We start from the raw sequence: 112,159 nt of genomic DNA, 5'->3' as shown, positions 1-112,159 counted from the left end.
CGTCCACGGCGTCGTCGGGACGCTCGCACAGGACGTGGACGCTGATCGGCATGCCCATCAGCTGGGCCACGCGCACGATGCGGTGCGCCGGGCCGCCCGTCATGACGGCACAGCCGGCGAAGAGGAGGCGCGCATGCGTCCATGGTGACGGGCCGCAGGCGCCGTCGGCGAGCGCAACGGGCGATGCTCCGGCGACGCAGAGCACCTTCACAGGCGGGGCATCAGGAACGAGGCGCTCTCCGGGGGTGCACTCGGTAGTCTCACGACGCGGGCATCGTCTGCACGTTCCGGAGCGAAGGCGGCAAGGGTGGTCATCACTGCAGTCGACAGGGATGCCGGGACCCGGGCGACAGCCGCATCGGCGCGCCGCGGGCTCGTGGTGGCGGCTGCCGGTCTCGGTGCCGTGGCGGTCGTGCTCGCCGCGTCCGGATCGTGGATCCCGTCGCTGTGGGGCGACGAGGCGACCAGCGTCATGTCGGCCAGCCGCCCATTGGTGTCGCTGTTCGGGATGCTGACCCGGGTCGATGCGGTGCACGGCCTGTACTACGTGGTCCTGCACGGCTGGATCGAGGTGTTCGGTCCGTCGCCGTTCTCGGTGCGGCTGCCGTCGGCGATCGGGGTGGGCGTGTGCACGGCGGCGGTCGTGTGGCTGTGCGGGAGGGTCGCGGGGCTGCCCACTGCGGTCGGCGCCGGAGCCCTGGCCGCCGTCCTGCCGCGGCTCACGTACGCGGGCGAAGAGGCACGCTCGTATGCGTTCGACGCGGCGATCGCCGCCGTACTGTGCGCCGTCGTGATCGAGATCCTGCTGCGCCGGCCCGAGGGACGACGATGGTGGGTCGCGTATGCGGGCCTGCTCGCTCTCGGCACGTACTCCTTCCTGTACCTCGGCCTCATGGCCCTGCCCGCCGGCATCGCCGTGGCCGCCCACCGTCCTTCGCGGCACCTGCGCCGCTGGCTGGTCTCCACGGCCATAGGACTCGGCTGCGCCGTCCCGGTGTTCGCCCTGGGAGCGCTCCAGCGCAGCCAGATCTCGTATCTGACGCGCGCGGATGCTGTGAACCCGGCATCCGTGTTCGTGCAGATGTGGTTCGGACGGCCGTCGTTCGCGACCCTCGGCTGGGTGCTCATCGGCGTGGCCGTGCTCGGGTTCGTCATCGACATCCTCCGCGGACGGCGCGCCGTGGGCGCCCGATGGGCGGACGCCGTGCGGCTGGAGCCGATCGTGATCGCGTGGCTGGTCGTTCCGATGGGCGTGCTCATCGCCGTCAGCCCGCTGCTCGCGGACTTCACGTCACGATACGGCACGCTGGCCGCGCCCGCCGCCGCGATCCTCATGGCCCTCGGCGTGCGTCGCATCGCGCGGGCGGTGCGCGCGCCATTCGCGTCCTGGACGGCCGCGGGAGTGCTCGCCGTCGCCGTCCTCGTCACGGTCGCGCCGGTCTGGGCGTCGCAGCGGACGCCGTATGCCAAGAACGGGTCGGACTGGAACGAGATCGCCGCGGTGATCTCGCACGACGCCCGGCCCTCCGACGCGATCGTGTTCGACGCGGCGGCACACCCGTCCCGGCGACCGCGACTGGCGATGGACACCGATCCGTCCGCGTTCCGCTGGGTCGACGACGTGCTGCTGAAGACGCCCTACGCACAGGCCCCCTGGTGGTGGGACGAGACCTACACGGTCGGGCAGGGGGCGACCCTCGGCCGGTTCATCGGCATCGAACGGGTGTGGCTCGTGGAGTACACGGGCGGCGGGACCGTGGACACGTGGGGCCTGCAGCCGCTCCAGAAGCTCGGCTTCCAGGTGCGCGGGCGCATCGTCGAGCACAGCAGCCGGATCCTGCTGCTGACCCGGCCGCACACGCACGCGCACACGGACGTCACACGGTGACGCGCGCGCCCGTGGGGATGCGCAGCGGGCCCATCCGCGTGAGGATCAGGTGCAGCGGCACGGCGACGGCGACCGAGACGACCATCGCCGCCACCACGTCGGTCGGATAGTGCACGCCGAGGTACACGCGCGACCAGGCCACCACGAGCACCAGCGCCGCGCCCACGATCGCCGCCGTCGCGCGGGCCCGGATCGTCGCGAACGACAGCACCGCCGCGCACACGAAGGCGGCGGCGAACGCGGTATGACCGCTCGGATAGCTGAACGTGAACGGGTCGGGCACGATCATCCTGGTCAGCGACCCAGGCTCGGGGCGCGGCCGGCGCACGACGAACTTCATGCCCTCGGCGATCACCCACGGCACGGCCAGCACGAGCCCGGCGCGCAGCGATCCCCGCCAGGTCCCGGTCAGCAGCAGCGCCCAGGCCAGCAGCAGCACGCCGAGGATGGGCGCTCCGGTGGGCCCGAAGACCGAGTCGATGAGCTGGCAGACCGCGTCCAGCAGCGGACTGTGGCCGGCGCCGACGGCCGAGACCACCTGCACCTCGGCGGCCGACCAGGCGGGGGTCGCGGTGATCAGGAGCCCGACGATGAAGACGGCGACGACGACCGCCAGTCCGGTGAAGCCCGCCACGAGGGCGGTGGGGCGCGCGGTGCGCGCGGTCGTAGTCACCTCTGGAGCATCGCGCATCGAGCTTGTGATTCGCCCAGGAGCGGGCTCTGAGCCCGCTGATGCACGCGGGCCCCGGATGACGGAAGAGCCGGCCCTTTCGGACCGGCTCTTCGGTGTTGGTGACCCCAGCGGGATTCGAACCCGCGTTACCGCCGTGAGAGGGCGGCGTACTAGGCCGCTATACGATGGGGCCGTCAGGCAACCGTTCAAGTATGCCATGCCCCGCGAGCGCTCGCCAAATCGAGTGCGCCCGCGCGGGTTGCCTCTCGACGGACGGCGGAGTTGACTGCAATCATGCGAGTCACCAAGCACGAGCACGCGGCTCTGGTCATCGAAGTCGACGGCAGGAAGCTCGTCATCGACCCGGGAATGTTCACCGATCCGATCGACGATCTGCAGCATGTCGTGGGGGTCGTGATCACCCACGAACATGCCGATCACTGGACGCCCGCGCACCTCGAGCGCATCGCGAAAGCCACCGGCGGCGTTCCGATCTACGCGACCGCCGGGGTCGCGGCATCCGCCGACGGAATCGAGATCACGGTCGTCTCCCCCGGCGACACCGTGCACCTCGATCCGTTCACGCTGGAGTTCTTCGGCGGGCGGCACGCAGTGATCCACGAGTCCATCCCCGTGATCGACAACGTCGGCGTCCTGGTCGACGACGGCTTCTACTACCCCGGCGACTCGTACGCCGTCCCGGAGGGGCGCAGCATCCGTCTGCTCGCGGCGCCCGTCGGCGCGCCCTGGCTGAAGATCAGCGAGGCCATGGACTTCGTCCTCGCCGTCGCCCCGCGGCGCGCCTTCGGCACGCACGACATGACCCTGTCGGTGATCGGTCGCAACATGGGGCGCGAGCGGCTGCAATGGGCCGTCGAGCAGGGCGGCGGCGAGTTCCTCGTGCTCGAGCCGGGCGACTCCGCCGACATCTGACGCGTCGTCCACGGCCCATTCCGACTCGCACAGATTGCTCATAGCCGGCGCTGGGCATCCGCCTGCGCGAGCCGCCTACGCTCGCCCGCATGACCACCGCAACGCCCACGACCGTCGCCGCCGTCACCGCGGCCGCGACGCGCGCGCCGCGGCGCTGGACCGGATGGCACGGGGCGCTCGCGACGCTCGCAGCGGCGAGTGCGATCCTCACGGTCTGGGGTTCGTGGGCAGGGTCGCGGTCGGACTACTACGCGTCCATCGCGCTGTCGATGAGCAGGAGCTGGCCGAACTTCTTCTTCGGCGCGGTGGACCCCGCCGGTACGGTGACGCTCGACAAGATCCCCGGCTCGTACTGGATCCCAGCACTGTTCGTGAAGGCATTCGGGTTCTCGACCTTCGCGGTCGTGCTGCCCAACGCCCTCGCTGCCATCGCGGCCACGCTGCTCGTGGCGATCGCTGCCCGGCGTCTTGCCGGCCCCTTCGCGGGCTGGATCGCCGGAGCCGTGGTCGCGACCACGCCCGTGCTGATCGCCGTGTCGCGGTCGAACCAGCCGGAGTCGTTCTTCGTTCTGGGACTCGCGCTGACGGCGTGGGCGGCGACGAACGCCCTGCGCACGGCGCGCCTGCGCTGGCTCATGCTCGCGGGCGTGTTCATCGCCGCGTCGTTCCAGGCGTACATGCTCGAGGCGTGGGCGATGTGGCCGGCCCTCGGCCTCGCGTACCTGTACACACGGCAGCCGCTCCGCCGGCGCGTCGCGCACCTGCTCGCGGCGGGGGCGACCAGCGCCGCGCTGTCGGTGGGCTGGATCGCGATCGTGTCGCTCGTGCCCGCCGGCAGTCGCCCCTACATCGGCAGCACTCTGCACGACAGCCCGTGGGAGCTGGTGTTCGGGTACAACGGGCTGGGCCGCTTCGGCTCCGCGACCTCGGACCCGTCGGCGTACAACTCGTTCACTCCCCCGTTCTCGGGGGGCGCCGGCATCCTGCGACTGTTCGACGAGCAGCTGGCCGGGCAGATCGGATGGCTCATCCCCACGGCGCTGCTCGCGGTGGCCATGCTCGTCGTGCTGCGCGTGCGCACCGCCGTGACGGTGTTCCTCGGAGTCTGGCTCGTGACGTTCCTGGCGATGTTCTCGTACGTCGCGGGGATGCACCAGTTCTACACGGCGGCACTCGCGATCCCGATGGGGCTGCTCGTCGGCATCGCGTTCGGCCGGGCGCGCAGGCGCGGGATCGTGTGGCCGCAGATCCTGCTGCTGGCGGTCGCCGCCGCGACCGCTCTGCCGATCGCGATCGCCTACGGCGGCTACTCCGTGCCGGTCGCGATCGCGCAGGCGCTCGTGGCCGTCGTCGCGATCGTCGCGACGGTCTGGAAGCGGCGCCGGCCGGGCCCGATGATGCGCAGACTGGTCGCGGTGGCGACGACGCTCGGGATGCTGCTGACTCCGGCGGCCTGGTCGGCCGTGACGATCGCGCACCCGAGCAGCATCAATCCGGTGGCCGGCGGGGTGAGCGATCAGGGAGGCGGCTTCGCAGGAGCGTTCGCGAGGGGTTCGGCCGGTCCCGGCACCGGCTTCGCTGCCGGCACCCCCGGCTCGGGCGGATTCGGACAGGGCACGCGGCCACAGCGCCCGATGCCGCCGAGCGCAGCCGGTGCCCTGCCGAACGGCGGCCGCTTCGGCGGCGCGCTGCTGGGCATCGACGGCGACGGCCGAGCCGCCCTCGCCTACGCCCGCGCCCACCAGGCGGGCGGCGAATACGCCCTCGCGGTGTTCGGCGCCCAGGCCGCGGCACCGCTCATCATCGACTCCGGCGGAGCCTCGATCCTGCCGATCGGCGGCTTCAGCGGCAACGACCCGGTGCCCACGCTGGACGTGTTCACCGCGATGGTCGGCGCCGGCGATGTCCGCTTCGTGCTCGCCTCGGGGCGCGGCGGTGGGTTCGGCGGCGACACCTCCGCGGCATCGACGCAGATCCTCGACTGGGTGCGCGCCAACTGCACGAGCGTGATGGATGCCTCGGTCACCGGCCTCTATGACTGCAAGGGCTCGTGACGGTCAGACCTCGCGGACGCTCAGCAGCTGCCACCCGTCGGGCACCTGGGCGCGAAGCGCCCCGAGGTCCGCAGCCTCGATGTCGTGTGCGCCGTCGCGCCGGGCGAGCTTCGCGTGCAGGGTGATCATGATCGACGCCTTCGCCATGGTGGCCGCGGCATCCGTCAGCACCCAGCCTTCGGGCACCTGCGCCGACACCTGCGCGCGCGCCTCGTCGATGCTGGGCGCCTCCACGGTGAGCTCACGGGTCTCGACGGGACGGATTCGGCCACTCAGCATTCCTCCAGCTTAGGGCCGGCGAGCATCGCGGCCGGCGATCACCGGCGCCGACGGCCGCCTACGGAACGATGACGAGCTTGCCGCGGGTGTGCCCGCTCCGGCTCGCGCGGAACGCATCGCCCACACGATCGAGGGGAAACGTCTCGGCCACCTCGACCCGCAGCCGACCGTTCTCGGCGAGCTCGACCAGCCGGGCGGTCTCGACACCGTCCGGTCGCACCCAGATGTACCGTCCGCCGTGCTCGGCGACCGTCGCGTCGGCCACCGAGGCGTGACGGCCGCCGTCGCGCAGCACGGCGAGCGTCGTCTCGAGCTGCCCGCCGACGAAGTCGGCGACCGCATCGACCGGGCCGCCGGCCAGCGCACGCACCCGGTCGGCGAGCCCGTCGCCGTAGACCACCGGCTCGGCGCCGATCTCGCGCAGGAAGTCGTGGTTGCGCTCCGAGGCGGTGCCGATCACCCGGGCGCCGCGGGCCGCGGCGATCTGCACGGCGATGCTGCCGACGCCGCCGGCGGCACCGTGCACGAGCACCGTCCGAGAGTCCGGGTCGCCCAGCGCGTCGATCGTGCGCAGCGCGGTGCCGCCCGCGAGCGGCAGACCACCAGCCTGCTCCCACGACAACGCGGCCGGCTTGCGCGTCACGGCGCGGGCCGAGACGGCGACGCGCTCGGCGAACGTGCCGGCGCCGAGCACGTCCTTGCGGGCGTACCCGAGGATCTCGTCGCCGACGGCGAACTCCGGCGTGTCGGGGCCGAGCCCAACCACGACACCCGCGACATCCCAGCCGGGGATCACCGGGAACTGCGCGTCGATGAGACCGTCCAGGCCACCGGCCATCGCCTTCCAGTCGACCGGATTGACGCCGGCGGCCCGCACCTCGACGAGCACCGAGCCGGGGAACACCTTCGGCTCGGCGATGTCGCGGACCACGACGTCGTCGGGATCCTGGGTGTACTGGTCGTAGACGGCGGCACGCATGGAAGCACTCCTCGGGGACGGTGGAACCTCCATCATCGCGCGATCGCGGGGTGGCTCGGTCACCGGCGGCGGAGTAGCGTGCCGTCACGTACTCTGCACAACCACGCTCGGCGAGGAGATCCATCAGCATGGGCATCGTGTACAGCAGCATCGCCGTCACCGCCGACGGCTACGCCACCGGACTGGGCCAGCGCGAGGAGGCGCCGTTCGGCGACATCGACGATTCCTGGCTGCACAACTGGATGTTCGACGCGCGCGAGGAGAACCTCCCCGAGGTCGAGGCGATCCTCGATTCGGGGGCGACGATCATGGGCCGGAACATGTTCGGCCCGGTGCGCGGCGAGTGGGATCGTGACTGGCGCGGCTGGTGGGGTCCCGAACCGCCGTACCACAACCCGGTCTTCGTGCTCACCCATCACCCGCACGAGCCCATCGAGATGGAGGGCGGAACGACCTTCCACTTCGTCACCGAGGGCATTCATGCGGCGCTCGAACGCGCCCGAGCGGCCGCGGGCGATGCGAACATCTCGGTCGCGGGCGGTCCGGGCACGGTCAACCAGTTCCTCACCGCCGGCCTGCTTGACGAGCTGCGCCTGCACGTGACCCCGTTCATCCTCGGCGCAGGCGTCCGGGTCTTCGACGGCGTTCCGCCGCAAGCGCTGGAGCGCACGTCAGTGCGCACGACCTCGCTCGTGACGCACATGACGTATCGCCCACGGCGCTGAGCGGGCCCCTCGACCCGGCCGAGTCACGACTGCAGTGTCACGGGGCCGCGGGAGGTGCGGAACCCGTCCGCCGCGAGCACGGCGAGCGCCACGGCCAGCAGGCCGTACACGACCACGTCGAGTGCGTGCAATCGCTCTCCCAGAAGCAGTGAGACGACGAACATGAACACCGGCTCGGCATAGCTGAGCAGGCCGAAGACCGGCAGCGGCAAGAGGCGCGAGGCACCCAGGTAGGCCGACATAGCGATGGTTCCCGCCAAGCCCGCCGCCAGTACCGCGATCTGTCCGGCCGTCGTGGACGCCCCCGGCGCCCAGACCACGAAGCAGACGGCCACCGGAAGGATGAGCAGCACTTCGGCGCCGAACGTCGCAGCGAGGTCGAGGTGCGCGTGCTTGCGCAGGGCGAAGTAGAGGGCGTAGCCGATGCAGACCGCGAAGGTTACCCAGGACAGGGACGCGGTGAGGACGATCTTGACGGCGATCGCGACGCCGGCCAGGGCCGCGGCGAACCACTGCATCCTGCTCACCGACTCATGGAACAGCAGTCGTCCGATCAGGACGAGCGCGATCGGCAGCAGCAGGTAACCGAGAGCGGCGTCCAGTCCGTACCCGTGCCCCGGCGCCCATGCGAACAACCACATCTGGACGCCGACCAGCGCGCTGAGCACGACCAGGGCAGGAGTGCGCCACCATGTCGAGCGCAGCAGCGTCCACAGTCCGGCGAACGCTTCACGTCCGGATGCCGTGAGCAGAGCAAGCGCGTAGCAGAGCGCGGTGACGATCATCCGCCAACCGAACTGCGACTCCGCCGAGGCATCCACCACCCCGTAGAGGTAGAACATCGCCCCGAACAGCACGCTGGCGACCAGCGAGCTGACGACGCCGCGCGCGCGATGCATCTGCGTCTGCGGCACGTCCCGACTTTATCGCGCGCACGGCTGCGCTCGACACGCAAGACGGCGGCAGAGACGACAAAACCCCCGCTCACGCGAGGGTTTTCGTCTTGCTGGGGTACCTGGACTCGAACCAAGAACAACTGAACCAGAATCAGCCGTGTTGCCAATTACACCATACCCCAAGGGGTTTCGGCCGAAGCCGCAACAGTCACCCAGTCTAGACGACGCGCGGCCCCGGGCCAAACCGGCGCCCTACCGGGCGAGTCGCGTCACGAGCGCCCCCAGCCGGCGGATCGACTCGGTCTTGCCGAGCAGTTCCATCGACTCGAACAGGGGCGGCGAGACGCGACGGCCGCTCACGGCCACGCGCAGCGGGCCGTACGCGACCCGGGGCTTCAGCCCGAGTCCCTCGATCAACGCGGTCGACAGCGCATCCTGCACGGGCGCCGCGGCGAACTCCGTCTCGGGCACGTCCTCCAGCGCCCCCACCGACGCGACCAGCACCTCGGCCGCGTTCGCGGGCAGTCCCTTCATCGCGTCGTCGGCGTACTCGATGTCGTTCGTGAACAGGAACCCGACCAGACCCGGCACGTCGCCGAGCAGCTGCACCCGCTCCTGCACGAGCGGGGCGACGGCCGTGATCAGGGCCTGCTGCGCGGGTGTGACGCCATCGCCCACCACACCGGCCGCGCGCAGGTACGGCACGATGCGCGCCGCGAAGTCGGCGGGCTGCAGCATCCGGATGTGGTCCCCGTTGATCGACTCGGCCTTCTTCTGATCGAACCGGGCCGGGTTGGGGTTGACGTCGGCGATGTCGAACGCGGCGGTGAACTCCTCAAGCGAGAAGACGTCGCGGTCGGGGGCGATCGACCAGCCGAGCAGGGCGAGATAGTTCAGCAACCCCTCGTGGATGAAGCCCTTCTCGCGCTGAAGGAACAGGTCGGCCTGCGGGTCGCGCTTGGACAGCTTCTTGTTGCCGGTCTCGCCCAGCACGAGCGGCATGTGGCCGAACCGCGGCACGAAGGTCGTCACGCCGGCCTTGATCAGCGCGTCATAGAGCGCGAGCTGGCGCGCGGTGGACGGCATGATATCTTCGCCGCGGATGACGTGGGTGATGCCCATGAGCGCGTCGTCGACCGGGTTCGTGAAGGGGTAGAGCGCCTTGCCGCCGGCCCGCACGAGCACGAAGTCGGGGAACGACCCGGCGGGGAAGGTGACCTCGCCGCGGATGAGGTCGACGTAGGTGAGGTCTTCGTCGGGCACCCGCAGCCGCCACGCGGGCTCACGCCCCTCGGCGCGGAACGCGGCCCGCTGCTCGTCGGTGAGGTCGCGGTCGAAGTTGTCGTAGCCGAGCTGCTTGGCCCGGCCTGCCGCCTCGTTGCGGGCGTCGATCTCTTCGGCGGTGGAGTAGCTCTCGTACACGAGCCCGGCTGCGACGAGCTGGGCGAGCACGTCGGCATAGATGCCGGTGCGCTGCGACTGCCGGTAGGGGGCATGCGGGCCGCCCTTCTCGACGCCCTCGTCCCAGTCGATCTTCAGCCAGGTCAGCGCGTCGACCAGCTGCAGGTAGCTCTGCTCGCTGTCGCGCGCGGCGTCGGTGTCTTCGATGCGGAACACGAGCTTGCCGCCGGTGTGCCGCGCGTACGCCCAGTTGTACAGGGCGGTGCGCACCATCCCGACGTGCGGAAGGCCGGTCGGCGACGGGCAGAATCGGACGCGCACATCGGCGCCGGAGGCGGTCGTGGTCTGGGGATGAACGGTAGCCATAGCCTTTCGATTCTAGGCGTCGGGCGCGCTCTCCCCCGTGCCCGGCCGCGCGCCCGGCCCGGTTCCCGCGTCCGTGCGCAGACGTCCCAGCGGCGCGCACAGCACCACGGCCGCCACGACCAGCAGTGCCGACAGGGCCAGTCCCCCGTAGCCGATCCACGCCAGGACGAGTCCTGCGAGGATGGCGCCGGTGCCGCCGACCAGGCTCATGATGAGGTCGTTGTGCCCCTGACGGCTGGTGCGGCGCTGTTCGGCGGATGCCTCGGTCAGAAGCGCCGCGCCCGCCACGGTGGTGGCGCTCCAGCCGAGGCCCAGCAGGACGAGCGCGACCGTGACCATCGCGGCGGAGTGCTGGCCGATCGAGGCTGTGAGCATTGCGGCGACCAGCACGATCTGCCCGATGAGGATCGTCCTCAGCCGGCCCAGCCGGTCGGCGAGGATGCCGAACACGGGCGAGAGCGCATACATGCCGGCGATGTGCAGGCTGATCGTCAGGCCGATGACCTGGATGGTCGCGCCGGCATGCTCGAGGTGCACCGGGGTCATCGCCATGACCGAGACCATGCACACGTGCGCCCCGGCGACGGCGAGCATCGCGTAGCGGGCGGCGACGGGCCGGTCGCGGTGTGCGAGGTGTGCTCCGGATGCCGCGTGGTGGGCCGTCACACGCTGGGCGACCAGCAGCGGGTCGGGGCGCAGCGCCAGCAGGTACAGCACGATGCCGCCGCCCTGCGCGATGACGGTGAACACGTACGCGCCGGTCAGGGGCGGCATGTGCAGGAAGGCGCCTATCGCCTCGCCGGGACCGACCAGGTTCGGCCCGAGCACCGCCCCGAGGGTCGTCGCCCACACCACGATCGACAGGTCACGTGCGCGGGTCGTGTCGGTGGCGAGGTCGGCCGCCGCGAACCGCGACTGCAGATTCGCGGCCTGGCCCGCGCCGATCAGTGCGAACCCGGCGACCAGCAGGGGGAACGTCCACAGCCCGACCGCGGTGACGACCAGGCCGACGCCCACCAGGGCCACCAGCATCCCGACCGCCAGCGCCGGGCGCCGGCCCCGCCGCCGTGCGAGCGCCGCCAGCGGCACGGCGGTTCCCGCGGTGCCCAGCGTGACCGATGCCGTCGCCCATCCCGAGAAGGCCTCATCGCCCGACACCTGTGCGGCGAGGATCGCGCCGACCGACACCGTCGCGCCGAACGCGAGACCGCCGAGGATCTGCCCGAGAGAGAGCACCCAGATCGTGCGCCGCTGCAGCGCCGCCACCTGGGCGGTGTCGGGCAGCGCGGTCGGCGCGGGCGTCGTGCTGCTCACGCGGTGCGGGCCGGGTTGCGCAGCGTGCCGAGCCCGGTGATCTCGACCTCGACGGTCTGTCCGGCGGTGAACGGGCCGACGCCCGCCGGCGTCCCGGTGAGGATGACATCGCCGGGCAGCAGGGTGAACGCGGCCGAGGCGTACGCGATGATGTCGGCGACCGAGTGGATCATGTCCGAGATCGGTCCCTGCTGGCGGACCTCGCCGTCCACGCGCGTGGTGACCACGGCGGCGCCGGTCGGGTCGAAGTCGGTCTCGATGGCCGGTCCGAGCGGGCAGAACGTGTCGAAGCCCTTCGCCCGCGACCACTGACCGTCCGCGCGCTGCAGGTCGCGGGCCGTGACGTCGTTGGCGATCGTGTAGCCGAACACGTGGTCCAGCGCGCTCTCGGCCGTCACGTTCTTGGCGATCTTGCCGATCACCGCCGCCAGCTCTCCTTCGAAGTCGACGCGCTGGGACTGCGGGGGCAGCACGATGGCGTCCCCCGGCCCGACCACCGAGGTGTTCGGCTTGAGGAACAGCATCGGCTCCGGCGGCACCTCGTTGCCGAGCTCGGCCGCGTGGTCGCGGTAGTTGCGCGCGATGGCCACGACCTTCGAGCGCGGGATCACCGGCGCGAGCAGCCCGATGTCGGCCACCGGCACCCGCTCCCCCGTGGTGTCGAACCCGGCGAAGATCGGGTCGCCGGCGAGCACGACCAGGTCGGTGTCGTCGACGATGCCGTACGTGATGGCGCCGTGGTGGCTGAAGCGTGCGATTCTCACCCGCCCAAGCCTATCGGCCGGGTCGGACTCCCTCAGTCGTCGAGGCGCACCAGCCAGCCGTGTCGGTCCTCGCGACGGCCGTACTGGATGTCGGTGAGCTCTTCGCGCAGCGACAGCGCGAGCGAACCGGTCGGCTGCTCGTCGGCGAACGCGTGGCCCTTGAGCTGCCCGATCGGGGCGACGACGGCTGCCGTGCCGCACGCGAACGCTTCGACGATGTCGCCGGATGCCACACCCTGACGCCACTCGTCGAGCGAGATCGGGCGCTCCTGCACGTCATGGCCGCGGTCGCGCGCGAGCTGCAGGAGCGACTGGCGGGTGATGCCGGCGAGGATCGAGGCCGAGGCCGGCGTCACGATCGTGCCGTCCTTGAACACGAACACGACGTTCATGCCGCCGAGCTCTTCGACGTTGCCCTCGGCGTCGAGGAAGACCACCTGGTCGCAGCCCTGCTCGTACGCCTCGGCCTGCGGCAGCAGGCTGGCCGCGTAGTTGCCGCCGGTCTTGGCGGCACCGGTGCCGCCCTTGCCGGCGCGGGCGTAGTCCTCGCTGAGCCAGATCGAGACCGGCTTGGCGCCGCCCTTGAAGTAGGCGCCGACGGGGCTGGCGATCACATAGAACGACACGTCCTTGGCCGGACGCACCCCGAGGAACGGCTCGGAGGCGAACATGAACGGCCGGATGTACAGACTCTGGTCGTCGCCCGAGGGCACCCACGCGCCATCGACGGCGATCAGCTCGCGCAGCGCCTGCGTGAACACTTCGGAGGGCAGCTCGGGCAGGGCGAGCCGGCGCGCGCTGCGCTGCAGGCGCGCCGCGTTCTGGTCGGGGCGGAAGGTGTGCACCGAGCCGTCGGCGTGACGGTAGGCCTTGATGCCCTCGAAGATCTCCTGCCCGTAGTGCAGCACCGCGGCGGCCGGGTCGAGCGAGAGCGGACCGTACGGCTGCACGCGTGCGTCGTGCCACCCTTCGCCGTCCGTCCAGGTCATGCCGACCATGTGGTCGGTGAAGACCGTGCCGAACACGGGATCGCGCAGGGCCGCCTCGCGCTCGGCGTCGCTGCGGGCGGCGGGGTTGCGGATGACCGCGAACTCGAGCGAGGCGAGGGCGGTGTCTGCGGGAGTGGTCATGTCACATCCAGTCGTCGAATGCGCGGGCGATGCTCGCGTGATTCCAGGCTACGCCTGAAGCCGTGCGGTGATGGCGTCGCCGATCTGCGCGGTGGTGCGTGCGGTGGTGCCCCGGGCGGCGATGTCGTCCTCGACCGCGCGGGTGACGCGCGCAGCTTCGTCGCGCAGCCCGAGGTGGTCGAGCAGGAGCGCGATCGACAGGATCGCGGCCGTGGGGTCGGCCTTCTGCTGTCCCGCGATGTCGGGCGCCGATCCGTGCACGGGCTCGAACATCGAGGGGAATGCGCCGTCCGGATTGATGTTGCCGGAGGCGGCGAGACCGATGCCTCCGGTGACGGCGCCGGCCAGGTCTGTCAGGATGTCGCCGAAGAGGTTGTCGGTGACGATCACGTCGAACCGGCTGGGGTTCGTGACCAGGAAGATGGTCGCGGCGTCGACGTGCAGGTAGTCTACGGCAACCTGCGGATGCTCCTGCGCCACCTCGTCGACGATGCGCTTCCACAGCGCCCCGGCGTTGACCAGGACGTTCGTCTTGTGCACGAGCGTCAGCCGACGGCTGCGGCGCTCGGCCGTCTCGAACGCGTAGCGCACGACGCGCTCCACACCGTACGCGGTGTTCACCGACGTCTCGTTGGCGATCTCGTGCGGGGTGCCGCGCCGGATCGACCCGCCGTTGCCCACGTACGGTCCCTCGGTGCCCTCGCGCACGACGACGAAGTCGACCGTGCCGGGGTCGGCCAGCGGACCGGGAGCGCCAGGGTACAGCTTGGCGGGACGCAGGTTGACGTAATGGTCGAGCTCGAACCGCAGCTTCAGCAGCAGCCCGCGCTCGATGTTCGCATCCTTCAGTCGCGGGTCGCCGGGCTGCCCGCCGACCGCCCCGAGCAGGATCGCATCGTGTGTCTTGATCGCGGCGAGGTCCTCGTCGGTCAGCGTGTCGCCGGTCTCGAGATAGCGCGCGGCGCCCAGCGAGAAGCGGGTCTTGTCGAAGCTGACGTCGCCGGCTGCGGTCGCGGCATCCAGCACCTTCTCGGCCTCGGCGACGACCTCCGGACCGATGCCGTCACCCGGGATGACGGCCAGCTTCACGACACGCGACATGACTCTCCTTAGGACGAGGGGGTGCTCCTGCCTCCCAGCGTAGTGGCCGCGATCACGGCGGCCACGAGCACCAGGACGGCCCCGGAAAACGCTGCCGCGCCCACGCCCGCGTCGAACGCATGTGCCGCCGCGTGGCGCAGCGCGGCGCCGGTGGCTCCCCCGAGCCCGTGCGCCGCGTTCATGGCGCCGGCGAGCGTCTCGCGCGCCTCGGCGGCGATGCCTGCGGGCACGCCCTCGGGGATCGCGATCCTCGTGCGGTACACCGCGGTGAGGAACCCGCCGATCACCGAGGTGCCGAGCACCGTGCCCAGCTCGTACGCGGTCTCTGAGACGGCGCTGGCCGCCCCCGCTTTCGCAGGCGGCGCAGCCGACAGGATCAGCTCGTTCGAGACCGTCTCGGCCATGCCGATGCCCACGCCCAGGCTCACCGAGGCGAGGATCGTCGGCCCCAGCGTGTCGGGACCGGTCGTCAGCGCGATGCCGACGTAGCCGGCGATCGAGAACACCAGCGCGGCGGGGATCAGCACGCGAGGCGCGATTCGCACCGACAGCGGCACGACGACCAGGCCCGCCACGATCATCGCCACCAGCGACGGCAGCAGCGCCAGGCCCGACTGCATCGGCGACAGCCCGATGATCAGCTGCAGATGCTGGGCCACGAAGAAGAGGAACCCGACCAGCGCGATGACGCTCAACAGGTTCACCAGCAGCGCGCCCGTGAACGCCGGCCGTCGGAACAGCCCCATGTCGAGCATCGGGATCCGGGCCCGCAGCTGCCGGCGCACGAACAGCACGCCGAACAGCACCCCTGCCACGAACAGGACGGCCACGAGCGTGGTGAACCCCTCGACGGCGAGCTGCTTGATCGCGTAGACGATGGGGAGCATCGCGCCGATCGACAGCAGGATGCCGACCGGGTCGACACGCCCGGGGTGCGGGTCCCGGCTCTCGGGCACGAACACCGGTGCGAGCGCAAGCAGAGGGACGAGCACCGGCACTGCCATGAGGAACACGGCGCCCCAGGCGAAGTGCTCGAGCAGGAATCCGCCGGCGATCGGGCCGAGGGCCGCGCCCGCCGAGAACATGGCCGCCCAGATCGCGATCGCCAGGCGCCGCTGCGTGCGATCGGCGAACACGCTGCGGATCAGCGACAGCGTCGAGGGCATCAGCATGGCGCCGAACACCGCCATGGCGGCGCGTCCTGCGATGAGCCACGCGGCGGTCGGCGCGAAGGCCGACATCGCCGACACGGCGGCGAAGCCGGTCGCGCCGATCAGCAGCATCCGGCGTCGTCCGAAGCGATCGCCGAGGGTGCCCATCGTGACCAGGAGCGCGGCGAGCACGAGCGGGTAGGCGTCGATGATCCACAACTGCTGGACGCTCGTGGGCTCGAGGTCGGTCGCGATCATCGGCAGCGCGAAGCTGAGCACCGTGTTATCGACCGACACGAGCAGCACTGGCAGCATGAGCACCGCCAGAGCGGCCCACCCGCGCCATCCGACACGGTCGCCGGTGGTGCTGTCGATGACAGGGATCGCGTGGGTGATGGTCATGGTCGTCGCTCGTCGAGAGGACGGCATACTTTACCGTCCAGCCGGTATAGTATCAGATCCATGCCATCGCGCTGGATAGCATCGATCTCATGAGCCGCCCCCCGCATGCCCGCGAGAGCGTTCTCGACGCGTTCGTGCAGATCCTGGTCGCGGACAGCGAGCGGGCGGCGACGATGGATGCCGTGGCCCGCGCCGCCGGTGTCTCCAAGGGCGGTCTGCTGTATCACTTCGCGTCGAAGGACGCGCTGGAGACGGGTCTGATCGACCGGCTCGATCGTCTGGTCGACGCGGACGTGACCGAGATCGCGGGCGCCCCCGAGGGCGCCGTCGCCTACTATCTGCGCTCGTCCGTGCTCACCGACGATCCGCTCGATCGCGCGATGCTCGCCGTCTCGCGCCTCGCGCAGGGCGGCAGCACCGCAGCGGGTGACGCCCTGCAGCGGACACGAGAGCGGTGGGCGGGCGCCCTGCGTCCCCACGTGCGCGACGAGGCCGCGCTCAACCTCGTGCTCCTGGTGTCGGACGGGCTGTCGTTCAACAACCTGCTCGAGGCAGACCCTGCCGCCCTCGTGCCCGGCGGCGCCGACCTCGAGGCGCTCATCGCCCTCGTTCAGAAGACCGTTTCGCACCGCTGACGCACGCCCGCAGCGGCCGGCTCACCCTGGCAACGGTCCGCCTCGACGTGCGACGCTGTCGATCAGTCGTCGCACGATGTCGGGCTCGATGCGGATGCCGTCGTGCTCGTACTCGTTCGTCACCCACAGATCGACGTTGCCGACCTCGACGGCAGTCGCCAGCGAGTACTCGACGTCCACGAACAGATCGTCGAGGTAGGCCACCGCCGCCACCGGCACGTCGTTCTCGGCGAGCCGCTCGGGGTCATAGAGCCGCGCGTAATCGGAGTACTCGGCCAGCGCTTCTGCGGCGGCGCGGAAGGGGCGCAGCGAACGGATCTCGTCGAACATCCAGGGGTACATCATCTCGCCGGTCAGCAGCAGCGGTCGCCGGTCGGGATCGAGATCGGGATGCCGCGACCTCTCTGCTTCGGCGGCCCAGGCGGTCGCGCCCGGGCCGTCCCCGTAGATGCTCTCCTGCAGCACGGCGTAGAGGGGGTTCCGATCGTACGAAGTCAATTCAGCGACGCGGGCGAGGAACGTGTCGGTCAAACGCCCGTCCGAGAGCGCTTCGTCGAACAGCCAGTGCACACGTTCGAACCCGGCGCACATGCCGAAGTCGATGCCCACTGTCTGAAGGCGCCGGACGCTGAGCCGGTCGCCGTCCGCCAGGCGCACGTCGCCGCCCGCGATCGCGTCCGCCGTGGCGGCCACGGTGCCCACGTCATCGGGATATCGCTCGAAGTAGCGACGGTTCTTCTCCGCCAGACGCGCGTAGGTGTGGCGGTAGAGGTCTGCAGCGGATGGACGGATGCTCGTGAGTCCACCGGCGACATGGCATGCGGCCAGTCCCTCGGGTGCTCGTGAAAGATATGTGAGGGTGATGAAGCCGCCGAAGCTCTGACCGAGCGTCTGCCAGCGCCTGCCACCGTAGACCTGTCGCCGCAGCAGCTCGAGGTCGGCGACGATGGAGTCCGCGCGGAAGTGCAGCAGGAAGTCGCGGGCGTCTTCTGACCGGTCGAACCGGCCCATCGTCGAGGCCTGGACCGCAGAACTGCGCCCGGTCCCCCGCTGGTCGGGAAGGATCAGGCGATGCGTGCGCAGCGCGTTCACGATCCATCCCTCGGAGAGCATCGGACGCGGAGACCTGCCGCCCGGCCCGCCCTCCAGATAGACGAGCAGCGGCAGGTCTTCATGGGCGCGAGCCGGATCCACCACCTCGCGTGCGAACAGGCTGATCCGGCGACCGTCGTCGGGCGTGCCCCAGTTCAGCGGCGCTTCCCAGACCCGATCGGTGACATGCATTCCCGGGATCGTGTAGGTGACGGCGCTGGTCATCGGAGCTCCTTCGGTGGTCGCAGGTCACGTGGTGGGAATGGGCGCACCGGCCTCGACGGCCGCGGCCCGCCTGCGTTTCGCCTCGGACGGGCTCGTCGTCGGGATCGCAGCCAGAAGGGTCTTGGTGTAATCGTCGTCGGGGTTCGCGAACAGCTGTTCAGCGGTCCCCTCCTCGACGATGCGACCGCTGTTCATCACCGCCACGTCATCGGCGATGTGCCGAACGACCGACAGGTCGTGCGACACGAACAGGTAGGTCAGCCCCATGGACTGCTGCAGGTCGCCCAGCAGGTTCAGCACCTGCGCCTGGATCGAGACGTCCAGCGCCGAGACCGGCTCGTCGAGGATCAGGATGTCGGGCTTCAACGCCAGGGCGCGAGCGATGCCCACCCGCTGACGCTGCCCGCCCGAGAACTCGGACGGCTTGCGCCTGGCCATCTCCGCGGTCACCCCGACGCGATCGAGCAGATCGGTCACCTCGTCGGCACGGTACCTGCCCGCCAGACGCAGCGGCTCGGCGACGATCTCGTGCACCGTCATGCGCGGGTCCAGCGCCGAGTACGGGTCCTGGAAGACCATCTGCATGTGGCCGCTGAGCCGGCGGCGCTCACGGCGCCCGCTGCCGGTCACGTCGGCGCCCATGACCCGGATGGAACCGCCCACGATGGGCGTCAGCCCGAACAGCGACCGCATCAGGGTCGACTTGCCGCACCCCGACTCCCCCACGAGCCCCAGGGTCTTGCCGCGGTGGAGGGTGAGCGAGACACCGTCCACAGCCTTGACGACCTGGACACCGCCGAACAGTCGTCTGCGTCGATACTGCACGCGCAGGTCCTGGATCTCGAGCAGGACCTCGCTCGCACCGTCGGCGAGGGTGCTCATGACGCCACCTCCTCGTTCAGCAGTTCCTCGGCGAAATGACACGCCGACCGGGACCCTTCGATGACCGTGCGCAGCTCCGGGCGCTCGTGCGTGCAGATCGAGCGCCCGGCCCGCAGCGCGCATCGGGCGGCGAACGCGCAGCCGGCCGGCCGGCTGCGCGGCGACGGCGGGTTGCCCGGGATCGCCGGGATCCGCTTCTTCTCCCCCGTCACCAGACTCGACAGCAGCGCCCGCGTATAGGGATGCGTCGGCTGCTCGAAGACGGTCTCGACATCGCCTGTCTCGACCACCCGCCCGCTGTACATGACGACGATGCGCGATGCGTTCTCGACGGCCAGGCCGAGGTTGTGCGTGATCAGGACCATCGCCGAGTCGGTCGTCGCGCGCACGCGGGCCAGCGCCTGCATGACCTGCGCTTGGATGGTGACATCCAGTGCGGTGGTCGGCTCGTCCGCGATGAGCAGGCTCGGATCGTTGGCCATCGCCATCGCGATCATCGCACGCTGGCGCATGCCTCCAGACCATTCATGCGGATACGAACGCACGCGCCGAGCCGGGTCGGTCACCCCGACCTGCAGGAGGAGATCCTCGATGCGGGCCCGGGCCTGCGCACGTGACGCGTTCCTGTGGTGCAGTCGCACCGCTTCGGCGAGTTGCGGACCGATCCGCCGCAGCGGATTCATCGACGTCATGGGGTCTTGGAACACCATGCCGATGTCGCGGCCGCGGATCTCGCGCAGCGCGTGCTCACCGGCGCCGACCAGCTCTTTGCCGTTCAGCATGATCGATCCGCTGGCCACCCGCAATGACGGCGGCAGCAGGCCCATGATCGCGAGCACCGTCAGGCTCTTGCCGGAGCCCGACTCGCCGACGATGCACACCGACTCGCCGCGATGGACATCGAACGAGACTCCGTCGACGAGCGCCGTGTCGTCCTCGTCCGTCGCGATCACCAGGTCCCGGACCCGCAGCAGCGGCGGGTCGCCACGAAGAGTGTGATCGGTCATCGGCGTGCCTTCCTCAACGGGATGGATCCTTCGGCCGTGAATCGCTGGCTCAGCAGCTGGGTACCGGCCACGAGCACGAAGATCGCGAGACCGGGCAGGATCGACTGCCACGGGTCGCTGCCGAGCACAGCCTGCCCTTCGAGGATCAGGCCGCCCCAGGTCGGCGACGGCGGCTGTACGCCGAGGCCCAGGAAGTCCAGTCCGGCCTGCAGCAGCACGACGATTCCGACGTCCGTGACGGCCACGATCAGCACCGGCGGGACGACATGGGGCAGAACATGGCGCCAGATCGTCCACCGGGCGCTCGCGCCCAGGATCTGCGGCGCGATGATGAAGTCTCGGCCGCCGAGCGACAGCGTCACCGCCCGCGCGACCCGCGCGTACCCCATCCAGAACGTGCATCCCAGCACCACCACCATGAGGGTCGCACTCGGGCCGACGATCGCCGAGATCGCGATGAGCAGGAGCACGACCGGCATCGAGAGATTCACGTCGCTCACGAGGCCGATGAGACTGTCCAGCCAGCCCCGGAAGAATCCGGCCAGCAGGCCGAGAGTGGCACCGATGAGCACGTTGATGACCACGACGGCCAGCGTGATCGTCAGCGTCGTCCGGCCCCCTGCGGCGATCCTGCTCAGCGTGTCGCGTCCCAGCGAGTCGGTGCCCAGCAGGTGCGCCGGGTCGGCGAACGGCTGCAGGTTCGCCTGCGAGAGATCCTGCGCCAACGGGTCCATTCCGGGGAGCATCGGCACGATGACGACGAACAGGATCATGAACAGGAGGAGTGCTCCACCCACGATCGGCAGCACACTCCTTCCCTTGCCGCGGCGCCTTCGCCAACTGCGCTCCACCACGCCCGATTCCACGGGCATGTCGATGAGTTGCTCGGTCATGTCAGACGCACCCTCGGATCAAGAACGGAATACAGAAGGTCGACCACCAGATTCACGACCACGAACATGATCGCGACGATCAGAAGGCCCGCCTGCACAACGGCGAAGTCACGCTGGCTCACTGCTTGGACGAGCACCTGACCCATCCCCGGCCAGGCGAAGACGAGCTCGACGATCACCGTGCCGCCGAGCAGACCCGCGAGGTTCAGTCCGGCCATCGTGAGGATCGGCAGCAGCGCGTTGGGCAGCATCTCGCCGAGGACGACCCTCGCCTGCGATTTTCCGCGCGCGTACGCGGTGACGACATAGTCCTGGGTCGACTGCTCGCTCAACGCGGAGTCGAGCAATCTCACATACAGCACGAACTGCCCGGTCGCGATCGTCAGAACCGGCAGCACGTATGACAGCGGCCCGGTGAACCCCAGCGAGGGCAGCGCGTGCAAGGCGACGGCGAAGATCAGCACCAGCACCACGCCGAAGAAGAAGTCGGGCATCGCCTGTCGCACCGAACCGCCCCAGATGAAGAGGGCGCGCAGGCGGCTGCTGCCGGTCACATGGATGAGGATGGCCGCACCCACGGCGATGGCCAGACCTATGGCGAACGAGATCAGTGCCAGGCTGATCGTCGCCGGCAGACGCTCGGCGATCAGCGTGATCGCCGGTTGGCTCGGATTGCGATACGAGACGCCGAAGTCTCCTCGCAGCAGGCCTCGAAGGTAGTCGAGATACTGCACGATGAGAGGGCGATTGAACCCCAACGCCCCATTGAGATCGTCGATCTGCTTCTGTGTGGCGCCCTCGGTCAGCAGCAACGCCGCGGGCTTGCCGCTCGCCCGGCCCAGCACGAAGGCGATCGTCACCACGCACAGGAGCGTGGCCACTCCCTGGATCAGTCGTCGGACCAGGTAGCCGATCATGTCTTCATCCTCGCCTCGTCGTTCGGTCGGGTCCGGCTGGGGGTCGTGGCGGCATGCGTGCCGCCACGACAGGCCTCAGGACTACTTCGCAGCGATGTCGCTCAAGCGGTAGATGCCGTCCGCCGCAGGCTTCCAGGTGAACGACGAGGTCACGGCGTACGTGTAGTTGCCGGTGTAGAGCGGCAGGTGGTACGCCTCCTGTGCGTTCAGCGCCCAGATCTTCTGGTACACCGCGGTCCGGGCCGAGTCCGCCGCGGACTGCTGCTCGGCGTACAGCTTCGCCATCTGCGGGTCGCGAGCATAATCTTCCGGTCCGCCGGCGAGCAGCTGACTGACGACCACATCACCGTCCATGCTCGACGGCGCCCAGCCCTCCAGATACATCCCCGGAATCTGGTGGTTGGCGATCTTCAGGCTCAGACTCGTCTGCTGCTCACCGACGAGGCGCACCTTGATGCCGACCTTCTGCAGGTAGCCCTGAACCGCCTGCGCGATATCGGGTGCCATCTGGTCGCCGCCGCTGCTGGCGAAGTCGAAGGGAATCTCCTGACCCGCGTAGCCGGCCTTGCTCAGCAGCTGCTTGGCCTTGGACGGGCTGTACTCGGGCACGGGAAAGTCCGGCACATGCCCCTGCACGCCCTCGGAGACGAGTTCTCCGTTGTTCACGCCCTTGCCGCCCAGCAGCGTCTTGATCAACGACTCCCGGTCGATCGCCAGCGAGATGGCCTGCCGCACGTCCCGATTCGCGAGCACGCCCGCCGTGCTGTTGATGCCGATCTGCATCACTTGGTTGGACGGCTCCGAGACGACGCTCACACCCGTCGACCCCTTCAGCGACGGCACCTGGTTCGCAGAGATCGGCGCAATGTCGAGGGTTCCCGACTGAACACCGGTCAGACGCGCGCTGGGGTCGCCGACGAACGACATCGTGACATTCTCGACATCCGGCTTCTCGCCCCAATAGTCGTCATTGCGCTTGAACTGGTAGCTCACGCCGTGCTTCCACGACACGAAGGAATAGGGACCGGTCCCCACCGGGTGGTTCTCGAAGTCCTTCCCCTCCTTCTCGTATACGCTCTGCGGCACGATGCCGATCGTGGCGACCTGGTTCAGCCACGCGCTGAACGGATTCTTGAGAACGAATTCGATCACGCCGGGCTTGACCTCGGACACGCTCTTGACCATCGCGATGGCCACCCGGTTGGTCGAGGTGGTCGAATCGAGGATCTTCTGATAGGTGTACACGATGTCGGACGGCTTCAACTCGTCGCCGTTCTGGAACTTGACGCCCTTGCGGATCGTGAAGTCCCACACGCTCGAGTCGGCGTTGTGAGTCCACTCCGTCGCCAGTCCAGGCACGATCTGGCCGCTCGCAGTGATCCGGGTGAGCCCGTCATACAGCGCGTAATAGATGTTCCACGACGAGATGCTGCGGGTCATGATCGGGTCGGTGTCGGACGGTTCGGTCGGCAGCGCAACGGTGACGCTGGATGCCTTCGTGCCACCGCCGCCGGGGTTCGTCGTGGCGACGCACCCCGTCAGCACGAGCGCGCAGGCAGCTGCAGACACGACGGCCGCGAGATACCGCTTCTTCATTGTTCCTCCGTTGGAATGCGAGATGCAGTCGGTTTCGACGTCCGCGTAGCCGGCGTTCGGGTCATCGCGTCGCGCTTGGTATACGAAATCGTCCCCATCAGTCTGATACCGGTCCGACGACGCTGTCAACACCTTTACGACGGCAGTTTCGGGAGGGCGCACGCGGGTATCGGGCCCACGATGAGCGGACCGCTTCGACTGCGGAAAGCCGCGATCTCTCATGTGCATTCGGGTTGTCTCGAGCACAATTCCTCTGCGGAGACCGGCTCGACGTGGCAAGCTACTTGGCAACGACGGTCGACGGTGCCGTTTCGTATACGTGTCGTCGAAAGGAGATCACATGCCACAGGAAGTCGCTCGCCAAGCCGATGCCTTCCGCCCCGAGGCGGATCGAGTGGCCGATGCGATCCGTCAGCAGATCATCGACGGCGTCCGCGCACCGGGCAGCAGGCTCGTCGAGCGCGAGATCTCCGAAGAGACGGGGGTCAGCCGTGTTCCTGTCCGCGATGCCCTCAAGGCGCTCGTGGCGGAGGGTCTCGCGACCTCGCGACCGTTCTCCGGGGCCGTCGTCTGGAGGGCCTCCGAGCGCGACATCGACGAGTTGATCGAGGTGCGTTCGGGACTCGAGACGCTGGCGTTCAGCCTGGCGACCCGGCGCGCGACCATCTCCGATCTCGCCGAGCTGACCGAAGTGCTGCGCCGAGAGCGTCAGGCCGCCGATGAGGGCGAGTCCGTCAGTGCTCGACGCGCCGCCGCAGAGTTCCATGCGTGCGTGACGCGCATTGCGGACAACAGTCTGCTCAGCGAGCTCTACCGCGTCACAGATGGCCGGATGCGGTGGCTGCTCGCCCAGCACGATGACCTGCACGCGATGCTCGCCGAGCATGAGGCGCTCTACCAGGCGATCGCAGACGGCGACGAGAAGCGCGCAGGCAAGATCGCCGTCCGTCACGTCACGTCGAGCCGCAAGGCCGCTGTCAAGCATCTCGCCTCCCTTCGCCCCGAGGCCGAAGGAACTGCGCCGCAGCTGATGCCGTCATCGACCGTTCATTGACGGGGAAGCTGTCGTATACCAAGATCGCTAACGATGGCCGAGAGAGGGCAGGAGCCACCCAACCGAGTTCGTCGGCCAATGAGAGGGAGAAGATGAGCAGCACGATTGTGCAGCGAGGCGAGAGCGCGACGAACGGGCCGATCGTGATCGTCACACAATCCTGGTCCGACGGCATCTGCTTCGTGGATGCGACGCGCACCGGGGACGACGCCGTGGTCGCGACCGTGACCGTCGGCGAGGCGCCGTGGGGTCTGGCGGTGCACGAGCCGACGGCCCGCGTCTACGTTGCGACCGCCGTCGGATTGGCCGTCGTGGACCTCGACGGGCAGGAACGCCTCGACCTCGTGCCGTATCTGGACCAGCCCGATCATGTCGCATACGGCGAGGAGCGTCCTGGCGGGACCGGCGTCGTCGTCACGCCCGACGGCGGCAAGGTCTTCGTCGCGGTCACTCGTGAGGGTCGGGAGTCGGCGGTCGAGGTGTTCGACACCGCGGCCGGCCGCTTCGTCGATTCCATCGACGTCGGGCTGCGGCCCTTCGACGTGCAGATCTCCCCCTCCGGGGACGAGGTCTACACGATCGACCACGACTCCTTCACTCTGCACACGATCGATGTCGCCGACCACAGCGTTCGTCGGGCCGACGTGTCGCCTTTCGGCACCGCGGGCGGGCTCATGTCCCACCAGAAGCCGCATTACGCTGCAGTCGCCCCCACCGGCGAGCTCTTCCTGCCATACCAGGGCAGGGGCCTGGTCACCTTCGACCCGGTCGCGCAGAGCTACACGACGGCAGCGATGACCGGCGACACCCATCAGCACGGCGTCGGCCTCACGCACGACGGCCGGCTGCTGGTGGTGGGCGTCGGCGCCATCGGCGGCGCCACGCTGGGTCCGAGCCTCACGATCCGTGAGACGAACGGCGTGGAGGCTCTCGTCCAGCTCGACAAGGGCCACGAGAACGTCGTCGAATGGATCAGTCCCGCCGACAACCGGGCCAAGGCGCTGCTCACCGGCGGTTCGACGAGCCGCGGCCCCTGGGACGGCCTGACCGTCATCGACCTCGAGACGCAGGAGCGCTACGAAGTTCCCGTCCCCGGGCGTCCGCAGGGTGTGGCCCTGCTCACGGCGGAACGCGTCGCACCGGCGGGCATGGCCTGAACGACGCTTCGATCCCCTTCCACAACGCCCGACGGTATGCGATACCACCCCATCGGGTCAGGCGCAATGCCCCCGGCTGCCCACCGGATCTCGCGTAGGGTCGGGCTCAAGCACACGTGCGACCGCACGTTGAGAGAGGGGAGCAGACATGAGCATCGGACTCGGCATAGTCCTCTTCGTCATCGGAGCGATCCTCACATTCGCGCTCCACATCGAGGTGTCGTGGATCGACCTGCAGCTGGTCGGCTACATCCTGATGGGTGCGGGAGTGGTGGTGTTCCTGATCGGCATCGCCTTCCTCATGAGGCGTCGCCGCACGATCGCGACGTCGCACACGACGGTCGATCCGCGTACCGGCGACTCGGTGCGCCGCGACGAGTCGTCGACGCCCGAAGACCTGCAATGAGGACCGTGCCTCAGACCTCGATGATCTCGATCTGACGGAACAGATCGGCGTCGATCGCCGTGCGCACGTCGTCGATGAGGTCGTCGGCGACCGGTGAATCGACGGTCAGCACCGAGAGCGCCTGCCCGCCCGCAGCGCGGCGCGCGATCTGCATGCCGGCGATGTTGATGCCTGCGTCGCCGAAGCGCTGGCCGTAGACCGCGACGATGCCGGGACGGTCGGTGTAGAGCATGACGATGTGGTGCTGCTCGATGGGCAGTTCGACCGCATAGTCGTTGATGCCGACGAGCTTCTCGATCTGCTTGGGGCCGGTGAGCGTGCCCGAGACCGCCAGCTGCGAACCGTCCGACAGCGCACCGCGCAGCGTGATGACGTTGCGGTATTCGGGGCTGTCGTCGTCGACGATGAGCCGCACCTCGACGCCGCGCTGCTCGGCCAGCAGCGGTGCGTTCACGTATGACACCGACTCGCTGACGATGGGCGTGAACACGCCCTTGAGCGCGGCGAGCTTGAGAACGCTCACGTCATACCCCTGCAGCTCGCCGTGCACCTCGACGTCGAGGCTGGTCAGAGGCGAGCGTGCGAGGCCCGAGAAGATCTGGCCGAGCTTCTCGACCAGTGGGATCCCCGGGCGTACGTACGGGTCGATGACGCCGCCGGCGACGTTGACCGCGTCGGGCACCAGCTCGCCGTCGAGCGCGAGGCGCACCGACTTCGCGACCGAGACGCCCGCCTTCTCCTGCGCCTCGGCGGTGGATGCGCCCAGGTGCGGCGTGACGGTCACGTTCGGCAGCGCCAGCAGCCGCTGATCGGCGGGCGGCTCGGACGAGAAGACGTCGAGCCCGGCGCCGGCGATCTCGCCGTCGCGCAGGGCGGCGAACAGCGCCTCTTCGTCGATCAGGCCGCCGCGGGCCACATTGACCACGAACGCGGTCGGCTTCATCCGCTGCAGCTGAGCCGCACCGATCATGCCGGTCGTCTCGGGGGTCTTCGGCATGTGGATCGTGACGAAGTCGCTGCGCTCGAGCAGCTCGTCCAGGCTCACGAGCTCGACCCCCAGCTGCTGGGCGCGGGCGCTGGTGACATACGGGTCGTACGCGATGACCTTCATGTCGAAGCCCTGCAGGCGAGCGGTGATCAGCGCGCCGATCCGGCCGAGCCCGATGATGCCCACGGTCTTCTCGAACAGCTCGACGCCGGTGAACGAGCTGCGCTTCCACTCCCCCGCCGACAGCGATGCGTGCGCGGCCGGGATGCGGCGGGCGAGGCTCAGGATGTGGCCGACCGTCAGCTCGGCCGCCGAGATGATGTTCGAGGTCGGGGCGTTGACGACCATGACGCCGGCCGTGGTGGCGGCGGGCGTGTCGACATTGTCGAGTCCGACGCCCGCGCGGGCGATCACCTTCAGACGCGGCGAGGCGGCGATGGCCTCGGCATCCATCTTCGTCGCCGACCGGATCAGCACCGCGTTCGCCTCGGCGAGGGCGGCCAGGAGCGCCGGCCGGTCGGTGCCGTCGACGCGACGGACCTCGAAGTCCGGGCCGAGGGCGTCGATCGTGGCAGGCGAGAGCTGTTCGGCGATGAGGACGACGGGTTTGGTCACGACGAGAGGCCCTTCGACAGGCGCGCAGCGCGCGATGGCGGTGATGACGGGATGCCGCGCCGCACGCCTTCGGGGCGAGACGGTGACAGCCTACCGCGCGGGCCGGGGCGCCCTCGACCGTGTGACACCGGGAGTCGGGCGGTTCACCCGAGCAGCTGCGCACCGTACGCGTACGCGTAGCCGAGCACGTTGAACCAGAACACGCCCACCAGAGCGAGGCCTGCGAGCATCACCAGCGCGAACGGGGCCAGACGGCGCCGCCACCCGATCGAGAAGGCCGCCGCGAAGACGATGATGGGGAAGGCGACAGCGAATCCCATGACGAGCCAGCCGAGCCCGTTCAGCCCCACCGTGCCGTCGGCCTGGACGACCAGGAAGGCGACCGCGTTCCACACCACGTACGCATAGAACAGCCCGAACGCCCCCGCGATCGTCGCAATCAGCCACGTGGGCAGCTGCCGGCGGCGGCGGACCACAGGTCCCTTCGCGTCGCTCACGAAAGCCCTCCCATCAGCATCGGCCACGGAACGAGCAGGATCGCGCCGACGATGAGCCACGCCCAGCGCAGCCATGCGCGGCGACGGCGCGTGAGCAGGTACACGGTGCAGAACCAGATCAGCGGGGCCGCGATCGCAAGCCAGGCGAGCACGGTGTTGCCGGCCGTCCACATCACGGGGCCGCTGCCGTCGGAGGTCATCATGCGACCCGCGACGCGGCTCACGCGCAGAGCGCCGATGATCCAGCCGATCGTGTAGAGCAGATACACGCCGCCGAGCACTCCGAACCCCACGAGGGCGGCATTGCTCAGCTGCGCGGGTTCGTCCGCGTGGCCGCCGTGGACACCGTCGGCCGAGGGGTCGGTGACAGTGTCGCCGGCCGCCGCAGGGACGTCGTGCCTCACCCGCTCCGAGCCGGGCCCCTTCGCCGCCCAGCCGTTCGGCAGCGACACCTCGGACTCGTCGTCGCCCGCCCAGTGCAGGGCGTCATCGTCCTCTGGATTGCGCGGATCGGAGGCCATGCGCGTCAGTCTAGGGCACCGTCCCCGATGCCCCGGGGTCACGCCGGCCGGGTGCGTGCGGCGGCCACGGCGGCCCGCACGATACCGGGATCGGTGACGTCGTGCCCGTCCGCGCCGCCGCCCGGTCCGCTGGGCGCCGTGTCGCCCGACGGCGTCCGCGCCGACAGATGCACGGCGTCCACCCCCGCTGCACGCAATGCGGGAATGTCCTGCACCCGCACGCCCCCGCCGGCCATGATCTGCATCCGGCCGGCAGCGCGCTCGACCATACAGGCCAGCATCCCGGCGCCGTCGATGCTGCGCGCGGCTCCTCCCGACGTCAGCACGCGTACGACGCCGGCGCCGGCCAGGGCGTCCAGGACGGCGGCGGGGTCGGACAGCGTGTCGATCGCCCGATGGAAGACCACGTCGGCGCCGGCCGCGGCATCCCGCCACCGCGCGAGGGTATCGAGGTCGACGCGGCCGTCCACGGTCAGGCAGCCGACGACCACGGCGCCCACGCCGAGGTCCACGAGACGGCGGATATCGGCTGTCACGACCGCCGCCTCGTCGGCGTCGTACACGAAGCCGCCGCCGCGCGGGCGCACGAGCGGGGCCACGGCGTGCGCGGTGCCGAGCGTCTCGATGACGCGCTCCACGGTGCCGATCGACGGGGTGAGGCCGCCGACGCCCAGCGCCTGGCACAGTTCCACGCGATCGGCGCCCTCGGCCAGGGCGATGCGCGCCCCGGCCGGGCCCTGCACGGCGATCTCGACGGCGACCCTCGTCGACGCGGTGGCGGTCATGGCTTCATCGTAAGGACGGCGATTGCCTCGCCGCGCAGCGCGTCGGGGATCGTCGCCTCGGCGCGGCCGTCGGGCAGGCGGGTGAGCACGGCGGCGGACCCGTCCGCCCACCGCGCGTCGGCCGCGCCGGCCAGTTCGGCCGGGAGGTCGACGGTGCCGACAGCCGGGTCGAGCGTGTGCACGTGCACGCCCGCGGCCGACGTTGTGTAGGCCCGCGGCGCGCCGACGCGCTCGCCCGCACGGATCCACGGGCGGGTGCCGTACACCGCGGCGCCGTTCGTGCGCAGCCAGGCGCCGAGTTCGCGCATCGAGGCGCGCTGCAGGTCGGGGATCGACCCGTCCGCACGCGGCCCGACGTTCAGCAGCAGGTTGCCGTTCTTTGCGACGACGTCCACGAACAGCCGGATCAGCGCGGCACCCGACAGCGAATGACGCGCGTCCTCGTCCTGGTTGTAGCCGAACGAGAAGCCGAGGCCACGCGTGGACTCCCACACGGGCTCGAGGATGTCGGGGATGTCGGTGTACTCGCGGGTCAGGTACCCGTGGTACGGCACGCCCCAGCGGTCGTTCACGGCCCCGTCGGGCACCGCCTCGAAGTATCGACGCAAGAGGGCCGCGACCCCGAAGTCGCCATCGCCCTTGCCGCCGTCGGGCCAGTCGATGTCGTTCCACAGCACGTCGGGGCGGAACCGGGCGATCAGCTCGTCGAGCTGCGCGGCCGCGTACCGGGCGTAGAACTCGTCGTTGCGGCGATACCGGAACAGATCCGTGTCGCTCTCGATCGGCGGGAAGTCGCTGACGTGCCAGTCCAGCGCTCCGGAGAAGTAGACGCCGAACCGGGTCCCGCGTCGCCGGGTGGCCTCATGCAGCTCGGCGACGAGGTCGCGGTGCGGTCCGCGGCGGACCGCGTTGAAGCCGGTGGTCGCGGTGTCCCACAGGCAGAAGCCCTCGTGGTGCTTGGTGGTGGGCACGATGTACTGCGCGCCGGCGTCGACGAGATCGCCCACGAACGCATGGGCATCGAACGCCGAGGCGTCCCACAGGTCGGCGAGGTCCTCGTACGACGTGCCGGTGCCGTACACGCGCTGGTGCCGCTCCCAGGTGGGGCTGCCGGGGATGCGGACGGTGTTGCCGTACCACTCCGCGTACTGGTGGTGCATGTAGGCGTCCTCGACGGGTACCCGCCGGCTGCCAGGCGGCGTGCCCCATGCCGGCACCGAGTACAGCCCCCAGTGCACGAAGAAGCCGAGCTTGGCGTCGCGGAACCAGTCCGGGACGCCGGCGTCGGGATAGGTCGGGGCGGCATCGCCGAGGTCGGGGCCGATGCGCGACTCGAAGTTCATCATGCGGCGTCCTCCTCGCCGCGGCGGGTGACCACGGGCGTCAGGTCGGGTTCGGGGATCGAGCGATCGAACGGAACCACTCCGGGGGCGAGACGATGGTGACCGAGCCGGATGAGGTCTTGGTCCACTCCCCCGGGCGTGAGGGCCAGGGTCCAGTCGGCGGCCAGCTCGTAGAGCTCCGGCTCGAGGTAGCCGATCTTGACGATCACGATGTCGGCGGTCTCGGGATCGAGGCCCAGCATGCGGAAATCGTCGAGGTGGTGGAACGGCTTGCGCCGCTCGGTCACGATCGCGTGCACCGACCCGGCGCGGACGACGACCTGGGTACCGGCATCCCGGTCGCCGTCCGTGATCGACACGACCTCGCCGCGCAGGGCGACCGGGCCGCGGGGCCCCGGATCCACCCTGCCTCCGACGGAGAGATCCACCGTCGCGCCGACGCCTGCCGCAACGGCGGCGGCGACCGCGGCCGCGTCGAACACGGACGCGTGGATCACGGTGCGCGAGCCGTCGGCCAGGTCGGCCCGGCCGAGCAGTTCGCCGAGCGTCCACGACACGTCGCCGGCACCGCCGGCGGTGGGGTTGTCGCCCGAGTCCGAGATGACATACGGACGTGCGGCGCCGGGGGCGAGCGCGCGGTCGAGCGCGTCGGAGAGGGATGCCGTGGGCCCGGCGAACGCGAAGTCGTCGCGTGCGTCCCAGTAGAGGCGGGCCAGGCACTCCGCCTCCCGTGCGATGACCGCGCGGTCGTCGCCGGCCACGACGACGGCCGCCTGGCACCGCGGCTCGTCGGCCCACGCGTAGCCCACCCAGATCGCGGCGTCGACGACGCCGGGCAGGGCCTCGACCTTCGGCACCTGCGCGTAGATGCCCTTCGCGGGCTCGAGCCGGGTGCTCGTCTTCTCGCCCGGCAGCAGCACGGGCACCTGCACCCAGGCCTTGAAGGGGCGCCGGCGGGCAGGCTCCGCGCCCCCGGGCCCGCGCAGCCTCGCGAGCAGGTGGTGCACGGCGCGCTCCTTCGTGTTCATCCAGTCCTCGTGCGGGGCCATCCGGTAGCAGGTGATCAGGTCGACCGCGTCGAGCAGCGTGCGAGAGACGTTGCCGTGCAGGTCCATCGAGGCGCTCACCAGCGTGTCGGGCCCGAGCATCTCGCGGACGGCCGTTGCCAGGTCGGCCTCGGCGTCGTCCATGCCCACCACGCTCATGGCGCCGTGGATGTCGAAGAAGAACCCGTCGAACGGGCCCTGCGCGCGGATGCCGGTGAGGATCGCGTCCTTCATCCGCCGGTACGTCGCCGGGTCCACCGCGCCGCCGGGCAGCGAACGGCCGTGCGTCAGGGGCACCCACTCCGCCGCGTCCCGGTGCGGGCGCCCCTCGTCCAGGAACGGATAGTAGGCGAGCAGGTCCTCCCCGGTGCGGATCGTGAACGCCTCGTCGCCCGAGACGTGCGGCGAGAACGTGCTCGACTCGATCGAGATGCCGGCGATCCCGATGCGTGGCCGGCGCATTCCGTCCGGTGCGACGTCGGGCAGCGCGCCCATCCAGATCTGCGAGGCTTCGGGGCGGTCGGTCATGTGCTCTCTTTCCGGTGATGGATTCAGTGGACGGGGGCGGCCAGCTGGGCGGCGCGAGCGGCACCCAGCGCCACCGCACTGTCGCCCAGGGTCCCGCGCACGATGCGCAGGGCGGCGCCGGAGACCGGTGAGTCGGTGGCCAGAGTACGCGCGATGGCGGGCGACAGGAGGTCCCAGGAGCGCACGACGCCGCCGCCGATGACGGCGACCGACACGTCGACGATGCCGGCGGCCGTCGCGCACGCCAGCGCGAGGGCACGGCCGGCTGCGTCGAAGACCGCGCGCGCGCCCGGATCCCCCGCCCGGGCCCGCTGGGCGACCTCGTGCGCACCGACGCCGTGGTCGCCGGTGCGCTCGCCGTACCGCCGGCCGATCGATGTGCCGGATGCGACGGTCTCGAGGTGGCCCACCTGCCCGCACGTGCAGCGGATGTCGCCGTACCCGGGCGTGTGCCCGATCTCTCCGGCGCCGCCGTGCGGTCCATGGCGCAGCACGCCGTCGAGCAGGAGCGCTCCGCCGACGCCGGTGCCGAGCATGACCCCGAGGACATCGTCAGCGGGCGCCGCTCCCCAGGCGGACTCGCCGACCAGGAACGCGTTCACGTCGTTCTCGATGTGGACCGGCACATGCAGCCGCTCACCGAGCGCGTCACCGAGCCGGTAGCCGGCCCAACCGCTGAACGTCTGGGATGCCGCGACGACGACGCCCTCGGCGTTGTCGACCACGCCGGCCGTCCCGACGCCCGCCGTCACGATCTCGAGACCGTGTCGCCGGCCGAGTTCTCTGACCAGACCCGCTGCGGCGTCCGCGATCGCATCGCCGCCCTCGCGCGCCGGGGTGGGCACGCTGTCGCGTGCGATCGCCGTGCCGTCGCCGAGCGTGAGGATCGCGGCGATCTTGGTGCCGCCGATGTCGATCCCGGCGATGGGAACCGGATCAGCCATCGTCGCCCACCTCGTGCCGGTAGCCGGTCTGCGCGGTGAAGCGGGCGAGCATGTCCGCCGCGCGGGTTCGACGGGCGGACCAGAGATTCTCGCGTTCGCCGGGGTCGCGCGTCAGATCGTAGAACTGCGCGTCCGCGGCAGCCGGTCCGACCGGATGCCCCACCGGGTCGCTGAAGCCCCCGGACCCCGTCGAGAGGATCGCCTTCTGGTCGCCTTCTCGCAGCACGAGGGCGCCGTCGAACGCCTGTTGACCGATCACGCGCGGGGCCGAGGGGGCCAGTCCCGCCAGTGCCACCCCGTCCACCTGGGAGTCGCCGTGCGCCGACGCGGGTGCACCGGTGAGCAGCGCGAGTGTGGGAAGCACATCCAGGAGGCTGACCGGCTCGTCGACCGCGCCGGGTGCGATGCCGGGACCGGCGACGATCAGCGGCACGCGGTGGCCGCCCTCCCACGCGTCGGCCTTCTGACCGCGCCAAGCGCCGTTCGGACGATGCTCCGTGACGTCCCCGTCCTCGGGGAAGATCATCGGGGCGCCGTTGTCACTGGTGAACACGATCAGGGTGTCGTCCGCGACGCCGGCTTCGTGCAGCACGTCGCAGATCCGTCCCACCATCCAGTCGACGAGGCAGACCGCGTCGCCGCGGGCCCCGGCATCCGACCGCCCCCGCACGAACCGCGGAGGCACGCACGGGCGGTGCGGCGCGGCTGAGGCGACGTACGCGAAGAACGGCTCATCGGCGATGGCCTGCTCGCGGATCCAGTCGCAGGCGGCGCCCACGATGTCGACATCCACCTCGTCGTCCTGCCACCCCTCGACCTGCAGTCCGGGCCGTTGGCTGGTCACCAGCGGGTCCTTCTCGCGGTCCGGGATGCCGACGGTGCGGTCCTGGTCCAGATAGCAGTACGGCGGCATGTCGAGCGAGCCGGCGATGCCGAAGAAGCGGTCGAAACCGTGTGCGAGCGGTCCGTCGGCGAACGGCGTCGAATAGTCGACGTCGCGCCCGGACGCCTGCATGTCGGAGCGGAACGCCTCGCCGAACGCCGTACGGGTCGTGCCGTCGGCACGGGTCCAGCCCAGGCCGAGGTGCCATTTGCCGAACGCACCGGTCCGGTATCCGGCATCCCGGAGCACCGACGCCACGGTCGCCTGCCCGTCACGGAGGATGGACGGATCGGTGCCGCCGAGCACGCCGTCCCGCAAGGGCGAGCGCCAGGGGTATTCGCCCGTCAGCAGGCCGTACCGGCTCGGCGTGCATACGGCCGAGACCGCATGGCAGTCCGTGTACCGCAGACCGGTGGTGGCCAGCGCGTCGAGCACGGGCGTGGGGATCGCCGTGCTCCCGAAACATCCGAGGTCGCCCCAGCCGAGGTCGTCGGCGAGGAACACGACGATGTTCGGCCTATGGGTGACGGCGTTCACCGTCCCGCCAGTCCGACGGTCGCGATGCCCTTCACCAGGTGCTTCTGCAGGAGCAGGAGGAGGATCAGCGTCGGCGCGATCGAGATCATCGAGGCTGCGATGATGAGGTTCCAGGACGCGCCGTGCTCACCGAAGAACGTCTGGAGCCCGAGCGGCACGTTGCCGAGTGCGTGGATGTCGTTCACCGCGATCAGCGGCCAGAGGAAGCTGTTCCAGTAGGTGATGAACGTCCACACCGCGAGGACGGCCAGTGACGGACGTGCCAACGGGAGGATGACCTGCCAGAACGTGCGCAGATTGCTGCAGCCGTCCATGCGCGACGCCTCGACGAGCTCGTACGGCAGCGTCGAGAAGAACTGTCGCAGCAGGAAGGTTCCGAAGGCCCCGAACGCCCACGGCAGGATCAGGGCCTGCCACGTGTTGATCCATCCGAACTTCTGCATCAGCAGGAACATCGGGATGACCAGCACCTCTTGCGGGATCATCATCGTCGCCAGATAGGCGAGCATGCTCTGATCTCGGCCGCGCCAGCGCAGGATGCCGAATGCGTAGGCCGCCAGCGCCGAGACGACCAGCACGATGATCGTGCCGCCCACCGACTGGATGATGCCGTTGACGATGTACTGCAGGAACGGAGCGTTCTGGAACACCTCGACGTAGTTCTGCCAGCGGAACTCGCTGCCCCACAGTGACGGCGGCGATTGGAAGATCTCGTTGTTCGGCTTGAACGACGACGTGATCGTGAAGATGACCGGGAACAGGAACAGCACGGCGACGACCGCGAGGGCGACCTCGTTCGCCGAACGCGCCGTCCTCCGGCCGATCCGCGTGCCGATGGATGATCGGTCACTCATAGTGCACCCACTTCTTCTGCCCGGTCCACTGGACCAGCGTGACGATGAGGATCAACGCGAACAGCACGATCGCGGGCGCCGCCGCCTGGCCGAGTTGACCGGATTGGAACGCGGTCTGGTAGACGTTCATGACGACGGTGATCGTCGACGTGCCGGGGCCGCCGGCGGTCATGACGTAGGGCTCGTTGAAGATCTGGAAGGACTGGATGAGCGTCACCGTCGTCGCGAAGAAGATCGCCGGGGTCATCAGCGGCAGCTTCATCTGAATCAGCGTGCGCCACGGGCCCGCTCCGTCGAGTGCTGCCGCCGCCAGCACGTCCTCGGGCAGCTGGTCGATCGCCGCCGAGAAGATCAGCATGTTGTAGCCGAACCCGTTCCACAGGATGACGGCGACGACCGACACGAGGGCGGTCGACGTCGAACCCAGGAAGTTCGGCGGTGTCACCCCGAACAGTCCCGCCATCCAGCTCAGCACGCCGTCGGGCTGGTACAGCAGCTTCCAGATGATCGCCGTCGCGACCGACGGTGTCACCACCGGGATGAAGAACAGCACGCGGTACAGCTGTCGGAATCGGCTGGTCGCCACCCAGAACGCGACCGCGACCGTCAGCACGAGGTTGATCGGCACGATCAGCAGCGTGAACACGACGGTGTTCAGCAGGGCGGGGCCGAAGTCGCTTCGCGGCGTGAACAGCCGCGCGTAGTTGTCGAGGCCCGCGAACGAGATATCGCCGTACGTCGGCCAGTGGAACAGGCTCGTGACGATCGCGAGCACGGACGGGAACAGGATGAAGACGGTCAGCCCGGCGGCACTGGGCGTCAGGAACGCCAGTGCGGCCCGGGAATCGTTGCGTCGCCGTCGCCTTCCGCGCACGCGCACCGGCGCACGCTCGGCAAGAGCGGTCATGAGATTGCCTTCCTGGGCGGGGCGGGGGCTGCTCCCCCGCCCCGCCGTGGCTCGATGGACTTACTGGGCCGACTGCTGCACGTTCTGCAGCGCGGTGTCGGGGGTGTCGTTCCCGGAGTAGGCGAGGATGAATTCGCGCGCGATCAGCTTCGTGGTCTGATCCCACGACGAGGTGCTGATGAACGGCGTGGACTTCGCGCTCGCCGCCTCCATCGCACCCTTCGCCTGGTCGGCGTAGCCGGGGCTCTTCTTGTCGGTCGCCGTCGCCAGCGCCTGGAAGAATGCGTCGTTGGCGGCAAGACGCGCCGGGTGCGTGCCGGCCTTCGCCTGCTCGAGCTGAGCCGACTCGCTCGTGATGACCGAGATCGCCTTCGCCGCCGCTTCCTTGTTCTGGCAGCTCTTCGAGATGCCGAAGCCGGAGTTCGCCGAGTACGTGCCGCCGCCGTTCGGACCCTGCGGCAGCGCGACGACCCCGACCGGGAAGTTCGCCTGTGTTGCGTTCGACGAGATGTTCCAGTCGCCGTCCACGGCCATCGCGACGTTGCCCGCCACGAACTGCTGCTCACCCCACGGGACGTCCGACGCGCTGGCCGGGATCGACGAGACCTTCTGCTTCGTCGCGAGGCCGGAGTACCACGTGAAGGCCTGCTTCATGCCGTCATTGGTCAGGTCGAGCTTCGCATCCTCGGTCACCGGACGTGCGCCGTTGTACGCGAACAGCATCGAGAACATGTGCAGGTCCGAGAACGATTCACCGAAGGCCGGCTTGCCGGTGGCTGCGGTGATCTTCTTGGCCGCGTTCTCGAAGTCCGCCGTCGTCCAGTCGTTCGTCGGAGCGGGCACGCCGGCCTTCGCGAACGCATCCTTGTTGTAGTACAGGAGCATCGTGGACAGGCCGTAGGGGATCGCGTACTGCTGGCCGCCGACCTGGAGCGCCTTCAGAGCGCCCGGGTTCCACTGCGACTCGTCGAAGCCGACCTTCTTCATGAGCGGTCCGAGCGGCTCGAGAGCGTCCTTGAAGGCGGGAAGGCGCAGGCTCTGCATGCTGACGATGCAGGCCGTCGTGCCCGCGGCCAGCTGCGACTGCAGCTTCGTGAAGTAGTCCGCGAAGGGCGTCTGCGTGAGCTTCACCGAGATGTCGGCGTCCTGCTTGTGCACGTCCGCAGCCAGTGCCTGCCAGGAGCTGTTCGACGAACCCTGGTCCCAGAAGCTCCAGGTCAGTGCGCCGGACCCGCTGCCCGATCCGCCCGTCGACCCGGAGCAGGCAGTCAGGCCTGCGACGAGTCCGGCGACGGCGAGAATCGCCGCCGCGCTCTTCTTGTATTTCGACACGCGAATCTCCTCCGTTGCAGATGCTCAGCGACTCCACAATGCGCTGGCGATATTGGTAGTGGGGTAAATTTATCCTGCCACTTACTTTCGCGCAAGCGGGACATCCGATGTTTACGCCCTGCAAGAATCAGAACGCCCATAAGCGACGACCGACCGGGGAGGCAGCACGATGGACGGCACATCCTTTCCATCGACGGGGACGTCCAGCCGTGGACTGATCTTCAGCGAGATCGCCCGATCACCCGGGTCCAGCCGTCAGAGGGTGGCCGCACGACTCGGTCTCGTGCCGGCGACGGTCGGCACCCACGTGCGGACGTTGGTCAGGCACGGGTTCGTCCAGGAGGGGACGCCGCACACCACCACGAGCGGTCGCCCGAGCATCCCACTCCAGGCACGCGCGGACAGCGGGGTTCTGGTCGGGATATCGATCGAGAGAGCCGGCGTCCGCGCGGCGTCCGTGACGGTCGCCGGCGATGTCACCGACACCCGATACGTGCCGATCGAACCCGGCGACGAGATCGCCGGCGTCGTCACGGCCGTCGACGACCTCCGGCGTGCGCTGGAGCCTCGCCCCGTCATCGCGGTCGGCGTCACCGTGTCGGGCGTGGTCGACACGTCGGACGGCACCGTCCTGATCTCCACGGTGCTCGGATGGCATGACTTTTCGCTCGGCGATGAACTCCGAAAGGTCATATCTCTACCCGTCTTCGTCGAGAACGATGTGATCGCACTCGCACAGCGAGAGTTGGCGTTCGCTCCCTCTGTGCCCGACAGCTTCCTGCTGCTGCACATCGGAGACGGAATCGGCATGGCCATCGTCACGGCGCGGTCCATCGTGCGCGGCGTGCGTCACGGCAGCATCGAGTTCGGTCACATCAGCATGGACCCGGACGGCGCCCTGTGCCGATGCGGCAATCGCGGCTGCATGCAGACCGTCTTCGGCTACGCCGAGCTCAACGCCGCTGCACCGCGAGGCACCCTGGGGCCCCCTGAGAGGGCGCAGGATGCCGCGTCGGCGCAGTTCCTCCGGGATCGCTCGCGCGAGCTCGGACGAGCCGTGGGGTCCGTGAGCACGCTTCTCGGCATCGACCATGTACGTGTCAGCGGTCGCACGACCCAGTACTGGGATGTGATCGGCGAGACGCTCACCGACGCGATCGTGGACAGCACCCCGACACTGGGCGTTCCGCCCACCGTCGACGTCGTGACCTGGTCGGCCGCCGGCATCGCCCGCGGCGCCGCCGGTGTCGCCCTGGGCGCGCATCTGGACTCTCTGCGCTGAAACGACAGACGCAGAGCGGGCCGGAGGATCACTCCCCCGGCCCGCTCGTAGCTCGATGCGTCAGCGCGCGGCCGAGCCGTCGACGTAGTCGGCATCCTGCTGCTTCCAGGCGAACAGCGCGCGCAGCTCACGGCCGGTGGCCTCGATCGGGTGCTGCTCCTCCTGCGCGCGCAGCGACAGGAACTCGCTGCCGCCGTTGTCCTGGTCGTCGATGAAGCGCTTCGCGAACGCGCCCGACTGGATGTCGCCGAGCACGGCCTTCATGTTCTCCTTGACGTGCGGGTCGATCACGCGCGGGCCCGAGACGTAGTCGCCGTACTCCGCGGTGTCCGAGATCGACCAGCGCTGCTTGGCGATGCCGCCCTCCCACATCAGGTCCACGATGAGCTTGAGCTCGTGCAGCACCTCGAAGTAGGCGATCTGCGGCTGGTAGCCGGCCTCGACCAGCGTCTCGAAGCCGTACTGCACCAGGTGCGACATGCCGCCGCACAGCACGGCCTGCTCGCCGAACAGGTCGGTCTCGGTCTCTTCGGTGAACGTGGTCTTGATGCCGCCGGCGCGCAGGCCGCCGATCGCCTTCGCGTACGACCAGGCGGTGTCCCACGCCGCGCCCGAGGCGTCGACCTCGACGGCGACGATGACCGGGACGCCGCGGCCGGCCTCGTACTCGCGACGCACGGTGTGGCCCGGGCCCTTGGGCGCGACCATCACGACGTCGACGCCCTCGGGCGCCTGGATGTAGCCGAAGCGGATGTTGAAGCCGTGTGCGAACAGCAGCGTCTTGCCGGCGCTCAGGTGGTCCTTGATCGAGTCGGCGTAGATGCCGCGCTGGTGCTGGTCGGGGGCGAGGATGACGATCACGTCTGCCCAGTCGGCGGCGTCGGCGACGGTCTTGACCTCGAAGCCGGCCTCGGTGGACTTCGCGATGGACTTCGAGCCCTCCTTGAGGGCGATGACGACCTCGACGCCCGAGTCGCGCAGGTTCAGCGCGTGGGCGTGGCCCTGCGAGCCGTAGCCGACGATCGCGACCTTCTTGCCCTGGATGATGGACAGGTCGGCGTCGGCGTCGTGGAAGATCTCAGTGGTCATGTGGGGTTTTCTCCTTGGGTTTGAGTAGTTGTGGGACCGGGATGCCTCAGCCGCGCAGCACGCGCTCGGTGATGCTCTTGCCGCCCCGGCCGATGGCGACCAGTCCCGACTGGGCGAGTTCCTTGATGCCGAACGGCTCGAGGGCCCGCAGGAACGCGTCGACCTTGCCCTGGTCGCCGGTCACCTCGACGACGACCGCGTCGGGCGCGTAGTCGACGACCGACGCGCGGAACAGGTTCACGACCTCGAGGATGTTCGAGCGGTTGGCGTTGTCGGCGCGGACCTTGATGAGCATGTGCTCGCGCTGGACGGATGCCGCCGGCTCCAGCTCGACGATCTTGATGACGTTCACGAGCTTGTTCAGCTGCTTGGTCACCTGCTCGAGCGGCTGCTCCTCGACATCGACGGCGACCGTGATGCGGGACAGGCCCGGGATCTCGGTGACGCCGACCGCGAGCGACGAGATGTTGAAGCCGCGCCGGGCGAACAGTCCCGCGACGCGGGTCAGCAGGCCGGGCTTGTCCTCCACCAGGAGGCTCAGCACGTGGTTGGGCATGACGATCCTCCTCAGTCTTCCTGCTCGAACGCGGGCGCGTGGTCGCGTGCGTACTGGATGTAGCTGTTGCTGACGCCCTGCGGCACCATGGGCCACACCATCGCGTCGGCGCTGACCACGAAGTCGATCACCACCGGGCGGTCGTTGGTCTCCAGTGCCGTCTTGATCGCGGCATCCACGTCTTCTTCCTTCTCGACGCGGATCGCGAGGCACCCGTACGCCTCGGCGAGCTTGACGAAATCGGGGACGTGGATCGTGCCGTGGCCGGTGTTCAGGTCGGTGTTCGAGTGGCGGCCGTTGTAGAACAGCGTCTGCCACTGGCGCACCATGCCCAGCGACGAGTTGTTGATGACGGCGACCTTGATCGGGATGTCGTTGATGACGCAGGTCGCAAGCTCCTGGTTCGTCATCTGGAAGCAGCCGTCGCCGTCGATCGCCCAGACGACGCGGTCGGGCTGGCCGACCTTCGCCCCCATCGCGGCGGGCACGGCGTAGCCCATGGTGCCGGCGCCGCCGGAGTTCAGCCAGGCGTTCGGCCGCTCGTACTTGATAAACTGCGCGGCCCACATCTGATGCTGGCCGACGCCGGCCGCGTACACGGCCTCGGGGCCGGTCAGCTCGCCGATGCGCTGGATGACGTACTGGGGCGAGAGCAGCCCGTCGCTCGTGGAGGCGAACCCGAGCGGGAACTCGTCGAGCAGCCCGTCCAGGTACGACCACCACTCGGTGGTGTCGGCCCCGCCGGCGGCCGCCGCACTGCGGTAGGCCACCTCGAGGTCGACCAGCACGTCCTTCAGGTCGCCGACGATCGGCACATCGGCGGTGCGGATCTTCGAGATCTCGGCGGGGTCGATGTCGACGTGCACGACCTTCGCGTGCGGGGCGAACAGCGCCGCCTTGCCGGTCACGCGATCGTCGAAGCGGGCGCCGAGGGCGACGATCAGGTCGGCCTCCTGCAGCGCGAGCACGGCGGGGACGGTGCCGTGCATCCCGGGCATGCCCAGGTGCTGCTTGTGCGAGTCGGGGAAGGCGCCCCGGGCCATCAGCGTGGTCACCACCGGCGCCCCGGTGGACTCGGCGAGCGTGCGCAACTCCTCCGCGGCACCCGCGCGCACCACGCCCCCGCCGACGTACAGCACGGGCTTGCGCGCCTCGGCGATCAGGCGTGCCGCGGCCTGGATCTGCTTGCCGTGCGCCTTGGTCACCGGCCGGTAGCCGGGCAGGTCGACCTTCGGCGGCCAGACGAACGGCGCCTCGGCGATCTGCGCGTCCTTCGTGATGTCCACGAGCACCGGACCGGGCCTGCCGGTCGAGGCGATCTCGTGTGCCGCGGCGATCGCGGCCGGGATGTCCTCGGCGCGCTTGACGAGGAACGAGTGCTTGGTGATCGGCATCGTGATGCCGACGATGTCGGCTTCTTGGAACGCGTCGGTGCCCATCAGGGTGCTGAAGACCTGACCGGTGATCGCCAGCATCGGCACCGAGTCCATGTAGGCGTCGGCGATCGCCGTGACGAGGTTGGTGGCGCCGGGGCCGGATGTGGCGATCGTGACGCCCACCTTGCCGGATGCCGATGCGTACCCCTCGGCGGCGTGACCGCCGCCCTGCTCGTGCCGCACGAGGATGTGGCGGATCTGGGACGCGTCCATCAGAGGGTCGTAGACCGGCAGGATCGCGCCGCCCGGCAGACCGAACACGTCGGTGACGCCGAGCAGTTCGAGCGAGCGGACGACGGCCTGCGCGCCGGTGAGCACAGGCGCGGACGCGGTGCGGGCGGGCGGCCGTGGCACGGCCGCAGTGGAGTCTGCGGGCATGGTGATCTTTCTTCGATTCAGCGGACTGACGGGGGTACGAATCGGCCGTTACCCGGTGACGGCTCCCTGCGCCGCAGAGCGCACGAGCTTCGAGTACTTGGCCAAGACGCCACGGGTGTAGCGCGGTTCCAATGGCTCCCACCCTTCCCTTCGGGAGCCCAGCTCGTCCACGTCGACGAGTAGGTCGAGAGTGCGAGCCGCGATATCGACCCGTATCAGATCACCATCGCGCACGAGACCGATGGGACCAGCGTCCACTGCCTCGGGTGCTATATGGCCGATGCACAGGCCGGTTGTGCCGCCTGAGAATCGACCGTCTGTCAAGAGTAATACATCTTTTCCGAGCCCCGCGCCCTTGATGGCGCCGGTGATCGCGAGCATCTCGCGCATGCCCGGACCGCCTTTCGGGCCCTCGTAGCGGATCACGACGACGTCGCCGGCGGCGATCTGCCCGGCCGCCAGGGCGTCCATCGCTGCGCGCTCCCGCTCGAACACCCGGGCGGGTCCCTCGAACACGGCCGCGTCGAAGCCGGCGGTCTTCACGACCGCGCCGTCGGGCGCCAGCGACCCGTGCAGGATCGTCAGTCCCCCGGTCGCGTGGATCGGGTCGTCGAAGCTGTGGATGACGGTTCCGTCGACCGGCTGCGGGTTCAGGGCTTCGAGGTTCTCGGCCAGGGTCTTGCCGGTGACCGTCAGCGCGTCGCCGTGCAGCAGCCCGGCATCGAGCATCGCCTTCATGACGACCGGGATGCCGCCGTGCCGATCGACGTCGTTCATGACGAATCGTCCGTACGGCTTCATGTCGGCCACGTGCGGCACCTTGTTGCCGATGCGGTTGAAGTCGTGCAGGCTCAGCTCGACCTCGGCCTCGTTCGCGATGGCCAGCAGGTGCAGGACGACGTTCGTCGACCCGCCCAGGGCCATCGCGAGCGCGATCGCATTCTCGAACGCCTCGATCGTGAGGATGTCGCGGGTCGTGATGCCCTGGCGCAGCAGCTCGACCACGGCCTCGCCGGAGCGGCGTGCGAAGAGGTCACGGCGCCGGTCGGCCGAGGGCGGGGCCGCCGAACCGGGCAGGCTCAGCCCCAGTGCCTCAGCGACCGAGGCCATCGTGTTGGCGGTGTACATGCCGCCGCACGCGCCGTCGCCGGGAGCGAACGCGCACTCGATGCGATGCAGGTCCTCCTCGGTCATCCGGCCGGCCAGGCACGCCCCGACGCCCTCGAAGGAGTCGATGATGGTGATCTCCTTCTCGGTGCCGTCGCTCAGCTTCACCCAGCCCGGAGCGATCGACCCGGCGTACAGGAACACGCTCGACAAGTCCAGCCGCGCCGAAGCCATGAGCATGCCGGGAATGGACTTGTCGCAGCCGGCCAGCAGCACCGTGCCGTCGAGGCGCTCGGCCATGACGACCGTCTCGACCGAGTCGGCGATCACCTCGCGCGAGACGAGCGAGAAGTGCATGCCCTCGTGGCCCATCGAGATGCCGTCCGAGACCGAGATGGTGCCGAACTGCAGCGGGTAACCGCCGCCGGCGTGCACGCCCTCTTTCGCGCCCTGGGCGAGCCGGTCGAGGCTCAGGTTGCACGGCGTGATCTCGTTCCAGCTCGAGGCGATGCCGATCTGGGGTTTGTCCCAGTCGCCGTCGCCCATCCCGACGCCGCGCAGCATGCCGCGCGACGTGGTGGCTTCGATGCCGTCCGTGACGACACGACTGCGGGGCTTGATGTCGATCGCGTTCTCGGGGTCAGGCATGCTCGCAGTCTATTCCGCCCTGTTCCGCCCGGCGGGTGGCCAATCCTGCGAGCAGCTCGGCGAGCGCGGCGATGTCGGGGCAGATGATCGTGGCCGCCGTCGCGCTCCCCCCGCCCACCCGCACACCGACATCCGAGGTGTCGAGGCTGCGCAGCGCATCCTCGTCGGTGACGTCGTCGCCGGCGAACAGCACGGCGTCGGCCCGGGTGAGCTCGCGCAGGTGGGCGACGGCGGTGTCCTTGCCCTCGTCGCGGAACGCGTACTCGACGATGTTGTGCCCGGTGCGGCGGCGCCAGTGCGGCGCGTGCGCGGCGACGATCGCGTCGGCGGCGTCGTTCGCCGCCGTCGCATCGGCGGCGCTCGCGCGGCGCGTGTGCACGCCGAACCCGAACGACTTCGGCTCGATCCACACGCCGGTCAGGTGCCGCGTGGCCTGCTCGGCGTCGGCGCGCAGGCGATCGCGCAGCACGATGTCCTGCGGCTGCTCGCTGGGCTCGATCGTGCCGTCCTGGGGCGTCCAGTATTCGGCGCCGTGGGAGCCGGCCAGCAGGAGCGCCGAGTCGTCGCGGTGCTCCGCGATGATCCGCAGGTCCGACAGACTCCGGCCCGACACCAGCGCGACCCAGGTGCACGGCGCCGCCGCGAGCGCTTCGACCGCAGTGCGGGCGGCCGGCAGCATCCGCGCCTGCATGGGCTCGTCGTGCAGCGGCGACAGGGTGCCGTCGAAGTCCAGCGCGACCAGCACGCGGCGTGCGGCGACGAGCCCGTCCAGGGCGCTCGTGCCGCCGGTCACGACGCGCTCGCCTCTCGCGCGTCGGCCAGTGCGCTGAGGAAGTTGCGCGACCAGGCCTGCACGTCGTGCTCCTGCACACGCTTGCGCAGTTTGCTCATGCGACGGCCCTGCTCAGCGGGGGGCATCTCGAGTGCCTGCATGATGGCCTCCTTGAGCCCCTCGATGTCGTGCGGGTTGATCCGGATGGCGCTGCCGAGCTCGTCCGCGGCGCCCGTGAACTCGCTCAGCACGAGCACGCCGCGGTTGTCCAGGCGACTGGCGATGTACTCCTTGGCGACCAGGTTCATGCCGTCGCGCAGCGCCGTGACGAGCATGACGTCGGCTGCGAGGTACAGCGCCACCATCTCTTCGCGCGGGAACGCCTGGTGCAGGTACCGGATCGCGGTGTGCTCCATCGTGTCGAACGTGCCGTTGACCCGCCCCACCATCAGCTCGATCTCGTCGCGCAGCTGCACATACGCGTCGACGCGCTCGCGACTGGGGCTGGCGACCTGGACGAGCGTGGCGTTCTCGACCGACAGCCGCTCGTCCTCGAGCAGCTCGCCGAACGCCTTCATCCGATGCCGGATCCCCTTGGTGTAGTCGAGCCGGTCGACGCCGAGCAGGATCTTCGCGGGATTGCCGAGCTCTTCGCGGATCTGGGCGGCCCTCTGGCGGATGTCGGGGCGCTTGGCCATCTCGATGTAGGCGGCGGTGTCGATCGAGATCGGGAACGCCTTGGCGAGGGCGACGCGCGTGGTGCCGTCCTGGTCGCGGATCCGGATGCCGCTGGCCCGCGTCTCGTAGCGCAGCTGACGATGCACGGCCCGAGCGAAGTTGCTCGCGTCGGCGCTGCGCTGGAAGCCGATCACGTCGGCCCCGAGCAGTCCCTCCAGCACCTGCCGGCGCCACGGCAGCTGCGCGAACAGTCCATATGCCGGGAACGGAATGTGGTGGAAGTAGCCGATCGTCACGTCGGGGCGGCGCTCGCGGATCAGCTGCGGAACCAGCTGCAGCTGATAGTCCTGCACCCAGATGGTCGCCCCGGGGGCCGCCGCGTCGGCTGCGGCGTCCGCGAACCGCTCATTGACCTTGCGGTAGGCGTTCCACCACTCGCGCCGGTAGCGGGGGACGGCGATCACGTCGTGGTACAGGGGCCAGATCGTCTCGTTCGAGAAGCCTTCGTAGTACTCCTGCACCTCTTCGGCCGACAGCGTGACCGGCACCAGGTGCGTGCCTCCGAAATCGAACTCGTCGACGCTCAGCCCCGCCTGGCCGGGCCATCCGACCCAGGCCCCGTCGACGGTGCGCATCACCGGCTCGAGCGCTGTCACCAAGCCGCCCGGCGAGGTGCGCCATCCGCCGTCCTCGTCCCGGTCGACGGGCAGGCGGTTCGCGACGACGACGAGTTCTGCCTGAGCCATGGCGCTGCCTGCCTTCGATTCCGGGGGTGCGCTCTCAGGCTAACAGCGGCCGGCGGGCGCGGCAGGGGGCAAGACACGGCGCATGCCTCCGCGCTAGCGTGGAGGGATGCGCAAGTACCTCTTCGGCACGGGCATCATCGGCGCGGTCACCAGCGGGCTCGAGCTGCTGCGCGCACTGCGCGGTCATGAGCCGTTCACGTGGCGGATGGCCCTGGCGTGGCTGAGCTGGGCGATCACGTTCGCGCTGGCGATCGGCACGATCGTCGACATCCGTCGGGCCGAGACCGGCCACCTCGTGCCGGGCGACTCCCCCGTCGCCGGGCACGAGAAGAAGTACCTCAAGCGCCACATCGAGCGCTGAACGGCACTGCGTCCAGCGCTCGATGCGCACCCGTGTCAACGGGTGAGGATCAGCGCGTCGCCCTGGCCGCCGCCGCCGCACAGCGCCACGGCCGCCGTGCCGCCGCCGCGGCGGATCAGCTCGTGCACCATGTGCACGACGAGCCGGTTGCCGCTGGCCCCGATGGGGTGGCCGATCGCGATGCCGCCGCCGTGGATGTTCACGATGTCGTCCGACAGGCCCAGTTCGCGCTGCGAGCGGGCCACCACGGCGCCGAAGGCCTCGTTGATCTCGACGACGTCGAGGTCGGCGACCGTGATGCCCTGCTTGTCGACGGCCCTGCGGATCGCGTTGGCGGGCTGCTCGTGCAGCGAGTTGTCGGGGCCGGCGACCTGGCCGGACGCCCCCACCACGGCCAGCACCTTCCAGCCGTTCGCATCGGCGTGCGAGCGGGTCGTGAGCACGACCGCCGAGGCCCCGTCGGAGATCTGCGACGAGTTGCCCGCGGTGATCGAGCCGCCCTCGGCGAACGCCGGGCGCAGGCCTGCGAGCGACTCGACGGTCGTGTCGGGGCGGATGCCCTCGTCACGAGTGACCGTGATCGGCTCGCCCCGGCGCTGCGGGATCGTGATCGGCACGATCTCGGCGTCGAAGACGCCCGCCTCCCATGCGGCGGCGGCACGCTGATGGGATCGGGCGGCCACGGCATCCTGCTCCGCGCGCGTCACCTCGTAGCGATCGTTGAGCCGCTCGGTCGAGGCGCCCATGCTCTCGTTGTCGTAGGCGTCGGTGAGACCGTCGTAGGCCATGTGGTCGAGCACCTCGATCGTGCCGTACGACCAGCCGTCGCGCGAGCCCATCATCAGATGCGGCGAGCGGGTCATCGACTCCATGCCCGCCGCCACGACGACACTCGCGTCGCCCAGCCGCAGCATGCGTGCGCCGTCGATGATCGCGGTCAGCCCCGACAGGCACACCTTGTTCACCGAGCCGGAGTGCACGGTCCACGGGATGCCGGCGCCCACCGCGGCCTGTCGCGCCGGGTTCTGACCGGCTCCGGCGGGCAGAACCTGCCCGACGAGCACGGCGTCGACCGCGTCGGCGGGGATGCCGCCCTGCTCGAGCGCGCCGGCGATGGCGGCGCTGCCCAGTTGGACTGCCGTCAGCGGCGCGAGCTGGCCCTTGAGCCGCCCTTGTGGGGTGCGCGCAGCCGCCACGATCACAACGTCATCGGTGTTCATGCCTTCACCTTAAGCTCTGGGGACACGGTCAGCTCGGGCTCGGTCGCGGCCACGACCTCGTCCACGGTCACGCCCGGGGCGAGCTCGACGAGCACCAGTGCGTCGTCGGTCACGTCGATCACCGCGAGGTCGGTGATGATGCGGTCGACGACGCCCTTGCCGGTCAGCGGCAGCGAGCACGAGTCCACGATCTTGGCCGAGCCGTCTTTGGCCACGTGCTCCATCAGCACGATCACCTTGCCCGCGCCGTGCACGAGGTCCATCGCGCCGCCGGGGCCCTTGACCATCTTGCCGGGGATCATCCAGTTGGCCAGGTCCCCGTCCTTCGAGACCTGCATGGCGCCGAGGATCGCAGCGTCGATCTTGCCGCCGCGGATCATGCCGAAGCTCGTGGCCGAGTCGAAGAACGCGGCGCCCGGCAGCAGGGTCACGGTCTCCTTGCCGGCGTTGATGAGGTCGGGGTCGACGTCCTCGTCGGTCGGATAGGGCCCGACGCCGAGGATGCCGTTCTCGGACTGCAGCACGACGGTGACGCCGTCGGGCACGTAGTTGGGAACGAGGGTCGGCAGGCCGATCCCGAGGTTGACGTAGGCGCCGTCGGGCAGCTCGAGCGCTGCGCGTGCGGCCATCTGCTGGCGGGTCAGTGCCATGTCATGCTCCTTCCACGGGCGCGGCGACGGTGCGGCGCTCGATGCGCTTCTCGATGTCGGTGCCCACCTCGACGACGCGGTGGACGTAGATGCCGGGCAGGTGCACGGCGTCGGCGTCGATCGCGCCGGGCTCGACGAGCTCTTCGACCTGCGCGATGCACACGCGTCCGCTCATCGCGGCCAGCGGGTTGAAGTTGCGGGCGGCCTTGTTGAACACGAGGTTGCCGTGCCGGTCGCCGCGCAGGGCGTGCACGAGGGCGAAGTCGGCGACGATGCCTTCTTCGAGCACATACTCGCGTTCGCGGCCGGCGACGGTGAACATCCGGGTCTCCTTCACCGGCGACGCCACGGCGATTCCGCCGTGCCCGTCGTAACGGCGCGGCAGCCCGCCCTCGGCGACCTGGGTGCCGACGCCCGTGGGCGTGTAGAACGCGGCGACGCCCGCTCCGCCGGACCGCAGCTTCTCGGCGAGGGTCCCCTGCGGGGTCAGCTCCAGCTCGAGGTCTCCCTCGAGGAACTGCCGCTCGAACTCCTTGTTCTCGCCCACGTACGACGAGGTCATCTTGCGGATGCGACGGGCGCCGAGCAGCACGCCAAGGCCCCAGTCGTCGACGCCGCAGTTGTTCGAGATGATCGACAGGTCGGTCGTGCCCTGGGCCAGCAGCGCCTCGATGAGCGCCATGGGATTGCCGCTGAGCCCGAACCCGCCGACGGCGATCGTCGCACCGTCCGGGATGTCGGCCACCGCCTCTGCGGCGTCGGCCACCTGCTTGTCGATCACACGGACCTCCTTCGTCCGGCGACGCCGCCGTCGGCGCCGCACTGCTTCCCTCCATCGTCGCGCGTGCCGCACCCCGCGCGCACGCCCCCGTTTGCGATGTGGATGATCGCCGTCCTAGTGTTCACGATATGGACACTCATGCTGTGGTCCCGGGAGCACAGGCGATCGCGCGCGCGGCGGCGCTGCTGCGCCTGGTCACGGCATCCGGATCCGGCGGCGTCACCGTCAGCGAGCTGGCGCGCAGCGCCGAGCTCACCCGCCCGACGACGCACCGCCTGCTGACCGCGCTGCGCCGCGAGGGCCTGGTCGACCAGGACGAGCGGACGGGCACGTGGATGCCGGGGCCCGAGCTGTTCCTGATGGGCAATGTGGCCGCGGCCCGGTACGACATCACCGAGATCGCCCGCGACATCGTGCGGTCGCTGTCGGTGCGCACCGAGGAGAGCGCGTTCCTGTCGGTCCGCCGCGGCGACGAGACCGTGTGCCTGGTGAACGAGGAGGGCAGCTTTCCGATCCGCTCCTTCGTGCTGCACGAAGGAGTGCGCTTTCCGCTCGGCGTGGCGTCGGCGGGTCTTGCGATCCTTGCGTTCCAGCCGCCTCACGATGTGGACGCGTACTTCGAGCGGCACCCCGAGCTCGCCGATCGCTACGGCGAGGCGCACAGCGAGACGCGGCTGCGCCGGCGGCTGGCCGAGACCACCGAGCGTGGCTATTCGCTCAACCCCGGCCTGATCGTCGAGGGCAGCTACGGCATCGGCGCGGCCGTGTTCACCCGCGAGGGCCACCCGCAGTGGGCGCTGAGCCTGAACGGGGTCGAGTTCCGGTTCGGCCCCGACCGGCTGCCCGAGCTCGGCCGGACGCTGCTGGCCCACGCGCACCAGCTCACGTCGCGGATCGCCTCGTCGCGGCACTGACGACCGCGTCGGCCACGATCTCGGCCCCGGCGGGCGACATCGCGATCGTGTAGTGGTTGAAACCCTCGACGCGGGTGTGCTGCACGGTCGGATACGACGGCAGGATCTGCGCGAGATACTCGGCCGGGTACAGTCCCGGCGGCTCGTCCTGCAGCCCGCGCGGCACCGTCAGCAGGCGTGTCGGATGCCGCAGCCCCGCGAGGGCCTCGGGCAGTGCCGATCCGGTGTTCATGTCGACCGTGTCGTCGACCACCGTGTCGTAGCTCGTCGCCGGCCGGAAGCCGCCCGCCCCGTCGTCCACGAGGTCGTAGGCGAGGTAGTCCTCGAGCTCGTCGGTCCAGTCGTGCGCGAACGCCGGGTGCGCGCGCCAGAAGTCGAGGTAGTCGCTGACCGTGGCGAACCGCATGCCGAGCCGATCCGCGGTCGGGCCGAGGATGTGTGCGACCAGCTGCCGCGGCTCCAGGCCCGCCGGCACGTGCAGCGGCAGTCCCCCGTCGATCAGGACGAGACTCGACACCCGGCCGGGGTGCAGGTGGGCGAGCACCACCGCCACGAACGCGCCCATCGAATGCCCGACGACCGTGGCCTGCTCGACCTCGAGCCGATCGAGCACCGCGAGCATGTCGGCCGCGTGCGCGGCCATCCCCGCGGGCCCCGCGACGCCGTTGCTCGCGCCACGTCCGCGCAGATCGGGCGCGATCAGCCGCAGATCGGGCACGCGCTCGGCGACGAACGGCCACGCGAGGTGCGACGAGGTCACGCCGTGGATCAGCAGCGCGGTCCCGGCATCCCTCTCCCCTTCGCGCACGCCCACGCGCAGGGCGCCCCCGGCGACCGGCACGTCGACGGTGTCGCCGATGCGGCCCGCCGGTCTCACTTCGCCGTCCATCCGCCGTCGATCGTGTACGAGGCGCCGGTGGTCATGCCCGAGGTGGGGCCGACGAGCCACCCGGCGAGCGAGGCCACTTCGGCGGGCTCGACCAGACGCTTGACGGCCATCTCGGTCAGCATGACCTTCTCGACGACCTCGGACTCGGGGATGCCGTGCGCGGCGGCCTGATCGGCGATCTGCTTCTCGACCAGCGGCGTGCGCACGTAGCCCGGGTTGATGCAGTTGCTCGTGACACCGTGCGGGGCGCCCTCGAGCGCCGTGACCTTCGACAGTCCCTCGAGGGCGTGCTTGGCGGTCACGTACGCCGACTTGAAGGCGCTCGCGCGCAGCCCGTGCGCGCTGGAGATGTTGACGATGCGCCCCCACCCCCGTTCGTACATGCCCGGCAGCGCGGCCCGGATGAGCAGGAAGGGAGCTTCGACCATGAGCCGCTGGATGAGGCGGAACGCGTCGGGGTCGAAGTCGACGATCGGCGCCACGCGCTGGATGCCGGCGTTGTTGACGAGGATGTCGGCCTGAAGCGACAGATCGTCCAGCGCCCGCGTGTCGGACAGGTCGACGGTCCACGCCTCGCCGCCGAGGTCGGATGCCACGGCCTGGGCTGCGTCGGCGTTCAGATCGGCGATCACCACGCGCGCGCCGCGGCCGGCCAGCTCGCGCGCACAGGCGAGTCCGATGCCGCTCGCGCCGCCGGTGATCACCGCGCGCCTGCCGTCGAGATCCTGTTCGGTCATCGGTCTTCTCCTTCGCCTTCGCCCTCGCGCACCGCGAGCGCATTGTGGATGAATCGCATCATCGCGTCGAACACGTCGGGCGCGAGCCGATCGGGCATCTCGCCGTTCTCGTCGCGCTCCCACAGCAGGAAGCGCATGCCGATCAGCTCGCCCATGCCCATGAGTGCCCAGGCCGCGATCTGCGGGTCGAGGCCGCCGTCGATCTCGCCGTCGCGCTGTGCGCGGCGCAGGCCCTCCTCATACCCCTCGACGATGCGGCCGTAGTGCAGGCGCAGCATGTCGGGCGAGACGAACTCGGCCTCGCGGACCACACGGTACAGGGCCGGGTGTGCGGCCGTGAAGCGGAAGAAGCCGCTGAACCCGGCGCGTTCGGCCTCGAATCGGCTGGTCGCGCCCTCCATCGCTTCGGCCATCGAATGGCGCACGCGCTGGTTGAGGTCGATCACGAGCGCCTCGAACACGGTCTTCTTGCTGTCGAAGTACAGGTAGAAGGTGCCCAGGCCCACGCCGGCCCGCTCGGTGATCTTGACGATGGATGCCTCGTGGTAGCCCTGGTCGGCGAACACGTGCTCGGCGGCCTCGAGCAGGCGCCGCCTCGTGGCCTCACCCCGCTTGGTCAGCGGCCTGCCGGTGGCCGGCGACACGTTCTCGACGCCGACGAGCTCGTCACTGTGCTGGTCACTGTGCTGGTCACTGTGCACGCGCATCCCGTCCCTCTCCGATCTGCGACATGATCGCCACGGCCCGCTCGCGCAGCCGTGTGCGGGCGATCTTGTCGATCCCCGAGCGGGGCAGCTCGGCGACCTGCTCGATGTGCACCGGCACCTTGAACGACGACAGGTGCGTCCGGGCGTGCGCGAGCAGTTCGTCGGCGGTGCACGCTGCTCCCGTCCGCAATTGGACGAACGCCACTCCGCGCTCACCCCATACCCGGTCGGGCACGCCGACCACGGCGGCCGTCGCAACCAGCGGATGCGCGCACAGAGCACGCTCGACCTCGGCGGGTGCGACGTTCTCGCCGCCGGAGATGTAGATGTCCTTGATCCGGTCCACCAGCCGGAACCGCCCGGCGTCGTCACGCTGGGCGAGGTCGCCCGTGCGCAGCCACGCACCGCTGCGCGCCCGGGCCGTGGCCCCGGGATCGTCGAGGTAACCGGCGAACACGCTCGGTCCGCGCACCCACAGCTCCCCCGCCGCGTCGCCGTCGAGCAGCAGCCCGGTGCCCGGATCGGCCAGCGCCACGTCGACGGTCGGGTACGGCATCCCGACGGTGCCTGCGCTCTCGGACGCGTGCCCGGGCGCAACCGACAGCACGTTGGGACCGGCCTCGGTCAGTCCGTACCCGGCGAGCAGTTCGACGCCGCGCCGGGCCCAGGTCTGGACCAGCTCGGGTTCCAGCGGCGCGCCGCCGACCTGCACGCGACGCAGGGTGGACAGATCGGATGCCGCGAACCGCGGGTCGTCGGCCAGCATGCGGTACTGCGTAGGAACGCCCATCATCGCCGTCACCCCGCGCTCGGAGATCAGCTGCAGCACGCGATCGGGCTGGAAGGAGCGTTCGAGCACGACCGTCGCGCCCAGCCACCACGCCAGCAGCGGCTGCACGTTCCACGCCGCGACGTGGAACTGCGGCAGGGTGGCCAGCACGACGTCCTGCGCGGTGAGCTGCGCGATCCCGGCCAGCGCCAGATTGTTCCAGAAGCAGTTCGCATGGGTGAGCATGACGCCCTTGGGCGTGCCCTCGCTGCCCGACGTGAAGATCACGAGCGCAACGTCGTCGTCGCGCACGTGCCGGCGGGTCGGCACGACGCCTGACCGGGGGTGCCGTGCGGGCGGGTGCGCCTCGACGCCCGCCACGCCCAACCGCGCGGTCGGGAGCGGGAGGTGCGCCTGCCGGCAGGCGTCGTCGGCCAGGCCCGCGTACTCCTCCTCGATCAGCAGCAACTGCGCGCCGCAGCGGACGATCGCGCTCGCGAGCTCGGTCGTGGTCTGCCGCCACGACAGCGGGATGAACGCGATCCCGGTCTTCGCGCACGCGAAGAACGCGACGACGTGGTCGATCGAGTTGCCCGAGACGGTCGCGACCCGGTCGCCGGGACCGTAGCCGGCGGCGCGCAGGCGCTCGGCGAGCATCTGCGCACGATCGCGCAGCAGCCCGTACCCGATGCGCACGCCCCGATCGTCGATCGCGACCCGGTCGCCGGCGGCGGCCGCGCGATCGTCGAGCCAGCGGCCGATCGTGTGCGGCTCGTCGGCCGGCTGCGACATCCCCTCGGCGTCGATCATGCGTCCACCCCCACGTCGTCCAGCCTGGCCGCTCGGCCCCCGCGCACACGTCCGGTCCGCCACCGGTGTGCGAGCGTGCGGGCGGTGCCGGCGATGCCGCCGGGCAGGAACATCACCACGATGATGAACAGTACGCCCAGCAGGAACAGCGGCTCCGAGAGCGGGATGCGCAGCACGTCCGGCAGCCCCGCGATCGCGTCGGAGCGGGCCAGCACCGTCAGCCGCTGGTCGAGCAGGGTGTAGACGACTCCGCCGACCACCGCACCCCAGCGGAAGCCGACTCCGCCGAGCACCACCATGACGAGGATCGTGATCGTGAGATCGGCCGAGACGGCGTGCGGCTGCGTCCCGCTCTGCAGCAGCAGGTACACGATGCCCGCAAGACCCGCGGCCACCGCCGCGGCGACGAACACGATGAGCTTTGCCACGTAAGGGCTCAGTCCGAGCACGCGCACGCGCAGTTCGTTCTCGCGCGCCGCCTGAGCGACGTGGCCCAGGCGCGAGCGGTCGACCCACAGGGCGATCAGGTAGGCGATCAGCACCGCGACCAGTGCGAACCAGTACAGGTTGCGCGTGTTCACCACGCCCACCAGCCAGTCCGGCACGTGCGCGGTGGACAGGTTCAGGCCCTCTTCGCCTCCCGTCAGCTGCGCGTTGCGGCGCACGAGCACCGAGGCGGCCTGCGCGAACGCGAGGGTCACCATCGCGAACGGGATGCCGTTGACCCGCAGGCTGATCGCCCCGGTGATCAGCGCGATCACGAGTCCGCCGAGCACTGAGATGAGGATGCCGGCCCACAGCGGCACGGGCAGCTGCTGCAGCACGATGCCCAGACCGTACGCGCCGGCGCCGAACGACAGCGCGTGCCCGAATGAGAGCAGGCCCGCCGTGCCCAGCAGCATGTTGTACGACAGCGCGAGGGCCGCATACACCATGCACAGCGACATCAGCGCGAGGCTGCCGGGCGTGTAGGTCGGGCCGGGCAGGATGCCGGGGATCGAGAGGTTCAGCAGCGGCAGGAGCGCCAGGACCACCACGACCACGGCGCCGAAGGCGGGTGCGCCGAGTCGGCGCCATACGGAGGTCTGCGTGTCGTCCGTGTTCATGCCTTCCTCCCCAGCAGTCCCGACGGGCGCACCAGCAGCACCACCGCGAGCAGCACCACGACGATGAAGTCGCCCGTCCCGGCGAGGAAGAAGTTCGCGAACTGCTGCAGCACCGCCACCAGCACCGAGGCGATGGCCGCTCCCGCGAGCGACCCGAGCCCCCCGATGATCGTCACGATGAACGCGAAGATCAGCAGCGTCTGGCCGAGTCCCGACGAGACGTAGCCGGCCCACTGGGCCGCCAGCACTCCCCCGATGCCCGCCGCGGCGCCGCCGATCGCGAACACGACGGTGAACGAGCGTCGCACGTCGATGCCGAGGGCGGTCACCATGGCCCGGTTCTCGACCCCGGCGCGGATGATGACGCCGTAGCGCGTGCGCTTGAGGAAGAGCACGAGGCCCGCCAGGACGACCGCCGCGACCACGATCAGCAGCCAATACACGTTCGGTATCTTCGCTCCGATCACCGTGGTGGTCTGGCGCAGCCAGCCAGGGCCGGAGATGTAGATCGGGTCGGTCCCCCAGATGCCGTCGAACAGGGCGATCGCGGCGAAGGACAGGCCGACGGTGACGAGAACCTGTTCGATGTGCCGCTCGTACAGGGGCCGGATCAGCGCCAGTTCGGTCAGGGCGGCGAACGCGGCGCCCACGAGCGCGCCGACGAGCACCGAGACGGCGAATCCGCCCCAGGTCGAGGCATCCATTCTGCGGGCGACCTCCCACCCGACGAACGCGCTCAGCGACAGGAACACGCCGTGCGCGAAGTTCAGCACGTGCATGAGCCCGTAGATGAGGCTGAGCCCCGACGAGACCAGGAAGTAGAGGGCGCCCAGGCCCACGCCGGTGATCAGGGCGAGGATCACGGTGCTCATCCGGCGGCCTGCGCGCTCGTGTCGGCGTGCACCCCGAGCAGGCGTCGGGTGAGCTCCGCGTCGCCCAGGATCTCGCGCGCCTCGCCCGTGTGCACGACGCGGCCGCCCGCGATCACGATCGCGCGGCCGGCCAGGCGCCGCACGACGTCGAGGTTCTGCTCCACGAGCAGGATGGGGACGGATGCCGCGGCCCGCTCGAGGGCGTCGGCCACTTCGTCGACCACCTTGGGCGCGAGGCCCTTCGTGGGCTCGTCGACCAGCAGCACCCGGTTGTCGTTGAGAAGCGCCCGCGCGACCGAGACCATCTGCTGCTGGCCGCCCGAGAGGGTTCCCGCGCGCTGCTGCGCCCGGGCGACGAGGTCGGGGAACAGCTGCGCCACCAGGTCCCGGCGCGGACGGCGATCGCGTTCGGCGAGGGCCAGGTTCTCTGCCACGGTCAGGCCCGCGAACACCTCGCGGTCTTCGGGCACATAGCCGACGCCGCGGCGGGCGATGCGGTGCGTGAGCAGTCCGTCGACGCGCGCGCCCGCCAGCCGCACCTCGCCCCGACGGTGGATCAGGCCCATGATGGCGCGCAGCGTCGAGGTCTTGCCGACGCCGTTGCGGCCGAGCAGGGCGGTGATGCCGTGGGCGGGGACGTCGAACGTGACGTCCTCGATCACCTGCTGGCCGCCGATCGACGCCCGCAGCCCCGTCACCTCCAGGATCGCGTCGCTCATGCCGCGCTCCCCAGGTACGCGCTCTGCACGACCGGGTCGGCCATGATGCGGCTCGGGGTGTCGAACGCGATGATCGTGCCGAAGTGCATCACGGCGACTTTCTCGACGAGCCCCATGAGCACCTCGATGTGGTGCTCGACCATGAGCATCGTGCAGTCCGTGGTCGCGTGCAGCTCGCGGATGCTGTCGACCAGGCCGGCGACGTCGCCCGAGGCGACCCCTGCCATCGGCTCGTCCAGCAGCACGGTCCGGGCGCGGGCGGCCAGCAGCACGGCGATCTCGAGCTTGCGCTTGTCGCCGTGCGAGATGTCGCCGGCGAGCGCGTCGAGCTTGTGCGAGAGGCCGACCTCGTCGAGCTTGCCGCGCGCGATCGTGCTCGCTTCGTCTGCCCGGCGCGGCACGCGCAGCAGCGAGTAGCTGCCCCCGCGAGCGGCCTGCGCCGCGAGTCGTACGTTCTCGAGCACGGTCAGGCCCGGGAACAGGCTCGAGGTCTGGAACGTGCGCCCCAGCCCCGCCCGCGCGCGCTGCGCCACCGACATCCGGGTGACGTCCCGGCCGTCCATCTCGATGCGTCCGGCGGTCGGACGCACGACGCCCGAGATCGCGTTGAACAGAGTGGTCTTGCCGGCGCCGTTCGGGCCGATCACTCCGATCAGGGCGCCGGAGGGGACGTCGAGGTCGACGTCCTTCACGATGGCGGCCGCGCCGATCTGCAGGCCGAGGCCGCTGATCCGCAGCGCGGGCGGGGTGGGGTCGCTCATGCTACTTGGTCACCTCGGCGGGCGTGACATCGTCGGCGGGCACGACCTTGACCAGTTTCGGGACGAACGACCCGTTCTCGGCGACGAGCTTGGCCTGGTACATGTCCTGCAGCATCGCGTGGTCCGACGCCCGCACCGTGATCTTGCCCTTCGGCCCGTCGAAGCTGAACCCCTCGAGCGACTTCACCATGGCCTGGACGTCGCCCTTGCCCTTCTCGACGGCGTGCACGAGCATGATCGCCGCGTTGAAGCCGTCGGGGCTGAACAGGTCAGGGGTGCCACCGGCCTTGGTGATCGCGTCGACCATCGCCGTGTTGACCGTGTTGTCGGCCGCGGTCGGGAAGTAGTAGCTGAGGAAGTTGATCTTCTCGCTGGCCTCGCCGTAGGCGCCGAACGTCGGCGAGTCGCCGAGTCCGGTGACGACCGGGATCGACTCGAGCACTCCCTGCTGCGAGAGCGCCTGCCACATCGCACCGCTGGTGGCGCCCGCCCACGCGACGAACACGAGGTCGGGCTTGGACTGCACGATCTTCTGCGCGAACGGCGTGAACTCGGTGGCGTCCTCGGGCACCAGCACGCTGTCGACGGTCGCGCCCTTCGCGCCGAGGATGGCCTTCACGGCCGCCTCGTTGCCCTGTCCGAACGCGCTGTTCTGCGCGAACACGGTGATCTTCTTGCCCGACACGTCGTCGAGGAAGGTGCCCGCGGTCGCGACGTCCTGCGCGCTCTGCCGGCCGGAGCGGAACGTGTACTCGTTGATCCCGGTGATCGCGTCGGCTGCGGCCGGACCCGAGATGAACAGCACCTTGTTCTGCGCGGCCTGCTCGGCCACCGCGAGCGCGACGCCCGACGAGGCGCTGCCGAGCAGGATCTTCGTGCCGCCGCCGATGAGGTCCTTGGCTGCGGTCACTGCGATGTCGGGGTCGCCCGCGTCGTCGCGGTAGTCGATCTTCAGCGTCGTGCCGCCGGCCTTGCCGCTGCCGTGGGTGACGTAGTCGAGACCCGCCTTGAAGCCGTCGAGATACTGCTTGCCGTAGCCAGCCAGCGGGCCGGTCTCGCTGGTGATGACGCCGACGCTGATCTGATCGGGTGCCCCGCCGTCCGACGCGGCGCCGGGTCCGGCGGCGCTCGGTGCGCACGCGGCGAGCGTGAGCGCGCCGATCGCGGTCAGCGCTGCGAACAGCAGCTTGGGGTGGGAGACGCGCATGTGAATGCCTTTCGCCGTCGAGAGGAATTCCTGAAACCTGATTCAGGTATAAGAAATCGTAGGAAGAGGGATGCCGGTTGTCAATGCGATCCAGATGCATTCGCGCGTTATATATCCCGGGTATATACTTTGAGCATGAGTCGCGCACAGGACATCGCCGAGATCGTCACCGCCGCGCACACCCTGACCCGCGTCGCGGCACTCGAGACCCGCAACGACGCCCCCTCCGCACAGTGGCGCGCCCTGAGCATCCTGCAGTCGGACGGTCCGCTGCGCCTGGGCGAGCTCGCTTCTGCCAGCCGCACCACGCAGCCGGGCATGACACGTCTTGTCGGTCAGCTCGTCGACGCCGGACTGGTGCGTCGCGACCATGACCCCGCCGACTCCCGCGCCAGCGTGATCAGCATCACCCCGCGCGGGGCGGAAGACCTCGCCGCCTGGCGGATCGAGCTGCGCGATGCGCTCGAGCCGCTGTTCGCCGACCTCGGCGACGACGACTGGGCGGCGCTCTCGCGCGTGGCCCGCATCCTCTCCTCCCGCACCAACCCTCAAGGAGTCACTCGATGACATCGGCTTCCCCATCCGGATCGATCTGGCGACAGCCCGCACAAGTGTGGGCCGTCGCGTTCGCCTGCGTCGTCGCGTTCATGGGCATCGGGCTCGTCGACCCGATCCTGCCCGCGATCGCCGAGTCGCTGAAGGCCGACGCGGTGCAGACCGAACTGCTCTTCACGAGCTATCTGCTCGTGACGGGCGCCGCAATGCTCATCACGAGCTGGATCTCGAGCCGCATCGGCGCCAAGGCCACGCTGCTGGGCGGTCTCGGCCTGATCGTGGTGTTCGCCCTGCTGTGCGCGCTCAGCGGCAGCGTCGACGCCATCATCGGCTTCCGCGCCGGATGGGGCCTGGGCAACGCTCTGTTCATCTCCACCGCGCTCGCGACGATCGTCGGCGCCGCCAGCGGCGGCAGCGAATCGGCGATCATCCTGTACGAAGCGGCCTTGGGCATCGGCATCGCGATCGGTCCGCTCCTGGGCGGCCTGCTCGGCGAGATCAGCTGGCGCGGACCGTTCTTCGGCGTCGTGGTGCTGATGGCCATCGCGTTCGTCGCGGTGCTGGTGCTTCTGCGCGGTCCCGCAGACAAGCGCGCGCCCGTGCCGCTGTCGGCCCCGTTCAAGGCACTGCGCATCCCCGCGCTGGCGATCCTCGCCGTCACGGCCCTGTTCTACAACATCGGCTTCTTCGTGCTGCTCGCGTTCTCGCCGTTCCCCCTCGGGTTCTCGGCGATGGGCATCGGCCTGACCTTCTTCGGGTGGGGCGTGGCCCTGGCGATCACGAGCGTGTGGGTCGCCCCGATGCTGCTGCACCGCATGTCGCGGACCACGGTGATGCTCATCATCCTGCCCCTGCTGGCGATCGACCTGGTCGCGGCGGGGCTGCTGGTGGCCAGCGCGATGGCCCTGGTCATCTGCATCGTGGTCGGCGGCCTGCTGCTGGGCATCATGAACACCGTGCTCACCGAGGCCGTCATGGAGGCCACGGACCTGCCCCGCGCCGTCGCATCGTCGTCGTACTCGGCCGTCCGCTTCATCGGCGGCGCCGTCGCCCCGCCGATCGCCGCCGCCCTGTGGCACGCGTTCAATGCCACGGTGCCGTACCTGTTCGCCGCCGCCTCGGTGCTGATCGCCGCGCTCACCGTGGCACTGGGCCGCAAGGTGCTCGCCCGCATCGACCTGCATGAGGCCGACGCGCAGGAGGTCGGGGCCGCCGTCCTGGTGGGCGACGCCGCATAAGAGACGGCGACCGCGTGGACGATGGGGTCCACGGGATCGTCGCACGCTCGGCGGGTGCGCCTTCCGGGCGTCGCGACACGACAGTACGATGCGGTCACCATGGCCTCTTCCTCCACGCTGCTCCTCCCCTTCGCATCCCTCGGTGTCGACGACGTCGCCGTCGCCGGCGGCAAGGGTGCGAACCTCGGCGAACTCGTCTACGCCGGCCTTCCGGTGCCCGACGGGTTCGTGATCTCGACCGCGGCGTACGCGCGGGCCGCGGCATCCCTCGACCTGCACGGCACGGCAGCGCAGCTGCGCGACGCCCTCCGCACCGCAGCGCTGCCCGACGATCTGAGCCGCGAGCTCGACCGCGCGTATGCCACGCTGGGCTCGGGCCCGGTCGCCGTCCGCTCCAGTGCGACGGCCGAAGACCTGCCCGGCGCGACGTTCGCGGGGCAGCAGGACACGTTCCTGGACGTGTCGGGGGTGGATGCCGTGGCCGATGCCGTGCGGCGCTGCTGGGCGTCGCTGTGGACCGACCGGGCGGTGGCCTACCGCGCCCGGCTCGGCATCGATCCCGCCGAGGTGACGATCGCCGTCGTGGTGCAGCGGATGGTTCCGGCCGATGTCGCGGGCGTGATGTTCACCGCGAACCCGGTGACCGGCCGCCGCGACGAGGTCGTGATCGAGGCGAGCCCGGGCCTGGGCGAAGCCGTGGTGTCGGGTACGGTGACCCCCGATCACGTCGTCGCCGGCCACGACGGGGGCATCCACGAGAGCGTGCCGGCCGGCCGCGCGCCGGTGCTCACGCATGCGCAGGTCGCACGCCTGACCTCGCTGGGCACGGCGATCGCGACGCACTACGCGCGCGCGATGGACATCGAATGGGCGATCGTCGACGACACCGCGTGGATCGTGCAGGCCCGGCCGATGACCGCACTGCCGCTGCCCCCGCAGCGGTTGAACCGGGCGCAGCGGACGCTGTCGACCGTGCTCGGCGACTACCTGACCGCGCGCCCCTATCCGATCGACATGACCACGTGGTTGCCGTACGGCCCGGCGGGCATGATGGCGCGGATCGTCGGCGATGTCGGCATCGGCGGGGTGTTCGACAGCCTGTACCACGAGACCGACGGGATCGTCGACGGCGCGCGCATCCCGGTGCCGCGCCCACGCGCACGCGTGCTCACCGCGCCGTGGCGGCTGCGTCGGCGCGCGCACCGGTTTCCGCTCGAGCGCTGGCACGCCGATGCGCGCGTCGGCGCGTTCGACCGCGCCGTGAGGCGGTTCGCCGACCTCGACGTGACCGCGCTCGACTGGCCGAGCCTGCGCGCGCAGCCCCGCCGCGTGCTCGACGCGCTCGAGCCGGTCACCGGGTTGCGCTTCGACTATCTGCCGTCCGCCGGCCTCTCGCTGCTGGGCCTGACCGTCGCCCTGCGCGTGCGGGGAAAGGACCGGCTGCTGCCCGAGCTGCTGCAGGGCGTTCGCACGCTCACCACCGAGGGCAATGACCGCCTGGCCGAGGTCGCACGGGTCGCCGCGGCGGAACCCGCCACCGCCCGCGCAGTCGCGGACGGCGATCTCGACGCCGCTCGCCGCGACCCGCGCTTCGCCGAGGCGTTCGACGGCTGGCTGGCCGCATACGGCTACCGCGAGACGACCAGCCCGATCCTCATCACGTCGCCGACGCTGGGCGAACGCCCCGCATCGGTCCTGGCGCTGGTCCGGCTGCTGCTGGACGACGCCCCCGAGCGGTCGGACGCGGTGAAGAGCCGGGATGCCGCAGCTGCGCTGCTGCGCGGCATCCGGTCTCCGCGCGGACGGGCGCGGATGCGCGACCGCGTCGACCGTGCGGCCAGGGCGGTGGCGTTCCGCGAGGACTCGCACGTGCTGTTCACCCAGCTGATGCCGGGCCTGCGCGAGGCTCTGCTCGAGATCGGCCGCCGTCTGAAAGAAGCCGGCGTGCTGGCTGCGGCCGAGGACGTCTACCACTTGCGACTCGAAGAGATCGAGGCCCTCGACGATGTGGACGGGGCGGCCGCGCACACCCTGACCGACGTCGTCGTCGACCGCGCGCGGCGGCGCGAGGCGCTGCGATCCGTGCCGTTGCTGAACATCGACCGCGGCCCGACCGCCGTCGACGACGACGCGCTGGTGCATGGCCTTTCCGGCGGCGGCGGAGTCGTCACCGCGCGGGTGCGCGTCGTGCGCGACGTGGAGGACTTCGCTCGGCTGAACACCGGCGAGGTGCTCGTCTGCCCCTTCACGAATCCGGCGTGGACGCCGTTGTTCCAGCGCGCGGCCGCCGTCGTGGTCGATGCCGGCGGCCCGGCCTCGCACGCCGCGATCGTCGCTCGCGAGTACGGGCTGCCCGCGGTCATGGGGACCGGAGATGCGACCCGGGTCCTGCGCGACGGCATGCTCGTCCGCGTCGACGGCACCGCCGGCACCGTGACCGCGGTGCCGGACGGCGACGCCGCCGCGTGAACCGGCCTATTTGCTCCAGTGTCGTGCGCCGGCTTCGGTCATGCTGTGCGCGGCGTTGATCGTCTTGTCGATCCTGCAGTCCAGCACGAGCGGAGCGTCCAGCGGAAGCTTCCCGAGGTGCCGCTCGAGCTCGTCGATCGATTCGATCACCGCCGAGTCGATCCCCACTCCCGCGGCCACGGACGCGATATCGCGCAGCGGGAACCGGGCGACGCCCGTCGTCCATCCATGCGGACCGAAGTCATGCACTTCCGCCCCGTACCCGGAGTCGTTCACGACGATCACGAGCAGGGGCACTCGTTCGCGAGCCGCGGTCTCGAGATCGGACAACCCCATGTAGAAGCCTCCGTCGCCGCAGACCACGACCGTGGTTCGATCCGCGTCTGCGACAGCGGCGCCGATCCCGCGCGCAAGACCGAGGCCGACGGACTGGAAGCCCTGCCCGACGAGGTAGATCCCGTCGCGCTGCGCGCGCAGGAACATGCCCGCCCAGGCCATGAACTGACCGGAGTCCAGAGCGATGGTTCGAGGAGTCGGCAGCAACGCGTTGATCCGCCGGAGAAGCTCGCGCGGATGGGAGAACGGATCGGCACCCGCCGGCTCGTCCGCTGTGCGCGTCGGGGGATCCTGCTTCGCCGCCGATTTCGCGACGGCCTGCACGAGACGACCGGCGAAGTCGGCGGCGTCGCTCTCGATCCACTCCGCCCGATCCGAGGCCGGGGCGGCCAGCGCGGCGCTGACCACGTGGTCCGCGCCTGCGAGCAACGAGCCGCCGATGGTGGACCAGTTGTCGAACGAGGTACCGAAGCCGAGGATGACATCCGCGTCCGTGATGACGTCGAGGGTCTGCTGGCGAGCGAAACCACCGATGAATCCCACCAGCTGAGGACTGTCCTCGAACATGCCGTCGCCGGCGAGGCTGGTGACGATCGATGCGCCCGTCTTCTGCGCCAGCGCCGCGATCTGCGGCTGCGCAGCTCGCCCTCCTCGACCGACCGCGAGCACGGGGCGCCGTGCGGTCGACAGCAGGTCGGCGACCCTGTCGACCGCATCCTGCGACGCGGACTTCACCTCCGGGGCAGGTGACGGTGCATGCGGCGTCGCCTGCCGGGCATCCCGTCCGAGCAGCGTGATGGGAACCGAGAGGACCACCACCCGCGGGCCGGAACGGGCGATCTCCAGTGCACGGGCGAGGACTGCGGCGGGTACGTCCTGGTCTGTGAGGCGCACTTCGGTGAGATCGGTGCCCAATGCCGCCAGTACCTCGCTCTGCGGAAGGTACTGGTGGTGCAGACGCTTGTCGGCCGGCACCTCTGCCGTGATGAACACCAGCGGCGTGCGCTCTTTCGCCGAATCGATCAAGGAGGTGAGGGCGTTCGTGAAGCCCGGTCCCTGGTGCACGGAGGCGATTCCGGGAGAACCCGACACCTGGGCCCACCCGTTCGCCATCGTGACCGCACCCGACTCGTGGTTCACCGCCACGTAACGGCCGCCGAGCTGCCGGAACGTCTCGAGGAACGGGAAATTGCCACTGCCGGCCACGGCGAAGACGGGTCCGGAATGCTGCTGGATGAGGGCCTCGCCGAGGGCCACCCCGATGGTTCTCACGTGTGTGCTCCGCTCTGATGCTCAGTCGTGGATCGCTTTGTCGACGAGGTACTCGCTCACGCCCCAGGCGCCGCGCTCTCGGCCGTAGCCGGAGTTCTTGACGCCCCCGAACGGTGCCGACCAGTCCGTCGGCGTGTCGTTTCGCAGAACGCTTCCCACCCGCATCCGCTCGGCGAAGCGGGCGAACGCGTCATCGTCGGACGTCCATACGCGTGCGATCAGCCCGTAATCCGTGCCCTCGGCAGCGGCCAGCGCGTCCTCTTCGCCGTCGAACGGCACGACGCAGAGCACGGGGCCGAAGATCTCTTCACGGGCGACCTCTGATCGCCGGTTCTCGATGACGATCGCTGTGGGCGGCACGAACCACCCGTTCTCGGGCAGAGGGACGTCGAACGGCGAGCGGCCGATGAAGCGATTGCCGTCATCTCCGACCGCACCCAGCATGCGCATGATGTGGTCTCGCTGCTGACGGCTGATCACGGGCCCCAGGGTGGTCTCCGTCGCGTGCGCGTCGCCGAGCACGGTCGCGTCGATCGCCGACTGGATCGCAGCGATCACATCGTCAAGCCGATCCCTCGGAACGATGAGACGACTCAGTGCTGCGCAGGTCTGCCCCGTGTTCTGCGTCGCGCTGTTCCAGGTGAACCGGGCCGCGGCCTCTGCCTCGCCGGGATCGAGCACGATGGTCGCGCTCTTGCCGCCGAGTTCGAGCGCAACCGGACGACAGTTCGTCGCCGCGGCGGCGGCAACGGCACTGCCACCGCGGAACGATCCCGTGAACGAGACGATGTCCACGGCCGGATGCCCTGCGAGAGCTTGGCCCACCGACGGGCCAGGACCGTTGACCACGTTGTATGCGCCGGCGGTCACGCCCGCCTCAACTGCGAGTTCTGCTGCGCGCAGCACCGCGAGGGGCGCGATCTCGGCGGGTTTCTGGACGATCGCGCATCCCGCGGCGAGCGCAGGAGCCACCTTCAGCACTGTCTGGAAGAGCGGATAGTTCCATGGCGTGATGGCGGCCACGACGCCCACGGGCTGTTTGATCACTCGCGCACGCTCGGCGCGTTCCTCGCGCATCGCCTCCACCGCACCGCGCGTCGTCGCCCGAATCGCCAGCACCGCGAGGCCGATCTGCAGCATCTCCACCTGACTCGTCGGCGTGCCGACCTCCGAGGTCTCCAAGGCGCCCAGTTCGACGGCATGCCGCTCGATCAGGTCGGCCCAGCGATTCAAGACACCGAGGCGCTCATCGAGGGGACGCCGCGCCCATTCGGTCTGGGCCTCTTTCGCCGCGCGAAGCGCATCGTCGACATCGACATCCGATGCTTGGGCGACCTGCGCGATCGGCAGCCCTGTGCTGGGGTCGTCGACCACGAACGTGCCCGCACCCGTGGCGGCCACGCGACAGCCACCGATGAAGTTGCCCTCTTCCACCTTTGTCCCATCGTTCATGGCGTGATCCTAAGCAGCCGTTCGGGCTGCGGCTCCAAGCCGACGGAACAGTTCGTCAACGTCATCGGGAACGGAGTCGGCGCGCCAGACCACGTGCTGATCCTGCCGCACCATCGTCAGCCGCCTCGTGTACTGCACCGGGGCAGTCCCCGACGGCACCCCGATGATCTGCAGGGGCACGCCGGCACGTTCGGCGCCGCGGACGAGCTCTTCGAGGTCGGATGCGTCCCCGAGCACGATCACCGTGTAGTACAGGCCCAGCCGGTCATAGAGCGAGTCGCCGTTCGGCAGCACGAAGTGAGGTGCCCGGCAGCCCGGCACGGTCGACGGCGTGTAGCCTCCCATCGAATAGGCGGGGGCTTGCTCGCCGTCATACCAGATGATCGGCGACTCATCGTAGGAGTACCCGAAATTCAATCCTGCCGCTGCGAACTGCTGGACATTCAGATCGTAGGCATCCCGCCCGAGCCGACGGCGAGCGGACTCCCCCTCCGGCGAGTCGTCCTCGATCTCGTCCGGAACATCGCTCTGCGCGATCTTCCGCTGATGCCCCATCGCGAACCGCGACACCTGCTCGGTGATGGGCAGCCGCTCCTCCTGATAGGCGTCGAGAACCGCCTCCTGCGCCCATCCTGAGATCACCGCGCCGAGGAGCCAGGTCAGGTTCAGCACATCCGCGATGCCGGCGTTCATGCCGTAGCCGGCGTACGGCACCCAGAGGTGGCTCGCATCGCCCGCGAGGAAGACGCGACCCTCCCGCATCTTGTCGACGACCAGGCGGCGGGCCACCCAGTCCTGGACCGAGATGAGCTCGTAGGGGAAGTCGGCTTCGACGCCCAGGATCTGGCGGATCGCCTCATCCCGGTCAGTGTCCTCGCCCTCGCCCTCGCCCGGACGGAGGTAATTGTGTACCAGGAACTCGGTCCTCCCGTCGATCGCGTAGACGTGACCGGTCCGGCGGGGGTTGAAGGCATAGTAGCCCCAGGCGGGACCCACCGACATCGATTCGTACAGCGATTCGGCGCGGATCCAGGAGGACTGCACCCGGGCAAGCACCGGGTCACCGTGGAGCTTCGCCCCGATCTCCTTGCGGACCCGAGATCTTCCGCCGTCGGCGCCTATCAGATACGCCCCGCTGATCTTCAGTTCCCCGCCGGCGCGTTCGGCCGTCACTGTGACGGCGCCGTCGGACTGGGTCAGACCGGAGTAGACCGTCTCCGTCAGCAGGGTCACGTGCGTCAGCCCCGCGACGTGTTCCATCAACACGGGTTCGAGGAACCGCTGATTGATGCGGTGCGGCGGTTCGGGCGTCGCCCAGTCCGTGTCCGGACCCGTGGGAGAGGCACGGCGCTGCGCGCGGCTCGGAATGCGGATGCGGCCGAGTTCTCGTCCAACCAGGGTCGTACAGAAGGCCACGTCGTGCGGGTAGTCGGCGGGTAGACCCGCCGAACGCACCTTCTCGGCCATGCCGAGCAGGCGGAGCCTTTCCATCGTCCGCGCGGACACGTGATTGCACTTCACGTTCGGCGCCTCGAGGAACGCGCGCTGCTCGACGACGACCGAGCGCACGCCCCGGGCATCCAGATCGGCGGCCGCGAGCAGACCCACGGGGCCGGCACCGATGATGATGACATCGGTCTCGTATGTCTGACTCAATCGCTTTCCTCCCGGATGTGCTCCACCGAACGCGTTCAGCCTAAATGAAAAACCCGGTCGCTCAATGACGGACCCCTTTAGAGGCTATTCAGTAATCATGAACATCGTGGTGGAAGAGCGAATCCCCTCGCCTTTTCGGATTCTGAGAACTTCCACTTCAACGATTGACAATTGAATTCATTGCCGAGGCTCTCCAGAATGGAATGAGCCGGTTACTCGCCGTGCAAGATCAGTGGACGGAGAGTCAGTGACGAAAAAGACCGGCGGAGAACTCCTCAGCGAACAGCTCGTTTCCGAAGGAGTCGATACGGTATTCGGCGTCCCCGGCATTCAACTCGACTACGCTGTCGACGGCCTGGCCCAACACGTCGACGAGATCACCTATGTTTCCGCGCGGCACGAACAAGGTGCGGCCTATATGGCCGACGGGTATGCCCGGGTCAACGGCGCCCCCGGTGTCTGCATGATCGTCCCGGGCCCCGGCCTGCTCAACGCCGGAGCCGCCCTCTCCACCGCGTTTGCGTCGAACAGCCCGGTCGTCTGCGTCACCGGCCAGATCCCTTCGGATGCGATCGGGCGTGGCGTGGGGATGCTGCACGAGATCCGGGGACAGAGCGAACTCCTGCGCTCGCTCACGAAATGGTCGGCCATGGCCACCTCACCCGAGCAGATCCCTCAGCTGGTGCGGGAGGCGTTCGCGCAGGCGAAGTCCGGGCGCCCCGGTCCGGTGGGGCTCGAGATTCCGCCGGACATCCTGCAGAAGACCACCACTGCATCCGCGCTCTCCCCCGCGGCAGCCGTGTCGGTCACGCCCGATCCCGACACCGTTGCGCGTGCGGCCGCTCTCATCGCTGCAGCGACGCGACCGGTCATCCTGGTGGGCGGCGGGGTGCACACGGTGGCGGGGAGCGCGTCGCTTCAGGCCCTCGCCGAGCGCCTGCGCGCTCCGGTCGTGAAGACGCGCAACGGCAAGGGCGCACTCAGCGATCGTCACCCGCTCGCTCTCTCGCGCTACGCCGGCCGTAGAGTGCTCGCCGAGGCCGACCTCATCCTCGCGATCGGAACACGTTTCGTGAATCTCGCCGGGGAGCCGGTCGCACGGCGCGGCCGGCAGAAGCTCATCGCGCTCAACGTCGATGTGACGGACGTCGGTTCGCCGCGGGAGTTCGACGAAGTCATCATCTCCGACGCCGACCTCGGCATGCGGGCGCTGACCGCCGAGATCCCGCAGCGGGCCGATACACCCGACCTCGCGGGCGTGCGCTCCGACGAGTTCGCGGCACTCGCATGTATCGCCCCGCAGGTCGCATGGCTGTCCGCCATCCGTGACGCCCTCCCGGATGACGGCGTCTTCGTGGAGGAGTTGACTCAGGTCGGATATGCGGCCCGCCTGGCGTACCCGGTCTATCAGCCCGCGACGTATGTCACGCCGGGCTATCAGGGCACGCTGGGCTACGGCTTCCCCACGGGACTGGGAGCGAAGCTCGGCGCAGGCGGTCGCCAGGTCGTCTCCATCAACGGCGACGGCGGCTTCGGATGGAGTCTGCAGGAGCTCTCGACGGCGGCGAAGTACGACATCGGTCTGACGACCGTGGTGTTCAACAACCAGGCCTTCGGCAACGTCCAGCGCATCCAGTCCGATACCTTCGGCCGCAATCTCGGCGTCGACCTCCACAACCCGGACTTCAGGATGCTCTCCCAGGCCTTCGGGGTGGACTATGAGCGGGCCGAGAGTCCTGCCTGCTTGAACGGCGCGATCCGGAACGCCTCTGGCGCCGGCCGTCCACTGCTGATCGAGGTGCCGATGGCGGACGTCCCCGATCCGTGGGGCATGATCGCGGAGCCCACCGTGGAAGCGGTCCGTGAGACGAGCGCACGCGCATGAGTCTCGCCCGTGTCGACCTGGAGGCGCTGCCATCGTACGTTCCCGGATGGCGTCCGTCCCGACAGAGCGCTGCGCCCCTGGCCCGCCTCGCATCGAATGAGTCGGCCCTTCCTCCGCTTCCGTCGGTGGAGGCGGCCCTTCACGCGACCGTAGCGACCGTCAACCGCTATCCCGATATGGGCAGCGCCGATGTCATCGAGGCTCTGTCGGCCCACCTGAACCTGCCCCGTGAGCGGATAGCGGTGGGCAGCGGATCGTCCGGCCTGATCCGCGACGTGGTCACCGCCGTCGCCCGCGCCGGCGATGAGGTCGTCATTCCGGCACCGAGCTTTCAGTACTACGCGAACGCCGCGATCATCGCCGGGACCACCCCGGTGCCGGTACCGCTCGACGAGGGCTATCGGAACGATCTCGCCTCGATGCTCGAGGCGATCACCCCGCGCACCCGCGCGGTGTTCGTGTGCAACCCGAACAACCCGACCGGAAGTGCGCGAAGCAGGGTGGACATCGCCGAGTTCGTCGCGCAGGTGCCGGCCCATGTCCTGGTCGTCATCGACGAGGCATACATCGAGTTCTCGCCCGAGGGTGCCGACTCGCTTTCGCTTCTTGCACACCACGACAACGTGGCCATCCTGCGCACCTTCAGCAAGGCCTTCGGTCTCGCCGGGCTCCGCATCGGGTATCTGATGGGTCCGGCAAGCCTGATCGGCTACGTTCGACGGGTCATCGCGCCCTTCGCGCTGAACTCGTTCGCGCAGGCTGCGGCGTGTGCCGCGCTGACGGTCGAGTCTCAGTCCGAACTGCGCGCTCGAGTACGCGATGTGGTCAGACTTCGCGACGACATGTACGTCGCGATGACGGATCTCGGCCTTCCGGTGGTGCCGTCGCAGGCGAACTTCCTCTTCCTCCCGATGCAGGACCTGTCCGCCGGGCTCGTCGCAGCGTGCAAGGACCGTGGGGTGCTCCTGCGTGCTATCGGGAACGGCGTCCGGATAACCGTGGGCACGGCGGAGGAGAATGCCGCGGCGGTCGCCGCACTCGGGGCGTGGGTGACGGACAGAGGATGACGACGGTGGGGCCGGTGGGATCAGTTCTGCGCAGCCGGCTTCCGATCGTTCAGCATGTCGTCGGCCGCGAACTCTCGCCGGCAGTACTCGATCAGCGTCGTGATCTTCTGCGTCGGCTCAAGCCCTCGCGCGTAGGCGATCACCACCGCATTCTGCGGAAGGTCGTCGGCGATCCGCCGATAGGTGATCGGTAAGCCGTCGTAGGTCACGTCACTGTGCGGACGCCCCATGATGATGCTGTATCCGAGGCCGCGGGCGACCATGGACCGGATCGTCTCAGGGTTCACGCTCATCCATTTGACGTTCGCACGGACCCCCGATCGGCTCATGAGCTCCTCCACATGCGACCGGGCGGGTTCGACGTTGAGAAGGATCGCGTTGTCATCCTTGGCAAGCTCCTCGATCGAGATCTCGTCCATGGCGGCGAGAGGATGGTCGGGATGCAGTGCGATCTGGAGGCGCACGGGAAGGATCTCCGAACCGATCAGGCCCGGTCGCAGGTGGTTCCGGTAAAGCAGTGCGACGTCGAGATCGCCCTCCTGCAGCTTGTGCCGCAGTTCTTGCGCCGGCCCCTCGACGAGCTGGATCTCCACTCCGGGGTGCATTTGTGCGAAATGCGCGGCGATCCTCGGGAAGAGCCACGGTGAGAGCGTGGAGAAGCAGCCCACGCGCAGCGGGCCGACGAGTTCGCCGCGTATCGTCCGCGCCGCGGACCGGATGCTTTCGGCCTGCGCGAGAAGGGAACGCGCTTCCTGATACACCCATTTCCCCGCGGACGTGAGACTTGCGCCCCGTCCGCGAACGCGCAGTGTGAGCTGCAGCCCGAGGGACTCCTCGAGTTGGCTGACGGCGAGCGAGACCCCGCCCGGCGACACCCGCAATCGACGCGAGGCCCCGGTGACCGATCCGTCCTCCACCACCGCCACGAAGTACTCGAGTTGCCGAAGAGAGAAATCCTGCATGGCCATCGCCGCCGACGTCTACAGCACTTGCGACAGGAAGAGCTTCGTTCGCTCTTCCTTCGGGTTGGCGATCATCTCCTTCGGCGGGCCGCTCTCGACCACCACGCCGCCGTCCATGAAGATCGCACGATCCGCCGCCTCGGCGGCGAAGCCCATCTCGTGCGTCACGACGAGCATCGTCATTCCCGCCTCCGCAAGGCGCCGCATCGTGGCGAGCACCTCTCCGACGAGCTCCGGGTCCAGCGCCGAGGTCGGCTCATCGAAGAGCATGAGCTTCGGCTCCATGGCCAGAGCCCGGGCGATCGCGACCCGCTGCTGCTGGCCGCCCGAGAGCTGACGGGGATACGCGTCGCGCTTGTCCTTCAGTCCCACCTCCTCGAGCAGCCGGAGCGCACGATCCTTGACGACCTCTCGCTTCTCTCCCCGCACTCGTAGCGGCGCCTCCATGAGGTTTTCGAGCACTGTCATGTGCTGGAAGAGATTGAAGCGCTGATAGACCATCCCGATGTCCTTGCGCTGTTCGCAGAGCTCGGCCTCGCGCATCTTGTGCAGGACGCCGTTGTTCTCCTTGTATCCCACGAGCCGGCCCTGCACCCAGACGCGGCCATAGTCCGCCTCTTCCAGGTGGTTCACGCAGCGCAGCAACGTGCTCTTGCCTGATCCCGAAGGCCCGAGGACGCAGACGACCTCGCCCCGTGCCACTTCGAGATCCACGCCTTTGAGCACCTCGTTGGTGCCGTAGGCCTTGTGGAGGCCCACGGCCCGCACCATGACGCCGTCGTCGGGGACGGGGTTCGTGCGGACGACCTCGGTGATTGCGCCCATGGTCAAAGTACCTGCTTCCGTGCGAGATTGCGTTCGATCACGTGCTGGCCGATGCTCATCACGGTGACCAGCACGAAATACCAGAACGTCGCGACGAACAGGAGCTCCAGAACGCGATAGTTCTGTGCGTAGATGTTGCTGGCCACCGTCAGCAGATCGCCGCCCGCGATCACGGACACGAGGGAGCTGGCCTTCATCAGCCCGATCACCTGGTTGCCGGTCGGCGGGATGATGACCCTCATCGCCTGCGGCAAGACGATGCGTCGCATGACCATACGGTTGGGCATCCCCATCGCGCGAGCGGCCTCCCCCTGCCCGGCGTCGATGGCGAGGATGCCGCCGCGAATGATCTCGGCCATGTATGCACCTTCGTGCAGCGACAGCGCGATCACCGACGCCACGAAGCCGGTGAGGACCGTGTTGGTCTCCACCTTGAAGAGCCAGATATCCGTGAACGGGACTCCGATGCCCAGATACTCGAAGAACAGGCCGAAGTTCCCCATGACGAGCAGGAGCACCAGCAGGGGTGTCGCGCGGAAAGCCCAGACGTAGACCCAGCTCGCGGCGCGGAGCACCGGGTTGTGCGACAGCTGGCACATCGCCAGAACGATGCCGATGACGATCGCGGAGACCGAGGCGATGACGGTCAGTTCGATCGTCACCAGCAGACCCTCGAGGATCACCGGTTTGGTGAGGAACTCGAAGAAGACGGGATGGTCGATCTTCGGGTTCTGATAGAAAGTGACCGCCATCCAGGCGGTGAACAGGATGATGACGACCGCGAGCACCCACTGCCCGGGGCGGCGAACGGGCACGGCATCGGTTGCGAACGGACCCGAATACTTCACCTTCCGGGCGGTCATCTTCACTTCCGGTGGGGCCACGGTCACGGACCCACCCCCTTCGTCCCGATTTCCGGTCGTATTCATCGATCTGATTCCTTTCGGGCGATCATGCAATTATCCGCGTCCACGATCTTGTTCGGATATCGACGTGATAAAGGTCGGTTCATGAAGAGTGCGCGGGATGCGCGGGCCACGTCGATGTAGACTCTGCCCATGACGGGAAGACGTGAATCATCCGACAAGGTCGAGGTCAAAGATCCGCCTCGCATCCTCGATGGCGTGGACCGCGCAATTCTCAATGTGCTGCGCGAAGAAGGTCGCATATCGGTTTCCACCCTTGCTTCGGAGATAAACGTCTCTCGTGCCGCTGCATATACGCGAATGAACAAATTGATCGAGGATGGGGTGATCGAGCACTTCAACGCATCGATCAACTCGAGTAAAGCCGGCTTGCCGATCGCCGCGCTGGTGCTGGTCACCGCAAACCACCACGGTCAGCGTCGCTGGATGCGGTGGCGAGAGGAGCTTCTCCAGATCGCTGCCGTCGAGTTCGCCTTCATGGTGACCGGCGACATCGATGTCGTCCTGTTGGTTCGTGCCCGCAGTCATGAGGAGTTCCAAACCGTGTTGCTCGAAGAGATTCAATCTCTGGATCATGTCGCCAGCACCCGAACGCTGCTCGTCTTGAACGAGATCCTTCACCGGCCATACGTTCGCCTGTAGTGGATCAGAGGGCGGATGCGAGACCGCGGGCGCATCGCACCGAGGATCTCGCACCGCCCTCTGACCTCATGAGAGGCTATCGTTTCGGCGTCAGCTGATGCCTCCGTTGACCACGACCTCGTCAGCGGTGATCGCGGCGTCCTTCAGTCCGTAGGAGCCCATGATCTTGTCATAGGTGCCGTCTTCGATGACCTTCTTGATCCCGGCCTGGATGGCGTCGCGAAGCTCTGTGTCGTCCTTGCGGAACCCGGCGCCGTAGATCTGCGCGTTGTAGACCGGACCGGCGACGGCGTATTCCGGCTTTCCGGACGAGTCCTTGGCGGTCTCGACCTGGTACAGGGCGGCACCCATTCCGGCGAAGAACACGGACACCTGACCGCTGCGGATCGCGACCTGCGCGTCCGCGACGCTGCTGTACTCCTTGACCGTGATCTCCTTCTCGCCGCCGGCGACACACTTCGCCGACTGGTCCGAGAGCAGCTTCACCTGCACGGAGCCGGCCAGCGCAGAGGCATTCAGCCCGCAGAGCGATTCGATGTCGGACACGTCGTCGGGGTTGTCAGCGGCGACGAGCAGCACGGCACCGTCCTTCTCGTAGTCGACGAAGTCGATGACCTGCTCGCGTTCCTTCGTGTCGGTGATGCTGCCCCAGATCATGTCGAACTTCGACGACTGAAGACCGGGGATCAGACCGGGGAACGGAGTGTCCTGCCAGTCGAAGGTCACACCGAGCAACGGCTCGAGGGACTTCGCGAGGTCGGGAGCGATGCCGTGCAGCGTCTTCCCGTCCGCATCCTTGAACGCATATGGCGGGTTCGAGAGCGGGTTCGCCACCACGATCTTGCCCGCATCCTGGATGCGCTTGGGCAGTTGGGCGTGGAGCGGGGCCGTCGCGGCACCGTCACCTGCGCCATTCGGGTCGGCGTCAGCATTGCCGCTGCACGCGGAGAGGAGCAGAGCCCCCGCCGCGAGGACGACCATCAACGCACCTTTTCTCACGAGCTACCCCCTTGTAGGTCCAGCATCATTGCTTCCTTTCCTGTGTCGGCACCTGTCCGCGAGGTTCTCGCGACGTCCTGTTCCCCATCGCGAGCGGGTTCGAGAGGAGTCCTCGGCTGGCGCCGGTCAAAGCCTAATGTGACCGATGCACATGTCCAGAATCTTCTCGACAGACGAGACATTGCATTCCAAACGTCGTGCTTGAGAAAACATCTCGTCGATCAGCAGCCACGGATGCCCTGAAACGTCCACCATCGAATCGGCCCCTCACGCGGGGCGCCGGTGACGTTTACGCTCCTATCCATGTCCTCTTCCATGGAGTGCGCACGGCCCGTCAGCCGTCCGCCGTTGCGGGTCGTCATCAGCGACGACTTCCTCGATGAGTCCGGCGCCGTGATGTTCGGCGACATCGGGTTGGGACCCCTTTTCGAAGATCGGCATGTTGAGGCGAGCTTCGGCCACCTGACCGACGACGAAGATGCTGGCCTGCTGGCCGCCGCCGAAGCCCTTCTCGTCATGGGTGAGAGCATCGACGCCGAATTCCTCACTCGGGCACCCCGCCTACAGCTGATCGCCCGCTTCGGCGTGGGGCTCGACGCCATCGACCTCCGTGCGTGCACCGAACGCGGCATCGCCGTGACGACCACTCCCGATGCCGTCCGGTTCCCCGTTGCGTCGGCGGCACTGACCTTCATGCTGGCGCTGGCGCACAACCTGTCCGGCAAACAGCGCATCGTTCGGTCGGGCAGCTGGGCTGTGAGTCCGGAGACCATCGGCCCCGGCCTCGCACGTCGCCGGGTGGGAATCGTCGGGCTGGGGAACATCGGCCGTGAGTTCGCCCGTCTCTGCGCACCGTTCGACATCGAGATGCGGGCCTCTGACCCCTACTGTTCTACCGCGGACGCCGCCGCCCTCGGCGTCTCGCTGTGCGGACTGGCAGAACTGTGCGAGTTCTCCGACTATCTGGTCATCCTGTGCCCCCTGACCGAGCAGACACGCCATCTCATCGGAACGGCGGAGATCTCCCTGCTTGGGCCAGACGGGTATCTCATCAATGTCAGTCGTGGCGAGGTCGTCGACGAGCAGTCCCTGATCTCGGCCCTCGCCGACGGGCGTCTGGGCGGGGCGGGGCTCGACACCTTCGGTTCGGAGCCACTCGCCGCTGCAAGCCCACTGCGGTCGATGCCGAATGTGATCGCGACACCGCACGCTCTCGCACTCACGCGGGATCTGACGTACGGGAACGGGGCACAGTCGGTGGCGAACCTGTTGCGCCTCGCTCACGGTGAACAGCTCCACAGCGTGGTGAACCCCGAACTGATGCAAAGGAAGACCCCGGACTTCGACGAAGTTCCGGGGCTTGGGTGCGCCCCCTCGGATTCGAACCGAGAACCCACTGATTAAGAGTCAGTTGCTCTGCCGTTGAGCTAGAGGCGCGTCGTTCTCCGTTACCGGCGAACGAGGATCAACATTAGCACCCGCAATGGGCGCGCACGAAATCGGGATGGGCACGTCCGGCTATCCTTGCCTGGTGACCTCCCCCTCGCCCGGTGCGGCCGTGTTCGACGACGATCTCGCCCTCGCCCTGCGCCTCGCCGACGCCGCCGACGCGGTGTCGATGAGCCGCTTCGACGCCGCCGATCTCGACGTCAGACTCAAGGCCGACGCCACCCACGTGACCGAGGCGGATCTCGCCACCGAGCGTGCGATCCGCGAGCTCCTCGCGGCCGCGCGCCCTGCGGACGGCGTGTTCGGCGAAGAGTTCGGTGCCCAGGCGGGCTCGGGCTCGCGGCAGTGGATCATCGACCCGATCGACGGCACGGCCAACTACCTCAAGGGCATCCCGATGTGGGCGACCCTGATCGCTCTGGCCGTCGACGGCGTCCCCCAGGTCGGCGTCGTCAGTCAGCCGGCGATCGGGCGGCGGTGGTGGGGCGCGACGGGCAGCGGATCGTGGACGAACGGACCGGATGCCTCGGCCCGCCGCATCCATGTCTCCACCGTCGACGACGTCGCGGCGTCATCGGTCAGCTTCCAGAGCATCGGCCAGTGGGACGAGGTCGGGCGCGCGGACGACCTGCTGCGACTGAGTCGCGCGGTGTGGCGCGACCGCGGCTACGGCGACGCCTGGCCGTACATGCTGCTGGCCGAGGGGCGCCTCGAGCTGGTCGCGGAGTTCGACGTCAAGGAGTACGACGTCGCCGCGCACGTGCCGATCGTCCGCGAAGCCGGCGGCCGGTTCACCGACATCGACGGCAACGACGTGATCGACACCCGGTCGTCGCTGGCGACCAACGGCGTCCTGCACGATGCGTACCTGCGCCTGATCGACGGCGAGCACTCCGCATGACGCGTATCCACGTCCGGGCAGGCTTCATCGCCGTCGCGATCGCCGTGGCGCTGACGCTCGCCGGCTGCACCTCGTCGCCCCCTGTGCCGACGTCGACCGGCGCCGCCTCGCAGCCGCAGCCCACCGCGACCGTCAGCGGATCGGGAGACAATCCGACGCCGGCGGGCGACCCCACCTGCGACACGATCATCCCGTCGTCGACGGTGGATGCCTTCGCCACAGCGGGATGGTCTGCCCGAAAAGACCCGTTCTACGTGGGCGACATCGAGCTGCCGGGCGGTATCCAGTGCACGTGGGGCGACAGGAAGGTCGCCAGCGACCAGGTCCAGGTGTACGGCTGGGCACCGATCACGGCGGACCAGGTGAAGAAGGTGACGGCGACGCTCGTCGATTCGGGGTGGCGGAAGTTCACCGAGAGCGGCGTCACCTACATCACCGCGACCGGTGACATGATCCTCAACGCCGACGACCAGGGGTACGGCATGACCTACCGGTTGGGCGCCGGTCAGATCACGTTCGCCGACACGAAGCAGGGCCTGCTGCTGGTCGAGTGGCCGCCGTCGAAGTGACCGACGGCCGAGAGGAGTCGGCGTGGACCGCATCGACACGATCGTGATCGGCGCCGGCGTCGCCGGCCTGACCACGGCGCGGCTGCTGGCGGCCGCAGGACGCCATGCGGTCGTGCTCGAGGCGCGCGACCGGATCGGCGGCCGCGTCTGGACCGACCGCGTCGATGGGCTCGTCACCGACCTGGGCGCGTCGTGGATCCACGGTGTCACGGACAGCCCGGTCGCGGCGGCCGCCGCCGCGTTCGGCATGCGCACGGCGGAGTTCACGGTCGGCAGCTACCAGCCCGACGGTCGCCCGATCGCGTACTTCGGCCCTGACGCGCGTCGACTCGACGCTGCAGCGGTGCGCGCATTCGCCGACGACATCCGCGTCATCGATGCCGCCCTGCCCGCGGTGATCGCCGCTGCGGGGCCGGATGCCTCGTACCGCGACGTGACCGAGACGACCTTGGCCGATCGGGGGTGGGATGGCGCGCGCGCCGAGCGGGTGCGGGAGTTCCAGCAGCACCGCACCGAAGAGCAGTACGGCGCGTGGATCGACGACCTCGCCGCGCACGGTCTCGACGACGACACGGTGGATGGGGACGAGGTCGTCTTTCCCGACGGATACGACGCGCTGCCGATGCGGTTGGCGGAAGGACTCGACATCCGCCTCGGGCAGGTGGTCGATCGTGTGCGGTGGTCGCCCGAGGGCGTCGCCGTGACGACCGAACACGGCACGATGACGGCCGATCATGCCGTGATCACGGTGCCCGTCGGCGTGCTGCGCTCCGATGACTTCGTCATCGAGCCGCCGCTGCCCGAGCCGGTCGCGGGCGCGCTCGGCCGGCTGCGGATGAACGCGTTCGAGAAGATCGTGCTGCGGTTCGAGAAGAGATTCTGGGATGCCGGGGTCTACGCGATCCGTCAGCAGGGGCCACAGGGCTCCTGGTGGCATTCCTGGTACGACCTGACCGCGATCGACGGCACTCCCGCGCTCTTGACGTTCGCGGCGGGACCCGCGGCGGCGGCGATCCGCACCTGGCCGCCGAGCCGAGTCGTCGCCTCGGTGATGGCGCAGCTGCGCCGGTTGTACGGCGACGACGTGCCGTCGCCGACTCGGGCGCACGTCACCGCCTGGCAGGACGATCCGTTCGCACGGGGCGCGTATGCCTACATGGTGGTCGGCTCGACGACCGACGACCATGACGTGCTCGCGACCCCGGTGGCCGGTGTGCTGCACATCGCGGGCGAGGCCACGTGGACCGACGACCCGGCGACGGTGCCCGCGGCGATGCTGTCGGGCCATCGTGCCGCCGAGAACATCCTCGGCCGACCGATTCCGGTCGCGACGGTGTGGGCGACCGAGGCGCGCGGCTGAGGCATCCCGCACATCACCGCCTCATCGGCCGTCAAGAAAAAAGACCCGAACGCCGCGTCCTGCGCGGTGTTCGGGTCCTCTTTCGGTGACAGCGGGTCCGTGGAGATGGGGGGAATCGAACCCCCGTCCGTCGCTGAATCTCCACGCCTTCTCCGGGCGCAGTCTGTGCAGACGTTCTGCTCGGCCCCGACCTTTGTCACAGACACCCAAGTCGACAGGCCCAGTCTGGGAGAAGTCCCGTACGACGTCCAGACGCCGCCGCACAGCAAGATTCCTAGATGACGCCAGGATCCGTACCGGAATCACATACGGTCTGACGGACTATCGGGCTCGCTTACGCAGCGAGGGCGAAGTCAGTGCGCTTTGCATTGGCACTTATTGTTTTGCAGGGAGCGTTCGCGAGATAACCCTGCATCCTCGGCCCGCTTCTCGTGAATAGACAGGCGACGTCGAAACCGATCATCCCCGTGCATGCTCCGAGTGGAGCGGCCGCTGTCACCGTGTGGAGTTGCCAATCGGATGCCGTGGCACCCGAGCATCACAGCTTACAACGGATCCGCGGCATCCGGAATTCCTGCGGAGCACCGCGAGACGTCAGAAGGGTGGATCATCGGGGTGGGTGACGAACACCTTCGTCGTCACGGCGTGGTCGCCGCCGGGGCTGAGCAGCCGGTCCACGGCCAGGTCCGCCCGCAACTGATCCCTCGTACGGTCCTCCCGGTCGGACTTGGCCATGTGCTGCGCCGCGGACGTCAGCGACCGGAACGCCGCCCGGACGTCCTTCGACGGCCCGCACACCACTGCGCCGACTCCACCTGCTCGACACCCACACCCCGAGCACGTCGTCCACAGACAAGCCTGGGTTATCCCGGGCGAAATCCAGGCTGTCGGCCAGCTGCTCCGCCCGCCGGGCGATCGCCCGATTCGCCTCGTACTGATCCGCCTCCGCACACTCGACCATCGCCCGCAGCACGTGCAGACCCGTCTCGCGGCGACGCACTCTAGGCTCGGGAACATGCCCGATGTCACGATCACGGTCCGCGGCGAACATGAGGTCCGACGCGCCCCCGAAGAGGCCGTCGCCCACGTCTCCGCGCACAGCGAGGGTACTGGTCGCGGCACCGTCGTCGACTCGATCGCTGCGCTGTCGGCGTCGATCCGCGACGACCTCGCCGCGCGAAAAGCCGGCGGAGGCCTCGCCGACTGGTCAAGCGGGCGCGCTGCGGTGTGGGCCGAACGCCCATGGAACGCCGACGGCAAGCGGCTGTCTCCGGTGCATCACGCGACGGTCGGATTCGCGGCGACCTTCACCGACTTCGCGGCGCTGAGCCGGTGGCTGACCGATATCGCCGAGCGGGATGGCGTGCAGGTCGGCGAGATCGCATGGCAACTGACGCACGACACGCGGATCGCACTCGAGTGCGAGGTCGCGATCGCGGCGGTGCAGGTCGCCGTCGAACGGGCCACCGCATACGCGCACGCTCTGGGGCTGAACGACATCGTGCCGATCGAGATCGCCGATCTCGGCCTGCTCGGCCACGAGACGCACCAGCCGACGCCGCGCATGGCCAGGGCGAGCTTCGACAACGTCGCCGGCGTCCCTGCGATCGATCTCCAGCCGGACGACATCACCGTCTCCGCCGCCGTCGAGGCGAGGTTCATCGCCCGATGACCGACTCGACCGTCGCCCCACGCCCCGGCATCGCCGATCGCCTCGCGCAGATGATCCGTCTGCCCACCGTCTCTGCCGAACTCGACGAGCGCGGCATGGAGCCCTTCGACGCCTTCATCGCACTCATCCGCGAGCTCTACCCGCTCGTGCACGAGCATCTCGAGCTCACCCGCCACACCGACCTCGGACTGCTCTTCCGCTGGACGGGCCGCCGTACCGGCGACGCCCCGCTCGTGCTCATGGCGCACTTCGACGTCGTGCCCGTCGACGGGTCCGAGGCGTGGACGCATCCTCCGTTCGCGGGCCGCATCGACCGCGGGTGGGTCTTCGGCCGCGGCGCGCTCGACGACAAGGGACCGCTCATCGTGATCCTCGAGGCCGTCGAGAACCTGCTGGCCGCAGGGTTCACGCCTGCGCGCGATGTGTGCCTGTCGTTCGGCGGGAACGAAGAGACCTACGGCAGCGCAGCGCAGCGGATCGCGGCATCCTTCCGATCCCGAGGCGAGATCCCGTGGCTCGTGCTCGACGAGGGCGGTGCAGTCGTGGACGCGCCGCTGCCGTTCGTCACGGGCGACGCCGCCATGATCGGCCTGGCCGAGAAGGGCGTCATGACGATCAGGCTCAGCGCCCGCGGCGAGGGCGGTCACGCGTCGGCTCCCCCGCGCATGACGGCCGTACGACGCATCGCCCGCGCCGTCGATCGGCTGGACGCACGCACGTTCCGTCCGCGCACCCCGGCCGCGATCTCGCGCATGCTCGGCGTGTTCGCCGAGCATGCATCGGCGCCGGCGCGTCCGCTCTACCGGCTGTTGGCCGCCTGGCCGTGGCTGTCGGCGCGTGTGTTCGCGGCGATGGGCGGCGAGCCTGCGGCGTTCGTGCGCACGACCGTGGCCGCCACGATGTCGTCGGGCGGCACGGCCGCCAACGTGCTGCCGTCGCAGGCCGCGGCGACCGTGAACCTGCGCGTCGCCGTCGGCGAGACGGTCGCCTCGACCCTGCGGCGCGTCCGGCGACGCGTCGCCGACCGCAAGGTGCGCGTCGAGCTGCTCGAGGGATCGGACCCGTCCCCCGAATCGCCGGCCGACGACGCCGCGTTCGGGGCGCTGGCCGCGGCGCTCCGGGTGTCGTATCCGGATGCCGCGGCCGTGCCGTACATCATGATGCAGGCCGGCGACTCCCGGCACTTCCACCGATTCTCGCCGGCGGTGTACCGGTTCGCCCCGCTGAAAATGTCGGCGGCGCAGCGCGCGAGCATCCACGGCGTGGACGAGCGGGTCGAGATCGCGTCGCTCGTGCGCGGGGAGCGGTTCCATCGCGCGCTCATCGAACGGTTAGAGTGATCGCACCCGAGTCCTCAGCCGCAAAGGAGCGCGCATGATGCGTCGCGACACGTCCGCTCGCGCTGTCACCGCACGCGTCTCGATCGGCACCCTCGCCGGCATCGTGGGCTTCCTCGCGTTCGTCGAGTTCACCAGCGGCGTGCTGCAGGGCTACTACACACCCATGCTGACGAACATCGCCCGGCATCTGGGCATCCACGACGCCGACGTGAACTGGCTCGAAGGCACCCAGCTGATGCTGTCCGCCCTGGTCGTGCCGGCCTTCGCGAAGCTCGGCGACATGATCGGGCACAAGCGGATGCTGCTGATCTCGACGGCGATCACGGCCGCAGCATCCTTCGTCCTGCCGTTCACCGACTCGTTCGCGGTGTTCCTCGCCGGCTGGGCTCTGATGGGCTTCTACGTGGTGTGGCTGCCGCTGGAGATCGCGCTCATCTGGTCGCGCGCGCGGCGGATGGAAGGCCGCTCGACGATCACGGCGCGCGCGGCGGGGTTCCTGGTGGCGGCGCTCGAGTGCGGTGCGATCATCGGCGCCCTCGCCGGCGGCGCGCTCGTTGACGTCCTGCCGCTGTGGATCGTGCTGCTGGTGCCGGCGGTGATGATCGTGGTCTGCTTCTTCGTCGTCCTGTTCGGCGTGCGCGAGTCGCCCGAGCCCACCGGCGGCGTGTTCGACACGGTGGGCGTCGTGCTCATCTCGCTCGCCCTGATCGCGTTCACCGGTGGGCTCAGCCTGCTGCGCCTGAACGGCCCGGGCGACGTGCTGTCGTGGCTCGTGGCCGCGCTCGGCGTCGCGCTGATCGTGCCGTTCGCGCTGTGGGAGCTGCGGCAGGACGACCCGCTGATCGACGTGCGCATGTTCCGCTCCCCCGCGCTCGGCCCTGTATTCCTCACGGCAGGCCTCTTCGGCGTGAGCGTGCTGGGCGCCCAGGCGCCGCTGTCGACATTCGCCCGCACCGACCCGGCGGTCTACGGCTACGGCCTGGGCACCTCGGGCTTCGCCACGTCGCTGATCATCGGCGTCTACCTGATCGCGATGATCGCCGGCGCCCTCGCATACCCGCTGGCCGCACGCCTGGCCACGCCGCGCATCGCGCTGATCGTGGCGGCGCTGCTGGTGGGCGCCGGCTTCCTGCTGTTCCTGCCGCTGCACGGCACGTACCTGCAGGTCATCGTCAACATGGTCGTCGTCGGCGTGGGCTCCGGCGCTCTGGTGGCCGCACTGCCGGCGGCTGCGGCATCCGCCGCCTCGCACACCCAGACCGGCGTCGCCACGGGCCTGACCAACTCGGTCAAGACGGTGGGCGGCGCGATCGCGTCGTGCGTGTTCGGCATCGCCCTGCTGCAGGGGATCGCCGGCGGGGCGGATGCCACGGCCGGATCGTTCGCGGGCTACGTGACCGTGTGGGTGGTGTGCGGCATCACGGCCCTCGCCGCCGCGGCCCTGCTGCTGGTGGTGCCGAAGACGGCGTTCAGCGACCACCCGGCCGCCGAGACTCGCGACGTCGAGCCGATCGTCTGACTACTCGCCGAGGCGGTTCCGGGTGCGCATCGCGCGTTCGGCCTCGCGCCGGTCCTGCTTCTCGCGCAGCGACTGACGCTTGTCGTACTCGCGCTTGCCCTTGGCGACCGCGATCTCGACCTTGGCGCGACCGTCCGAGAAATAGAGCCTCAGCGGCACGAGGGTGTAGCCGCCGGCGGCCACCGCGTGCGAGAGTCGCACGATCTCCTCTTTGTGCAGCAGCAGCTTGCGCGTGCGCTTGGCGGCGTGGTTCGTCCAGTTGCCCTGCAGGTACTGCGGGATGTTCACCGCGTCCAGAAACGCCTCGCCGCCGTCGATGTACGCGTACCCGTCGGTGAGGTTCGCCCGGCCCTCGCGCAGAGACTTGACTTCGGTGCCGGTGAGTACGAGACCGGCCTCGTATGTCTTCTCGATCGTGTAGTCGTGACGCGCGCGACGGTTGGTCGCCACGACCTTCTCGCCGCGTTCCCTGGGCATGACTCTCCCTGATTCGATGATGGATGCCGCACCCGCACGGCGGATGGCAGCCCATCAGTCTAACCCACGGGCCCTGCCGGCTACGCCCGCAGCCACCGCCGGATCGCGAAGCCCGCCGACACCGCTGAGAGGACCACGCCGATGACGATGAGGATCGGCACGACGTATGCCACATCGCGCATGTCCACCCAGGTGGTGATGAAGTCGACGCGCGAGCGCAGGTACCCGTGCACGCCGAACTGCACGCCCGCCCACACCGCGACGCCTGCCAGCACCGAGCCGATGAGCGCGGCGAACACGCCCTCGAGGATGAACGGGGTCTGGATGAACCGATTGGATGCCCCCACCAGCCGCATGATGCGCAGCTCCCGGCGTCTGGCGAACGCAGACAGCCGGATCGTCGTCGCGATCAGCAGCACCGCGGCGATGAGCATGAGCCCGGCGATGCCGACGGCGATGTAGGTCGCGACGGTCAGCGCCGAGAACAGCGGCTGCAGCAGCTCCATCTGGTCCTGCACCGACTGCACGCCCTTCTTGCCGGCGAACGCCTCGGTGATCACCGCCGAGTTCTCGGGGTCGACCAGGTTCACGTAGAAGCTCGCGCCGAACTGGCTGGGCGCGAGGATGTCCTTGTAGTCGCTGCCGAGCAATTGGAGCGCGTTCTTGTAGGCCTGATCGGGGGTCTCGAACCGGTACTTGCTGATCAGCGGCTTCAGTCCGGCCCCGTCCAAGCGGTCGCGCACGGCCTGGATCTCAGCCTTGGTCGCCGCTCCCTGGTCGCACGTGGCCTCCCGCGCCCCGTCGACGCACATCGACACCTGCACCTGCGCGCGGCCGGTCCAGAAGTCGCGCATCGTGCCGATCTGCGCCTGCATGAGGATCGCCGCCCCCACGAACGTCAGCGACACGAACGTGACGAGCACGATGGAGATCACCATCGACGCGTTGCGGCGCAGGCCGTTGAGGGCCTCGCCGAGGATCAGTCCGGCCCTCATCGCGTCGGCCCCACTTCGTCTTCGCCGTCGTCCAGGCCCAGTCGGTCGGCGAGGCCGAGCTCGTCGAGGTCGAAGTCCACGTCGGCGACCGGCGGCGGGGGCACGGGCGTCGGAGGCGTCCGGCTCACGGGGGCGGGGGCGACGGCAGCAGGCGGCACCGGCACGGACGGGGCGTTCGTCGCGGCATCGCCGGCCGGCCGTGCGGGGGTGGCCTGCACAGGACGCGTAGCCGCGGCATCCTGCCCAGACGCGGCCACCGGCCCCGTTACGGTCTCGCGGTGCACCTCGAGCACGGCGGTCAGCGCCGCCACCGACGCCGCACCCCGCTCGGGTCCGGGGGCCAGGCTCGGCAGGCTCGACGTGTCGCCGTAGCCGCCGTGCCGCTCGTCGCGGACCAGGTCGCCTTCGTGCAGCTCGATGACGCGGCGCTTCATCTCATCGACGAAGCCGGCCTCGTGCGTGGCCATCACGACGGTCGTGCCGGTCGCGTTGATGCGCGCGAGCAGCCGCATGATGTCGACCGAGGTCGCGGGGTCGAGGTTTCCGGTCGGCTCGTCGGCGAGCAGGATCTGCGGGCGGTTCACGATCGCACGCGCGATCGCCACGCGCTGCTGCTCACCGCCTGACAGCTCGTGCGGCAGGCGCTTGCCCTTGTCCTGCAGGCCCACTAGCGCGAGAGCTTCGGGCACCGCCTGGCGGATGAACGCGCGCGAGGCGCCGATGACCTGCAGCGCGAACGCCACGTTCTGGAAGATCGTCTTGGTCGGCAGCAGCCGGAAGTCCTGGAACACCGCCCCGATGTGCCGCCGGAAATACGGCACCTTGCGACTGGACAGGGCCCGCAGGTCGCGACCGAGCACGACGACGCGCCCCTCGCTGGGCGTCTCTTCGCGCAGGATCATGCGCAGGCAGGTGGACTTGCCGGACCCCGACGGGCCGACGAGGAAGACGAACTCTCCGCGTTGCACCTCGAAGTCCACATCGTTCAGTGCGGGTTTGGAGGTGCCGCGATACCGCTTGGTGACGTTCTCGAACCGGATCATGGCTCAACGAGCCTAAACGCGATACGTGCCGATGGGGGCAGCGACACCGCGCCGAGGCGGATCAGTCCTCGTCGTCCTTGCGCTTGCGCCAGCGGATGCCGGCGGCGATGAAGCCGTCGAGGTCGCCGTCGAACACGGGAGCGGGGTTGCCGACCTCGTAGCCGGTGCGCAGGTCCTTGACCAGCTGCTGCCCGTAGAGGAAGTACGAGCGCATCTGATCGCCCCAGCTGGCGGTGATCGTGCCGGCCAGCTCCTTTTTCTTCGCGGCCTCTTCCTCGCGCTTGAGCAGCAGCAGGCGGGTCTGCAGCACGCGCATCGCGGCGGCGCGGTTCTGGATCTGCGACTTCTCGTTCTGCATCGACACGACGATGCCGGTGGGGATGTGCGTGAGGCGCACCGCCGAGTCGGTCGTGTTGACCGACTGGCCGCCGGGGCCGGACGAGCGGAACACGTCGACGCGGATCTCGGTCTCGGGGATCTCGACCTCGACCGCCTCTTCCATGACCGGGATGACCTCGACGGCCGCGAAGCTCGTCTGCCGCTTGTCGGCCGAGCCGAACGGGCTGATGCGGGCCAGGCGGTGTGTGCCGGCCTCGACCGACAGGGTGCCGTACGCGTAGGGCGCGTCGACCTCGAACGTGGCCGACTTGATGCCGGCGCCCTCGGCGTACGAGGTGTCCATCACCTTGACCGGGTACTTGTGCCGCTCGGCCCACCGCAGGTACATGCGCATGAGCATCTCGGCGAAGTCGGTGGCGTCGTCGCCGCCCGCGCCCGAGCGGATCGTCACGACCGCGGCGCGGTCGTCGTACTCGCCGTCCAGCAGCGTCTGCACCTCGAGCTGGCTGATCGTGTCTTCGAGGTCGGAGAGCTCCCGGCGGGCCTCGGCGGCCGAGTCCTCGTCCTCCATCTCGACGGCGAGCTCCACGAGCACCTCGAGGTCGTCGAGGCGCTGCTCGATCTCGGTGACGCGCTTGAGGTCGGCCTGGCGATGACTGAGGGCGCTGGTGACCTTCTGCGCCTTCTCGACGTCGTCCCAGAGGTCGGGGGCGCCGGCTTCGGCGCTCAGGCGCTCGATGTCGGCCTGCAGCGCAGGCACGTCCACCACCGCCTTGATCTCGGCGAAGGTGGAGCGCAGGTCGTGGATGTCGGCAGACAGATCGAGTTCGAGCATGACACTCCAGACTATCGTGGATGCGATGTCCCACGATGCCGAGTCCCTGCGCGGAGGCACGCTGCGCGTGGGCACGGTGCTGTGGCGCTTCGGCCCGATGATCTACGGGCCGACGCTCCTGTTCTCGCTCGGCGAGGGCGCCGTCATCCCCCTCATCCCGGTGATCGCCTCGCAGCTGGGCGCCGGGGTCGCTCTTGCCGCCCTCGTCGCGTCGTCCCTGGTGGTCGGCCAGCTGTGCGGCAACCTGCCCGCCGGCTGGGCCGTATCGCGCATCGGCGAGCGGATGACGATGGTGATCGGCGGCAGCGCGGCCGTCGTCGCGAGCCTCGGACTGGTGCTGGCCCCGAACCTTGCGACCCTCACGATCGCGGTGTTCGTCCTCGGTTTCTGCGCGGCCGTGTTCGGGCTGGCCCGGCACTCGTTCATGACCACACGCATCCCGCTGGGCTTCCGCGCCCGGGCGCTGTCGATGCTCGGCGGGTCGTTCCGTCTCGGTGTGTTCGTCGGCCCGTTCGTGGCCGCCGCGCTCCTTGCCATCTTCGGCGACGAGCACGCGGCGATCTGGTTCGCCCTGGTGTGCCTGGTCGGCGTCGTGCTGCTGGTGACGTTCGGGCCGGATCCCGAGAAGGATGCCGCCGCCGCCCTGGCGCACACGTCGGGCGCGACCGCCCACGCCGCGCGTGCGGCCGTCGACGAGGAAGTGACCGTGGAGCCCGGCGAAGACACCGGCGAGGCGATCACCGGCCCGGTGCTCACGCAGGGATCGACGGGGGTGTTCCGCACGATGTGGCAGCACCGCCGGGTGCTCGCCCGCCTCGGCACCGCCGCAGCTCTGCTGTCGGCGATCCGCTCGGCCCGTCAGGTCGTGCTGCCGCTGTGGGGTGTGTCGATCGGACTGGATGCCACGACCATCGCGCTGGTCGTCGGCGTCTCGGGAGCCCTCGACTTCGCCCTGTTCTACGCGAGCGGGCAGGTGATGGACCGGTTCGGCCGGCTGTGGGCGGCGCTGCCGGCCATGCTGCTGATGGGCTGCGGATTCATCGCTCTCGCCCTCACGCACGAAACCGCACAGGCCGCCATGTGGTTCGCGATGTTCGCGGCCGTGCTCGGTGTCGGCAACGGCATCTCCAGCGGCATCCTGATGACCCTCGGCGCCGACCTCGCGCCGCAGCACGACCCGGCCGCATTCCTCGGCTCGTGGCGCACGCTCACCGACGCGGGCGGCGCCGCGGCTCCGCTGCTGGTGTCGGCGGTGACGGCGCTGTTCTCCCTCGCGCTGGCCACCGGTGTCATCGGCGTCATCGGTCTCGTCGGCGCCCTCGGGTTCCTGCGCTGGATCCCCCGCTACATCCCCCGGCGCCGCTGACCGCGCCTCAGCGCAGCGCCGTGCGACCGGTGGCCTGCGCCTCGAGCTGGATGCCGTCCGGGACGAACAACGTGATGACGGGCGGATGCCACACGTCAGCCACGCGCACCCGTGCCGAGGTCCCGTCGGGGCTCGACGCCGAGACGAGTCGCGCGCCGTGCCCGACGTCGGCCACGAACGCCTCGGCCTGCGCGCGCACGCTCTCGTCGGTCAGGCCGGCGAGAGCGTCTGCGGCCACGACGAATCCATCCGCACCCGCGAGGGCCGCGGCATCCGCCAACGCGTCCAGCCTCTTCTGCGCGAGATACATCGACGTTGCGTCGACGCAGACCAGCACCGCGACGAGGGCGAGCATGGCGTACCCGATCGCCAGCGGCAGCACGCTGCCCGCGTCGTCGGCGCCCGTCGCGCACAGCCGCGCCCTCAGCCGGCGGATCATTCGAGCCCCCACAGCCGCGACACCTTCTGCGCGCTGGACGCCTCGACGGGCACGGACGCGACCTGCTTCAGCCCCAGCACCGGCGGCACGAGCGGCAGCGTCACGCGGGCGCGCAGCGTGACGACGAGCGTCGCCCCTGCTCGTGGACACTCCCCGCCCGCAGGGCGGCACGACATCTCCATCCGCAGGGCGTCGCGCGAGACACCGTACTCGCGGACGGTCGCCTGGACGATCGCGTCGGCGCGGGCGCGCGCGGATGCCTCGTCCGGCGCGGTCGCGACGGCGCGGGCGATGTGGCGGGCGCCCGACTCGACGCCCAGCGACTGCCCCTGCACGGCTCCGAGCGCGACGATCAGGTAGACGATCGGCACGAGCAGGACGAGCCCGGCGAGGATGAACTCGAGCGCAGCCGAGCCGCGATCGCCGGCGTCGTCGCACGGATCGTCGCCGGCGTCAGTCCAGGGTCTCGGCTGGAGCATCGGCCGTCACCTCCAATGCGCGCGGAGCCCCCAGCAGGCCGATGAGCGGCAGCGGCACGCGCACCATCATGCGCACCGAGTCCTGACCGCCCACGAGCACGTGCGATGCCTGCACGTCACGGGCGTACGTCGCCCCGACCGCACGAGTGATCAGCTCTCTGGTGCGCGCTTCGCCCGCGGCCGTCGTCTCGTCTGCCAGAGCCCCGCGATACGCGCCCTCGACGGCGGCGTCGTGTACGACGTTGCGCACGTAGACGACCAGCCCGAACTGCAGGACGGCGAGGGTCAGGAACGTCAGCAGCGCGCCGACGAGGACGAACTCTACGGGGCTCGAGCCGCGATCCGGTGCGTCACCGGCCAGGCGAGCACGAAGGCGCCGCATCGATCACAGGCCCGAGACCTTGGCGATGGCCTGCTGGAACAGATCGGCCAGCGCGGGTCCGGCAAGCGCCCAGATCACGACGACCAGCCCCGCGGTCATCAGCGTGATCAGCACCCATCCGGGCACGTCGCCGCGATCGTCCGCGGCGTCGAAGCCGTCGGCTCCCCAGGCGGTGCGCACGCGCCCCCATGCGGACCCGACGAGCCGCGCGGCCCCTTCGCTCATGTGTCTCATCTCGTTTCCCCTCTTCGCTTTCGGTATCGACTCATCCGATGCCCAGTCGCAGCATGAACACCCCCGGGAAGACCGCGAACATCACCGACAGCGGCAGGATCATGAACACGAGCGGCAGAAGCATCAGGATCTCTTTGCGCCCCGCCCGTTCGATGAGCCCGCGCTTGGCGTCTTCACGGGCGTCGCCGGCCTGGGCCTGCAGCACCTGCGCCAGCGGCGCGCCGCGGTCGAGGGCCGCCACGATGTGGTCGATGGTGCGGGTGAGCGCGGGCACGTCGAGGCCGCGCGACAGCTCGGTCAGCGACTCGGCGAGCGGCGACCCGGCGCCGACCGTGAGCACGACGGTCCGCAGCTCGCCTGTGAGCTCCCCCGCACCGACGTCGCCGACGCGGCGCAGGGCGTCGAGGATGCTCTCGCCGGCCGACAGGCACAGGGCGAGGAACTCCAGCACGGTCGGCAGCTCTTCTTCGATGCGGGCGACCCGGGACCTCGCCGCGCGGGTGAGCAGCAGCTCGGGACAGGCGCCGGCCGCGAAGGCGGCGATCGCGGGCACCGCGACCGCTGCGGGACTGAACCGGCCCGCGAGCACGAGCGCGACGACCAGCAGACCCCCGGCGACCAGGCCCCCGAGGGCCCACGCCAGCTGCTGGGCCCGGAACGCCGACACGCCCGCGCGATCGTAGCGCCGGCCGGCCTGGCGCAGCCGCGCGGCCAGCGCCTCGGCGCCGCCGATCACGCGCTCGAGCCGCTCACGCAGGACGGCGCCGAAGCCTGCATGCGCCGGCACGGGTGCCAGCGGAGTCAGACCCAGCGGGTCGCCGATGTCTCGGACGTACGGCGCGATGCGACGTTGCAGGCTCGGCGCGCCCCAGCGGGGAGCGATCGTCACCAGCAGGGCGATGCCGACGCCGAGCACGCCGCCCAGCACCACGGACAGCGCCAGATCGGTCGCGCCGCTCACCCGAACCACCGCCGCGGCTCGGGGAGCCGGCCGAGCCGGATCATGATCCGGTACGCGACGAACGAGATCACCGCGCCCGCGACGATCAGCACGAGACCCGCCGGGGTGCTGTAGGCCTCGGCTCCCTCGGGGCGCATCGCCAGCAGCGCGAGGATCACCCACGGCGCGACCACGCCGAGGACGGCGGCGCCGCGGATCCAGGACTGGCGCGCCTCGACCTCCGCACGCAGCGCGGCGTCGGCCCGCACCGATGCCGACAGCGCACGCAGCACGGGCACCAGCTCGGTGCCGCCGACCTGACGGGCCATCCGCAGCGTCTCGACGATTCGGTCGGCGATGGGGTCGGACAGCACGGCCTTGAGCCGCCGCGCGCTGGAATCGAAGTGCCCGGATGCGGCCACGTCCCGGGCGAATCCGGCGAAGGCCGGACGCAGCGCCGGCGGACCGGAAGTCTGCAGCGACGCCACCGCGTCGGACAGCGACATGCCCGCCCGCACCGAGGCGATCAGCAGATCGCACACGTCGGGCCACAGCGCCCGGCGCTGCCGCAGCAGCCGTCCACGGCGTGCCCGCAGCCAGAGGAACGGTGCCGCGCCGCCGGTGAGCGCGGCGAGCACCGCGATGACCGGGATCGGCACCGCCAGCCATGCGATCGCCCCGGCGACCAGGGCGAGCAGCGCGGACACCGTCATCGGGATCCGGACGGACAGGTGTGCGAAGCCGGCAGCGTCCATCAACCGGTCCAGCGCGCCGGGCTCGCGTTCGGGGCGCGGGCCCCGGGTCGGCCATAGCCAGGGCGCCAGGATCAGCAGGACACCTCCGGCAAGGGTCGCCCCCAGGACCGCGATCATGCGTCGAGCCCGTCGCCGGCCGGATACACGGTGCGCACCTCGACGACACCGTCGACGACCCGCCCGGTGGGAGCGACGATCTCGGCGATGCGTCGTCGCCCGTCGTCGTCGCGGACGCAGTGCGCCACCAGGTGCACCGACCGCGCGATGGCGGGGACCACGAATCCCGCGTCGATGTTGCGACCGGCCAGCAGCGGCAGCGCCGCGAGCTTGTCGAGCGCCTCGCGCGCCGAGTTCGCGTGCACAGTCGCCGCCCCGGGCACACCGGTGTTCAGTGCCAGCACGAGATCGAGGGCCTCGGCGTCGCGGACCTCGCCGACGACCAGGCGGTCGGGCCGCATCCGCAGCGCCTCTTTCACGAGGCGGCGCAGCGTCACCTCGCCGGTGCCTTCGAGACTGGGCTGCCGTCCCTGCAGCGCGACCAGATCGGGGGCGTCGACGGCGAGCTCGAACGTCTCCTCCACCGTGACGATGCGCTGCTGCGCGGCGCAGGCGGCGATCAGCGCCCCCAGCAGCGTGGTCTTACCCGCGTGCGTCGCACCCGACACGAGGATGCTGCGTCCGGCCAGCATCGCATCCCGGAGCAGCCGGGCACCCGCCGTGGTGATCGACCCGGCGTCCACGAGGCGCGACAGGTCCCGGTACGCGGGCAGGAACTTGCGGATGTTGACAGACCAGTTCCGCCGCGTGATGTCGGGGATCACAACGTGCAGGCGCGACCCGTCCGGCAACGACGCGTCGACGAAAGGCTGGCTCAGATCCACTCGGCGTCCGGTGGACTGCAGCATCCGCTCCACCAGGTCGCGCACTGCCGCGTCGGTCAGCGCCAGCGGCACGCGGTGCGCCACGCCCTCGCGGGCGGCGAAGATCCGGTCGGGCGCGTTGATCCAGATCTCCTCGATGCCGGGGTCGTCGAGGTACGCCTGCAATGGCCCGTACCCGGCCACACGCGCCAGGATGTCTCGCACACACGCGTGCTCGTCGTCGATGAGGCCCAGCCCCCGTGCGAGGGCGTAGTCGTTGTGGCGCCGCACGCGCTCGCGCGCGATCTGGGTGGCGCGATCTCGGTCGCGCGACGGATCGGCCCGCTCGGCCAGCAGCTGCTCGCGCACCTGCTCGGCCAGGCTCGACACGACGCCGGAGGGGTCGCCGGAGGCGTGCGCGAGACTCATAGCAGCATCCTTGCAAGATTCGCGAGACGGCCTCGAAAGTTATCCACAGGCCGAGCCTCCGGCCCCGGCGGACCCCACCGTAAGAACGGGGGTCAACCCCCACAGCGTCCCCACAGCACCCTCAGTAGACTGGAAGCCTTCGCGGGAGTGGTGAAATCGGCAGACACGCAGGATTTAGGTTCCTGTGCCTTCGGGCGTGGGGGTTCGACTCCCCCCTTCCGCACGCCGCCGGTCGCGGCATCCATGCCTTTCGACCTCTTCTGACGGGAACCACGTGCACGCAGCAGGTCTCATTCCTTGGCTCAACCCCGAGTCGATCATCGAGGCGGCCGGCCCCTGGGCGCTGCTCGTGGTCTGTCTGGTCATCTTCGCCGAGACCGGACTTCTGATCGGGTTCATCCTCCCCGGCGACACGCTCCTGGTGATCTCGGGGCTGCTCACCAAGACCAGCGACGTGTTCGGCCTGAACATCTGGGTCGTGTCGCTCCTGATCGCCGTCGCCGCGTTCGTCGGCGGCGAGGTCGGCTACTACATAGGCCACAAGGCCGGCCCCGCCATCTTCGAACGCAAGGAATCGGGGCTGTTCAGCCGCAAGAACGTCGACCGCACGAACGCGTTCTTCGAACGCTACGGCGGCATGACCGTCGTGCTTGCCCGGTTCGTGCCCATCGTGCGCACGTTCACCCCGGTGGCCGCCGGCGTCGGCCGCATGCCGTGGCGCCGGTACTCGCTGTACAACCTCGTCGGCGCGCTGCTGTGGGGCTTCGGGCTGACCATGCTCGGCTTCGGCATCGGGTTCATCCCGTGGGTGCGCGACATCGTCACGCAGTACATCGACCTGATCCTCATCGGCGTGGTCGTGCTCACGATCGCCGGCACCGCGTGGCACTACTTCCACGAGCGCGCGAAGGTACGTCGCGAGATCGCCGAGGCGGATGCCCGGCAGCGCGACGCCCACTCCGGCACCGCGCACCGCAGCACCGAAGCACCCGACGCCTGACCCGCTGAAAGGTCACTCCCCCGACGCGCGCTTGCCCTTCTTCTTCGGCGCGGGCTCGTCGGCCTCGCCGTCGCCGCGCGCCTTGCGGCTGCGTTCGACGCTCGCGCGCAGCGCCTCCATCAGGTCGATCACCTCGCCGCCGCCCTCCTCCTCGCGCTCCCCGAACGTCTCGGCCGTGTCGATCGCGTCGCCCTTCGCGAGCTTCGCGTCGATCAGCGTGCGCAGCTCGGCCTGGTACTCGTCGGTGAATGCCTCGGGGTCGAAGTCGGCGGCGAACCCGTCCACGAGCGCCGCCGAAAGCTCGAGTTCCTTGTCGCTGATCTTGACGGGCTCGTCCAGGGCCGGGAACGCGGCATCCCGGATCTCGTCGGCCCAGCGCAGCGTCTGCAGCGTCAGCACGTCGCCGCGCACCCGCAGCGCCGCAAGGCGCGTCTTCTGCCGCAGCGAAAACCGCACGATCGCGGTGCGTGAGGTGCGCTGCAGCGTCTCGCGCAGCAGCGCATAGGCCTTCGGCGACGACGAATCCGGCTCGAGGTAGTACGGGCTCTCGAACAGCAGCGGGTCCAGCTGCTCGCTCGGCACGAACTCGACGACCTCGATCTCGCGGCTGCGCTCGGCCGGCAGTGAGGCGAAGTCCTCTTTCGTGAGCACCACTGTGCGCTCGCCGTCGTCGTAGGCGCGGTCGATGTCGGCGTACGGCACCACCTCGCCGTCGAGCTCGCAGATGCGCTGGTAGCGGATGCGTCCGCCGTCGGCCGCGTGCACCTGGTGCAGCGACACGTCGTGGTCTTCGGTCGCGGCATACACCTTCACCGGCACATTGACCAGGCCGAAGGTGAGTGCGCCCTTCCAGATGGCCCTCATGACTCCAGTGAACACGTCCGCGGGCGCGCTGACAATGCCCCCGCACACTCGCGGCGGACCGGGCAGGATGGTGGCATGCCCGGCGACGAACAGGTGGTGCAGGTGGGGGGGCGCCGTGTGCGCCTGTCGCGCCTCGACAAGGTGCTGTATCCGGCCACGGGCACCACCAAGGGCGAGGTGATCGACTACGTCACCCGCATCGCGCCGCTGCTGATCCCCCACGTCACCGGGCGGCCGGTGACCCGCAAGCGCTGGCCCGAGGGCACCGGCCACAAGCCGTTCTTCGCCAAGGACCTCGAGCCCGGGGCGCCGGATTGGGTGCACCGCATGCCGATCGCCCATTCCACCGGCTCGAAGGAGTACCCGCTCGTGGGCGACGTGCCCACGCTCGTCTATCTCGCCCAGGTCGCGAGCCTCGAGCTGCACGTGCCGCAGTGGCGCTTCACGCCCGACGGCGAGCGCGGCAACCCCGACCGGCTCGTGCTCGACCTCGACCCCGGTCCCGGGATCGGGCTCGCCGAGTGCGCCGAGGTCGCACGCCGGGTGCGCGGCATCCTCTCCGACATGGGCATGGACGCGTACCCGGTCACCAGCGGCAGCAAGGGACTGCACCTGTACGCGGGCCTGGACGGATCGCAGACGAGCGACCAGGCCTCGGCGGTGGCGCGCGAGCTCGCCCGGGCGCTCGAGGCGGACGACCCGGATCTGGTGGTCAGCCGCATGGCGAAGGATGCCAGGGCCGGCCGTGTCTTGATCGACTGGAGTCAGAACAACCAGGCCAAGACCACGATCGCACCGTACTCGCTGCGCGGGCGGGACGAGCCGACCGTCGCCGCCCCGCGCACGTGGGAGGAGCTGGAGGACCCGGCGCTGCGCCAGCTGCGCTTCGACGAGGTGCTGGAGCGCGCCGAGCGCATCGGCGACCCGATGGGGGCGCTGGGCATCCGCGCCGGCGGCAGGTCCCCGGCATCCGGACCCCTCTCGGCCTACATCGCCAAACGCGACCCTGCGCGCACGCCCGAGCCGGTGCCCGACAACCCGCTGGCCGCCCCGACACCGGCGGGCCAGCCCCCGCGGTTCGTCATCCAGGAGCACCATGCCCGGCGCCTGCACTGGGATCTGCGGCTCGAGCACGACGGCGTGTTCGTCAGCTGGGCCGTGCCGCGCGGGGTGCCGCCCACGTCGGGGCGCAACAACCTCGCAGTGATGACCGAGGACCATCCGCTCGAGTACGGATCGTTCGAGGGGTCGATCCCGCACGGCGAGTACGGCGGCGGCTCGGTCACGATCTGGGACGACGGCCGCTACGACCTGGAGAAGTGGCGCGACGACGAGGTCATCTTCACCGCCCACGGGCGACCCGCGGGTCCCATGGGCACGGTGCGGCTGGCGCTGATCCGCACGCAGGGAGCCGGCGAGAAGTCGAGCTGGCTGCTGCACCGGATGAAGACGGATGCCGACGGCAACGTGCAGGCGGACGGCGTCGCGCCGGTCGCGGGCGAGCAGGCCGACGAGGTTGCCGCAGCTCCCCCATCCGGCACCCGCCCGGACGCCCCCGCTCCGCGGCCGTCCCGCCGCGACGTGCGGCCGATGCTCTCGACGTCGGCCACGCCGGCGCTCGCGCGCAGCACCGCGGCGCACTGGGGCACGTGGGCCGAGGTCAAGTGGGACGGCATCCGCACCGTGGGCGTGTGGGACGGCCGACGGCTGCGGCTGTTCGCGCGCAGCGGCACCGACGTCACCGAGCGCTATCCGGAGCTGCTCGAGGCGGGGTTGGATGCCGCATCCGCCGTGGTCGACGGCGAGATCGTGGCCCTCGACGCGTCGGGGCGGCCGAGCTTCACGCGGCTGCAGAACCGCATGCACCTGACCAAGCCCCGGCAGATCGAGGCGGAGCGGGCGCGCACCCCGGTGCGCTACCACCTGTTCGACGTGCTCGCGTGCGACGGCGAGGACCTGGCCGCCCGGCCGCTGCGCGAGCGTCGCGCCGTGCTCGAGCGGATCGCGGCCACCGCGAGCGGCGAGATCGCCGTGCCGCCGGTGTTCGAAGACGTGGACGCGGCGCTTCAGACCAGCCGCCGCTTCGCGCTCGAGGGGATCGTCGTGAAGAACCCGGCGTCGCGCTACCGGCGCGGCATCCGCTCCCCCGATTGGCTGAAGGTCAAGCTCACCCGCGCGCAGGAGGTGGTGATCGGGGGCATCCGGCCCGGACGCGGCGGCCGCACCGGGTCGATCGGATCGCTGCTGGTGGGCATTCCCGGGCCGGACGGGCTGCGCTACGCCGGCCGAGTGGGCACGGGGTTCACCGAGTCGACCCTGGCACGCCTGGACGAGATGCTGCAGCCTCTGCGCACCGGCGCCGACCCGTTCACGGGTGTGCCCGACGCCGACGCGCGCGACGCGCTGTGGGTGCGGCCCGAGCTCGTCGGCGAAGTCGAGTTCGCCGAGCTCACCCCCGGCGGCATCCTGCGCCACGCGCGATGGCGGGGGCTGCGCCCCGACAAGACACCGTCCGAGGTGCGTCCCGAAACGTGACCGCTTCAGACGTGCGCGTCGTGATCGGAATGGCCGGCGGGCTCGAGCTGGAACGTCGAATGCTCGACGTCGAAGTGCTGGGCGAGGCATCCCTGCAGCCGTGTGAGGATGTCGCCGGACCGGCCGTCGCGCATCGCGTCGTCGTCGATCACGACGTGCGCGGTGAACACGGGCGCTCCGCGGGTGAGCTGCCACACATGCACGTCGTGCACGTCCCGCACGCCCGGCGTGGTGAGGATGTGGTCGCGGATCGTCTGGACGTGCATGCCCCGCGGCACCGACTCGCCGAGCACCGAGACGACCTCGCGCAGCAGCCCGATCGCGCGCGGAACGATCATCGCGGCGATGATGAGCGACGCGATCGCGTCGGCGGGCGCCCATCCGGTGGCCAGGATCACGATCGCGGCGACGATGACCGTCGCCGACCCGATCAGGTCGCCCATGACCTCGAGATACGCGCCGCGCACGTTGATGCTGCGCCGCTGCGCGGCGGACAGCAGCCACATCGCCACGCCGTTCGCGCACAGCCCGATCACCGCGACCACCAGCATCGGCGCACCGGCCACCTCGACCCCGGCGGCGTTCACGAGCCGGATCACGCCCTCGACCGCCACCCACGCCGACAGGGCGACGAGGATGATGCCGTTCACGAGCGCCCCGAACACCTCGGCGCGCTGGTAGCCGAACGTGCGGCGGTCGTTGGCTGGACGCGCCGCCACCGAGCTGGCCACGAGCGCGATCACGAGCGCCGCCGAATCGGTGAACATGTGCGCGGCGTCGGCCAGCAGCGCCAGCGATCCCGACACGATCGCGCCGACCACCTGCACGACCATGACGACCGACGTCAGCCCGAGCGACATCGCCAGCAGACGCCGGTTCGAGGCGCCGCGGATGCCGGTGGGTGCGTGGTCGTGCATGTCCCCAGGTTAGGGGCGTGGATGCCGCGTCCCGGCCGTTTCGGCGCAGTCGGGAATGACTCCGATTCTCAGTATCGGCGGGTGGGTCGCCCCTAGAGCAGCCGCAGAAGGGGCCCGAGTTCGCGGAACGCGCGGGAGCGGTGGGAGCCCGCGGCCTTCTCGTCGTCGGTCCACTCGCCGACCGTGCGCTCCATCGCGGTGGGCTGCTCGTCGGGGATGAAGATCGGGTCGTACCCGAAGCCGCCCTCGCCGCGCGCGGCGGTGGCGATGCGGCCGGGCCAGATGCCCTCGACGACGTGTTCCTCGCCGCCGGGCAGCACCAGGGCGATCACCGAGACGAACCGCGCCGTGCGGTGCGGATCGGCGATGTCGGAGATCTGGTCCAGCAGCAGCTCGAGGTTGGCGAGCGGGTCCTTCTTGTGTCCGGCCCAGTACGCCGAGAAGATCCCCGGCGACCCGCCGAGCACGTCGACCGCCACACCGGAGTCGTCGGCGAACGACGGCAGCCCCGTGTGTGCGGCGGCGGCGCGCGCCTTGATCAGCGCGTTCTCGGTGAACGTCACGCCGTCCTCGATCGGCTCGGGCCCGTCATAGCCGAGCAGCTCGAAATCGGGACGGGTGGCCGCGATGATCTGGCCGAACTCGGTGACCTTGTGCGGGTTGTGCGTGGCCAGGACCGCCCGGCTCATCCCTGCTCCCCCGCCAGCGCCGCCGCCTGCACGTCGCGCAGTCGGGCGCAGCCGTTCACGCCGAGCTCGAGCAGGGCGTCCAGCTCGCGCTTGTCGAACGGCGCGCCTTCGGCGGTGCCCTGCACCTCGACGAACAGGCCTCGGCCGGTGACCACGACGTTCATGTCGGTCTCGGCCCGCACGTCCTCGACATAGGCGAGGTCGAGCATCGGCTCGCCGTCGATGATGCCCACCGACACCGCCGAGACCGAGTCGAACAGCACTGTGGCCTTCTGTCCGATGAACTTCTTCTCGCGACCCCACGCGATCGCGTCCGCCAACGCGACATACGCGCCGGTGATCGCGGCGGTGCGCGTGCCGCCGTCGGCCTGCAGCACGTCGCAGTCGATGACGATCGTGTTCTCGCCGAGCGCCTTGGTGTCGACCACTGCACGCAGCGCCCGGCCGATCAGGCGCGAGATCTCGTGCGTGCGCCCGCCGATGCGGCCCTTGACCGACTCGCGGTCGTTGCGCGTGTTGGTCGCGCGCGGCAGCATCGCGTACTCGGCGGTGACCCACCCCTTGCCCTTGCCGGTCAGCCACCGCGGCACGCCGTTCGTGAACGACGCGGTGCACAGCACCTTGGTGCCCCCGAACGCCACCAGCGCCGACCCCTCGGCCTGGGCGCTCCAGCCGCGTTCGATCGTGACCGTGCGCAGCCGGTCGGGAGTGCGCCCATCGGCGCGGACGGTGTCGGTCATTCCGGTCCTCTCAGAGTGGATGCCGCAGCTCGCGGCAGGTCGATGACGCCGGTCTGCACGAGCCTGACCCGGCTGACCTCGCGGCCCATGAGGCGGTGCGCGAGGTCCAGGAACTCGCCTTCGGAATCGCCTGTGGCCTCGTACTCATGCCGGGCCGCGGCATCCGGCCCCGCCAGCAGGTCGCGCGAGACCAGCTGACGGTACACGTCCTTCGCCGTCTCGGTGTCGCTGGACACGAGCGAGACGCCCTCGCCCATCACGTAGCTGATCGCGCCCTCGAGGAACGGATAGTGCGTGCACCCGAGCACGAGCGTGTCGACCTCGGCGCTGCGCAGCGGTGCGAGGTAGTCCTCGGCGACGGCGAGCACCTCGCCGCTGTCGGTGACGCCGGCCTCGACGAACTCGACGAAGCGCGGGCAGGCACGGGCGAAGACCTCGAGGGTCTCATTGACCCCGAGCATGTCCTGGTAGACGCCGGAGCCGATCGTGCCGGCGGTGCCGATCACGCCGATACGGCCGTTGCGGGTGGTCGAGATGGCGGTGCGCACGGCCGGCCCGATGACCTCGACCACCGGCACGTCATAACGCTCGCGGGCGTCGCGCAGCATCGCCGCCGAGGCGGTGTTGCAGGCGATGACGAGCATCTTGACGCCCTCGGCGACCAGAGTGTCGAGCACCTCGAGCGAATAGCGGCGCACGTCGGCGATGGGCTTGGGCCCGTACGGCGAGTGGGCGGTGTCGCCGATGTAGCGGATCGATTCCCGGGGCAGCAGGGCCGAGACCGCGCGGGCGACGGTGAGACCGCCGACGCCGGAGTCGAAGATCCCGATCGGCGCATCATTCACAGTCGTCCAGCTTACCGACCCCGACGGCGGTGGCCTCGGCGGGCCGATCCGTGCCACTAGGCTGACCGCCATGAGCACGAGCAGCACAGCCCTGTTCACCGACCGCTACGAGCTGACGATGCTCGAGGCGGCCCTGCGCGACGGCACCGCACAGCGCCGGTGCGTGTTCGAGCTCTTCACCCGGCGCCTGTCCGGCGCCCGCCGGTTCGGCGTCGTGGCCGGCACCGGCCGGTTGCTCTCGCTCATCCGGAGCTTTCGCTTCGACGACGCCGAGCTGCGGTTCCTGCGTGACGGCCGAGTGGTGGATGCCGCGACCCTCGCCTTCCTCCAGGACTATCGCTTCACCGGGTCGGTGCGCGGCTACCGCGAGGGCGAGCTGTACTTTCCCGGCTCGCCGGTGCTGACGATCGAGGGCACGTTCGCCGAGGCGGTCGTGCTCGAGACGCTCGCCCTGAGCGTGCTGAACTATGACTCGGCGGTCGCCACGGCCGCGGCCCGGATGTCGATCGCTGCGGGCGACCGGCCGCTGGCCGAGATGGGATCGCGCCGGGCCGGTGAGCAGTCGGCGATCGCCGCGGCCCGCGCCGCCTACATCGCCGGGTTCGGCGCCACGAGCAACCTCGAGGCGGGCCGCACCTGGGGCATCCCGACGATGGGCACCGCCGCCCACGCGTTCACGCTGCTGCACGATTCCGAAGAGGCGGCGTTCCGCTCGCAGGTCGAGGCGCTGGGAACCGGCACGACCCTGCTGGTGGACACGTACGACATCCGCGCCGGCGTCGCGACGGCCGTGCGGGTCGCGGGCACGGGCCTGGGCGGAGTGCGGATCGACTCCGGCGACCTGCCGATCGTGGCCGCCGAGGTGCGCGCACAGCTGGACGAGCTCGGCGCCGTCGACACGAGGATCACCGTGACCAGCGACCTGGACGAGTACGCGATCGCGACGCTGGCCGCCGCTCCGGTGGACGCGTACGGCGTGGGCACCTCGCTGGTCACCGGGTCGGGCACGCCGACGGCCGGCATGGTCTACAAGCTGGTCGCGCGTCAGGCCGACGACGGATCCTGGGTCTCGGTCGCCAAGGCCTCGACCGACAAGGCCTCCAAAGGCGGGCGCAAGGCCGCGTTCCGCATGCTCGAGCACGGCACCGCGACGCAGGAGCTCATCGTCGTCTCGGACGGCTTCGAGGCCGTCGACACCGCTGTCGAGCACCCGGGTGCCCGCGCGCTGCAGGTCGATCTGATCGAGGCGGGCGAGATCGACGCCGCCCACGAGGGGCATGCCGGCGTCGCCGCCGCGCGCGAGCACCACGCGCGCGTGCGAGAGGAGCTGCCGGTACGGGCACTGGCGCTCAGCCGATCGGACCCGGCGATCCCGACCGTCTACATGGACGCCGAGTAGCGGCGGCGTCAGGCGTCGCGCAGACCCTCGTAGATCTCTTTGCAGGTCGGGCAGACCGGGAACTTCTCGGGATCGCGGCCCGGAGTCCACTTCTTGCCGCACAGCGCCCGGACGGGCTTGCCGGTCAGGGCCGACTCGAGGATCTTCTCCTTCTTCACGTAGTGGGAGAAGCGCTCGTGGTCGCCGGGCTCGATGGTCTCTTCGCGCAGGAGCTCTTCGAGTTCGCGGTCGAGGGTGGCAACGCCCCCGGAGTCGGGGTGATCGATCGGGGTGCTCATGACTGCCCAGTTTACTGTCGTGCGGAGCGCGCGGGGCGGTCCGGTGCTCAGGCGGCTTCGGCGAGCTCGACCAGCCGCGGCCCGCGGCGGTCGAACACCGCGCCGCCCGCGACCACGCCGACCACCAGCACCGCGAGGCCGGCGACGATCCCGCCCCAGAACGCGAACGGCGCGTACGAGACGTCGCGCGTGAGGGTGAGCCATCCCCACCACAGCGCCGGGATCGAGAGCACGATGGCGCCCACCAGCACGAGCGCCTGCGTGATCGCGCTGGCCGCCCCGACCCGTTCGGGCTGACGGAACGGGCCGTCGCCGGGACGAGAGACGGGGTACGGTTCGACGGCGGACGAGAGGCTCGACAGCCCGAGGCCCATCAGGAACAGCGAGGCGCAGACGCCGATCATCGCCGGGAGTACGGCCCATCGTCCATGCACCGCGATCGCGATCGGAATCGTGATCGCCAGCGTCGGGATGCCGATGGTCAGCACCGGGACAAGGCGCCCGAGCCGGTCCGACACGCCGTGCATACCCGCAGCGACGTGCATCCAGACGGCCGTCGCGTCGTATGCCAGGTCGTTGTGCGGCAGCCACCCGAGGAACAGCGCCATGATCGGCACCGGGATGAGGGCGACGATCGGGGGCGCGACGCCGATGACCAGGAGCGGAACCATCGCCAGGCACGCGACGATCGGCACGACGACGAGATTGGCGAGATACCGCCGGTCGCCGAGCCAGTACACCATGCTGCGCGCCGCGACCGCGCCGCCGGGCGTGCCCGGGGTCACGGTGAACCAGCCGAGCCGGCCGCTGCCGCGCGTCGACTCGAGCGGAGCGGGGGCGGCGAGGCTGCGCTCGACGAGGGCGAACCAGGCCAGGGTCAACAGTGCGAGGGTCGCGACTGCGACCGCGACACTGATGAGGGCGGCGTCGGTCCCCCAGCGCAGACCGATCGCCCAGGCGGCGCCGAAGGGCGTGTCGGCGATGATCCGGGCCACCGAGCGCAGTTGCGGGGCCACCGCGTCGCCCCACTGCAGCGAGCCGAGGAACACGGCGACCGGGACGAGCACCACCAGCAGCGCCATGATCAACAGACCGGTCAGCTCGCGCGACCGGCGCTCGCGCAGGAAGAGGGCGGCGACCGCCATGCTCACCCGCGAGAACAGGCTGCAGGTGACGACGCCCAGCACGACGCTCAGCGCCCCCGCGCCCCAGGGGACGCCGTGGTCGGCCCACGCGCCGACCGCGAACCCGGCGAGCACGGCCAGGGCGGCCATCGGGACGCTGACCAGGCCGAGGGGCACGAGCAGCGCAGCCAGCCGGCGCGGCGCAGGCCCCAGGACGGCGAAGCGGCGCGGATCGAGCGGATCGGTCGCCGACGTCGTCAGCGGTGCGGCGACGGCCGCGAGCGTCAGCGCCGCACCGCCGAGGATCGTCACGACCTCGGTCGCCTCGAGGGTGGCGCCGCGCAGCGCGAGCAGGCCCCCGCATCCCACCGTCACGGCGATGACCGTCGCCGCCAGCGCGCCGAGGGTCGCGAGCACGTGCCGGATCTTGCCGCGCAGTCCGGCCACCAGCAGGGCGAGTCTCAGGCTGAGAAGGTGTGCAGCCATTCCAGCCCCTCCACGTCCGACGCGGTGCCGGTCAGTTCGGCATAGCGCTGCTGCAGAGTGAGCTCGCCGCGCACCTCGTCGACGGGTCCCTCGGCCAGCACTCGGCCCGAGACCAGGACGGCGACGCGGGCGCACACGCTCTCGATCATCTCCATCCCGTGGCTGGAGAGGATCACGGTGCCGCCGTGGCCGACGTACGCACCGAGGATGTCGAGGATCACCGACGCCGAGACGGGGTCGACCGCTTCGAACGGCTCGTCAAGGACGAGCAGCCGCGGCGCGTGGATCATGGCGCCGGCGAGCATGACCTTCTTGGTCATGCCGGCGGAGTAGTCCGAGACCGGGCGCGCCAGCGCGTCCTCGATGTCGAACGCATGGGCGAGGTCCGCGACGCGGGATCCGACCACGCGGCGGTCGAGGCCCCGCAGCAGGCCGTAGTACATGAGCAGCTGACGCCCGGTCAGTCGATCGAACGTGCGCAGCCGGTCGGGCAGCACGCCCAGGGCGCGCCGGGCCGCGCGCGGATGCGCCGTGGCGTCCACCCCGTTGACGACGATCGTGCCGTCGTCGGGGCGCAGCAGCCCCGCGATCATCGACAGCGTGGTGGTCTTGCCCGCGCCGTTGGGGCCGACGATGCCGTAGAACGCGCCGGACGGCACCTCGAGGTCGATGCCGTCGACGGCGATCGTTCCGCGGAACGACTTGGCGAGCCCCCGGATCTCGAGCACGGGTCCGTAGGTGGATGCCACGGCCGCGACGTCCGCGGCGGGCTCGGCTTCGACCTCTGCGGCCGGCTCGGCTTCGACCTTTGCGGCCGGCTCGGCTTCGACGTCTGCGGCCGGCTCGGCTTCGACCTCTGCGGCGGGCTCGGCAGCGACCGGCTCCGGCGCGGGATCCTCGCGAAGTCCCGACCAGGGCTCAGCGACGGGGTGGATGATCTCCGCGCCCGCCCCGTACTGTTCGGCGGCGTCCGGCAGCGTGAGGGTCCAGGTGGGCATCGGAGGCTTGGGCGGGATGCCGTCGGGCGGAGCCGCATCGGCGGCTCCGGCATCCTTCGTCCCGGGCCGCTTCTTCTTCGCGCCCTTGCCCTTCGCCTTCGACTTCGCCGAGGTCGCACGCGCTGTCGCCGAATGCGGGCGCGACGCGGCCTCGGCCGCCGAGATACGCGGTTTCGGCGGCAGTGCGACGTGTTCGACGGCTCCCTCCTCGCGAGTCGTTCGGTCTTCGCGGGGGTCCTCTGGCAGGGGCAGAGAGGCTGTCACCGATCCAAGGTATCAAGCGGTTCCTGAGCATCCGTCCTGTGAAGATCCCGTGTTCCGGGTCACGAATGCACAACGGGAACAACGGAATTCCGGCGCTGTCGCCGATGTTCGCTACCATGGAAGGGCACGAAGGGGTGTTTCAACGGCATGCGCCGCATCCCCCAACGCAACTCAGGAGCTGATCTTGACTCTTCAGACCGTCATCCTCGCGGCCGGAATGGGCTCGCGACTGGGCCGCAGTCTTCCCAAGTCGCTGACCGTCCTGAACGACGGACGCTCGATCATGGGCCAGCAGCACGCGAACATCCGTGCCGCCTTCGGACGCGAGGCGCGGATCACCACCGTCGTCGGCTACCGCGCAGAGACGATCATCGAGGCGTTCCCGGACGCGGACTACGTCTACAACGACCGGTACGACCAGACCAACACCTCCAAGAGCCTGCTGCGCGCCCTCGGCACCACCGGCAAGGGCGGCGTGCTGTGGATGAACGGCGACGTGGTCTTCGACCCGCGCATCCTCGGCCGGGCCGTGGCGCTCATCGAGCGCGATCAGTCGTTCGTCACCGTCAACACCGCCAAGGTCAGCGACGAAGAGGTGAAGTACACGGTCGACACCGAGGGCTTCATCAAGGAGCTGTCGAAGACGGTCGTCGGCGGCATAGGCGAGGCAGTCGGCATCAACTACATCTCCAGCGGCGAGAAGAAGGCGTTCATGCGCCAGCTGCACCGCGTGGACGACCAGGACTACTTCGAGCGCGGCCTGGAACTCGCGATCATCGAGGACGGCATCCGGCTCGAGCCGATGGACATCTCGGATCTGTACGCGGTAGAGGTGGACTTCGCCGAAGATCTCGAGCGGGCCAATCAGTACGTCTGACCGCATTCGCCGCCGGAGGTCCGTGCAGCGGATCGACTCGCTGCCCGCCGACGCCCCGTGGGCGGGTGGGCTGCCGCCCGAGGGCTCCGATGAGCATCCGCGCACGATCCGCGCGCTCGACCGGGTGCTCACGATCCAGCGGCCGGCGGTGCTCGCGCACCTGCGCAGCATCCGGTTGAGACATCCGGATGCCACGCCCGCCGAGATCGTGCGGATCCTCGAGCGCCGTTACCTGGCCACCGTGGCGGGCGGCGGTGCGGCCGTGGGGGCCACCGCCGTCATCCCCGGGATCACGACCGGCATCACCCTCGCGATCAGCGGCGTCGAGACGGTCGGGTTCATCGAGGCCAGCGCTCTGTTCGCCCAGTCTCTGGCCGAGGTTCACGGCATCCGCGTCGAGAACCCCGATCGCGCACGTGCGCTCGTGCTGACCCTCATGCTCGGCAAAGAGGGCGTGGACCTGGTGGCCCAGCTCACGCGGCAGGCGCGGGGCACAGGGCCCATCCGCAGCGCGTACTGGGGCGAGGTGATCACCGGTTCGCTCCCCCGCGCCATGGTCGGGCCACTCGTCGACCGGCTGAAGTCGGCGTTCGTACGTCGCTTCGCCGTCAGCGGGAGTGCGTCCTGGCTCGGCAAAGCCCTGCCGTTCGGCGTCGGGGCCGCCGTGGGCGGCATCGGCAACAGCGTTCTCGGCCGGCGGGTGATCGTCACGTCCCGCCGGGCGTTCGGCGCCCCGCCGGTGACGCTGCCCGCCGAGATCGAGCCGCGCCCCGGCGCGACCCGCATCGAGCATTCCGTCGGGGCGGGGCTCCGTCGGGCCGGCAGCACCCTGGGCGGGCTCACCGCTCGTGCGCGCGGCGCCGTCGATGGCATCACGCGACGCGATCGCGAGGGCTGAGCGCGGCCCGGGTGCCCATGCACGCCGATCGCGCGAGAATGGATGCATGGGACTGTTCGCCGCTCGCCCCGAGGAGCCGTTCGAATGGGCGGGGCTGCCGTCGGAGCCCGACGCCGAGCACGCCGGAACCGAGCTGCTCGACACGCCGCCGATCGATCCTTTCGCGATCACGACCGGCAGCGGCGGCGGGGCGTCGATCAGCATCTCGGTCGACACCTCCACCGCATCGGTCGACCAGGACGCCGCCGCCACGCAGGACGCCGATCCCGATTCCGAAGGCTGACGCCGGCATTTCGCCGCTTCCTCCCCAGTCGCGCGCAACGGCCGAGTTGTCCACAGATCGGAGCCTGCGGCTCCGCGGCTGCCGGCGCGATGGCCAGCATGGGGTGATGACCACCGAACCCACGATCCTGCGCTCGTCCACCGGCGCCGACTTCCTGGCCACCCTCCCCACCCTCACCGGATGCACGGTGCGCGAGAGCATCCTGATCATCCCGTTCCGCGGCAAACGCACGATGGGCGTCATGAGGATCGACCTGCCGCCGCAGGATGATCGCCACGACCGGCTCGGCTCGCTCGCACTCGGCTCGATGAGCCGCCTCGAAGACTGCGACGGCGTGATGTTCGCCGTGTACACCGACGCGACCTTCCCGGTGGCGTTCGCGCAATGGGAGGGTCTGATCGCCGCACTCGACGCGCGGTTCGAATCGGCGGGGTTCGAGGTGAAGGACGCGTACTGCGTGGCCGAGGACGGCTGGGCGAGCTGGTACGAACCGTCGCCGCCGTTCGACGGCCACCCGCTCGCCGAGATCGACGAGAGTCCCTTGTCCGCCCGCGCTGCAGCGGTGCGCGGCGGCGAGCCGCTGGCCGCGCACACGGCCTCGAACGAGCTGCCGCCCCGCGACGCCGACACTGCCGCCCGGCTGACCCTCATGGTCGACGACCTGATCGACGGCGTGGAGCAGGACGGCTTCGGCGTCGTCCGCCGGGCGACACTCGAGGACGCCATCCCGTTCGTCGAGAGGCTGCTCGAGCGCGACGCCGACGACACGCCGCTGCCGATGCTCGCCCGCCTCGCCGTGCACAGCCTGCGGCCGGACCGCCGCGACGAGATGGTGCTGCAGATCGCATTCGGCCGCAAGGTGGGCGAGCGCGCCCGCGCCGACACCGAGCGCTGGCAGGCCGCGCAGCGCGAGACCGGACTGTCGATGGACGAGGTCGTCGCCGCCGAGCTCGACGACGGGCCGCTGCCCGGCGAGCACGGCGCGCTGTTCCTCGGCGAGACCGCCCAGCAGCCGCGGATCGCCCGGGTACGCCGGGCGATCGACATCCTGCGGCGCACGATCGCCCACCTCGACCCCGACCTGCGGCCGGATCTGCTGTGCATGCTCGCCTGGCTGCACTGGGCCAGCGGTTCCAGCACCGCCGCCGGCCACCACGTCGAGTCGGCGCTGCACATCGCCCCCGGCCACGGGATGGCCGGCGCTCTGCTCGCGGTGATCTCCAGCGGCAAGATCCCCGACTGGATCTATGCCGCGCACAGCCGCCCGCCCGAGGGGAACCGGGCGGCCCGCCGCTCCCGGCGCGGCGCGAAGGCCGGCGCGCGCATGGGATGATCGACGGGTGCAGGATGACGCGACCGGACACAAGGATGCCCCCGTCCCACCTGCCGGCGCCGGTGTCTCGTTCGTCATGCCGGTGCTCAACGAGGTGGCCTACCTGCAGCGCGCGGTCGAGACCGTGCTGGCGCAGGAGACCGACGGGCCGGCCGAGCTCATCCTCGCACTCGGTCCCTCCACGGACGGCACGAACGAACTCGCCCGGCGCCTGGCCGATGCCGACGGGCGCATCGTGCTCGTCGACAATCCCGGCGCCGACATCCCGAAGGGCCTGAACCTGGCGATCCGGGCGAGCACGCGCCCGACGGTGATCCGCGTCGACGCGCATTCGGAGCTCTCCCCCGGCTACGCACGCTCGGCCGTGGCGACCCTGGCCGCTACCCGCGCGGCGAACGTGGGCGGCGTCATGCGCGCCGACGGCCGCACTCCCTTCCAGCGGGCGGTCGCGCGCGCCTACAACTCCCCGATCGGCCTGGGCGGCGGCGCCTATCACGGCAGCACCCGTGCCGGCGAGGCCGAGTCCGCCTATCTGGGTGTCATGCGACGCGCAGTGCTCGACGAGGTGGGTCTGTTCGACGAGACGATCCGCCGTGGTGAGGACTGGGAGCTGAACCTGCGCATCCGGCGCGCGGGGTACCGCGTCTGGTTCGACCCGGCGCTGTCGGTCACGTACTGGCCGCGCGAGAGCTGGGCGCGCCTGGCGCAGCAGTTCCGCGCGACCGGCGCCTGGCGCGGCGAGCTGGTGCGCCGGTTCGGCTGGCGCAATCCGCTGCGCTTCTTCGCCCCGCCCGCGCTCGTGGTCGTCGCCGTGGCCGCGATCGTGGCGGCGATCCTGCAGCTGACCGGCGTGGTGGGCGGATGGCCGTCGTGGGTCCTCTCGCTGGTCTACCTGCCGCTGCTCGCCTACGCCGTGCTGTTGATCGCCGTCGCCGCCGGCCGCCGCGGCGGCACCGGCTGGCGCGACCGGCTGTGGACGCTGGCCGTGCTGCCGACGATGCACCTGTCGTGGGGAGCGGGATTCCTCGGCGGGGTGATCACCGGCGCGCACGACACGGTCGACACGTCCCGGCTGGGCTCGCGCAACACGCCGCTGCCCTGACCTGGGCGCCGCGCTCAGCGCTCGATGAAGCCCTGGTCGAGGATCCGGGCGACCACCCGCTCGGCGGCGTGGCCGTCCTCGCGGGTGTTGAACATCTCGCGCCAGCGCGCATACTTGTCGGCGTACGGCGCGGGATCCGCCGCGACGATCGCCGCGGTCAGCTCCTGCTGCGTGCGCACGACCGGACCAGGCGCCTTGGCGGCCAGATCGAAGTAGAACCCGCGCAGCTCACCGCGGTAGTGCTCCATGTCGGGCACGAAGAAGTACATCGGCTTGCCGGTCACAGAGAAGTCGAACATCACCGACGAATAGTCGGTGATCAGGGCGTCCGCGGCCAGCATCAGCTGCGCCGTGTCGCCGAACGCCGTGACGTCGATCATACGTGAGCCCGCGGCATCCCTTCCCGGAAGAAGGGTGCGCGAATGGCCGCGCACCAGGACGACCGAGCCGGTGTCGGCCGCCAGCGCCTCGAGCTCGAGGAACTGCACGATCTGCTCGCGGTCGTCACGCCACGTGGGCGCGTACAGCAGCACGCGTTCGTGCGCGCCGAGGCCGAGCGCCGCCCGTACCGCGCCCCGGCCCGCGTCCGCATCACCGGCGGCGAGCACGTCGTTGCGCGGGTAGCCCTCCACCCACACCGGCCTGCGCCCGAACGCGTACGCGCGGCGGAGGATGCCTGCGCCGTACGGGTTCTGCGCCAGCAGCACGTCCCACCGGCGCGATTCGCGCAGCACCGCGAGCATGCGGCGCGGGTCGAACCCGGGGCGCTGCAGGGCGAGGCGCTTGAGCGGCGTGCCGTGCCAGGTCTGGATGACGCGCTGCCCGCGTCGACGTTCGAAGCGGCGCCGCAGCCAGTCGTTGACCACCAGCAGGCGGGCAGCCCCGCGCGCGCGCCACCAGTCGGGGGAGCCCTCCACGATCGGCACGGCCCCCTCGGGAACCGGCACCGACAGATCCACCACGCTCCAGTACCGGGTCACCGCCGGCGCCCGGCGGGCGATCTCACGATCGATCGCCGCCGGATTGTCGCCGGCGTTGCGGCCATAGAAGCTCTCGAAGAACACGGCGTTCTCGAGCACATCGGTGGGGCGGGTCGCGTACCGCCGTTCGAGGGCCGCCTGGCCCTCCCACGAGTCGTACGCCGGATCCAGGGGCGGTCCGATCTGCACCTCGGGTCCCTCGAGCGCTGCGCGGAGCGTTCCGAGCATGGTCACCGCCACGGGCTCCCACCCACCGACCTCGGAGCCGTCGGGGGCCTCGACGACCAGGCGGTACTCCCCCGACGGAACCGGCAGCACCGGCCCGCTCCAGCGCGACGCGTGCAATGGCAGCACGACCCGCCAGGTCCTGCCGCCGCCGGTGATGGTGCCGGTCACGCGCGCCCGCGCGCCCGCGAGCGTCGCCCGGGCGGGGCGGGGTCCGGTGCCCTGCAGGATGAGGGCAGGAGTGGGATGCGCTTCGAATCGCGCGTCGGTCACGGTCGTCCTCCCGTTCGGCGGGGTCGATGAGTGTCTCGGGGCGCCAGGCGCGCGGCGATCGCGCGTCGGACCCGCTCGGTGTTGCGCCCGTCGGCGAAGGCGTGCACGCGATCGCTGAGTGCGCGGGCACGCGCCAGGTGCTCGTCGCGCACGGCGTCGTCGCCGAGGAGCGCGTCCAGCCGGGCGACGGCCTGCGGCCAGTCCGCCGCGGCGTCCTCGGCGCCGGCGACCTCGGCATACGTGCCGTACAGGCCGCGCCGGGCGACGTAGTCGTCGAGGTCCGGGGCGAAGAACACGGTCGGCAGCGGCACGAGCCCCGCGTCGAAACAGAGCGACGAATAGTCGGTGATCAAGGTGTCGAAGGCGGGCAGCAGCGGCGTGATGTCGTTCACGAGGTCGCTGCCGATCGTGCGCACCCGGGACGCGAGCGCCGCAGGCGGCCGGTAGCCGCCCGCGCCCAGCGGATGCGAGCGCACGAGCAGCACGG

108 protein-coding genes, 4 tRNA genes and 1 other RNA gene (2 of these 113 cut by a window edge) are annotated in these 112,159 nt (G+C 69.9%); 34 read left to right on the top strand and 79 right to left on the bottom strand.

Going from position 1 to position 112,159, the window contains the following annotated elements; all coding sequences use genetic code 11:
- On the bottom strand, positions 1-103 hold the start of the coding sequence (locus AC3RX0_RS04630) for an FAD:protein FMN transferase (protein WP_491504756.1). The gene continues 713 nt to the left of window position 1, outside the view; the window shows 103 of its 816 coding nt (coding positions 1-103); its start codon is at positions 101-103; its stop codon lies off the left edge, out of view.
- Between the two features lie 204 nt (positions 104-307).
- On the opposite strand from AC3RX0_RS04630, the gene AC3RX0_RS04625 reads away from it, so the two are divergent.
- Positions 308-1,888 (top strand): glycosyltransferase family 39 protein, encoded by a 1,581-nt coding sequence (locus AC3RX0_RS04625; protein ID WP_491504755.1) that lies wholly within the window; start codon positions 308-310, stop codon positions 1,886-1,888.
- Here AC3RX0_RS04625 and AC3RX0_RS04620 read toward each other — a convergent pair.
- Complete coding sequence (locus AC3RX0_RS04620) at positions 1,878-2,561, bottom strand: phosphatase PAP2 family protein (RefSeq protein WP_491504754.1); 684 nt, start codon at positions 2,559-2,561, stop codon at positions 1,878-1,880. The two genes, AC3RX0_RS04625 and AC3RX0_RS04620, sit on opposite strands and share 11 nt — an antisense overlap.
- A gap of 117 nt (positions 2,562-2,678) precedes the next feature.
- A tRNA-Glu gene (locus AC3RX0_RS04615) sits at positions 2,679-2,754 on the bottom strand.
- A gap of 101 nt (positions 2,755-2,855) precedes the next feature.
- Here AC3RX0_RS04615 and AC3RX0_RS04610 point away from each other — a divergent pair.
- Both AC3RX0_RS04610 and AC3RX0_RS04605 read left to right on the top strand, forming a co-directional pair.
- Positions 2,856-3,494 (top strand): MBL fold metallo-hydrolase, encoded by a 639-nt coding sequence (locus AC3RX0_RS04610; protein WP_491504753.1) that lies wholly within the window; start codon positions 2,856-2,858, stop codon positions 3,492-3,494.
- Positions 3,495-3,583: 89 nt separating this feature from the next.
- The gene (locus AC3RX0_RS04605; protein WP_491504752.1) at positions 3,584-5,548 is read left to right on the top strand and encodes an ArnT family glycosyltransferase; all 1,965 of its coding nucleotides are present in this window, start codon (positions 3,584-3,586) and stop codon (positions 5,546-5,548) included.
- A gap of 3 nt (positions 5,549-5,551) precedes the next feature.
- Here the strand turns inward: AC3RX0_RS04605 and AC3RX0_RS04600 are convergent, their stop codons facing one another.
- A complete protein-coding gene (locus AC3RX0_RS04600) occupies positions 5,552-5,827 on the bottom strand; it encodes a hypothetical protein (RefSeq protein WP_491504751.1) in 276 nt (91 codons plus the stop codon).
- A gap of 58 nt (positions 5,828-5,885) precedes the next feature.
- Positions 5,886-6,806 carry an NADP-dependent oxidoreductase gene (locus AC3RX0_RS04595; protein ID WP_491504750.1) on the bottom strand — a complete coding sequence of 307 codons (921 nt, stop codon included), beginning with the start codon at positions 6,804-6,806 and terminating at the stop codon, positions 5,886-5,888.
- Between the two features lie 128 nt (positions 6,807-6,934).
- Here AC3RX0_RS04595 and AC3RX0_RS04590 point away from each other — a divergent pair, with 128 nt between their 5' ends.
- Complete coding sequence (locus AC3RX0_RS04590; protein WP_491504749.1) at positions 6,935-7,531, top strand: dihydrofolate reductase family protein; 597 nt, start codon at positions 6,935-6,937, stop codon at positions 7,529-7,531.
- A gap of 23 nt (positions 7,532-7,554) precedes the next feature.
- On the opposite strand, the gene rarD is transcribed toward AC3RX0_RS04590, so the two are convergent.
- The 8 genes from rarD to AC3RX0_RS04550 form a co-directional block, all read right to left on the bottom strand.
- Positions 7,555-8,445, bottom strand: a complete 891-nt coding sequence (rarD, locus tag AC3RX0_RS04585; RefSeq protein WP_491504748.1) for an EamA family transporter RarD — start codon at positions 8,443-8,445, stop codon at positions 7,555-7,557.
- Between the two features lie 92 nt (positions 8,446-8,537).
- A tRNA-Gln gene (locus AC3RX0_RS04580) sits at positions 8,538-8,609 on the bottom strand.
- 70 nt (positions 8,610-8,679) lie between these two features.
- Complete coding sequence (gltX, locus tag AC3RX0_RS04575) at positions 8,680-10,194, bottom strand: glutamate--tRNA ligase (protein ID WP_491504747.1); 1,515 nt, start codon at positions 10,192-10,194, stop codon at positions 8,680-8,682.
- Between the two features lie 12 nt (positions 10,195-10,206).
- Positions 10,207-11,508 (bottom strand): MFS transporter, encoded by a 1,302-nt coding sequence (locus AC3RX0_RS04570; RefSeq protein ID WP_491504746.1) that lies wholly within the window; start codon positions 11,506-11,508, stop codon positions 10,207-10,209.
- Entirely contained in the window at positions 11,505-12,272 is a 768-nt protein-coding gene (locus AC3RX0_RS04565; RefSeq protein ID WP_491504745.1) for a fumarylacetoacetate hydrolase family protein, read from the bottom strand. Before AC3RX0_RS04565 ends, AC3RX0_RS04570 begins: the two co-directional genes overlap by 4 nt.
- Positions 12,273-12,304: 32 nt before the next feature.
- A complete protein-coding gene (locus AC3RX0_RS04560; RefSeq protein WP_491504744.1) occupies positions 12,305-13,402 on the bottom strand; it encodes a branched-chain amino acid aminotransferase in 1,098 nt (365 codons plus the stop codon).
- Positions 13,403-13,450: 48 nt separating this feature from the next.
- Positions 13,451-14,503: a 3-isopropylmalate dehydrogenase gene (locus AC3RX0_RS04555; RefSeq protein ID WP_491504743.1), complete on the bottom strand. Its 1,053-nt coding sequence runs from the start codon at positions 14,501-14,503 to the stop codon at positions 13,451-13,453.
- Positions 14,504-14,511: 8 nt separating this feature from the next.
- Complete coding sequence (locus tag AC3RX0_RS04550) at positions 14,512-16,056, bottom strand: MFS transporter (protein WP_491504742.1); 1,545 nt, start codon at positions 16,054-16,056, stop codon at positions 14,512-14,514.
- Between the two features lie 89 nt (positions 16,057-16,145).
- Here AC3RX0_RS04550 and AC3RX0_RS04545 point away from each other — a divergent pair, with 89 nt between their 5' ends.
- The gene (locus AC3RX0_RS04545; RefSeq protein WP_491504741.1) at positions 16,146-16,691 is read left to right on the top strand and encodes a TetR/AcrR family transcriptional regulator; all 546 of its coding nucleotides are present in this window, start codon (positions 16,146-16,148) and stop codon (positions 16,689-16,691) included.
- Between the two features lie 21 nt (positions 16,692-16,712).
- Here AC3RX0_RS04545 and AC3RX0_RS04540 read toward each other — a convergent pair whose 3' ends face one another.
- The 6 genes from AC3RX0_RS04540 to AC3RX0_RS04515 form a co-directional block, all read right to left on the bottom strand.
- A complete protein-coding gene (locus tag AC3RX0_RS04540; protein ID WP_491504740.1) occupies positions 16,713-18,008 on the bottom strand; it encodes an alpha/beta fold hydrolase in 1,296 nt (431 codons plus the stop codon).
- A gap of 24 nt (positions 18,009-18,032) precedes the next feature.
- Positions 18,033-18,890 (bottom strand): ATP-binding cassette domain-containing protein, encoded by an 858-nt coding sequence (locus AC3RX0_RS04535; protein WP_491504739.1) that lies wholly within the window; start codon positions 18,888-18,890, stop codon positions 18,033-18,035.
- Positions 18,887-19,897 carry an ABC transporter ATP-binding protein gene (locus tag AC3RX0_RS04530; protein ID WP_491504738.1) on the bottom strand — a complete coding sequence of 337 codons (1,011 nt, stop codon included), beginning with the start codon at positions 19,895-19,897 and terminating at the stop codon, positions 18,887-18,889. Before AC3RX0_RS04530 ends, AC3RX0_RS04535 begins: the two co-directional genes overlap by 4 nt.
- Positions 19,894-20,790 (bottom strand): ABC transporter permease, encoded by an 897-nt coding sequence (locus AC3RX0_RS04525; RefSeq protein ID WP_491504737.1) that lies wholly within the window; start codon positions 20,788-20,790, stop codon positions 19,894-19,896. The genes AC3RX0_RS04530 and AC3RX0_RS04525 overlap by 4 nt, the downstream gene beginning before the upstream one ends.
- Positions 20,787-21,707 (bottom strand): ABC transporter permease, encoded by a 921-nt coding sequence (locus tag AC3RX0_RS04520; protein ID WP_491504736.1) that lies wholly within the window; start codon positions 21,705-21,707, stop codon positions 20,787-20,789. Before AC3RX0_RS04520 ends, AC3RX0_RS04525 begins: the two co-directional genes overlap by 4 nt.
- Positions 21,708-21,788: 81 nt before the next feature.
- On the bottom strand, positions 21,789-23,303 hold the full coding sequence (locus AC3RX0_RS04515) for an ABC transporter substrate-binding protein (RefSeq protein WP_491504735.1): 1,515 nt from the start codon (positions 23,301-23,303) through the stop codon (positions 21,789-21,791).
- 394 nt (positions 23,304-23,697) lie between these two features.
- On the opposite strand from AC3RX0_RS04515, the gene AC3RX0_RS04510 reads away from it, so the two are divergent.
- The 3 genes from AC3RX0_RS04510 to AC3RX0_RS04500 all read left to right on the top strand — a co-directional run bounded on the left by AC3RX0_RS04510 (position 23,698) and on the right by AC3RX0_RS04500 (position 25,920).
- A complete protein-coding gene (locus AC3RX0_RS04510; RefSeq protein WP_491504734.1) occupies positions 23,698-24,357 on the top strand; it encodes a GntR family transcriptional regulator in 660 nt (219 codons plus the stop codon).
- A 92-nt stretch (positions 24,358-24,449) separates the two neighbouring features.
- Entirely contained in the window at positions 24,450-25,514 is a 1,065-nt protein-coding gene (locus tag AC3RX0_RS04505) for a YncE family protein (RefSeq protein ID WP_491504733.1), read from the top strand.
- Between the two features lie 148 nt (positions 25,515-25,662).
- A complete protein-coding gene (locus tag AC3RX0_RS04500; RefSeq protein WP_491504732.1) occupies positions 25,663-25,920 on the top strand; it encodes a DUF6458 family protein in 258 nt (85 codons plus the stop codon).
- Between the two features lie 10 nt (positions 25,921-25,930).
- On the opposite strand, the gene serA is transcribed toward AC3RX0_RS04500, so the two are convergent.
- From serA to AC3RX0_RS04445, 11 genes are all read right to left on the bottom strand, one after another.
- Positions 25,931-27,523: a phosphoglycerate dehydrogenase gene (serA, locus tag AC3RX0_RS04495; protein WP_491504731.1), complete on the bottom strand. Its 1,593-nt coding sequence runs from the start codon at positions 27,521-27,523 to the stop codon at positions 25,931-25,933.
- Between the two features lie 143 nt (positions 27,524-27,666).
- Positions 27,667-28,020 (bottom strand): bacitracin resistance protein, encoded by a 354-nt coding sequence (locus tag AC3RX0_RS04490; RefSeq protein ID WP_491504730.1) that lies wholly within the window; start codon positions 28,018-28,020, stop codon positions 27,667-27,669.
- The gene (locus AC3RX0_RS04485; protein ID WP_491504729.1) at positions 28,017-28,541 is read right to left on the bottom strand and encodes a DNA polymerase III subunit gamma/tau; all 525 of its coding nucleotides are present in this window, start codon (positions 28,539-28,541) and stop codon (positions 28,017-28,019) included. Before AC3RX0_RS04485 ends, AC3RX0_RS04490 begins: the two co-directional genes overlap by 4 nt.
- A gap of 38 nt (positions 28,542-28,579) precedes the next feature.
- Positions 28,580-29,326 carry a copper homeostasis protein CutC gene (locus AC3RX0_RS04480; protein ID WP_491504728.1) on the bottom strand — a complete coding sequence of 249 codons (747 nt, stop codon included), beginning with the start codon at positions 29,324-29,326 and terminating at the stop codon, positions 28,580-28,582.
- A complete protein-coding gene (locus AC3RX0_RS04475) occupies positions 29,323-30,672 on the bottom strand; it encodes an alpha-L-fucosidase (RefSeq protein ID WP_491504727.1) in 1,350 nt (449 codons plus the stop codon). Before AC3RX0_RS04475 ends, AC3RX0_RS04480 begins: the two co-directional genes overlap by 4 nt.
- Positions 30,669-32,243, bottom strand: a complete 1,575-nt coding sequence (locus AC3RX0_RS04470) for a M81 family metallopeptidase (RefSeq protein WP_491504726.1) — start codon at positions 32,241-32,243, stop codon at positions 30,669-30,671. Before AC3RX0_RS04470 ends, AC3RX0_RS04475 begins: the two co-directional genes overlap by 4 nt.
- Positions 32,244-32,266: 23 nt before the next feature.
- Positions 32,267-33,187, bottom strand: coding sequence for an ROK family protein (locus tag AC3RX0_RS04465; RefSeq protein ID WP_491504725.1), 921 nt, complete (start codon positions 33,185-33,187; stop codon positions 32,267-32,269).
- A complete protein-coding gene (locus tag AC3RX0_RS04460) occupies positions 33,180-34,607 on the bottom strand; it encodes a sulfatase family protein (protein WP_491504724.1) in 1,428 nt (475 codons plus the stop codon). Before AC3RX0_RS04460 ends, AC3RX0_RS04465 begins: the two co-directional genes overlap by 8 nt.
- On the bottom strand, positions 34,604-35,461 hold the full coding sequence (locus AC3RX0_RS04455) for a carbohydrate ABC transporter permease (RefSeq protein ID WP_491504723.1): 858 nt from the start codon (positions 35,459-35,461) through the stop codon (positions 34,604-34,606). Before AC3RX0_RS04455 ends, AC3RX0_RS04460 begins: the two co-directional genes overlap by 4 nt.
- On the bottom strand, positions 35,454-36,368 hold the full coding sequence (locus AC3RX0_RS04450; protein ID WP_491504722.1) for a carbohydrate ABC transporter permease: 915 nt from the start codon (positions 36,366-36,368) through the stop codon (positions 35,454-35,456). The genes AC3RX0_RS04455 and AC3RX0_RS04450 overlap by 8 nt, the downstream gene beginning before the upstream one ends.
- 60 nt (positions 36,369-36,428) lie before the next feature.
- On the bottom strand, positions 36,429-37,700 hold the full coding sequence (locus AC3RX0_RS04445) for an ABC transporter substrate-binding protein (RefSeq protein ID WP_491504721.1): 1,272 nt from the start codon (positions 37,698-37,700) through the stop codon (positions 36,429-36,431).
- A 169-nt stretch (positions 37,701-37,869) separates the two neighbouring features.
- On the opposite strand from AC3RX0_RS04445, the gene AC3RX0_RS04440 reads away from it, so the two are divergent.
- Positions 37,870-38,982, top strand: coding sequence for an ROK family protein (locus AC3RX0_RS04440; protein WP_491504720.1), 1,113 nt, complete (start codon positions 37,870-37,872; stop codon positions 38,980-38,982).
- A gap of 60 nt (positions 38,983-39,042) precedes the next feature.
- Here AC3RX0_RS04440 and ilvC read toward each other — a convergent pair whose 3' ends face one another.
- Genes ilvC through otsA form a run of 6 tightly spaced genes read right to left on the bottom strand, consistent with a single transcriptional unit; the run spans position 39,043 to position 46,392 of the window.
- Positions 39,043-40,071, bottom strand: coding sequence for a ketol-acid reductoisomerase (gene ilvC, locus AC3RX0_RS04435; protein WP_491504719.1), 1,029 nt, complete (start codon positions 40,069-40,071; stop codon positions 39,043-39,045).
- A gap of 46 nt (positions 40,072-40,117) precedes the next feature.
- Positions 40,118-40,627: an acetolactate synthase small subunit gene (gene ilvN / locus AC3RX0_RS04430; RefSeq protein WP_491504718.1), complete on the bottom strand. Its 510-nt coding sequence runs from the start codon at positions 40,625-40,627 to the stop codon at positions 40,118-40,120.
- An 11-nt stretch (positions 40,628-40,638) separates the two neighbouring features.
- Complete coding sequence (locus AC3RX0_RS04425) at positions 40,639-42,441, bottom strand: acetolactate synthase large subunit (protein ID WP_491504717.1); 1,803 nt, start codon at positions 42,439-42,441, stop codon at positions 40,639-40,641.
- A 48-nt stretch (positions 42,442-42,489) separates the two neighbouring features.
- Positions 42,490-44,196 carry a dihydroxy-acid dehydratase gene (ilvD, locus tag AC3RX0_RS04420; protein ID WP_491504716.1) on the bottom strand — a complete coding sequence of 569 codons (1,707 nt, stop codon included), beginning with the start codon at positions 44,194-44,196 and terminating at the stop codon, positions 42,490-42,492.
- Positions 44,189-44,989, bottom strand: coding sequence for a trehalose-phosphatase (otsB, locus tag AC3RX0_RS04415; protein ID WP_491504715.1), 801 nt, complete (start codon positions 44,987-44,989; stop codon positions 44,189-44,191). The genes ilvD and otsB overlap by 8 nt, the downstream gene beginning before the upstream one ends.
- Positions 44,986-46,392: an alpha,alpha-trehalose-phosphate synthase (UDP-forming) gene (gene otsA / locus AC3RX0_RS04410; RefSeq protein WP_491504714.1), complete on the bottom strand. Its 1,407-nt coding sequence runs from the start codon at positions 46,390-46,392 to the stop codon at positions 44,986-44,988. Before otsA ends, otsB begins: the two co-directional genes overlap by 4 nt.
- A gap of 106 nt (positions 46,393-46,498) precedes the next feature.
- On the opposite strand from otsA, the gene AC3RX0_RS04405 reads away from it, so the two are divergent.
- Positions 46,499-46,753, top strand: a complete 255-nt coding sequence (locus AC3RX0_RS04405) for a hypothetical protein (RefSeq protein ID WP_491504713.1) — start codon at positions 46,499-46,501, stop codon at positions 46,751-46,753.
- Positions 46,754-46,788: 35 nt separating this feature from the next.
- Here the strand turns inward: AC3RX0_RS04405 and AC3RX0_RS04400 are convergent, their stop codons facing one another.
- Genes AC3RX0_RS04400 through AC3RX0_RS04390 form a run of 3 tightly spaced genes read right to left on the bottom strand, consistent with a single transcriptional unit; the run spans position 46,789 to position 49,404 of the window.
- The gene (locus AC3RX0_RS04400; RefSeq protein WP_491504712.1) at positions 46,789-47,973 is read right to left on the bottom strand and encodes an acetyl-CoA C-acetyltransferase; all 1,185 of its coding nucleotides are present in this window, start codon (positions 47,971-47,973) and stop codon (positions 46,789-46,791) included.
- Positions 47,970-48,623 carry a CoA transferase subunit B gene (locus AC3RX0_RS04395; RefSeq protein ID WP_491504711.1) on the bottom strand — a complete coding sequence of 218 codons (654 nt, stop codon included), beginning with the start codon at positions 48,621-48,623 and terminating at the stop codon, positions 47,970-47,972. Before AC3RX0_RS04395 ends, AC3RX0_RS04400 begins: the two co-directional genes overlap by 4 nt.
- A 1-nt stretch (position 48,624) precedes the next feature.
- Positions 48,625-49,404 (bottom strand): CoA transferase subunit A, encoded by a 780-nt coding sequence (locus AC3RX0_RS04390; protein ID WP_491504710.1) that lies wholly within the window; start codon positions 49,402-49,404, stop codon positions 48,625-48,627.
- Between the two features lie 128 nt (positions 49,405-49,532).
- Between AC3RX0_RS04390 and AC3RX0_RS04385 the strand changes: the two genes are divergently transcribed.
- On the top strand, positions 49,533-50,318 hold the full coding sequence (locus tag AC3RX0_RS04385) for an IclR family transcriptional regulator (RefSeq protein ID WP_491504709.1): 786 nt from the start codon (positions 49,533-49,535) through the stop codon (positions 50,316-50,318).
- Here the strand turns inward: AC3RX0_RS04385 and AC3RX0_RS04380 are convergent.
- The 9 genes from AC3RX0_RS04380 to AC3RX0_RS04340 are packed head-to-tail and all read right to left on the bottom strand — an operon-like array spanning position 50,287 to position 58,895.
- Positions 50,287-51,207 (bottom strand): alpha/beta fold hydrolase, encoded by a 921-nt coding sequence (locus tag AC3RX0_RS04380; RefSeq protein ID WP_491504708.1) that lies wholly within the window; start codon positions 51,205-51,207, stop codon positions 50,287-50,289. The genes AC3RX0_RS04385 and AC3RX0_RS04380 overlap by 32 nt on opposite strands.
- On the bottom strand, positions 51,192-51,944 hold the full coding sequence (locus AC3RX0_RS04375) for a 3-hydroxybutyrate dehydrogenase (protein WP_491504707.1): 753 nt from the start codon (positions 51,942-51,944) through the stop codon (positions 51,192-51,194). Before AC3RX0_RS04375 ends, AC3RX0_RS04380 begins: the two co-directional genes overlap by 16 nt.
- The gene (locus AC3RX0_RS04370) at positions 51,941-52,651 is read right to left on the bottom strand and encodes a TetR/AcrR family transcriptional regulator (RefSeq protein WP_491504706.1); all 711 of its coding nucleotides are present in this window, start codon (positions 52,649-52,651) and stop codon (positions 51,941-51,943) included. The genes AC3RX0_RS04375 and AC3RX0_RS04370 overlap by 4 nt, the downstream gene beginning before the upstream one ends.
- Positions 52,635-54,230, bottom strand: a complete 1,596-nt coding sequence (locus tag AC3RX0_RS04365; protein ID WP_491504705.1) for a class I adenylate-forming enzyme family protein — start codon at positions 54,228-54,230, stop codon at positions 52,635-52,637. The genes AC3RX0_RS04370 and AC3RX0_RS04365 overlap by 17 nt, the downstream gene beginning before the upstream one ends.
- Positions 54,227-55,336 (bottom strand): branched-chain amino acid ABC transporter permease, encoded by a 1,110-nt coding sequence (locus AC3RX0_RS04360; RefSeq protein WP_491504704.1) that lies wholly within the window; start codon positions 55,334-55,336, stop codon positions 54,227-54,229. The genes AC3RX0_RS04365 and AC3RX0_RS04360 overlap by 4 nt, the downstream gene beginning before the upstream one ends.
- Positions 55,333-56,208, bottom strand: coding sequence for a branched-chain amino acid ABC transporter permease (locus AC3RX0_RS04355; protein ID WP_491504703.1), 876 nt, complete (start codon positions 56,206-56,208; stop codon positions 55,333-55,335). Before AC3RX0_RS04355 ends, AC3RX0_RS04360 begins: the two co-directional genes overlap by 4 nt.
- Positions 56,205-56,927: an ABC transporter ATP-binding protein gene (locus tag AC3RX0_RS04350; protein WP_491504702.1), complete on the bottom strand. Its 723-nt coding sequence runs from the start codon at positions 56,925-56,927 to the stop codon at positions 56,205-56,207. Before AC3RX0_RS04350 ends, AC3RX0_RS04355 begins: the two co-directional genes overlap by 4 nt.
- A complete protein-coding gene (locus AC3RX0_RS04345) occupies positions 56,924-57,688 on the bottom strand; it encodes an ABC transporter ATP-binding protein (protein WP_491504701.1) in 765 nt (254 codons plus the stop codon). The genes AC3RX0_RS04350 and AC3RX0_RS04345 overlap by 4 nt, the downstream gene beginning before the upstream one ends.
- Position 57,689: 1 nt before the next feature.
- The gene (locus tag AC3RX0_RS04340) at positions 57,690-58,895 is read right to left on the bottom strand and encodes a substrate-binding domain-containing protein (protein ID WP_491504700.1); all 1,206 of its coding nucleotides are present in this window, start codon (positions 58,893-58,895) and stop codon (positions 57,690-57,692) included.
- Positions 58,896-59,030: 135 nt separating this feature from the next.
- Here AC3RX0_RS04340 and AC3RX0_RS04335 point away from each other — a divergent pair, with 135 nt between their 5' ends.
- From AC3RX0_RS04335 to AC3RX0_RS04325, 3 genes are all read left to right on the top strand, one after another.
- Positions 59,031-59,462: a MarR family winged helix-turn-helix transcriptional regulator gene (locus tag AC3RX0_RS04335; RefSeq protein WP_491504699.1), complete on the top strand. Its 432-nt coding sequence runs from the start codon at positions 59,031-59,033 to the stop codon at positions 59,460-59,462.
- Positions 59,459-60,688 carry an MFS transporter gene (locus tag AC3RX0_RS04330; RefSeq protein WP_491504698.1) on the top strand — a complete coding sequence of 410 codons (1,230 nt, stop codon included), beginning with the start codon at positions 59,459-59,461 and terminating at the stop codon, positions 60,686-60,688. Before AC3RX0_RS04335 ends, AC3RX0_RS04330 begins: the two co-directional genes overlap by 4 nt.
- Before the next feature lie 99 nt (positions 60,689-60,787).
- Positions 60,788-63,157, top strand: coding sequence for a PEP/pyruvate-binding domain-containing protein (locus AC3RX0_RS04325; RefSeq protein WP_491504697.1), 2,370 nt, complete (start codon positions 60,788-60,790; stop codon positions 63,155-63,157).
- A gap of 6 nt (positions 63,158-63,163) precedes the next feature.
- Here AC3RX0_RS04325 and AC3RX0_RS04320 read toward each other — a convergent pair whose 3' ends face one another.
- From AC3RX0_RS04320 to AC3RX0_RS04310, 3 genes are read right to left on the bottom strand one after another with little or no spacing between them, the layout of a single operon-like run.
- The gene (locus tag AC3RX0_RS04320) at positions 63,164-64,765 is read right to left on the bottom strand and encodes a thiamine pyrophosphate-binding protein (RefSeq protein WP_491504696.1); all 1,602 of its coding nucleotides are present in this window, start codon (positions 64,763-64,765) and stop codon (positions 63,164-63,166) included.
- Between the two features lie 21 nt (positions 64,766-64,786).
- Entirely contained in the window at positions 64,787-66,217 is a 1,431-nt protein-coding gene (locus tag AC3RX0_RS04315; RefSeq protein ID WP_491504695.1) for an aldehyde dehydrogenase family protein, read from the bottom strand.
- A 9-nt stretch (positions 66,218-66,226) separates the two neighbouring features.
- On the bottom strand, positions 66,227-67,873 hold the full coding sequence (locus AC3RX0_RS04310) for an FAD-dependent monooxygenase (protein WP_491504694.1): 1,647 nt from the start codon (positions 67,871-67,873) through the stop codon (positions 66,227-66,229).
- 232 nt (positions 67,874-68,105) lie between these two features.
- On the opposite strand from AC3RX0_RS04310, the gene AC3RX0_RS04305 reads away from it, so the two are divergent.
- A complete protein-coding gene (locus AC3RX0_RS04305) occupies positions 68,106-69,758 on the top strand; it encodes a thiamine pyrophosphate-binding protein (protein ID WP_491504693.1) in 1,653 nt (550 codons plus the stop codon).
- A complete protein-coding gene (hisC, locus tag AC3RX0_RS04300; protein WP_491504692.1) occupies positions 69,755-70,825 on the top strand; it encodes a histidinol-phosphate transaminase in 1,071 nt (356 codons plus the stop codon). The genes AC3RX0_RS04305 and hisC overlap by 4 nt, the downstream gene beginning before the upstream one ends.
- A 20-nt stretch (positions 70,826-70,845) precedes the next feature.
- Here hisC and AC3RX0_RS04295 read toward each other — a convergent pair whose 3' ends face one another.
- From AC3RX0_RS04295 to AC3RX0_RS04285, 3 genes are read right to left on the bottom strand one after another with little or no spacing between them, the layout of a single operon-like run.
- Positions 70,846-71,793 carry a LysR family transcriptional regulator gene (locus tag AC3RX0_RS04295; protein ID WP_491504691.1) on the bottom strand — a complete coding sequence of 316 codons (948 nt, stop codon included), beginning with the start codon at positions 71,791-71,793 and terminating at the stop codon, positions 70,846-70,848.
- Between the two features lie 12 nt (positions 71,794-71,805).
- Complete coding sequence (locus tag AC3RX0_RS04290) at positions 71,806-72,612, bottom strand: amino acid ABC transporter ATP-binding protein (RefSeq protein WP_491504690.1); 807 nt, start codon at positions 72,610-72,612, stop codon at positions 71,806-71,808.
- 2 nt (positions 72,613-72,614) lie between these two features.
- The gene (locus tag AC3RX0_RS04285; RefSeq protein WP_491504689.1) at positions 72,615-73,502 is read right to left on the bottom strand and encodes an amino acid ABC transporter permease; all 888 of its coding nucleotides are present in this window, start codon (positions 73,500-73,502) and stop codon (positions 72,615-72,617) included.
- A gap of 168 nt (positions 73,503-73,670) precedes the next feature.
- Here AC3RX0_RS04285 and AC3RX0_RS04280 point away from each other — a divergent pair, with 168 nt between their 5' ends.
- The gene (locus AC3RX0_RS04280) at positions 73,671-74,180 is read left to right on the top strand and encodes an Lrp/AsnC family transcriptional regulator (protein ID WP_491504688.1); all 510 of its coding nucleotides are present in this window, start codon (positions 73,671-73,673) and stop codon (positions 74,178-74,180) included.
- Between the two features lie 90 nt (positions 74,181-74,270).
- Here the strand turns inward: AC3RX0_RS04280 and AC3RX0_RS04275 are convergent, their stop codons facing one another.
- Positions 74,271-75,161 (bottom strand): ABC transporter substrate-binding protein, encoded by an 891-nt coding sequence (locus AC3RX0_RS04275; RefSeq protein ID WP_491504687.1) that lies wholly within the window; start codon positions 75,159-75,161, stop codon positions 74,271-74,273.
- A 321-nt stretch (positions 75,162-75,482) separates the two neighbouring features.
- Between AC3RX0_RS04275 and AC3RX0_RS04270 the strand changes: the two genes are divergently transcribed.
- A complete protein-coding gene (locus tag AC3RX0_RS04270) occupies positions 75,483-76,583 on the top strand; it encodes a 2-hydroxyacid dehydrogenase (RefSeq protein WP_491505380.1) in 1,101 nt (366 codons plus the stop codon).
- Here AC3RX0_RS04270 and AC3RX0_RS04265 read toward each other — a convergent pair.
- Positions 76,545-76,616, bottom strand: a tRNA-Lys gene (locus AC3RX0_RS04265). The two genes, AC3RX0_RS04270 and AC3RX0_RS04265, sit on opposite strands and share 39 nt — an antisense overlap.
- Positions 76,617-76,683: 67 nt before the next feature.
- On the opposite strand from AC3RX0_RS04265, the gene AC3RX0_RS04260 reads away from it, so the two are divergent.
- Genes AC3RX0_RS04260 through AC3RX0_RS04250 form a run of 3 tightly spaced genes read left to right on the top strand, consistent with a single transcriptional unit; the run spans position 76,684 to position 79,458 of the window.
- Positions 76,684-77,529 (top strand): inositol monophosphatase family protein, encoded by an 846-nt coding sequence (locus tag AC3RX0_RS04260; protein ID WP_491505379.1) that lies wholly within the window; start codon positions 76,684-76,686, stop codon positions 77,527-77,529.
- Positions 77,526-78,098 carry a hypothetical protein gene (locus AC3RX0_RS04255; protein ID WP_491504686.1) on the top strand — a complete coding sequence of 191 codons (573 nt, stop codon included), beginning with the start codon at positions 77,526-77,528 and terminating at the stop codon, positions 78,096-78,098. Before AC3RX0_RS04260 ends, AC3RX0_RS04255 begins: the two co-directional genes overlap by 4 nt.
- Before the next feature lie 22 nt (positions 78,099-78,120).
- The gene (locus AC3RX0_RS04250) at positions 78,121-79,458 is read left to right on the top strand and encodes a flavin monoamine oxidase family protein (protein ID WP_491504685.1); all 1,338 of its coding nucleotides are present in this window, start codon (positions 78,121-78,123) and stop codon (positions 79,456-79,458) included.
- 97 nt (positions 79,459-79,555) lie between these two features.
- Here the strand turns inward: AC3RX0_RS04250 and ssrA are convergent.
- Both ssrA and AC3RX0_RS04240 read right to left on the bottom strand, forming a co-directional pair.
- Positions 79,556-79,925: a transfer-messenger RNA gene (gene ssrA / locus AC3RX0_RS04245) on the bottom strand.
- 127 nt (positions 79,926-80,052) lie between these two features.
- The gene (locus tag AC3RX0_RS04240) at positions 80,053-80,193 is read right to left on the bottom strand and encodes a hypothetical protein (RefSeq protein WP_491504684.1); all 141 of its coding nucleotides are present in this window, start codon (positions 80,191-80,193) and stop codon (positions 80,053-80,055) included.
- Here AC3RX0_RS04240 and AC3RX0_RS04235 point away from each other — a divergent pair.
- From AC3RX0_RS04235 to AC3RX0_RS04225, 3 genes are read left to right on the top strand one after another with little or no spacing between them, the layout of a single operon-like run.
- Positions 80,192-81,130 carry an SIMPL domain-containing protein gene (locus tag AC3RX0_RS04235; RefSeq protein ID WP_498165879.1) on the top strand — a complete coding sequence of 313 codons (939 nt, stop codon included), beginning with the start codon at positions 80,192-80,194 and terminating at the stop codon, positions 81,128-81,130. The genes AC3RX0_RS04240 and AC3RX0_RS04235 overlap by 2 nt on opposite strands.
- Positions 81,127-82,470, top strand: a complete 1,344-nt coding sequence (locus AC3RX0_RS04230) for a M20/M25/M40 family metallo-hydrolase (RefSeq protein WP_491504682.1) — start codon at positions 81,127-81,129, stop codon at positions 82,468-82,470. Before AC3RX0_RS04235 ends, AC3RX0_RS04230 begins: the two co-directional genes overlap by 4 nt.
- Positions 82,471-82,504: 34 nt before the next feature.
- Complete coding sequence (locus AC3RX0_RS04225) at positions 82,505-83,989, top strand: MFS transporter (protein WP_491504681.1); 1,485 nt, start codon at positions 82,505-82,507, stop codon at positions 83,987-83,989.
- Here AC3RX0_RS04225 and smpB read toward each other — a convergent pair whose 3' ends face one another.
- From smpB to prfB, 4 genes are all read right to left on the bottom strand, one after another.
- Complete coding sequence (gene smpB, locus AC3RX0_RS04220; protein WP_491504680.1) at positions 83,990-84,466, bottom strand: SsrA-binding protein SmpB; 477 nt, start codon at positions 84,464-84,466, stop codon at positions 83,990-83,992.
- Positions 84,467-84,546: 80 nt separating this feature from the next.
- Positions 84,547-85,461, bottom strand: a complete 915-nt coding sequence (gene ftsX, locus AC3RX0_RS04215; protein ID WP_491504679.1) for a permease-like cell division protein FtsX — start codon at positions 85,459-85,461, stop codon at positions 84,547-84,549.
- Positions 85,458-86,504, bottom strand: coding sequence for a cell division ATP-binding protein FtsE (gene ftsE, locus AC3RX0_RS04210; RefSeq protein WP_491504678.1), 1,047 nt, complete (start codon positions 86,502-86,504; stop codon positions 85,458-85,460). The genes ftsX and ftsE overlap by 4 nt, the downstream gene beginning before the upstream one ends.
- 61 nt (positions 86,505-86,565) lie before the next feature.
- Entirely contained in the window at positions 86,566-87,678 is a 1,113-nt protein-coding gene (gene prfB, locus AC3RX0_RS04205) for a peptide chain release factor 2 (protein WP_491504677.1), read from the bottom strand.
- 25 nt (positions 87,679-87,703) lie between these two features.
- Here prfB and AC3RX0_RS04200 point away from each other — a divergent pair, with 25 nt between their 5' ends.
- Positions 87,704-89,044: an MFS transporter gene (locus tag AC3RX0_RS04200; RefSeq protein ID WP_491505378.1), complete on the top strand. Its 1,341-nt coding sequence runs from the start codon at positions 87,704-87,706 to the stop codon at positions 89,042-89,044.
- Between the two features lie 7 nt (positions 89,045-89,051).
- On the opposite strand, the gene AC3RX0_RS04195 is transcribed toward AC3RX0_RS04200, so the two are convergent.
- From AC3RX0_RS04195 to AC3RX0_RS04165, 7 genes are read right to left on the bottom strand one after another with little or no spacing between them, the layout of a single operon-like run.
- Positions 89,052-89,483 carry a pilus assembly protein TadG-related protein gene (locus tag AC3RX0_RS04195; RefSeq protein WP_491504676.1) on the bottom strand — a complete coding sequence of 144 codons (432 nt, stop codon included), beginning with the start codon at positions 89,481-89,483 and terminating at the stop codon, positions 89,052-89,054.
- Positions 89,480-89,962: a TadE/TadG family type IV pilus assembly protein gene (locus AC3RX0_RS04190; protein ID WP_491504675.1), complete on the bottom strand. Its 483-nt coding sequence runs from the start codon at positions 89,960-89,962 to the stop codon at positions 89,480-89,482. The genes AC3RX0_RS04195 and AC3RX0_RS04190 overlap by 4 nt, the downstream gene beginning before the upstream one ends.
- Positions 89,937-90,344, bottom strand: coding sequence for a TadE family protein (locus AC3RX0_RS04185; protein WP_491504674.1), 408 nt, complete (start codon positions 90,342-90,344; stop codon positions 89,937-89,939). The genes AC3RX0_RS04190 and AC3RX0_RS04185 overlap by 26 nt, the downstream gene beginning before the upstream one ends.
- 3 nt (positions 90,345-90,347) lie before the next feature.
- Positions 90,348-90,569 carry a hypothetical protein gene (locus tag AC3RX0_RS04180; RefSeq protein WP_491504673.1) on the bottom strand — a complete coding sequence of 74 codons (222 nt, stop codon included), beginning with the start codon at positions 90,567-90,569 and terminating at the stop codon, positions 90,348-90,350.
- A gap of 40 nt (positions 90,570-90,609) precedes the next feature.
- Complete coding sequence (locus AC3RX0_RS04175; RefSeq protein ID WP_491504672.1) at positions 90,610-91,539, bottom strand: type II secretion system F family protein; 930 nt, start codon at positions 91,537-91,539, stop codon at positions 90,610-90,612.
- On the bottom strand, positions 91,536-92,390 hold the full coding sequence (locus AC3RX0_RS04170) for a type II secretion system F family protein (protein WP_491504671.1): 855 nt from the start codon (positions 92,388-92,390) through the stop codon (positions 91,536-91,538). The genes AC3RX0_RS04175 and AC3RX0_RS04170 overlap by 4 nt, the downstream gene beginning before the upstream one ends.
- Complete coding sequence (locus AC3RX0_RS04165) at positions 92,387-93,562, bottom strand: TadA family conjugal transfer-associated ATPase (protein WP_491504670.1); 1,176 nt, start codon at positions 93,560-93,562, stop codon at positions 92,387-92,389. The genes AC3RX0_RS04170 and AC3RX0_RS04165 overlap by 4 nt, the downstream gene beginning before the upstream one ends.
- 141 nt (positions 93,563-93,703) lie before the next feature.
- Between AC3RX0_RS04165 and AC3RX0_RS04160 the strand changes: the two genes are divergently transcribed.
- Positions 93,704-93,785 (top strand) — tRNA-Leu (locus AC3RX0_RS04160).
- A gap of 51 nt (positions 93,786-93,836) precedes the next feature.
- Positions 93,837-94,562: a DedA family protein gene (locus tag AC3RX0_RS04155; RefSeq protein WP_491504669.1), complete on the top strand. Its 726-nt coding sequence runs from the start codon at positions 93,837-93,839 to the stop codon at positions 94,560-94,562.
- 12 nt (positions 94,563-94,574) lie between these two features.
- On the opposite strand, the gene ku is transcribed toward AC3RX0_RS04155, so the two are convergent.
- Positions 94,575-95,426 carry a non-homologous end joining protein Ku gene (ku, locus tag AC3RX0_RS04150; protein WP_491504668.1) on the bottom strand — a complete coding sequence of 284 codons (852 nt, stop codon included), beginning with the start codon at positions 95,424-95,426 and terminating at the stop codon, positions 94,575-94,577.
- Positions 95,427-95,501: 75 nt separating this feature from the next.
- Here ku and AC3RX0_RS04145 point away from each other — a divergent pair, with 75 nt between their 5' ends.
- Complete coding sequence (locus tag AC3RX0_RS04145; RefSeq protein WP_491504667.1) at positions 95,502-97,961, top strand: ATP-dependent DNA ligase; 2,460 nt, start codon at positions 95,502-95,504, stop codon at positions 97,959-97,961.
- 5 nt (positions 97,962-97,966) lie between these two features.
- Here AC3RX0_RS04145 and AC3RX0_RS04140 read toward each other — a convergent pair whose 3' ends face one another.
- The 4 genes from AC3RX0_RS04140 to murI all read right to left on the bottom strand — a co-directional run bounded on the left by AC3RX0_RS04140 (position 97,967) and on the right by murI (position 101,152).
- Entirely contained in the window at positions 97,967-98,878 is a 912-nt protein-coding gene (locus AC3RX0_RS04140) for a cation diffusion facilitator family transporter (RefSeq protein ID WP_491504666.1), read from the bottom strand.
- Positions 98,879-98,970: 92 nt separating this feature from the next.
- The gene (gene rdgB / locus AC3RX0_RS04135) at positions 98,971-99,567 is read right to left on the bottom strand and encodes an RdgB/HAM1 family non-canonical purine NTP pyrophosphatase (RefSeq protein WP_491504665.1); all 597 of its coding nucleotides are present in this window, start codon (positions 99,565-99,567) and stop codon (positions 98,971-98,973) included.
- On the bottom strand, positions 99,564-100,307 hold the full coding sequence (rph, locus tag AC3RX0_RS04130; protein WP_491504664.1) for a ribonuclease PH: 744 nt from the start codon (positions 100,305-100,307) through the stop codon (positions 99,564-99,566). The genes rdgB and rph overlap by 4 nt, the downstream gene beginning before the upstream one ends.
- Positions 100,304-101,152, bottom strand: a complete 849-nt coding sequence (gene murI, locus AC3RX0_RS04125; RefSeq protein ID WP_491504663.1) for a glutamate racemase — start codon at positions 101,150-101,152, stop codon at positions 100,304-100,306. The genes rph and murI overlap by 4 nt, the downstream gene beginning before the upstream one ends.
- A gap of 70 nt (positions 101,153-101,222) precedes the next feature.
- Here murI and AC3RX0_RS04120 point away from each other — a divergent pair, with 70 nt between their 5' ends.
- Entirely contained in the window at positions 101,223-102,551 is a 1,329-nt protein-coding gene (locus AC3RX0_RS04120; RefSeq protein ID WP_491504662.1) for a nicotinate phosphoribosyltransferase, read from the top strand.
- 8 nt (positions 102,552-102,559) lie between these two features.
- Here AC3RX0_RS04120 and AC3RX0_RS04115 read toward each other — a convergent pair whose 3' ends face one another.
- From AC3RX0_RS04115 to AC3RX0_RS04105, 3 genes are read right to left on the bottom strand one after another with little or no spacing between them, the layout of a single operon-like run.
- A complete protein-coding gene (locus tag AC3RX0_RS04115) occupies positions 102,560-102,829 on the bottom strand; it encodes a DUF3039 domain-containing protein (protein ID WP_491504661.1) in 270 nt (89 codons plus the stop codon).
- A 47-nt stretch (positions 102,830-102,876) separates the two neighbouring features.
- The gene (locus AC3RX0_RS04110; protein WP_491504660.1) at positions 102,877-104,439 is read right to left on the bottom strand and encodes a hypothetical protein; all 1,563 of its coding nucleotides are present in this window, start codon (positions 104,437-104,439) and stop codon (positions 102,877-102,879) included.
- Positions 104,415-105,701 (bottom strand): ABC transporter ATP-binding protein, encoded by a 1,287-nt coding sequence (locus tag AC3RX0_RS04105; RefSeq protein ID WP_491504659.1) that lies wholly within the window; start codon positions 105,699-105,701, stop codon positions 104,415-104,417. The genes AC3RX0_RS04110 and AC3RX0_RS04105 overlap by 25 nt, the downstream gene beginning before the upstream one ends.
- A gap of 184 nt (positions 105,702-105,885) precedes the next feature.
- On the opposite strand from AC3RX0_RS04105, the gene AC3RX0_RS04100 reads away from it, so the two are divergent.
- From AC3RX0_RS04100 to AC3RX0_RS04080, 5 genes are all read left to right on the top strand, one after another.
- Complete coding sequence (locus AC3RX0_RS04100; RefSeq protein ID WP_491504658.1) at positions 105,886-106,578, top strand: phosphocholine cytidylyltransferase family protein; 693 nt, start codon at positions 105,886-105,888, stop codon at positions 106,576-106,578.
- A gap of 22 nt (positions 106,579-106,600) precedes the next feature.
- Complete coding sequence (locus tag AC3RX0_RS04095) at positions 106,601-107,476, top strand: hypothetical protein (protein ID WP_491504657.1); 876 nt, start codon at positions 106,601-106,603, stop codon at positions 107,474-107,476.
- A gap of 46 nt (positions 107,477-107,522) precedes the next feature.
- Positions 107,523-107,759, top strand: coding sequence for a hypothetical protein (locus AC3RX0_RS04090; protein WP_491504656.1), 237 nt, complete (start codon positions 107,523-107,525; stop codon positions 107,757-107,759).
- A 106-nt stretch (positions 107,760-107,865) separates the two neighbouring features.
- On the top strand, positions 107,866-109,092 hold the full coding sequence (locus AC3RX0_RS04085; RefSeq protein WP_491504655.1) for a DUF4192 family protein: 1,227 nt from the start codon (positions 107,866-107,868) through the stop codon (positions 109,090-109,092).
- A gap of 7 nt (positions 109,093-109,099) precedes the next feature.
- Complete coding sequence (locus AC3RX0_RS04080; protein ID WP_491504654.1) at positions 109,100-110,194, top strand: glycosyltransferase family 2 protein; 1,095 nt, start codon at positions 109,100-109,102, stop codon at positions 110,192-110,194.
- A gap of 14 nt (positions 110,195-110,208) precedes the next feature.
- On the opposite strand, the gene AC3RX0_RS04075 is transcribed toward AC3RX0_RS04080, so the two are convergent.
- Complete coding sequence (locus AC3RX0_RS04075; RefSeq protein WP_491504653.1) at positions 110,209-111,672, bottom strand: CDP-glycerol glycerophosphotransferase family protein; 1,464 nt, start codon at positions 111,670-111,672, stop codon at positions 110,209-110,211.
- Positions 111,669-112,159: the 3' end of a CDP-glycerol glycerophosphotransferase family protein gene (locus tag AC3RX0_RS04070; protein WP_491504652.1), read on the bottom strand. It continues 802 nt past the right edge of the window; only the last 491 of its 1,293 coding nucleotides appear in the window; its start codon lies beyond the right edge, outside the window; its stop codon occupies positions 111,669-111,671. The genes AC3RX0_RS04075 and AC3RX0_RS04070 overlap by 4 nt, the downstream gene beginning before the upstream one ends.

The organism is Microbacterium sp. W1-4-2 (assembly GCF_058349885.2).
This window is presented reverse-complemented; position numbering and strand designations above follow the sequence as displayed.

Coding starts and splice junctions, on each gene's coding strand:
- AC3RX0_RS04140 (WP_491504666.1), bottom strand. CDS start 98,878: ATGCACGACCACGCACCCACCGGCATCCGCGGCGCCTCGAACCGGCGT.
- AC3RX0_RS04535 (WP_491504739.1), bottom strand. CDS start 18,890: ATGAGCACCCTCGCCGACGGTGCGAGCGAGGTCCTGCTCGAGATCCAG.
- AC3RX0_RS04595 (WP_491504750.1), bottom strand. CDS start 6,806: ATGCGTGCCGCCGTCTACGACCAGTACACCCAGGATCCCGACGACGTC.
- AC3RX0_RS04255 (WP_491504686.1), top strand. CDS start 77,526: ATGACGCGTATCCACGTCCGGGCAGGCTTCATCGCCGTCGCGATCGCC.
- ftsE (WP_491504678.1), bottom strand. CDS start 86,504: ATGATCCGGTTCGAGAACGTCACCAAGCGGTATCGCGGCACCTCCAAA.
- ilvD (WP_491504716.1), bottom strand. CDS start 44,196: ATGCCTGACCCCGAGAACGCGATCGACATCAAGCCCCGCAGTCGTGTC.
- AC3RX0_RS04485 (WP_491504729.1), bottom strand. CDS start 28,541: ATGGCCTCCGATCCGCGCAATCCAGAGGACGATGACGCCCTGCACTGG.
- AC3RX0_RS04090 (WP_491504656.1), top strand. CDS start 107,523: ATGGGACTGTTCGCCGCTCGCCCCGAGGAGCCGTTCGAATGGGCGGGG.
- AC3RX0_RS04515 (WP_491504735.1), bottom strand. CDS start 23,303: ATGAAGAAGCGGTATCTCGCGGCCGTCGTGTCTGCAGCTGCCTGCGCG.
- AC3RX0_RS04345 (WP_491504701.1), bottom strand. CDS start 57,688: ATGAGCGACCCCACCCCGCCCGCGCTGCGGATCAGCGGCCTCGGCCTG.
- AC3RX0_RS04260 (WP_491505379.1), top strand. CDS start 76,684: ATGGGCACGTCCGGCTATCCTTGCCTGGTGACCTCCCCCTCGCCCGGT.
- AC3RX0_RS04500 (WP_491504732.1), top strand. CDS start 25,663: ATGAGCATCGGACTCGGCATAGTCCTCTTCGTCATCGGAGCGATCCTC.
- AC3RX0_RS04540 (WP_491504740.1), bottom strand. CDS start 18,008: ATGACCAGCGCCGTCACCTACACGATCCCGGGAATGCATGTCACCGAT.
- prfB (WP_491504677.1), bottom strand. CDS start 87,678: ATGCTCGAACTCGATCTGTCTGCCGACATCCACGACCTGCGCTCCACC.
- AC3RX0_RS04110 (WP_491504660.1), bottom strand. CDS start 104,439: ATGGCTGCACACCTTCTCAGCCTGAGACTCGCCCTGCTGGTGGCCGGA.
- AC3RX0_RS04340 (WP_491504700.1), bottom strand. CDS start 58,895: ATGCGCGTCTCCCACCCCAAGCTGCTGTTCGCAGCGCTGACCGCGATC.
- AC3RX0_RS04610 (WP_491504753.1), top strand. CDS start 2,856: ATGCGAGTCACCAAGCACGAGCACGCGGCTCTGGTCATCGAAGTCGAC.
- AC3RX0_RS04525 (WP_491504737.1), bottom strand. CDS start 20,790: ATGACCGAGCAACTCATCGACATGCCCGTGGAATCGGGCGTGGTGGAG.
- AC3RX0_RS04370 (WP_491504706.1), bottom strand. CDS start 52,651: ATGCGCGTGCACAGTGACCAGCACAGTGACCAGCACAGTGACGAGCTC.
- AC3RX0_RS04195 (WP_491504676.1), bottom strand. CDS start 89,483: ATGATCCGCCGGCTGAGGGCGCGGCTGTGCGCGACGGGCGCCGACGAC.
- AC3RX0_RS04425 (WP_491504717.1), bottom strand. CDS start 42,441: ATGCCCGCAGACTCCACTGCGGCCGTGCCACGGCCGCCCGCCCGCACC.
- AC3RX0_RS04600 (WP_491504751.1), bottom strand. CDS start 5,827: ATGCTGAGTGGCCGAATCCGTCCCGTCGAGACCCGTGAGCTCACCGTG.
- AC3RX0_RS04455 (WP_491504723.1), bottom strand. CDS start 35,461: ATGAGTGACCGATCATCCATCGGCACGCGGATCGGCCGGAGGACGGCG.
- AC3RX0_RS04350 (WP_491504702.1), bottom strand. CDS start 56,927: ATGAGCGACGCGATCCTGGAGGTGACGGGGCTGCGGGCGTCGATCGGC.
- AC3RX0_RS04465 (WP_491504725.1), bottom strand. CDS start 33,187: ATGGCTGATCCGGTTCCCATCGCCGGGATCGACATCGGCGGCACCAAG.
- AC3RX0_RS04180 (WP_491504673.1), bottom strand. CDS start 90,569: ATGAGCGAAGGGGCCGCGCGGCTCGTCGGGTCCGCATGGGGGCGCGTG.
- AC3RX0_RS04120 (WP_491504662.1), top strand. CDS start 101,223: ATGAGCACGAGCAGCACAGCCCTGTTCACCGACCGCTACGAGCTGACG.
- AC3RX0_RS04355 (WP_491504703.1), bottom strand. CDS start 56,208: ATGAGCACCGTGATCCTCGCCCTGATCACCGGCGTGGGCCTGGGCGCC.
- AC3RX0_RS04550 (WP_491504742.1), bottom strand. CDS start 16,056: ATGACCATCACCCACGCGATCCCTGTCATCGACAGCACCACCGGCGAC.
- AC3RX0_RS04400 (WP_491504712.1), bottom strand. CDS start 47,973: ATGAACACCGATGACGTTGTGATCGTGGCGGCTGCGCGCACCCCACAA.
- AC3RX0_RS04270 (WP_491505380.1), top strand. CDS start 75,483: ATGTCCTCTTCCATGGAGTGCGCACGGCCCGTCAGCCGTCCGCCGTTG.
- AC3RX0_RS04275 (WP_491504687.1), bottom strand. CDS start 75,161: ATGGTCGTCCTCGCGGCGGGGGCTCTGCTCCTCTCCGCGTGCAGCGGC.
- AC3RX0_RS04230 (WP_491504682.1), top strand. CDS start 81,127: ATGACCGACTCGACCGTCGCCCCACGCCCCGGCATCGCCGATCGCCTC.
- hisC (WP_491504692.1), top strand. CDS start 69,755: ATGAGTCTCGCCCGTGTCGACCTGGAGGCGCTGCCATCGTACGTTCCC.
- AC3RX0_RS04605 (WP_491504752.1), top strand. CDS start 3,584: ATGACCACCGCAACGCCCACGACCGTCGCCGCCGTCACCGCGGCCGCG.
- AC3RX0_RS04330 (WP_491504698.1), top strand. CDS start 59,459: ATGACATCGGCTTCCCCATCCGGATCGATCTGGCGACAGCCCGCACAA.
- AC3RX0_RS04450 (WP_491504722.1), bottom strand. CDS start 36,368: ATGACCGCTCTTGCCGAGCGTGCGCCGGTGCGCGTGCGCGGAAGGCGA.
- ilvN (WP_491504718.1), bottom strand. CDS start 40,627: ATGCCCAACCACGTGCTGAGCCTCCTGGTGGAGGACAAGCCCGGCCTG.
- smpB (WP_491504680.1), bottom strand. CDS start 84,466: ATGCCCAGGGAACGCGGCGAGAAGGTCGTGGCGACCAACCGTCGCGCG.
- AC3RX0_RS04290 (WP_491504690.1), bottom strand. CDS start 72,612: ATGGGCGCAATCACCGAGGTCGTCCGCACGAACCCCGTCCCCGACGAC.
- AC3RX0_RS04165 (WP_491504670.1), bottom strand. CDS start 93,562: ATGAGTCTCGCGCACGCCTCCGGCGACCCCTCCGGCGTCGTGTCGAGC.
- AC3RX0_RS04475 (WP_491504727.1), bottom strand. CDS start 30,672: ATGATGAACTTCGAGTCGCGCATCGGCCCCGACCTCGGCGATGCCGCC.
- AC3RX0_RS04395 (WP_491504711.1), bottom strand. CDS start 48,623: ATGGCACTGACCCGCCAGCAGATGGCCGCACGCGCAGCGCTCGAGCTG.
- AC3RX0_RS04555 (WP_491504743.1), bottom strand. CDS start 14,503: ATGTCGCGTGTCGTGAAGCTGGCCGTCATCCCGGGTGACGGCATCGGT.
- AC3RX0_RS04505 (WP_491504733.1), top strand. CDS start 24,450: ATGAGCAGCACGATTGTGCAGCGAGGCGAGAGCGCGACGAACGGGCCG.
- AC3RX0_RS04295 (WP_491504691.1), bottom strand. CDS start 71,793: ATGGCCATGCAGGATTTCTCTCTTCGGCAACTCGAGTACTTCGTGGCG.
- AC3RX0_RS04315 (WP_491504695.1), bottom strand. CDS start 66,217: ATGAACGATGGGACAAAGGTGGAAGAGGGCAACTTCATCGGTGGCTGT.
- AC3RX0_RS04235 (WP_498165879.1), top strand. CDS start 80,192: ATGTGCTGCGCCGCGGACGTCAGCGACCGGAACGCCGCCCGGACGTCC.
- ku (WP_491504668.1), bottom strand. CDS start 95,426: ATGAGGGCCATCTGGAAGGGCGCACTCACCTTCGGCCTGGTCAATGTG.
- rph (WP_491504664.1), bottom strand. CDS start 100,307: ATGACCGACACCGTCCGCGCCGATGGGCGCACTCCCGACCGGCTGCGC.
- otsA (WP_491504714.1), bottom strand. CDS start 46,392: ATGGCTCAGGCAGAACTCGTCGTCGTCGCGAACCGCCTGCCCGTCGAC.
- AC3RX0_RS04170 (WP_491504671.1), bottom strand. CDS start 92,390: ATGATCGCGGTCCTGGGGGCGACCCTTGCCGGAGGTGTCCTGCTGATC.
- gltX (WP_491504747.1), bottom strand. CDS start 10,194: ATGGCTACCGTTCATCCCCAGACCACGACCGCCTCCGGCGCCGATGTG.
- rdgB (WP_491504665.1), bottom strand. CDS start 99,567: ATGAGCCGGGCGGTCCTGGCCACGCACAACCCGCACAAGGTCACCGAG.
- AC3RX0_RS04145 (WP_491504667.1), top strand. CDS start 95,502: ATGCCCGGCGACGAACAGGTGGTGCAGGTGGGGGGGCGCCGTGTGCGC.
- AC3RX0_RS04190 (WP_491504675.1), bottom strand. CDS start 89,962: ATGCTCCAGCCGAGACCCTGGACTGACGCCGGCGACGATCCGTGCGAC.
- AC3RX0_RS04380 (WP_491504708.1), bottom strand. CDS start 51,207: ATGGACGGCGAAGTGAGACCGGCGGGCCGCATCGGCGACACCGTCGAC.
- AC3RX0_RS04365 (WP_491504705.1), bottom strand. CDS start 54,230: ATGATCGACGCCGAGGGGATGTCGCAGCCGGCCGACGAGCCGCACACG.
- AC3RX0_RS04405 (WP_491504713.1), top strand. CDS start 46,499: ATGCGCAAGTACCTCTTCGGCACGGGCATCATCGGCGCGGTCACCAGC.
- AC3RX0_RS04530 (WP_491504738.1), bottom strand. CDS start 19,897: ATGACCGATCACACTCTTCGTGGCGACCCGCCGCTGCTGCGGGTCCGG.
- AC3RX0_RS04185 (WP_491504674.1), bottom strand. CDS start 90,344: ATGCGGCGCCTTCGTGCTCGCCTGGCCGGTGACGCACCGGATCGCGGC.
- AC3RX0_RS04470 (WP_491504726.1), bottom strand. CDS start 32,243: ATGACCGACCGCCCCGAAGCCTCGCAGATCTGGATGGGCGCGCTGCCC.
- AC3RX0_RS04480 (WP_491504728.1), bottom strand. CDS start 29,326: ATGACCGCCACCGCGTCGACGAGGGTCGCCGTCGAGATCGCCGTGCAG.
- AC3RX0_RS04520 (WP_491504736.1), bottom strand. CDS start 21,707: ATGATCGGCTACCTGGTCCGACGACTGATCCAGGGAGTGGCCACGCTC.
- AC3RX0_RS04545 (WP_491504741.1), top strand. CDS start 16,146: ATGAGCCGCCCCCCGCATGCCCGCGAGAGCGTTCTCGACGCGTTCGTG.
- AC3RX0_RS04225 (WP_491504681.1), top strand. CDS start 82,505: ATGATGCGTCGCGACACGTCCGCTCGCGCTGTCACCGCACGCGTCTCG.
- AC3RX0_RS04560 (WP_491504744.1), bottom strand. CDS start 13,402: ATGACCACTCCCGCAGACACCGCCCTCGCCTCGCTCGAGTTCGCGGTC.
- AC3RX0_RS04590 (WP_491504749.1), top strand. CDS start 6,935: ATGGGCATCGTGTACAGCAGCATCGCCGTCACCGCCGACGGCTACGCC.
- AC3RX0_RS04385 (WP_491504709.1), top strand. CDS start 49,533: ATGGACACTCATGCTGTGGTCCCGGGAGCACAGGCGATCGCGCGCGCG.
- AC3RX0_RS04335 (WP_491504699.1), top strand. CDS start 59,031: ATGAGTCGCGCACAGGACATCGCCGAGATCGTCACCGCCGCGCACACC.
- AC3RX0_RS04440 (WP_491504720.1), top strand. CDS start 37,870: ATGGACGGCACATCCTTTCCATCGACGGGGACGTCCAGCCGTGGACTG.
- ilvC (WP_491504719.1), bottom strand. CDS start 40,071: ATGACCACTGAGATCTTCCACGACGCCGACGCCGACCTGTCCATCATC.
- AC3RX0_RS04240 (WP_491504684.1), bottom strand. CDS start 80,193: ATGGCCAAGTCCGACCGGGAGGACCGTACGAGGGATCAGTTGCGGGCG.
- AC3RX0_RS04200 (WP_491505378.1), top strand. CDS start 87,704: ATGTCCCACGATGCCGAGTCCCTGCGCGGAGGCACGCTGCGCGTGGGC.
- AC3RX0_RS04375 (WP_491504707.1), bottom strand. CDS start 51,944: ATGACCGAACAGGATCTCGACGGCAGGCGCGCGGTGATCACCGGCGGC.
- AC3RX0_RS04360 (WP_491504704.1), bottom strand. CDS start 55,336: ATGAACACGGACGACACGCAGACCTCCGTATGGCGCCGACTCGGCGCA.
- ftsX (WP_491504679.1), bottom strand. CDS start 85,461: ATGAGGGCCGGACTGATCCTCGGCGAGGCCCTCAACGGCCTGCGCCGC.
- AC3RX0_RS04325 (WP_491504697.1), top strand. CDS start 60,788: ATGGCCTCTTCCTCCACGCTGCTCCTCCCCTTCGCATCCCTCGGTGTC.
- AC3RX0_RS04280 (WP_491504688.1), top strand. CDS start 73,671: ATGACGGGAAGACGTGAATCATCCGACAAGGTCGAGGTCAAAGATCCG.
- AC3RX0_RS04115 (WP_491504661.1), bottom strand. CDS start 102,829: ATGAGCACCCCGATCGATCACCCCGACTCCGGGGGCGTTGCCACCCTC.
- AC3RX0_RS04085 (WP_491504655.1), top strand. CDS start 107,866: ATGACCACCGAACCCACGATCCTGCGCTCGTCCACCGGCGCCGACTTC.